This is a genomic window from Leptospira dzoumogneensis (assembly GCF_004770895.1).
In the GTDB taxonomy this organism is placed as follows: domain Bacteria; phylum Spirochaetota; class Leptospiria; order Leptospirales; family Leptospiraceae; genus Leptospira_B; species Leptospira_B dzoumogneensis.
This window is the reverse complement of record NZ_RQHS01000024.1, coordinates 1-115,343: the sequence shown is the minus strand read 5'-3', so window position 1 is coordinate 115,343 and position 115,343 is coordinate 1. Positions and strand designations below refer to the sequence as shown.

The 115,343-nt window shown below is 40.8% G+C and carries 95 protein-coding genes, 2 tRNA genes and 2 pseudogenes (1 of these 99 running past the window's edge); 61 read left to right on the top strand and 38 right to left on the bottom strand.

Translation table 11 applies throughout. The annotated features are described in order from the left end of the window. The 4 genes in view from EHR06_RS18500 to EHR06_RS18485 are tightly spaced (at most 32 nt apart) and all read left to right on the top strand, a layout consistent with a single transcriptional unit that may run on beyond the window. A protein-coding gene (locus EHR06_RS18500) for a protein kinase domain-containing protein (RefSeq protein ID WP_135758373.1) crosses the window boundary here: on the top strand, positions 1–2,921 show its 3' portion. Its footprint begins 2,458 nt before the window's first position; only the last 2,921 of its 5,379 coding nucleotides appear in the window; the start codon falls outside the window, past its left edge; the stop codon is at positions 2,919–2,921. A 32-nt stretch (positions 2,922–2,953) separates the two neighbouring features. Beyond that, complete coding sequence (locus EHR06_RS18495) at positions 2,954–3,505, top strand: SiaB family protein kinase (RefSeq protein WP_086446328.1); 552 nt, start codon at positions 2,954–2,956, stop codon at positions 3,503–3,505. A 2-nt stretch (positions 3,506–3,507) separates the two neighbouring features. After that, positions 3,508–3,882, top strand: a complete 375-nt coding sequence (locus EHR06_RS18490) for a DUF1987 domain-containing protein (protein ID WP_135758372.1) — start codon at positions 3,508–3,510, stop codon at positions 3,880–3,882. A gap of 22 nt (positions 3,883–3,904) precedes the next feature. Then, on the top strand, positions 3,905–5,371 hold the full coding sequence (locus EHR06_RS18485) for an adenylate/guanylate cyclase domain-containing protein (RefSeq protein WP_135758371.1): 1,467 nt from the start codon (positions 3,905–3,907) through the stop codon (positions 5,369–5,371). A 64-nt stretch (positions 5,372–5,435) separates the two neighbouring features. Here the strand turns inward: EHR06_RS18485 and EHR06_RS18480 are convergent, their stop codons facing one another. Both EHR06_RS18480 and EHR06_RS18475 read right to left on the bottom strand, forming a co-directional pair. Continuing rightward, a complete protein-coding gene (locus EHR06_RS18480) occupies positions 5,436–5,894 on the bottom strand; it encodes a VOC family protein (protein WP_100723129.1) in 459 nt (152 codons plus the stop codon). Positions 5,895–5,964: 70 nt separating this feature from the next. Then, on the bottom strand, positions 5,965–7,050 hold the full coding sequence (locus EHR06_RS18475) for an endonuclease/exonuclease/phosphatase family protein (RefSeq protein ID WP_135758370.1): 1,086 nt from the start codon (positions 7,048–7,050) through the stop codon (positions 5,965–5,967). A 149-nt stretch (positions 7,051–7,199) separates the two neighbouring features. On the opposite strand from EHR06_RS18475, the gene EHR06_RS18470 reads away from it, so the two are divergent. Further along, a complete protein-coding gene (locus EHR06_RS18470; RefSeq protein WP_208757828.1) occupies positions 7,200–8,225 on the top strand; it encodes a hypothetical protein in 1,026 nt (341 codons plus the stop codon). A gap of 82 nt (positions 8,226–8,307) precedes the next feature. Here EHR06_RS18470 and EHR06_RS18465 read toward each other — a convergent pair whose 3' ends face one another. After that, positions 8,308–9,255: an alpha/beta hydrolase gene (locus tag EHR06_RS18465; protein ID WP_135758368.1), complete on the bottom strand. Its 948-nt coding sequence runs from the start codon at positions 9,253–9,255 to the stop codon at positions 8,308–8,310. A gap of 261 nt (positions 9,256–9,516) precedes the next feature. Between EHR06_RS18465 and EHR06_RS18460 the strand changes: the two genes are divergently transcribed. From EHR06_RS18460 to EHR06_RS18450, 3 genes are all read left to right on the top strand, one after another. Beyond that, on the top strand, positions 9,517–10,902 hold the full coding sequence (locus tag EHR06_RS18460) for an MFS transporter (protein WP_135758367.1): 1,386 nt from the start codon (positions 9,517–9,519) through the stop codon (positions 10,900–10,902). Next, positions 10,903–11,613 (top strand): acireductone synthase, encoded by a 711-nt coding sequence (gene mtnC, locus EHR06_RS18455; protein ID WP_135758366.1) that lies wholly within the window; start codon positions 10,903–10,905, stop codon positions 11,611–11,613. A 229-nt stretch (positions 11,614–11,842) separates the two neighbouring features. Next, entirely contained in the window at positions 11,843–13,120 is a 1,278-nt protein-coding gene (locus EHR06_RS18450; RefSeq protein WP_135758365.1) for a tetratricopeptide repeat protein, read from the top strand. Between the two features lie 73 nt (positions 13,121–13,193). Here the strand turns inward: EHR06_RS18450 and EHR06_RS18445 are convergent, their stop codons facing one another. Next, a complete protein-coding gene (locus EHR06_RS18445; protein WP_135758364.1) occupies positions 13,194–14,330 on the bottom strand; it encodes a putative glycoside hydrolase in 1,137 nt (378 codons plus the stop codon). 92 nt (positions 14,331–14,422) lie between these two features. On the opposite strand from EHR06_RS18445, the gene EHR06_RS18440 reads away from it, so the two are divergent. From EHR06_RS18440 to zigA, 8 genes are all read left to right on the top strand, one after another. Beyond that, positions 14,423–15,349: a histone deacetylase family protein gene (locus EHR06_RS18440; RefSeq protein WP_135758363.1), complete on the top strand. Its 927-nt coding sequence runs from the start codon at positions 14,423–14,425 to the stop codon at positions 15,347–15,349. 81 nt (positions 15,350–15,430) lie between these two features. Continuing rightward, positions 15,431–15,661: a hypothetical protein gene (locus tag EHR06_RS18435; protein WP_208757827.1), complete on the top strand. Its 231-nt coding sequence runs from the start codon at positions 15,431–15,433 to the stop codon at positions 15,659–15,661. A gap of 359 nt (positions 15,662–16,020) precedes the next feature. Further along, positions 16,021–18,060: a 6-bladed beta-propeller gene (locus tag EHR06_RS18430; RefSeq protein ID WP_135758361.1), complete on the top strand. Its 2,040-nt coding sequence runs from the start codon at positions 16,021–16,023 to the stop codon at positions 18,058–18,060. Next, the gene (locus EHR06_RS18425; protein ID WP_135758360.1) at positions 18,057–20,084 is read left to right on the top strand and encodes a tetratricopeptide repeat protein; all 2,028 of its coding nucleotides are present in this window, start codon (positions 18,057–18,059) and stop codon (positions 20,082–20,084) included. The genes EHR06_RS18430 and EHR06_RS18425 overlap by 4 nt, the downstream gene beginning before the upstream one ends. 35 nt (positions 20,085–20,119) lie before the next feature. After that, positions 20,120–20,632 (top strand): SRPBCC family protein, encoded by a 513-nt coding sequence (locus EHR06_RS18420; RefSeq protein WP_135758359.1) that lies wholly within the window; start codon positions 20,120–20,122, stop codon positions 20,630–20,632. Positions 20,633–21,384: 752 nt separating this feature from the next. Beyond that, the gene (locus EHR06_RS18410) at positions 21,385–23,793 is read left to right on the top strand and encodes a TonB-dependent receptor (RefSeq protein ID WP_135758357.1); all 2,409 of its coding nucleotides are present in this window, start codon (positions 21,385–21,387) and stop codon (positions 23,791–23,793) included. A gap of 8 nt (positions 23,794–23,801) precedes the next feature. Continuing rightward, the gene (locus EHR06_RS18405; protein WP_135758356.1) at positions 23,802–24,191 is read left to right on the top strand and encodes a hypothetical protein; all 390 of its coding nucleotides are present in this window, start codon (positions 23,802–23,804) and stop codon (positions 24,189–24,191) included. A gap of 80 nt (positions 24,192–24,271) precedes the next feature. After that, on the top strand, positions 24,272–25,468 hold the full coding sequence (gene zigA, locus EHR06_RS18400; RefSeq protein ID WP_135758355.1) for a zinc metallochaperone GTPase ZigA: 1,197 nt from the start codon (positions 24,272–24,274) through the stop codon (positions 25,466–25,468). A gap of 75 nt (positions 25,469–25,543) precedes the next feature. Here zigA and EHR06_RS18395 read toward each other — a convergent pair whose 3' ends face one another. Further along, positions 25,544–25,990, bottom strand: a complete 447-nt coding sequence (locus EHR06_RS18395) for a methylglyoxal synthase (RefSeq protein WP_135758354.1) — start codon at positions 25,988–25,990, stop codon at positions 25,544–25,546. A 93-nt stretch (positions 25,991–26,083) separates the two neighbouring features. On the opposite strand from EHR06_RS18395, the gene EHR06_RS18390 reads away from it, so the two are divergent. Next, complete coding sequence (locus EHR06_RS18390) at positions 26,084–26,890, top strand: FcpA-related putative periplasmic flagellar protein (protein ID WP_244288661.1); 807 nt, start codon at positions 26,084–26,086, stop codon at positions 26,888–26,890. A gap of 197 nt (positions 26,891–27,087) precedes the next feature. Here the strand turns inward: EHR06_RS18390 and EHR06_RS18385 are convergent, their stop codons facing one another. The 3 genes from EHR06_RS18385 to miaB form a co-directional block, all read right to left on the bottom strand. After that, the gene (locus EHR06_RS18385; RefSeq protein ID WP_100723149.1) at positions 27,088–27,924 is read right to left on the bottom strand and encodes a hypothetical protein; all 837 of its coding nucleotides are present in this window, start codon (positions 27,922–27,924) and stop codon (positions 27,088–27,090) included. Positions 27,925–27,998: 74 nt separating this feature from the next. Beyond that, on the bottom strand, positions 27,999–29,780 hold the full coding sequence (locus tag EHR06_RS18380) for an LptF/LptG family permease (RefSeq protein WP_135758352.1): 1,782 nt from the start codon (positions 29,778–29,780) through the stop codon (positions 27,999–28,001). Continuing rightward, on the bottom strand, positions 29,777–31,126 hold the full coding sequence (miaB, locus tag EHR06_RS18375) for a tRNA (N6-isopentenyl adenosine(37)-C2)-methylthiotransferase MiaB (RefSeq protein ID WP_100723151.1): 1,350 nt from the start codon (positions 31,124–31,126) through the stop codon (positions 29,777–29,779). Before miaB ends, EHR06_RS18380 begins: the two co-directional genes overlap by 4 nt. 113 nt (positions 31,127–31,239) lie before the next feature. On the opposite strand from miaB, the gene EHR06_RS18370 reads away from it, so the two are divergent. Both EHR06_RS18370 and EHR06_RS18365 read left to right on the top strand, forming a co-directional pair. Next, a complete protein-coding gene (locus tag EHR06_RS18370) occupies positions 31,240–31,884 on the top strand; it encodes a J domain-containing protein (RefSeq protein ID WP_135758351.1) in 645 nt (214 codons plus the stop codon). Next, positions 31,856–32,497 carry a hypothetical protein gene (locus EHR06_RS18365; RefSeq protein WP_135758350.1) on the top strand — a complete coding sequence of 214 codons (642 nt, stop codon included), beginning with the start codon at positions 31,856–31,858 and terminating at the stop codon, positions 32,495–32,497. The genes EHR06_RS18370 and EHR06_RS18365 overlap by 29 nt, the downstream gene beginning before the upstream one ends. A gap of 163 nt (positions 32,498–32,660) precedes the next feature. Here EHR06_RS18365 and EHR06_RS18360 read toward each other — a convergent pair whose 3' ends face one another. The 5 genes from EHR06_RS18360 to ribH form a co-directional block, all read right to left on the bottom strand. Continuing rightward, positions 32,661–33,299, bottom strand: coding sequence for a hypothetical protein (locus EHR06_RS18360; protein WP_135758349.1), 639 nt, complete (start codon positions 33,297–33,299; stop codon positions 32,661–32,663). 68 nt (positions 33,300–33,367) lie between these two features. After that, the gene (locus tag EHR06_RS18355; RefSeq protein ID WP_208757832.1) at positions 33,368–34,684 is read right to left on the bottom strand and encodes a HEAT repeat domain-containing protein; all 1,317 of its coding nucleotides are present in this window, start codon (positions 34,682–34,684) and stop codon (positions 33,368–33,370) included. Between the two features lie 20 nt (positions 34,685–34,704). Beyond that, positions 34,705–36,777, bottom strand: coding sequence for a tetratricopeptide repeat protein (locus EHR06_RS18350; protein WP_167492318.1), 2,073 nt, complete (start codon positions 36,775–36,777; stop codon positions 34,705–34,707). Continuing rightward, the gene (gene nusB / locus EHR06_RS18345) at positions 36,725–37,189 is read right to left on the bottom strand and encodes a transcription antitermination factor NusB (protein WP_135758347.1); all 465 of its coding nucleotides are present in this window, start codon (positions 37,187–37,189) and stop codon (positions 36,725–36,727) included. Before nusB ends, EHR06_RS18350 begins: the two co-directional genes overlap by 53 nt. 3 nt (positions 37,190–37,192) lie before the next feature. After that, positions 37,193–37,654 (bottom strand): 6,7-dimethyl-8-ribityllumazine synthase, encoded by a 462-nt coding sequence (gene ribH, locus EHR06_RS18340; RefSeq protein WP_135616738.1) that lies wholly within the window; start codon positions 37,652–37,654, stop codon positions 37,193–37,195. Positions 37,655–37,701: 47 nt separating this feature from the next. Between ribH and EHR06_RS18335 the strand changes: the two genes are divergently transcribed. Together EHR06_RS18335 and EHR06_RS18330 are read left to right on the top strand one after the other, a co-directional pair. Further along, entirely contained in the window at positions 37,702–38,505 is an 804-nt protein-coding gene (locus EHR06_RS18335; protein ID WP_135758346.1) for a tetratricopeptide repeat protein, read from the top strand. Positions 38,506–38,602: 97 nt separating this feature from the next. Then, on the top strand, positions 38,603–38,989 hold the full coding sequence (locus EHR06_RS18330) for a GxxExxY protein (RefSeq protein ID WP_135758345.1): 387 nt from the start codon (positions 38,603–38,605) through the stop codon (positions 38,987–38,989). 31 nt (positions 38,990–39,020) lie between these two features. On the opposite strand, the gene EHR06_RS19200 is transcribed toward EHR06_RS18330, so the two are convergent. Continuing rightward, a complete protein-coding gene (locus EHR06_RS19200; RefSeq protein WP_020771439.1) occupies positions 39,021–39,188 on the bottom strand; it encodes a hypothetical protein in 168 nt (55 codons plus the stop codon). A 76-nt stretch (positions 39,189–39,264) separates the two neighbouring features. On the opposite strand from EHR06_RS19200, the gene EHR06_RS18325 reads away from it, so the two are divergent. Both EHR06_RS18325 and EHR06_RS18320 read left to right on the top strand, forming a co-directional pair. After that, on the top strand, positions 39,265–39,843 hold the full coding sequence (locus EHR06_RS18325) for a hypothetical protein (RefSeq protein WP_135758344.1): 579 nt from the start codon (positions 39,265–39,267) through the stop codon (positions 39,841–39,843). Then, positions 39,837–41,171, top strand: a complete 1,335-nt coding sequence (locus tag EHR06_RS18320) for a peptidoglycan recognition protein family protein (protein WP_135758343.1) — start codon at positions 39,837–39,839, stop codon at positions 41,169–41,171. The genes EHR06_RS18325 and EHR06_RS18320 overlap by 7 nt, the downstream gene beginning before the upstream one ends. Here EHR06_RS18320 and EHR06_RS18315 read toward each other — a convergent pair. After that, the gene (locus EHR06_RS18315; protein ID WP_135758342.1) at positions 41,152–42,366 is read right to left on the bottom strand and encodes a helix-turn-helix domain-containing protein; all 1,215 of its coding nucleotides are present in this window, start codon (positions 42,364–42,366) and stop codon (positions 41,152–41,154) included. The genes EHR06_RS18320 and EHR06_RS18315 overlap by 20 nt on opposite strands. Before the next feature lie 324 nt (positions 42,367–42,690). Between EHR06_RS18315 and EHR06_RS18310 the strand changes: the two genes are divergently transcribed. Next, a complete protein-coding gene (locus EHR06_RS18310) occupies positions 42,691–44,994 on the top strand; it encodes a hypothetical protein (RefSeq protein ID WP_135758341.1) in 2,304 nt (767 codons plus the stop codon). Positions 44,995–45,099: 105 nt separating this feature from the next. On the opposite strand, the gene EHR06_RS18305 is transcribed toward EHR06_RS18310, so the two are convergent. The 3 genes from EHR06_RS18305 to lon all read right to left on the bottom strand — a co-directional run bounded on the left by EHR06_RS18305 (position 45,100) and on the right by lon (position 49,459). After that, positions 45,100–45,567 (bottom strand): Dps family protein, encoded by a 468-nt coding sequence (locus EHR06_RS18305; protein ID WP_016543993.1) that lies wholly within the window; start codon positions 45,565–45,567, stop codon positions 45,100–45,102. Positions 45,568–45,808: 241 nt separating this feature from the next. Further along, a complete protein-coding gene (locus EHR06_RS18300; protein ID WP_135758340.1) occupies positions 45,809–46,924 on the bottom strand; it encodes a DegT/DnrJ/EryC1/StrS aminotransferase family protein in 1,116 nt (371 codons plus the stop codon). Positions 46,925–47,017: 93 nt separating this feature from the next. Then, positions 47,018–49,459, bottom strand: a complete 2,442-nt coding sequence (gene lon / locus EHR06_RS18295; protein ID WP_135758339.1) for an endopeptidase La — start codon at positions 49,457–49,459, stop codon at positions 47,018–47,020. A 187-nt stretch (positions 49,460–49,646) separates the two neighbouring features. Between lon and EHR06_RS18290 the strand changes: the two genes are divergently transcribed. Next, positions 49,647–51,083: a pectin acetylesterase-family hydrolase gene (locus tag EHR06_RS18290; RefSeq protein WP_208757831.1), complete on the top strand. Its 1,437-nt coding sequence runs from the start codon at positions 49,647–49,649 to the stop codon at positions 51,081–51,083. A 63-nt stretch (positions 51,084–51,146) separates the two neighbouring features. Continuing rightward, on the top strand, positions 51,147–52,667 hold the full coding sequence (locus EHR06_RS18285) for a pectin acetylesterase-family hydrolase (RefSeq protein ID WP_135758337.1): 1,521 nt from the start codon (positions 51,147–51,149) through the stop codon (positions 52,665–52,667). Positions 52,668–52,671: 4 nt separating this feature from the next. On the opposite strand, the gene EHR06_RS18280 is transcribed toward EHR06_RS18285, so the two are convergent. Next, positions 52,672–53,229 (bottom strand): O-acetyl-ADP-ribose deacetylase, encoded by a 558-nt coding sequence (locus tag EHR06_RS18280; protein ID WP_135758336.1) that lies wholly within the window; start codon positions 53,227–53,229, stop codon positions 52,672–52,674. A 507-nt stretch (positions 53,230–53,736) separates the two neighbouring features. Between EHR06_RS18280 and tmpT the strand changes: the two genes are divergently transcribed. Beyond that, complete coding sequence (gene tmpT, locus EHR06_RS18275) at positions 53,737–54,366, top strand: thiopurine S-methyltransferase (RefSeq protein ID WP_135758335.1); 630 nt, start codon at positions 53,737–53,739, stop codon at positions 54,364–54,366. Positions 54,367–54,417: 51 nt separating this feature from the next. Here the strand turns inward: tmpT and EHR06_RS18270 are convergent, their stop codons facing one another. Then, entirely contained in the window at positions 54,418–54,810 is a 393-nt protein-coding gene (locus tag EHR06_RS18270; protein WP_135758334.1) for a DUF4345 domain-containing protein, read from the bottom strand. Between the two features lie 42 nt (positions 54,811–54,852). After that, positions 54,853–56,352, bottom strand: coding sequence for a hypothetical protein (locus EHR06_RS18265; RefSeq protein ID WP_135758333.1), 1,500 nt, complete (start codon positions 56,350–56,352; stop codon positions 54,853–54,855). Between the two features lie 330 nt (positions 56,353–56,682). Between EHR06_RS18265 and EHR06_RS18260 the strand changes: the two genes are divergently transcribed. Then, a complete protein-coding gene (locus EHR06_RS18260; protein ID WP_135758332.1) occupies positions 56,683–58,395 on the top strand; it encodes a methyl-accepting chemotaxis protein in 1,713 nt (570 codons plus the stop codon). On the opposite strand, the gene EHR06_RS18255 is transcribed toward EHR06_RS18260, so the two are convergent. After that, positions 58,392–59,129 (bottom strand): hypothetical protein, encoded by a 738-nt coding sequence (locus EHR06_RS18255; protein WP_135758331.1) that lies wholly within the window; start codon positions 59,127–59,129, stop codon positions 58,392–58,394. The genes EHR06_RS18260 and EHR06_RS18255 overlap by 4 nt on opposite strands. Before the next feature lie 66 nt (positions 59,130–59,195). Next, complete coding sequence (locus EHR06_RS18250) at positions 59,196–60,230, bottom strand: zinc-binding dehydrogenase (RefSeq protein ID WP_135758330.1); 1,035 nt, start codon at positions 60,228–60,230, stop codon at positions 59,196–59,198. A 183-nt stretch (positions 60,231–60,413) separates the two neighbouring features. Between EHR06_RS18250 and EHR06_RS18245 the strand changes: the two genes are divergently transcribed. From EHR06_RS18245 to EHR06_RS18235, 3 genes are all read left to right on the top strand, one after another. Further along, positions 60,414–60,992, top strand: a complete 579-nt coding sequence (locus tag EHR06_RS18245; RefSeq protein ID WP_135758329.1) for a PaaI family thioesterase — start codon at positions 60,414–60,416, stop codon at positions 60,990–60,992. A gap of 75 nt (positions 60,993–61,067) precedes the next feature. Further along, complete coding sequence (locus EHR06_RS18240; RefSeq protein ID WP_135758328.1) at positions 61,068–61,499, top strand: MAPEG family protein; 432 nt, start codon at positions 61,068–61,070, stop codon at positions 61,497–61,499. Positions 61,500–61,617: 118 nt separating this feature from the next. Further along, complete coding sequence (locus EHR06_RS18235; RefSeq protein WP_135758327.1) at positions 61,618–62,235, top strand: glutathione S-transferase family protein; 618 nt, start codon at positions 61,618–61,620, stop codon at positions 62,233–62,235. Between the two features lie 35 nt (positions 62,236–62,270). Here the strand turns inward: EHR06_RS18235 and EHR06_RS18230 are convergent, their stop codons facing one another. The 7 genes from EHR06_RS18230 to EHR06_RS18200 all read right to left on the bottom strand — a co-directional run bounded on the left by EHR06_RS18230 (position 62,271) and on the right by EHR06_RS18200 (position 71,096). Further along, entirely contained in the window at positions 62,271–64,166 is a 1,896-nt protein-coding gene (locus EHR06_RS18230; protein ID WP_135758326.1) for a sensor histidine kinase, read from the bottom strand. 71 nt (positions 64,167–64,237) lie between these two features. Next, entirely contained in the window at positions 64,238–66,277 is a 2,040-nt protein-coding gene (locus tag EHR06_RS18225; RefSeq protein WP_244288659.1) for a sensor histidine kinase, read from the bottom strand. Between the two features lie 219 nt (positions 66,278–66,496). Then, positions 66,497–67,225: a histidine phosphatase family protein gene (locus tag EHR06_RS18220; RefSeq protein ID WP_135758324.1), complete on the bottom strand. Its 729-nt coding sequence runs from the start codon at positions 67,223–67,225 to the stop codon at positions 66,497–66,499. A gap of 1 nt (position 67,226) precedes the next feature. Continuing rightward, a complete protein-coding gene (locus tag EHR06_RS18215; RefSeq protein ID WP_135758323.1) occupies positions 67,227–67,622 on the bottom strand; it encodes a DUF6285 domain-containing protein in 396 nt (131 codons plus the stop codon). 10 nt (positions 67,623–67,632) lie between these two features. Next, positions 67,633–68,676, bottom strand: a complete 1,044-nt coding sequence (locus EHR06_RS18210; RefSeq protein ID WP_135758322.1) for a phosphotransferase family protein — start codon at positions 68,674–68,676, stop codon at positions 67,633–67,635. A gap of 2 nt (positions 68,677–68,678) precedes the next feature. Next, positions 68,679–69,854: an acyl-CoA dehydrogenase family protein gene (locus tag EHR06_RS18205; RefSeq protein WP_135758321.1), complete on the bottom strand. Its 1,176-nt coding sequence runs from the start codon at positions 69,852–69,854 to the stop codon at positions 68,679–68,681. Positions 69,855–69,875: 21 nt separating this feature from the next. Beyond that, positions 69,876–71,096, bottom strand: a complete 1,221-nt coding sequence (locus EHR06_RS18200) for an SMP-30/gluconolactonase/LRE family protein (RefSeq protein ID WP_135758320.1) — start codon at positions 71,094–71,096, stop codon at positions 69,876–69,878. A 32-nt stretch (positions 71,097–71,128) separates the two neighbouring features. Between EHR06_RS18200 and EHR06_RS18195 the strand changes: the two genes are divergently transcribed. The 4 genes from EHR06_RS18195 (at position 71,129) to EHR06_RS18180 (ending at position 74,835) form a co-directional block, all read left to right on the top strand. Beyond that, the gene (locus EHR06_RS18195) at positions 71,129–71,761 is read left to right on the top strand and encodes a Crp/Fnr family transcriptional regulator (protein ID WP_135758319.1); all 633 of its coding nucleotides are present in this window, start codon (positions 71,129–71,131) and stop codon (positions 71,759–71,761) included. Positions 71,762–71,764: 3 nt separating this feature from the next. Continuing rightward, positions 71,765–72,961: an acyltransferase family protein gene (locus EHR06_RS18190; RefSeq protein WP_135758318.1), complete on the top strand. Its 1,197-nt coding sequence runs from the start codon at positions 71,765–71,767 to the stop codon at positions 72,959–72,961. A gap of 142 nt (positions 72,962–73,103) precedes the next feature. Further along, a complete protein-coding gene (locus tag EHR06_RS18185; protein ID WP_135758317.1) occupies positions 73,104–74,090 on the top strand; it encodes a hypothetical protein in 987 nt (328 codons plus the stop codon). 91 nt (positions 74,091–74,181) lie between these two features. Continuing rightward, a complete protein-coding gene (locus EHR06_RS18180) occupies positions 74,182–74,835 on the top strand; it encodes a response regulator (RefSeq protein WP_244288658.1) in 654 nt (217 codons plus the stop codon). Here the strand turns inward: EHR06_RS18180 and EHR06_RS18175 are convergent. After that, positions 74,832–77,162, bottom strand: coding sequence for a sensor histidine kinase (locus EHR06_RS18175; protein ID WP_135758315.1), 2,331 nt, complete (start codon positions 77,160–77,162; stop codon positions 74,832–74,834). The genes EHR06_RS18180 and EHR06_RS18175 overlap by 4 nt on opposite strands. 104 nt (positions 77,163–77,266) lie before the next feature. Between EHR06_RS18175 and EHR06_RS18170 the strand changes: the two genes are divergently transcribed. The 3 genes from EHR06_RS18170 to EHR06_RS18160 all read left to right on the top strand — a co-directional run bounded on the left by EHR06_RS18170 (position 77,267) and on the right by EHR06_RS18160 (position 78,819). Continuing rightward, positions 77,267–77,340: transfer RNA gene (locus EHR06_RS18170), tRNA-Ile, on the top strand. 83 nt (positions 77,341–77,423) lie between these two features. After that, positions 77,424–77,496: transfer RNA gene (locus EHR06_RS18165), tRNA-Ala, on the top strand. 66 nt (positions 77,497–77,562) lie between these two features. Continuing rightward, positions 77,563–78,819 (top strand): PQQ-dependent sugar dehydrogenase, encoded by a 1,257-nt coding sequence (locus EHR06_RS18160; protein WP_135758314.1) that lies wholly within the window; start codon positions 77,563–77,565, stop codon positions 78,817–78,819. Between the two features lie 32 nt (positions 78,820–78,851). On the opposite strand, the gene EHR06_RS18155 is transcribed toward EHR06_RS18160, so the two are convergent. Further along, entirely contained in the window at positions 78,852–80,492 is a 1,641-nt protein-coding gene (locus EHR06_RS18155; RefSeq protein ID WP_135758313.1) for a hypothetical protein, read from the bottom strand. A gap of 62 nt (positions 80,493–80,554) precedes the next feature. Here EHR06_RS18155 and EHR06_RS18150 point away from each other — a divergent pair, with 62 nt between their 5' ends. From EHR06_RS18150 to EHR06_RS18125, 6 genes are all read left to right on the top strand, one after another. Further along, entirely contained in the window at positions 80,555–82,825 is a 2,271-nt protein-coding gene (locus EHR06_RS18150; RefSeq protein ID WP_135758312.1) for an NAD(P)-binding domain-containing protein, read from the top strand. Positions 82,826–82,880: 55 nt separating this feature from the next. After that, positions 82,881–83,378, top strand: coding sequence for a TfoX/Sxy family protein (locus tag EHR06_RS18145; RefSeq protein WP_135758311.1), 498 nt, complete (start codon positions 82,881–82,883; stop codon positions 83,376–83,378). Positions 83,379–83,473: 95 nt separating this feature from the next. Beyond that, positions 83,474–83,833, top strand: a complete 360-nt coding sequence (locus tag EHR06_RS18140) for a hypothetical protein (protein ID WP_244288657.1) — start codon at positions 83,474–83,476, stop codon at positions 83,831–83,833. Between the two features lie 42 nt (positions 83,834–83,875). Further along, complete coding sequence (locus tag EHR06_RS18135) at positions 83,876–85,165, top strand: TolC family protein (protein ID WP_167492317.1); 1,290 nt, start codon at positions 83,876–83,878, stop codon at positions 85,163–85,165. Beyond that, positions 85,131–88,238 (top strand): efflux RND transporter permease subunit, encoded by a 3,108-nt coding sequence (locus tag EHR06_RS18130; protein WP_135758310.1) that lies wholly within the window; start codon positions 85,131–85,133, stop codon positions 88,236–88,238. Before EHR06_RS18135 ends, EHR06_RS18130 begins: the two co-directional genes overlap by 35 nt. 192 nt (positions 88,239–88,430) lie before the next feature. Continuing rightward, on the top strand, positions 88,431–88,994 hold the full coding sequence (locus EHR06_RS18125) for a hypothetical protein (RefSeq protein ID WP_244288656.1): 564 nt from the start codon (positions 88,431–88,433) through the stop codon (positions 88,992–88,994). A gap of 3 nt (positions 88,995–88,997) precedes the next feature. On the opposite strand, the gene EHR06_RS18120 is transcribed toward EHR06_RS18125, so the two are convergent. Continuing rightward, positions 88,998–90,194: a DUF3095 domain-containing protein gene (locus tag EHR06_RS18120; protein ID WP_135758309.1), complete on the bottom strand. Its 1,197-nt coding sequence runs from the start codon at positions 90,192–90,194 to the stop codon at positions 88,998–89,000. A 146-nt stretch (positions 90,195–90,340) separates the two neighbouring features. Between EHR06_RS18120 and EHR06_RS18115 the strand changes: the two genes are divergently transcribed. The 5 genes from EHR06_RS18115 to EHR06_RS18095 all read left to right on the top strand — a co-directional run bounded on the left by EHR06_RS18115 (position 90,341) and on the right by EHR06_RS18095 (position 95,846). After that, positions 90,341–91,729, top strand: a complete 1,389-nt coding sequence (locus tag EHR06_RS18115) for a proline dehydrogenase family protein (RefSeq protein ID WP_135758308.1) — start codon at positions 90,341–90,343, stop codon at positions 91,727–91,729. Beyond that, positions 91,726–93,306, top strand: coding sequence for an aldehyde dehydrogenase family protein (locus tag EHR06_RS18110; protein WP_135758307.1), 1,581 nt, complete (start codon positions 91,726–91,728; stop codon positions 93,304–93,306). The genes EHR06_RS18115 and EHR06_RS18110 overlap by 4 nt, the downstream gene beginning before the upstream one ends. Positions 93,307–93,373: 67 nt before the next feature. Beyond that, the gene (locus EHR06_RS18105; protein ID WP_135758306.1) at positions 93,374–94,129 is read left to right on the top strand and encodes an alpha/beta hydrolase; all 756 of its coding nucleotides are present in this window, start codon (positions 93,374–93,376) and stop codon (positions 94,127–94,129) included. Positions 94,130–94,191: 62 nt separating this feature from the next. Continuing rightward, positions 94,192–94,926 (top strand): hypothetical protein, encoded by a 735-nt coding sequence (locus tag EHR06_RS18100; RefSeq protein WP_135758305.1) that lies wholly within the window; start codon positions 94,192–94,194, stop codon positions 94,924–94,926. A gap of 68 nt (positions 94,927–94,994) precedes the next feature. Next, complete coding sequence (locus EHR06_RS18095) at positions 94,995–95,846, top strand: alpha/beta fold hydrolase (RefSeq protein WP_135758304.1); 852 nt, start codon at positions 94,995–94,997, stop codon at positions 95,844–95,846. Between the two features lies 1 nt (position 95,847). Here EHR06_RS18095 and EHR06_RS18090 read toward each other — a convergent pair whose 3' ends face one another. Further along, positions 95,848–96,921, bottom strand: a complete 1,074-nt coding sequence (locus EHR06_RS18090) for a winged helix DNA-binding domain-containing protein (protein ID WP_135758303.1) — start codon at positions 96,919–96,921, stop codon at positions 95,848–95,850. A gap of 171 nt (positions 96,922–97,092) precedes the next feature. Between EHR06_RS18090 and EHR06_RS18085 the strand changes: the two genes are divergently transcribed. Then, complete coding sequence (locus EHR06_RS18085; RefSeq protein ID WP_135758302.1) at positions 97,093–98,208, top strand: DNA alkylation repair protein; 1,116 nt, start codon at positions 97,093–97,095, stop codon at positions 98,206–98,208. A 39-nt stretch (positions 98,209–98,247) separates the two neighbouring features. Then, positions 98,248–98,703: a DMT family transporter gene (locus tag EHR06_RS18080; protein ID WP_135758301.1), complete on the top strand. Its 456-nt coding sequence runs from the start codon at positions 98,248–98,250 to the stop codon at positions 98,701–98,703. Positions 98,704–99,070: 367 nt separating this feature from the next. Here the strand turns inward: EHR06_RS18080 and EHR06_RS18075 are convergent, their stop codons facing one another. Together EHR06_RS18075 and EHR06_RS18070 are read right to left on the bottom strand one after the other, a co-directional pair. Beyond that, positions 99,071–100,567, bottom strand: a complete 1,497-nt coding sequence (locus EHR06_RS18075; protein WP_135758421.1) for an ABC-F family ATP-binding cassette domain-containing protein — start codon at positions 100,565–100,567, stop codon at positions 99,071–99,073. 312 nt (positions 100,568–100,879) lie between these two features. Continuing rightward, a complete protein-coding gene (locus tag EHR06_RS18070) occupies positions 100,880–101,287 on the bottom strand; it encodes a GFA family protein (RefSeq protein WP_135758300.1) in 408 nt (135 codons plus the stop codon). A 541-nt stretch (positions 101,288–101,828) separates the two neighbouring features. Here EHR06_RS18070 and EHR06_RS18065 point away from each other — a divergent pair. After that, entirely contained in the window at positions 101,829–102,680 is an 852-nt protein-coding gene (locus tag EHR06_RS18065; protein WP_135758299.1) for a metal-dependent hydrolase, read from the top strand. Positions 102,681–102,753: 73 nt separating this feature from the next. Here EHR06_RS18065 and EHR06_RS18060 read toward each other — a convergent pair whose 3' ends face one another. After that, positions 102,754–103,311: a sterol desaturase family protein gene (locus EHR06_RS18060; protein WP_244288655.1), complete on the bottom strand. Its 558-nt coding sequence runs from the start codon at positions 103,309–103,311 to the stop codon at positions 102,754–102,756. Between the two features lie 268 nt (positions 103,312–103,579). Here EHR06_RS18060 and EHR06_RS18055 point away from each other — a divergent pair, with 268 nt between their 5' ends. Then, positions 103,580–104,086, top strand: a complete 507-nt coding sequence (locus EHR06_RS18055) for a hypothetical protein (RefSeq protein ID WP_135758297.1) — start codon at positions 103,580–103,582, stop codon at positions 104,084–104,086. A gap of 43 nt (positions 104,087–104,129) precedes the next feature. Here the strand turns inward: EHR06_RS18055 and EHR06_RS18050 are convergent, their stop codons facing one another. Further along, entirely contained in the window at positions 104,130–105,554 is a 1,425-nt protein-coding gene (locus EHR06_RS18050) for an MATE family efflux transporter (protein WP_135758296.1), read from the bottom strand. A gap of 150 nt (positions 105,555–105,704) precedes the next feature. Here EHR06_RS18050 and EHR06_RS18045 point away from each other — a divergent pair, with 150 nt between their 5' ends. From EHR06_RS18045 to EHR06_RS19310, 8 genes and pseudogenes are all read left to right on the top strand, one after another. Then, positions 105,705–106,649, top strand: a complete 945-nt coding sequence (locus tag EHR06_RS18045) for an HTH domain-containing protein (RefSeq protein ID WP_341867516.1) — start codon at positions 105,705–105,707, stop codon at positions 106,647–106,649. A gap of 105 nt (positions 106,650–106,754) precedes the next feature. Next, positions 106,755–107,933, top strand: a complete 1,179-nt coding sequence (locus EHR06_RS18040; RefSeq protein ID WP_135758294.1) for an XRE family transcriptional regulator — start codon at positions 106,755–106,757, stop codon at positions 107,931–107,933. 4 nt (positions 107,934–107,937) lie between these two features. After that, positions 107,938–108,414 carry a DUF4411 family protein gene (locus EHR06_RS18035; RefSeq protein WP_135758293.1) on the top strand — a complete coding sequence of 159 codons (477 nt, stop codon included), beginning with the start codon at positions 107,938–107,940 and terminating at the stop codon, positions 108,412–108,414. Positions 108,415–108,722: 308 nt separating this feature from the next. Beyond that, positions 108,723–109,130 (top strand): annotated as a pseudogene (locus tag EHR06_RS19320) (type I restriction-modification system subunit M N-terminal domain-containing protein); the annotation flags it as partial. Positions 109,131–109,199: 69 nt separating this feature from the next. Next, a complete protein-coding gene (locus EHR06_RS18030) occupies positions 109,200–110,729 on the top strand; it encodes an HsdM family class I SAM-dependent methyltransferase (RefSeq protein WP_244288666.1) in 1,530 nt (509 codons plus the stop codon). Then, complete coding sequence (locus tag EHR06_RS18025; protein ID WP_135758291.1) at positions 110,729–111,949, top strand: restriction endonuclease subunit S; 1,221 nt, start codon at positions 110,729–110,731, stop codon at positions 111,947–111,949. The genes EHR06_RS18030 and EHR06_RS18025 overlap by 1 nt, the downstream gene beginning before the upstream one ends. Further along, a pseudogene (locus EHR06_RS19315) lies at positions 111,946–114,177 on the top strand (type I restriction endonuclease subunit R); the annotation flags it as partial. The gene EHR06_RS18025 and the pseudogene EHR06_RS19315, both read left to right, overlap by 4 nt. Positions 114,178–114,978: 801 nt before the next feature. Next, positions 114,979–115,203 carry a hypothetical protein gene (locus EHR06_RS19310; protein ID WP_244288665.1) on the top strand — a complete coding sequence of 75 codons (225 nt, stop codon included), beginning with the start codon at positions 114,979–114,981 and terminating at the stop codon, positions 115,201–115,203. The last annotated feature ends 140 nt before the right edge of the window (positions 115,204–115,343 follow it).

Sequence of the window (115,343 nt, the reverse complement as noted above, 5' to 3'; positions counted from 1 at the left end):
GAGAGACCCAGTATCTAACAGGGAACTTTGACGATTCTCAAAAGACGATAGATACACTTTTAAAATACGCAAGATCTCCGATCGAAAAAGCGGATGCTTGCAATCTTCTGATCATCCAATATTCAGCTCTTGGAAAATTCGATCTAGCTCTTCCTATGATCATCAAGGCACTCCAACCTTTGGGCGTGGATATTCCTGAAAAAGATCATGAAAAAGTAACAGGAGAAGAGATAGAGATCGTAAACAAGGCTCTGGAAGGAAAGACAGTAGACTCCTTGTTGGACCTCCCACTGATCCAAAAACAAGAACAGATCATGGCGGTGAATCTTTTGATCAGCGCCATTCCTACCGTTTATAATTTTGCATTATCGCTTTTCCCTATCGTTTCCTTGAAAATGGTAAACCTATTCTTGAAATACGGAAACCTTTCAGATCCGTACGGATATTCCATGTATGCGATCCTTCTCACTTCCGGCTTCCAAGAATACAGAAAAGGTTACGAATTCGCGGAACTTGCGATCAAAGTAAGCGAGAAGTACAAGAACCCGAGCGGGATCACCAAAGCAGCGAATATTCTCGCAAACTATACCACTCCTTTCGTAAGACATTTAAAATATTCGGAAGAGATCAACCATAGAGGGATCCAGGCCAGTTTAGAGTCCGGGGAATTCCTGCATGGCGGTTACTGCGCAATGAATGACGCAGTCAATGTGGTCCTTCAATCCAAAAACCTAGAATTAGTAAAACCTAAAATAGACGGTCTTTTAAAATTCACCCGCAAGGTAAAAAACAACTTAGCGATCGATACCGTTCTCGCATCCGCACTGGTAGTTTCCAACCTAAGAGGAAAAACTTCCTCTCATCTTGAATTTGCGATCGATGATATGAGTGAACAGAATTATATCGAACTATGTAATTCTCACCAAAGTCCTTTCCCTGTTTGTCTCTTTAAGATCATGAAGGCAAGAACACTTCTCAGCTATGGTGAATCGGAAAGTGCATTAAAAGAATTAGAAGAATCCGAAAGTATGCTCGGATTCATTTCCGGCCAGATCGCAGTGGAAGAACATGCTTATCTATATTCTCTAGCGATGGCTGCGAACTATAAACTTTCCACCCAAGAACAAAAGGCTAAGTTCTTAGATAGAATTAAGAAGAACCAACAGAAACTTAAAGTTCTTTCGGAAAACGCTCCTGAAAACTTCGAACATAAATTCCTTTTGGTTGAAGCCGAACTTGCAAGATTAGAATACAAAAACTGGAAAGCCGCCAAAACGTACGAACAAGCGGTTCAGCTTGCAGGCAAAAACGAATATTATAACGACGAGGCTTTGGCCGCGGAACTTGCATCCAAATTCTGGTTCTCCAAAGGAAGCGCCAAGATCGGTTCCCAGTATATCTCGGAAGCTTACCAAAAATACGGAAGATGGGGAGCGACTAAAAAACAGGAACTTCTCAAAGCACAATTCCCGGAATTTATCCGAGAAAAAGGAGGAAGGGATACCTTCCGCACAACCCGCACGATCGGGACCCTAAGCACGAGAACCTCTTCCGCAACGGAAGTATATTCCGGTCAGACACTGGACTTCCAGTCCATTATGAAAAGTTCCACTGCGATCTCCGGAGAGATCAAACTAGAATCCTTATTGGATACTTTGATGCAGATCTCCATAGAGAACGTTGGAGCAGAAAAAGGAGTCATGATCCTGAGAAGGGACGGAAAACTTTTCGTAGAAGCGGAAGGCAGCACGACCGACGACGAGATCAGAGTTCTCCAGGGAATCCCGATCCAAGAGAGTAAAAATATACCTATCAGCGTTATTTACTATGTAGAAAGGACCAAAGAGGACCTGGTGCTGCGTAACGCGTTCGCGGACGAGAAGTTCAACAAGGATCCATATATTAGAGAAAGGAAAACAAAATCCGTTCTATGTTCTCCGATCATCAAGCAGGGAGAACTGATCGGTATATTATATTTGGAGAATAATCTCTCCGAGGCGGCATTTACTTCGGATAGACTGCAGACTATCTCCATTTTGTCTTCTCAGGCGGCGATCTCCATCGATAACGCATTACTTTACGCGAATTTGGAAAGTAAAGTCGCAGAAAGGACAAAAGAATTAGCTCAGGCTAACGACGATCTGGCATTAAAAAACCAGCATATTACGGATAGTATTACATATTCATTGAATATCCAGCAGGCAATTTTACCTTCTTCTGAAGTATTAGGAAACGCACTTTCCGATTATTTTGTGGTATTCCGTCCGAAAGATATAGTATCGGGAGATTTTTACTGGTTTTCAAAACAGGAAGATACAATATATATCGCATCTGTAGATTGTACCGGTCATGGAGTTCCGGGAGCTCTTATGTCCATGATCGGAAATACTTTGCTCAATCAGATCGTGAACGAAATTGGTATTACGGATCCGGGTTCTATTTTAGAACATTTGCATAAAAAAGTAAGACAGGCCCTCAAACAGGACATGGACCAAACAAATTCAAGAGATGGAATGGATCTTTGTCTATTAAAGATTGAAGGAAACAATTTATACTTTGCGGGAGCAAAACGACCTATTTTTATAGGAAAAGGCGGAGTCTTGACCGAAATTAAAGGTGATAGATTCTCGATCGGCGGCAGGCAAAAAGAAGAAACGCGAAAATTTACAACACACTCCATCTCCTTGGAAAAAGGAATACGTACGAGTGTTTACTTAACCACGGACGGCTTTATGGACCAGCCGAATCCGGACCGACAAAAAATTGGGACCAAAGGGTTATTAAACTTCTTAAGCGGGATAGAACATCTTTCCGGTGAAGAACAAAAAGAACGTTTAGAATCCTTCCTGTTAGCTCACCAAAACGGAGAGGCCCAGCGGGACGACATAACACTAGTCGGTGTAATATTGGGGGGAAGATAAGGAGATGTTTCTGAAAAAGGAAGATGCTGAAGATGGAAAATGAAGTCGTAAATCTATTTAAGACTTATCAGGAAACTAGCGAGTTTAATCTACTCGTATCCTTTAAGGGCAGACTGTCTCAGGAAGTTCTAACTGAGTTAGGATCTATGATCCGAACTTCTTTGAGCACAGAATCTAAAATAAAGAAAATTTTCGCGGTATTTATTGAACTAGCGCAAAACATGCTGCACTACTCCGCTGAGCGAAAAATTAACGAAGAGCAGAAAGATGCAGGCGTAGGGATCCTCATAGTTAGGGAAAATTCGGTTGGCTACCATGTTGCTTCGGGAAATTTGGTACTAAACGAGAAAATCGAGTTTTTGACCGAAAGGATCCAAAAAATCAACTCCATGAGTAAGGACGAATTAAAGTCCTTCTACCAACAGCAGCTTAGATCGGAGAGGCCGGAAGATAGCAAAGGAGCAGGTGTGGGATTAATCGATATCGCCAGGAAGTCGGACGGACCTCTGGTGTTTCGTTTCGACAAATTGGATGGCAAACTATCCTTTTTTACAATCTCCGCATTCTTTACGAAGGAAAACTAATCATGGAATCCTTACATATACAACAGACTAAAACTTCACCGGAAATTATCTTAGAATCGGACAAGGGGCTCGCGGAAATTATCGGAGAATCTTATCCTGAAAACGCAATGGCGTTTTACAAACCGGTCTTTGACTGGTTATCTTCAATCCAATCTGCAAACAAACAGATCCAGTTCCGTTTTCAAATGGATTATTTTAATACCAGTTCTTCCAAAGTGATCATGGATATTTTGGACAATCTCCAGAAATATCATGACAAAGGTGGAAAAGTAGAAGTAGAGTGGCTTTATAAGGAAGACGACGAAGACATGCAGGAAACCGGAGAGGAGTTTTCTTCCGATTTGTCCCTGCCTTTCAAGATGAAATCTTATAAATAAGATCTCTCTCGTGCGGAATTAAGTGGAAAAGAACGAAACTTCGAAAGAACAAAATACTTTTTTCGAGCAGGAATTTAAACTTCTCTCGGATGCTCAGTCTTTTTTAGAAGATTCGAATACCAAAGAGGATCCTAAACTAAAATTAAAGACCTTGGTAGGATCCTACGAGTCCCTTCTCAAACAATCTTCCAAGATAATGAAGATCGGGGACTCCACCCAGCATAGACTTCTCAAAACCCAAGAAGCATTAACCGATTCTAATATAATGTTAGAGGCCGCTTATATGGACCTCAAACTTGTAACGGAGATCGGAAAGATCATCACTTCTTCCCTTGAACCTAAAGTTATCATACAATCGGTCTATGAAAATACTAAGTCTATCGTTCCGATGGATGTTCTCGCATTCGGGACTTACGACGAAGAAAAAAAAGAGATCAAATATAAGTTTTGCGTAATAGACGGAAGATATGTCCCTGCTCCTTCCGTGGATTCTTTAGAAGAGGATAACCCTTCTTCTTATTGTGTAAAACAACAGAAAGAACTGATCACTCTGGATATCGAAAAAGATTTTCCGAATTATTTAGCCGATATCAGAAAACATTTCGGAGAAAATTCCCAGTCCGCATTATACTTCCCTCTCAAGGTAGAAGAACGTCTGATCGGAATTCTCACAGTTCACAGTTATTCTAAAAATGCATTCCAGCCGAATCAGCTGAATATTCTCAGGACCTTGGCAAACTATGTGGCGATCGGCGTGGATAACGCGGATGCTTATAGAACTCTTTCCAAAAGGAACAAAGAATTAAAAGACTCTTTGGAAAAGATCGAAGTATTGAATAAGAGTATAGAAGAAGAAAGACAGAAGTCCGAAAATCTTCTATTGAACATTCTACCCAGAAGTATTGCGGATCGTTTAAAAGGAGGAGAAGGTGTTATCGCGGATTATTTCCCTTCTTCTACCGTGTTATTTGCGGATATAGTCGGGTTTTCCAAATTAACCACTAAGATCCAAACTCCGACTAGACTTGTAGAGATCCTAAACCGTATTTTTACTGAATTCGATGTGATCGCCGACAAATATAAATTAGAAAAAATTAAAACGATAGGTGATTGTTATATGTTGGCAGGCGGTATTCCTGTCCCAACGGAAGACCATGCTCATAAAGCGGCCCAGGCTGCACTCGACATGATACATCGTTTAAACGAATTAAAACCTGAGTTAGAATTCGAATTTAATGTTCGTATCGGTCTTCATACCGGCGAAGTAGTCGCAGGTGTGATCGGAAAGAACAAATTCGTATACGATCTCTGGGGGGACTCGGTAAATACAGCTTCTCGTATGGAATCCCATGGAGCCACAGGAAGGATCCATGTTTCCGAATCCGTTTATCTTTCCTTAAAAGATAAATATAATTTCGAGGATAGGAATGTGATCGAGGTAAAAGGAAAAGGCCCGATGCATACTTACTTCCTGCAGGGCATTAAATAATTCTAATAAAAAAAAGGATCTCAAAAGAGATCCTTTTTTTTCGGACTTCAAGAACCGGAGGTTTTTAACCTAATGCTTCGATCACTTCTTTAGGAGCTTGGACGAGCTCTACAAGAACGCCCTCTCCACAAAGTGGAAATTCTTCATTTCCTTTTGGATGGATAAAAGTCACATCATGACCGCCGGCACCTTTGCGGATACCGCCTGGAGTGAAACGAACTCCTTGAGCGCTTAACCATTCCACCGCTTTATGAATATCATCCACCCAAAGTCCGATATGATTCAGTTTTGGATCATTCACTTTTGGACTTTTACTTGGATCTACCGGTTCCATGATATCCACTTCTACTGCGTAAGGACCTTTGCCCATCTGCAGGATATCCTCATCTACGTTCTCTTTTTCACTTCTAAAAGAACCAATGTTTTGCAATCCGAGAGTATCCACCCAAAATTTTTTGAGTTTATCCTTACTGTCTCCGCCGACTGCGATCTGCTGCACTCCCAGAATTTTAAACGGTCTCATAATGCCCTATCTTTCGTTTTTTTCCAAATTCTTGCCCTCTAAGAAAAGAGCAAGGATTTGTCCGGCTCGATTAACGAGATTCCAAGGAGAAGGAAGCCTCTAAAGGAAGATGATCGCTGGATTCCAAAGCATCCCCTTCTTTTAACACTCTATATTCTTTCTTAGTTAAACCTTTAGAATAGAAAATATAATCTATGGTTCGATCAGGTTTTGCAATTTGAGGATCGTTCGGAACATGAGTATAAAATTTTTCCTGGTTAGGTCCGTTCAATTCTTCCAAGCTTGCAGTCGAATTCCATTTTTTGAATAAGGGAGAAATTTCCTCGTCGTCGCTGTAATAATAAGCTCCGTTAGGATGTAATTGTTTTCTGGAAAATCCGGGAGGAAGAAGATTAAAATCTCCCGCCAATATCCATTCTGATCTTTCAGAATCCAATTTTTCCAATAACTGACCTATAAATGCGACCTGTCTTTGCATCGTATCCGTTCCCATGGAGAATGCGTCCAAATGTGTATTCAAAAGAACCAAAGGTTTTTTACCTTTAACATCTACGGAAGCCTCTAAGACAGCACGTTTTAATTGTAATTGTTTGGTGATAGGATCTGCGGGAGGAGTAGGAAGCTGGTGGCGGGAAGCGGAAAGAATTTTATATTTACTGAATATAGTCAGCTTCATTCCGACAGAACCCATAATTTTGGGATGAGGAACAAAACCCGCCTTCCAATAAAATGCTTCCGTTTGGCAGGGATACTTGTCCGAAAGTAGAGGAAGAATTCTTTCCGATTGGTTTTCAGAATAAGTTTTTTTGGCCCCATCATCCACTTCTTGGAATAATACAAAATCAGGATCTCTTTCTAAGATCACATTCGCTACTTTTTTGAGAGTAGATTCTATCTCTTCTCTGGACGGGCCTGTATCCGGTCCGTTCTCATCCGGAACATCATACCAAAATACACGATCCCTACCTGCAAAATATTGTATGTTCCAAGAGAATACCTTGATCGGTTCCGAAGACTCCAGGCTTGGAGCATCTTCTTCACATTTTACTTGTACTGATTCCAAGTCGGATGGATGGAATGTGGAAAAATAAACTAGCAGAAGTAATAACGCGAAAACACTTAACAAAACCAGAAGGATTCTTTTGAATAATTTCAAGGCGGCCTCTTTCTATTTATATCATTCTTGGGCTTCCTTTTTAACGAAATTCCCCGCATTCGTCCACAATTTTAGAGTTTTCAGATACAAGAATCAGAACGGAAAGACTTTCCCTTTTTCAGGGGATAAGAAACATTGGAATCGGTCCCATGCAGAATAAATTTCTAATCCTATTCTTTTCTCTTTTTATATGTTTTAGCCTATCTCCCTTATTCGGGGAGGAATTGGAACTACAGATAGTCCTCAAAAATGGAAGTACGGGCGGACCAGGGTCCGCAGAAGGTATCCGCCTCTTCGCCTTAGAAAGACAGATGATGCCTTTACCTCTCCCTGACCAGGGTCCAGTAAGAGGAAGTTTCAAACTTCCTAAGATCAATGCTCCCGATGGACTTCCTATTCTGCTCCAAGTGACTTATAACGGAGTGAATTATAATAAGATGATCCCTCCGGTGCCTATGATGAGGTCAAAGCCGCAAGAAGTCACTGTTTATGATAAAACTCCGGATCGTTCCGTAGTAAAAACAAAGTCACTCCTTCAAGTAGTGAGAGAAAAAGACGCATTAGTAATTTCTAAAGTATCTATTCTTACCAATAATACTATCCCGCCTAAAAGTTTCCAAAACCCGAATGATCCTCTGGAAGTCTATGTGCCCGAAGGAGCCTTAGAGGTAAGTGCTCAGTTGACCCAAAGCACAAATAAGATGGCGATCCCTATTCAATTGACCAAAGGAAAAAACGGCTGGGTGATTGATAGGGCAATTCTTCCGGGGACTTCTCAGTTATTTGTGAGTTACGTGATCCCTTCTACCAATCTGTCCCCTACTCAATTTAAGGATAGGCTCCTATTCGAGAGCCAAGAAGGAGAGAAGGTGATCTTCTCCAAGCCTAAGGATATGCAGGTTTCTTTTATCGGGCAGAAGGGTACACGCCCTGTTTCCGTGGACGCTCCTCCGGATGTGAATTCGAATATAGTAAGTTATGCGGGACCTCAGTATGAGATCACTCTTTCAGTGATCGGAGGAGAGCCGATCAACGAAACTGCAAACCAAGAAAGAGAGATCAATAACGGAAGTATCTTCGTTTCCACTGAAAAAACGATTTATGGTGTGATTGGAATTCTTTCCTTCTTATTCTTCCTTTCTTTTACGATTACTTACAGATTGAGAAAAGAATAAATGAAAAAGCCTGGTTCATACCAGGCTTAGATCCGTTCATATGGCAGCTGTAGGAGTTCCTACAGCCGATCCTTAAATCCATTTACTTCTTCTTTGCTACTGCTTTCTTTTTAGGAGAAGGTTTAGATTTTGTGGACTTCTTAGAACTAGCCTTGGGGGCTGACTTTGCTCTTTCCGGCACCAGAGAATCCATAAATTCTTTGATATCCTTTAGGACCTTCTCTCTTTCTCCCGCTGGCTCATTCATAAGTTCATGATAAAAACCCTTATAGGTCTTCATTCTTTTATTCTTATAAACTAAATGATTATAAAATTCCAAACTTCCGGCCGGATCAGCGATCCCGTCCGCCAAACCGTGTAAAATCAGGATAGGAGTCCTTAAAATTCCGGCCTTTCTATTCGCAATTGCTCCTTGTTGGAACAATTCGTACCCCATAGAGAATGAAATTTTACCGTGAACCAGAGGATCATCGATGTAAGCCTGGACCACTTCCGGATCTCTACTCACCAAATTAGTATCCAGATTCGCGTCCAAAGTAGTAGAAGGTGCGATCTTACGTAAAAAACCGGCCATAGAGATCTGGAATCTTTGGACCGGAGTAGTAGGGATTTTTAATGCAGAAGAACAGGCCACAACTCCGTAAATATAATCCTGGTTGATACCTTCCAAGGCATAGCGGATGACCACCACTCCCCCCATGGAATGTCCTAAAAGTAGGATCTTGTCCTTATGTTCTCTTTTGCGAACCTCTTGCACAAAATCGGCAAGATCATCTACAAACGCTTCGAAACCGGATGCATGACCTCTCTTACCTTCCGATTTGCCGTGACCTCTTAGGTCCAAACCGTAAAAGCTAACATCACTATCCTTAAAATATTGGATGAGGTTGGAATACCTACCGCTATGTTCTCCGAATCCATGACAAAAAACAATTACACGATTGGCACCAGATTTGGTCCATGCTTGGGCATATAATTTGGTATTGTCTCTAGAAGATTGAAAGAAGAATTCTTTATGTTGGTAGGCCATGCTGTTTGGCTCCAGAGGTTAGGGAGCGGCATCCCTTTGTAGTCGGACCGAAGCTATAGACAAGTAAACGTCGGGTCAAGTATTTATTCCAAAACGGAAGAAAGAGGATGTTCTAGGTCGAAATCGGACCCTTCTTTCTCTCAAACCTCTAACAGTAAAATCACATTTTCGTTGCCGATTCCTTTTCCCCTCACCAATCTGTCGCTTTACGTGCTTCTTATAGAAGCCGACATCAAACAGAAACACACTGGAGAGAATTGGATGTCTCAACCGACCTCGGAAAAAAGCCTGCTTCGATATTTCGGATTAGGCGAACTTGCCGCCCATGGAGGAAACGCGATCCTCGCCTTTTGGATGATCATGGGAATGGCCTTCTTTCTATTCGCGGACCAAAACCTGATCGCGCCGAATCTAAGGAATATAGCCGGCTCTTTCGGGATCACCGATCAACAAGAGATCGATTGGAAATTGGGAGGACTCATCCCGATCTGCTTCTTCGTTCTAGGAGGATTGGTTTCGGTTTATATGGGTTATCTTACCCAAAGATTTCCTAGAAAACCTTTGGTCATCGGAACTGTCTTATTGGGAGAGATCCCTTGCCTTCTTTCCGGATTCGCGAGAAACTACGAAGAATTTTTAATCCTTAGAACTCTAACAGGTTTCGGTTTAGGAGGAAGTTTCCCTCTTCTATTCTCTTTAGTGGCGGATTATTTTTCGGACAAGTCCCGTTCTACTGCTGCGGGATATTTATCTCTTTCCATGGGATTGGGAGTGGGGCTCGGACAAATGGTTGGCGGGACCTTAGGAACCTCCGACCCGATCAACGGATGGAGAGACAGCTTTATTTATATGGCAGCCCCTTCTTTCTTATTCATGCTGGTCTACGGATTATTCTGTAAAGAACCTGCAAGAGGAGGAAAAGAGAAGGAATTAGTGAATGTATCCGCCGACGTAAACTCGGAAACTGTTCGTTTAACATGGAAGGATATTAAAACCCTATTTTCCACTAAGACCAATATAGGTATCTTTATGCAAGGTATCCCTGGATGTGTGCCTTGGGGAGTATTCTTCGTATTTTTGAACGATTATTACGAATTCCATTATGGAATGCCTAAAGACTCCGCTTCCGCAATGGTGATATTTGCCGCTGTAGGGATCTTTATAGGAACATTCTTTGGCGGGGTCGTAGGTCAGAAAATATACGATACCAACAAAACTTTATTACCTATCTTCTGCGGCAGTATGATCCTAATAGGGATCGTTCCTACGATCTATTTATTACATGCGGGAAGTGTTGCGGGAAGTTCTGCATTCATTTTTATTAATATACTTACGGGTATAATCATTTCAGTGACTGGACCGAACGTAAGAGCTCTGATCATGAACGTGAATCCTCCAAAAAGTAGATCTTCTATGTTCGCTCTTTATAATCTTACGGACAATTTGGGAAATGGACTCGGGCCTGCGATGGCGGCATTGATCCTTACGGTATTGCCGGACAGAACACAAGCATTTACGATCGCGATCCTTTTCTGGATACCTTGCGGACTGGCTTGGTTCTATATCCTGAAAAATTTCAAACATGACGAACAAAAGATGCACGAAGAACTGGCAGCGGAAGCCGGCAGGATCAAAAGGACAGCTTAATTGGAAGAACAAAACACCGAGTTATATTTATTTGATATAGAAGGTACGACCACGCCGATAGAATTCGTGCATAAGGTTTTATTCCCCTACTCGGTGCATAACTTTATTACATTCTTCTCTGAAACCTCGGCGGAAGTAGGCTTCGCCGAGGAACTCATTCTTGCTTCCAAAAACGAAAACGAATATACCGAACCAGTTTCCAATTCCCCGGAATCACTCACCGAATTCTGCAAATACCTAGTATCCAAAGATCGTAAATTAGGGATTTTGAAAGAGATCCAAGGAAGGATCTGGAAAAAGGGATACGAATCAGGAGAACTCAAAAGTACAATCTTCCCGGATGTTCCTCTCTTTTTAGAAAGGATCAAAAAATCAGGAAAACGTGCTGCTGTATATTCTTCTGGAAGTGTAGAAGCCCAAGTTCTGATCTATAAGTACTGCGAAGCAGGAGACCTTACTGTATATTTTGAAAACTATTTCGATACTGCAGTAGGTGGAAAAAAGGAAGCCTCAAGTTATACTAAAATAGCCGAAAAACTTTCTCTGTCCCCAAACTCTATCATATTCTTCACGGATATAAAAGAAGAAGCGGATGCAGCGACCCAAGCGGGAGTTCGCCCTATTCTAGTTTCTCGCCCAGGGAACCATCCTCAGGCGGAACATAAGTACCGGGTAATCCAGGACTTTAGCAAGATTTTGGACGAGACTTAATTCTCACTCAAAGGCGCTAAGACGCAGAACAGTAGGGATGTTGGAACTCCTGCATTAGGAAAGTTTGATCGGCATCATTCGCATCCCTGCGACAGCGATGCGCAGGGTTTAGTCCGAAGGACCGAAGCGATAGCGCAGCCCGGAGCAGCGCGGCCTGAGCGAATGCGAGGGGTCGCCCAAAACTTTAAAATTTCTATTGCCATACTCCAATCCGGCCGAAAATAAAAGTATGGCCCTAACCCGACCTGTAATCATACTATTACTCTGCGCTTTTTCCTCCTCAATCTTCTCCAAAGAATTCGTGTATGCGTTCCGAGATGTGGGAATGCCTAAAAACACAGGCAAAGATGGAATGCCCAGAAAGGAAAAAATGGTCTTAGTCGGGGAGACCATTATGTTCGATAAGGTCAAACCAATCGAATACGAAGGTAAATACAAAAGTTTCGAATTAGGATACGATACAAGACCGGATATAGTCACGATAAAAGTGCATTACGATCCTGGGATCCGCCCGGGCCAAATCCTATACTTGATCGAAAAAGATTTTGATCATGAAACATTCAAAGACGGAAGTATCGTAGGACAAATCGAAGTTAAATCCATCTTCCAAACTGCATTCACAGGAAAACAATTAAGAGGTGTCGGATATTTAGGAATGGCAAAGGAGAAGGTTCTATCCGTCGCCTATCCGGTCTCTTCCGAATTAAGCGGACCTGCTTTAGTAGAACGTAAAACCGGAGATTATCATTTCACAAGAGATGAGATCCCGGAAGCGATCCAATCTTTTCGCAAAGCGATCCGTTTAGATCCGATGTCCCCGGTTCCACATTACAGATTAGGAATGTTGTATTTGAGCGAGGCCGGAGTGGATTCCAAAGAACCTGTATGTTCAGGAATTTTACCTATGAGTGCAGGTGCAGAATTCTCTTCCGCTTGGAAAAAAAGATCCAGATTCGATTCGGACCAAGATTTGATCCGATTCTCCAGAGAATATGTTTCCTTTTTAAATTGTAAATCCGATCAAGCCCCAAGTTTTTCCAAAAACAGTTTTGTTCCGGAAGAATTGGAAAGAGCGCAAGAAGTTGCCAGAGAAGGATTCAGACTTTCTAAAACAGATTATGAACTTTTGATCAGAAGCGCAGAGACCTACTATAAATTATACGTTTCTTATTCATCCAGCAAAAGACCTAAGGGAAGTATCTCTCCGGAAGAAGAGCCTAAGCTCAGAAATCGCCAAGAGAAATCCTGGGAGATCGCTCAAAAACTTTTGAAAGAAGCAGGTCTGGATAATATCACTGATTATAGACTTCATAGATTGACTTCACTTCTATTTGGTAAAAGATATATGGAACTTTCAGGTGGAGCAAAATCCGTTACGATCAGCGAAGAAGCAAACTTCTTGAGAACGAAAGCGATAGAATCTATTCAGGCGTATAAATTGCATAGACCTAAGAATGTTCCTGGAGATAAGGATCTTTTGATTTTGGAGAAAGATCTAGGGCTTTAGGGCAGAAGTCGCGGAACTTGGCACTGTGTTCTCGCTGTAGGAGTTCCAACACCGCGCGACAACAACTACCGCATCAATCTTCTATCTTCAACTTCCCACTCTCGATACTTTCTTCGATCGCTCTAAAAGTATCTCCGTATTTTCCCACAATATTCCAAACAACGAAGCCGTCACTATCGCTGTCCACGCTCGCTTCTATCTGAGCCTTGATATAATCTTTCAAAGATTTTCCGGAAGGACCAAGACTCATTCCGAAACCTTGGATCCAGCCTACTACTTTGGTAGTTGATAAGGATCTTTTTCTGGTATTCTTCAAACCGTCATAAACGGTTTGGTAAGGATTTGCGATACGACCAGGTTGACCGTAAAAATGAGAAGGATATAACATAGGATAGATCACATCAACAAGCTGGGCAAAGTTCTCTACCTTCTGCCCGATCTGATCGTCTTTATTAAAAGGAATTCTACCGAAAATATCCGCGCTTAAGTATGGAAGTTTTTCGCACTGATTCGCTTCTCCGCGGATCCGATTCACAATCTCGTTAATATTATTATATTTTTCCTTCAAAGAAAGATCTATATCGGTAACATCCGCATAACGAATATAATCCAACTGAACTTCTGGAAATCCGGACAGACATGCCTTTCTAATATAACCGAAAATAGAATTTAATCTTTCAGGACTAGGATACTTAGTCTTAAGACCTCCGTCGAAATTTACAAGCCTTCCCACAGGATAAAAACCCATCTCTTTAATACGAGAGATCTCTTCCGGAGAAGGAGTTTTAGGCTGTAGATCGATCACTAAAACATTCACCCCATAATCGGAAGCGTCCTTCAATAAGGACTCCCATTCATTCTTACGGGACTTATCAGAGACCAAAGAATTATTCACATAAAGGCCGCGATAGAATTTAGGACGATCCCCATAAGTCCCCTTGTTCGCAGGTCTTGTAAAAAACTTTTTAAGTTTCTCTTTCGGAACTTCCTTTTCGCTTTCCATCGGAGTGTTTCTGGAAGAAAGTCGTATCTCACCTTTCTTCTCCTTTTCTTTGAAAACGGATTGGGGTTTGGTTTTAACCTCCGGAGAAGATCCTAAAACAGGAATTTCCTTCCTATTAGAATTCTCGGGATAAGGAATAGTAAATTCTGCACAGACCGGAAAAGCGGTAAGGACTAAGATAGGAAAAAGTGAAAACGGTTTGCGCACAAATTTACTCCGGGTCTATATTATAATATCGAACCGGAGACCTCTGTACTTGTCCTCTTTGTGGGACTTCCAACAAAAAACGGGAGAAGAAAATGAAACTCGGCTACGCCTATGACGATACATTCTTATTGCATGATACCGGGACATTCCACCCTGAATCCCCTCAAAGATTGGAATCCATACTCAATCGACTACATAAAACTTCCTATTTTAAGGACTTACATTGGGTCAAACCGAATAAGCTGCCTTTAGAACTGATCGAGTCCGTTCATAATCATAGACATAGAGAAAGATTTTCAGTCATCCAAGGCAAAAGAGGAAGTTTCGACGGAGACACACCCTATTCAGAATCCAGTTTTGATGCGGCACTCTTAGCAGCAGGAAGCGGAGTAGATCTTGTAAACAGGATCAGATCCAGTGAAATAGAATCCGGCATCGCACTTGTAAGACCACCGGGTCATCATGCAGAAACAGGAAGATCCATGGGTTTCTGTTTACTGAACAATATAGCGATCACTGCGGGATATCTGCTCACACAAGGAGTAGAAAAAGTTTATATACTGGATTGGGATGTGCATCACGGCAACGGAACCCAAGAAATATTCTACGACTCGGACAAAGTATTTTTCACATCACTCCATCAATATCCATATTATCCCGGGACAGGTTCGGTCCATGAAAGAGGAGAAGGAAAAGGAGAAAACTTTACATTAAACATCCCATTACCAATGGGCTCGGGAGATAAAGAATACTTACATTATTTCCAAGAAACAGTAGTGCCTTCCATGTTGGAATTCCAACCGGAATATGTATTGATCTCCGCAGGCTTTGATGGACATAGAAGAGATCCATTAGCAGGAATGAACTTAAGCACACACGCATTTGCAGAATTCACACGACTCATATTATCCGCAACAAAACAGATCGGCGCTAAAACAGTATCCTTCTTAGAAGGAGGTTACGACCTGGACGCCTTAGCCGAAAGTGTAGAAGCCCATATAGCAGTTCTCGCCGGCTAACGACCCGATTTCTTTTTTATTTCCGACCAAAATTCCCAGAAAAAATGCCTCTTCGCAGTCTCTCCGGCCGATATGAAAACCATGCAGGAACTTTCCTCAAACACCGACCTGGCCCTGCGATTCAGAAACTACGTGATCCTATTGGACCGACTGATGAGAGAGGTCGAAGAGGAACTCCAACAAAACCAATCCGTCCGAAACGAATGGTCCGAATGGCATTCCAACTGGAAAAACGCCTGGCTCACTCCCACCGGCAACTCCCCTTCTTCCAATCTAAAAGAAAGATTCTCAGTTAAAAGAAGACTCGGATAATTTTCGGGGCGGCTATGGCGCAGAGAAAGGTTTTCTATCTCCGTGTGCTCCGTGAACTCTGTGCGAAACTTCTTATTATTTGATTTCGCACGGAGAGCACAGTGATCACAGAGATTTCTCTCGCGGCAGCGATGCGTAGATCTTTAGTCCGGGACGCGAAAGCGTCACGGATGAGCGGAACGCGAAATCGAAGCAGCGCGACCCGCGAAGCGGGGGCCGCCCCAAAGCCTCATATGTAGGAGTTCCTACAAAATCATTGCTTTTAATTGTTTGCAAGAGTGCTAAAACACATGCAGAAGGCCTGAAAAATAGGTTGAAATTATGTCTCTTAAGCTGTTCTATCGACTGAGAGGATTAAAATGGGGAGACGTACGCAAACAAAACTTTTTGTTTTAGTCCTACTCTTAGGAATTCTCACCCAATCCGGATGGTCCGAGCCCCTGCCCAATTTCGGACTGAAAGAAAAAGAAGCCAGGACATTTTTCAAACGAGGTCTCGCCTATTATAACAAGGGAGAATTCGCCGCGGCCAGAGAGAATTTCGTCCGCTCTCTTTCCATCAAACCTGATTTCGTTCATCCTAAGTTCTTTCTTTCGGAAGCATATTATCTGAGCGGAGACTGGCAGGAAAGTCTTTCCGAATTGGAACAATTAGAATCTTCTAATAAACTCGATTTAATAAGTAAAAATCGTTTGGACGCGCTTAGATATAGACTAGGCGGCGGAAATAGAAAAGATAATTTAGAATATTATAAATCGATTTTCGGAGATGATCTGAGAAGATTTCGTTTCAGAAATCCTGCAGACTTAGCGGTAGATGAAGAAGGATATCTTTACGTAGTAAGTTTTGATACGGCTAACGTGGTAAAATTTGATGCCAACGGTTTTCCCGTCGAAAATTTCAAAGGTTCCTTCGGTAGAAATTTAGAAGGACCGGTCGGGATAAGCATCCGAGGCAAATCTATTTTCGTAGCGGATTACGCTGGAGATAGAATTTATGAATTCGATACCAGAGGCACTTATATAAATCGTTTCGGTTCTACGGGAAAAGATCCCGGAAGTTTTCACGGACCGGCGGGACTTTATTTTACGAAAGAAGGATTTTTGTATGTTTCCGATATGGGGAATAATCGGATCCAAAAACTTTCCAGAACTGGAGAACCTCTTCAAGAAATAGGTGTTGGTGTCTTAAAACAACCGGCAGGTATCAAGGTCAATAATCGCGGGGAAATTTTCGTAGCAGACCGAGGAAACAAAAGACTAGTCGTATTCGATCATGAAGGAAATTTTTTGAAAGAGATCAATAATCCTTCTTTCAAAAGACCCAGAAATCTTTCCATCAAAGACAATAAGGTAGTAGTCGCAGACGAGACCGCAGGACTTTTTATTTACGATTCCGTTTCCAAAACTTGGTCAGGTTTTGATAACTTTAAGGATTCCAAGAATACGGTCCGAAATTTCGACCAAGCTTTCTCGGTTACCTTTGATTACACAGGCTCCATGTTTGTTGCCGATTTTAATAGGCATAGGATCGAATCTTTTTCTCCCAAGGGACAACTTTCTTCCAACTTAGATCTAATCGTAGAAAGAACTATCAGTTCGGATTATCCTGATATTTCTTTAGTTCTTCATGCGAAAGATAGACATGGAGTCCCGGTGAAGGCGATTCCTCGGGACTCTTTCCGTATCTATGAGATGGACAATCTTTCTCCTTTGATCGGTTTGACCGATATGAAAAAGTATAATAATAGAGTGAGCGTTTCTATCGTCGCGGAAAATTCTCAGATCGTATCTGAATCTTATGCTACAATCGAGAAGGCGATCCGTCCGTTTTTGTCGGAGATCAGAGTGGACGATAAAATCCAACTTCTCCGCTCAGGAAGAGACACTCAAACCGCCTACCCTTTCGGAAAAAGTATGTATGATATTCTGAAAGCGTTACGCTCCTTTGTTCCGGAAGAAGAATCCCAAATCGGGAAATCACTCCAAAGAGGGATCACGGATCTATTGGATAGTTTAGGCCCAAGAGCGATCGTCGCGATCGTTTCCGGAAAAGATTCCAAAGCGGCATTCACACAATTTTCTCCTACAAAGATCATTCGTTTCGCAGTGGCTCATGATATTCCGATCTACTTCCTATGTTTAGGAGAAAATGGGGAATCGGTTTCCGTGTATAAAGAGATCGCGGAAAAAACAGGCGGAAAGTTCTTAACAATTCCTTCCGGTGGAACGGAAAAAAATCTAAGAAGTTGGATAGATTCCAAAAAAGATAGAAGGTATCTTCTTTCCTTCAAAAGCAGGATCAACCCGGACGGAATGGATGTCTATGTCCCTGTGGTCGTAGAGGCCATATTCAGAAATTCTAATGGAAAAGCGGAGACCGGATTTTTTACACCATGATATTCGGATCCAAAATTTTAATTAAACATCTGAGCTTAAAATTTCTACTCAGGAATTTTGCGGTTCTTTTTGTTTTGTCATTCTCTTTCTCTCTTTCTTCCAAACAAACAATAGATTGGATCAAAGAAGGAGAAGGCGCATTAGCTTCCAGAAATTATCCTGCTGCCTACGATTCTTTCAGAGAAGCGGTAAACTTAAATCCACTTTCTGTTCGTTCCAGATTGGGGCTTGCAGATGCAGCATTAAAACTTCATAAAGAAAAAGAAGCATTACAATCTTTAGATAAGGTCCTCGAATTAGAGCCTAAAAACAAAAGAGCGGTCCGTGAAAAAGCGATTACACTCGCAAAATTAGGACGTTATGAAGAAGCATTTTTGATCTTAAAACCGTTCTTGGAAGAAGATAGATACGATTCCGATCTATTTCCAATCTATATAGAAGTGCAGCTTGCCTCCGGAAAGACCCAAAAAGCAAGTTTCGAATTTCATTCTGCTTTCTCCAGAATTCCTAAAAATAAAGAAGTAAAAACCTTAGAAGCAAAAGTAGAAGCATTCGACGGAAACTTTACAAAAGCTGCGTCTCTTAGAAACCAATTAGAAGCAGAAACTTCCGATGATCCCGGGATCTTTTTAGAATCCGGAAAATTCTTATTGATCTGGGCGGAAAAATCCCAAGGGAACAAACGAGATTCTAAAATTGCAGAAGCCGCTGAAAAATTCGAAAGATCCGTTTCATTACATCCAAACGAAGAAGAAGCACTTAAACTTTTAGCAAAAACCAGGATCTATTTCGGAAGATACCAAGAAGCGGAAGAATATCTAAATCGTTTACTAGGTCTATTCCCAAATTCCACGGAGTATTTATACTTACGTTCTTATGCAAGATTGAAAAAAGATCCTGCCTCCAAGGAGGCCAGAACCGATCTAGAAAAATTGATTTCCTTGGATGATCTGGATCCCATCGCAAGAAATCGCTCGGAACTTTATGCGTTAGAGAATTTACCGGAAGGAAACTCACTCAGAAGAACCTTAGGAGAATATAGGCTCCAAAGATATAGAGCGAATAAAAACGCGTTTTTATATGATCTAGCTTGGTATCATTTGATCAGAGCAAAGGAACTTCTTCCTAACCGTCCTGAAATCCTAGTATTAACATTAGAAGAATATAAAAGAAGAGGGCTTTTCCCGAGCTACTTCAACTTACTTCTGCTTTTAAGAGATAAATTCCCGGATAATAAAAAATACGGATATTCAGTAGAGAATAACCTGGAAGGTTTTAAAACTTCCTTAAGCTATAGAGAAGGCCTGGTCAAGATCGGAGAATTTGGGATCCAGGAGGATTACGGCAGAACTCCTCCTGAAGTTCTTGTATTCGATCCGGATGGAGAAGATTTTTTAGCGAAACATACGGATCTTCCCGCTTTAGCAGGAAAAGTCCTTCGCCATTTTTTAAACTCCGATCCAAGGATCCGCAATATCGATCTAGACAATATTAGAAAATCCGAAAGTTTAGAATCGGAGCCTTATTCGGGAGCCATTCACAAATCCGAACGAAACTATTCCTCTATTAAGAATTCCAGAGGTGAAAATATTCGTTTCGTTGTGAGCGGCAAAATTTCCTTCCAAGACGATAACTTACGCTTAGAATGGAGTCTTAGAGATCATAAAGAAGAGAAAATTTTAGGCAAATTTAGGATCTATGCAAAGGGCAGAGATGCTTTGGCCGAAGCCACCTTAAGGGCAAGAGACAAGATCCTGGCCCTCCTCCCTGCCAGTGGAAAAGTTCATAGAGTAAAAGAAGATTCACTGATCGTAAATGCAGGGATCATAGACGGACTCAAAAAAGGAACAACTGTGTATTTCTTCAATTCAGCTACTCTTCTTGGAGAAGGGACCGTAACCGAAGCGGATCTTTATACCGCAAAAGTGGTCCCTAAAAATCAGGATGCTGTCTTAAGAAATATCGCAGTGGGAAATAAAGCTTACTGGAAAAAGACTGAAAATCCTTCCGCTCCTTCCAATTAAATATATTCTGATTTTTTAATATATTAGGAATTCTTGTGATATTTATTTGTCGTTCTGAATTCGATTGTAATGCCTCGAAATTATTCGATTTTCATGCAGGCCCTGAGGGATTTTTGTCTTTAGTAGGCAATTCAAAAAAAGCAGAAATAATCTCCCCTCCTCCTTCTTTGGAACCAGGCTCAAAGGCAGTTGTCAGGGTGAAAATTTTTCCCGGGATCTCTTTTTGCTGGGTAGCCTTGCATACTGAATTAGATCCAGGAAAACGTTTCGTCGATATCCAAGAATCAGGACCTTTTTCGAAATTCAAACATGAACATTTCTTTATCCAAACAGGTAAAAATTCTTCGATCTTAGAGGATCGGATCACGTGCATCCCTCCTTGGTATACAAATCACTTTTTGTTTGAATTCATACTCGAGAAGATCATGAAAAGTGAATTCCACGCTAGGCATAAAATTACCGCAAGTCAGATCGGTTGTAATTACAGGACAGAGTTCTGCGGGAAAATTAAATCCGCAATATCTGAAAATTTAATTTTCTTCAAGTAGTTATATTAGAAAAATCTGTAGGAGCTCCTACAAAATTCTCGAGTTATATTCTTGTATTAAGTTCGCATCTGTGATAAGGCAGATTTTGAATCGGTGCTTGGGTACCACCGAATGAGGGTGGGGACTTCCTCCTACCTCAATAAAAGCCCCGTACCACAACCAAATCCCTCACTCAGAACCCGCCAGGGATGCGAAGGGCGTCAGTCCCACAGGGACGAGGACGAATGTCCGAGCCCGTAGCAGCCCGACCTTGCTTTTGCAAGGAGGCGGCCAAAAAATTGATTGCTTATTAATAACGATTTATCATTATTGAAAAAATGGGAACTTTGGTAGAAAGGCGGAAAAATGGGCTTAGGTCCCTCTTTGCGTTGTTCGCGTTTTGTGGCGGACTTTTACTTACGAGCACCCACGCACATTTGGATATATCCGAAAAAGGGATATTTTCCAAACATTCTTCGAAAATTTCCTCGGAAGCCTGTTTTGTTTGTATTCATTCCCAAATCAATTCCGGAGCGGAATTCGTTCAAGGTCCGAGATCGGAACAACCCGTTCTGAAATATAATGAATTTATAATTTATGAATTAATTCCTATTCAAATTTCCCAATCTGGGATCTTGAGAGGACGAGCCCCTCCTTATTTTTCCTAATCTATCTGCATTTACTATTTTTAGCAGCTATCGCAGCCGCGATCTGTTTTGAATTCCGTTTTGTATATAAGAACCCGACCTCAATAGGTCCGGAGTTTAGGAAGAATGAAAAGTATTTTATATAAATTTAATTTATTACCTGTTTTTATAGGCTTATTTTTGCCTTTTTCGGAAGTTTTTTCCCTGGATGTGAACGTCAGAGGGATTATTAAAGATTCAGAAGGACGTCCAATTGCAGGCGCCAAACTATTCCTTACGGAGAACAAGTTCGTATCAAGATCCGGCAAAGACGGTAGTTTCGAATTTCAGCATGTTTCTCCAGGGAATTACACGTTAGTTGCGTCTGCTCCGAATTATGAATTAAAAACGGAGAGATTCGAAGTGAAGGACTTAGACAAGGTTTTGGATATCGTTTTAAAGCCTTCTCTATTAGAAGGTGTGGCAATCAATGTCACCGCCAAGACCTTAGCATCCGATTTTTTATCTACGCCGCAGCCCACTACGGTCTTAGAAGGAAGACAATTGCAAAGATTAAGAGGGCAGAACGTTATGTCTGCTCTGGAAAATACTCCAGGAACAGCGACCTTAACTACAGGTGCAGGAACTTCGAAACCGGTAATTCGAGGTTTGACTGGCCAAAGAGTTTTGGTAATGACCGACGGTGTAAGACAAGAAGAACAGCAGTTCGGAGACGATCATACTGTCGACTTAGATGCGTTTAATATAGATAAGATGGAAATTGTTAGAGGACCTGGATCCGTTCTTTATGGTTCCGATGCTTTAGGTGGTGTGATTAACGTGATCCGCTCCAAGGCTCCAACTGCGAAAGACGGGGCCCCTCTTTTAGGTGGGACAATTTCCACGAATAGTTTTTCGAATAATAAACAAGACGCAGGGGCCATCTCTCTCTTTGGTTATCATAAAGATACGAATTTCGGTTACAGAGTGCAAACTGATACCCGAAAGGCAGGAAGGATCACTACACCACAAGGAACTCTTCCCAATACTGGCTTTCATGAAAGAAACGTGAATGCTTCTTTGGGAACGGATGGTTCTTGGGGAAATTTCTATGTGGATTCTTTTCAAAGATACCAAGAACAGGACTTATACGATAATCCGAATGAATCTCCCGGTGCCAGTGCTTACCAAACCGTTCTTCATCAGAAAACCCATATGCATGCTTTTTTCATTCTTCCTTTTGTGAACGTGGAATTGGATGCCGCTTACCAAAGGAACAATCGTAGAGAGATTGAAGATAAGAATAGATACATGCCGATCAAGGATACTTTATTGGATCCTTCCATCGATTCTTTTACTAAGGCTGCTTCTGCCTATCAAGTGAATAAGTATGATTATAAACAGGGCCTAAATCTTTCCTTAGATACCACAACTGCGGATGCAAAAGTCCATCATAAAGAATGGAAGGGTCTCAAAGGTACTGTCGGGATCTCAGGCATGCAGCAAAGAAGTAATACGATCGGAACTGAACCATTGATCCCAGGTTATGGTTTAAGTAATATTGGAATTTTCTTATTCGAAGAATGGAAACTGGGCGACTTTAGCTTCTCCGCAGGTGCTAGAACTGATAAAAGAAGTATGGACATCAGGGCCAACTCGGATCTGGGGAATTTGGAACAAACCAGAAATTATTCAGCGAGTACAGGCAGCCTCGGAACTGTTTGGAGATTTGCAAAAGATTTCTCTTTAGCCTTGAATGCAGGTAGAGGTTTTAGGGCTCCGACTCCTTTCGAATTATTTGCCAATGGTGTTCATGAAGGAAGCGGTAGATTCGAGATCGGTAAAGATAGTCTAAGACCGGAAACTTCTTTGAATTATGATGCTTCTGTCCGTTTTGCTAACGATAAATTCCAAGCAGAGCTTAGTGTTTTTAGAAATAAGATAGATAATTATATTTATTCCGTAAGCGCAGGTGCTATCGATTCCGATTCCGGCCTTCCTGTTTACAGATACAGGCAAGATGCTGCGAAATTAGAAGGTGGAGAATTCAGCTTCCAAGCCCAGGCAACTTCTTGGCTTGTGCTCACCGGCGGCATTGATATCCTCAGAGCAACTATTCAAAAAAATATTCCTCCGGAAATTGCTCTGAATCCTGGAGGCACAGATCCTAATTCGGTATATTCCGATATTAAAAATAAATATCTTCCGCGGATGACTCCGAATCGAGCTCGTTTGGGCCTTAGATTCACTACAAACAAACTTTTGGGGATTTCCAAACCGTATTTCTCCGTAAACGGCACTTTTGTTCAATCCCAGTATAAGGTGGATAAATTAGAAACTCCAACCCAAGGTTATAACTTATACGATATTGGTTTTGGCGGGGAAATTCCCGGCTTAACCAATGGAACCGAATCCGCGACTTTCGACGTGGCTGTCCTGAACATTTTCGACAAAGAATATGTGAATCACCTAAGCCGCTATAAGGAATATGCGTTAAATCCGGGTACAAATGTCACTTTCAAAACGACGATCCCTTTTACTTTAATCTCGGAATGAGGAATTTTATGGATTTCAGACACTTATCGATTTATATATTTATAATATTATTATTTTCTTTCTGTTCTTCCGACCCACAAACGAAAAAGGAGAAGGAAGATTATCAAAATCAATCGTTGATCTCCGCTGCATTAAACGGAAATCAAAGATCCGACTGTGTTTATTGTTCGGATACGAGGGCTTTCGAAGGAAACTGTTCCTGCTATAAACAGATCCCTTTTTTTTCCTGCGCAGGTATTCCTTCCGGTAAGGGTAAATCGAATTCTTATAAAATTTCCTGTGATGAGTTGGTGGAATTAGGGACTTGGGCCCAGGCGTCTTCCGATTCTTATTCCTGTAGTTATCTAACCTGCCCTCCGGAAGCATATAGGGCAGCGTTTACAGAAGAAGGTAAATAATAGGGATAAATTCCCCTTTTATCTTAGCCAATAGAACCGATCCCCGGCAATCGACGGGGATCTAACAGGATCATCATTATATGAAACAGGAGAAAAAACTCCCTACCACCGTATTGTCCGGCTTTTTGGGCGCCGGTAAAACCTCGGTATTAAATCATGTGCTCAAAAATCGAGAGGGTCTTAAAGTCGCCGTGATAGTTAACGACATGAGCGAGATTAATATAGACGCCTCTATTATCAAAAACGGCGGAGCTGATTTAGTAAGAACGGAAGAAAAGTTAGTCGAAATGTCGAACGGATGTATCTGCTGCACCCTTCGTGAAGATCTTCTTCTGGAAATAAGACGTTTAGCTTCCGAAAAAAAATTCGATTATCTATTGATAGAATCTACCGGGATTTCCGAACCTCTCCCCATCGCAGAAACGTTCACATTCAGCGACGAACAAGGGAATAGCCTCTCCGACTTTGCAGAACTGGATACTATGGTAACGGTAGTTGATGCGTATAATTTTCTGAAGGATTATTCCTCTTCGGAAGACTTGTCGGATCGAAATTTAGCCTTGAATGAATCCGATGATAGAAATATCTCAGACCTTCTAGTAGACCAAATCGAATTTTCGGATATCATCCTAGTAAACAAGACGGATTTAATATCTGAAGAAGAGTTGAAAAAACTTCTTCTAATATTAAGAAAATTGAATTCAAGAGCTAAATTATTCCCGATATCGGAAGGAAAAGTCCCAGTTCCTAAGATCCTAAATACCGGTCTTTTCGATTTTGAAAAGGCTGCAGAAAGTCCGGGATGGCTACAGGAACTCAGGGGAAACCATAAATCGGAAACTGAAGAATACGGGATTTCGAGTTTCGTATACAAGGCAAGAAGGCCTTTTCATCCGGAAAGATTCTACCAAGCGATAGAATCCGAATGGGACGGAGTAATCCGCTCTAAAGGATTTTTCTGGTTGGCGACTCGTATGCAATGGGCCGGGCTCTGGTCTCAGGCGGGTGCATCTTGTAGAACAGAAATCGCAGGGCAATGGTGGTCGGCAACCGACAGATCACAATGGTCTGGTGACATTGAATTCAGAAAAGAGATCGAATCTATTTGGGAAGAACCTTACGGAGATAGAAGACAAGAATTAGTATTGATCGGCCAAAATTTGGACAAAGAGAGAATGATTCAATTACTCGATTCTTGCCTTCTTACGGAAAAGGAATATTTAGCCGGACCTTCTAAATGGAAAAACTTTAGGGATCCTTTCGGATCCTGGGAGTGAAACCATGAGATTTATATCAGTAGAAGTTCGGATAAATATCCCTTTCCAAAAATTGAAAGTGATACGCCATTACGATCAATAGATAGGAAGTCCCGTATTATAATCAATTGTGGTTTTTTTATAAGAAGTGGCAAGAAGGTCGGAAGAGATCAAATAATCAGCGGACCTTCTATTATTCGCTATTGGAATATTATAAAGTACTGCAATTCTCAAAAGCGCCTTAACATCCGGATCATGAGGCTGAGCGGTCAATGGATCCCAGAAGAAGATTACCACATCTATCTCCCCGTCTACGATCTTTGCGCCGATCTGTTGGTCCCCGCCGAGCGGTCCGGATAAAAATCTATGAACTGGCAGATCCGTTTTTTCATGGACGATCTTTCCGGTGGTCCCTGTTGCATAAAGATGATGTTTGGAAAGTATATCCTTATGCAGTTGCACCCATTCCACTAGATCTTCTTTTTTATTATCATGTGCGATAAGCACGATACGTTTCGTTTTCGGGACTTCGGGGCCTTGCATATTCTGCTCCTAAATCAAATTCATCGGAAGGCTTTCCTATTGAAACCATTTTTATGGTTTATCTCTCGGAGTGCTTTCCCGATCCTAGTGCTAATGAAACTCGTTAAGCTTTCATGCTTAAGATCCTTGTTCTTATTCGCACTGTTCGCCTCGTCTTCCTATCTATTTTCCCAAGAAGATCCTCATGATCGCCCCAAAAAACTGGAGATCTTGATCCCAGAATCCGCAAAAGAAGGTCCTTGGAGCGACGATCCGAATGAATTTAAAGATATAGATCTATTAGGAGATTTTTCAGAAGGAAATTCCAAACAGGCTCTAGAAAAAACGGAAGAATACTTCTCCGCCGCCTTGGACGGTTTCAGAAAAGTTTCGGATGGTATTAAATCCAAAAGGGAAAAAGAAGAAGGTAAGGTTTTAGATTCGGAAAGATTCCCTTGGCAAAGAAAGAGCAGGTTGGAAAACGCAGAAAGAGTTTGGAACAGAGAATTAACCAAGGCAAGATTGGATTCGGTCAAAAATCTTTCTCTCGCAATGAAAAATCTGGATAAGATCGCAAATCCTAATATTAGAAAATCTGAATCTTTCCTCGAATTGCAGGCCGGAGTTTATAGGGAATTTATTAAGCACCAGTATGCTCTGAAAAACTTCAACCAGTCTGCGGAGTTCCTGGAAAAGTATATTTCCTTAGATCCTAAGTTTAACGACGAAGCGGAGCCTCATCGCATTTTATCTCACTGTTATGAAAGGCTTTATTTATCGGCTAAGAAGTCTGGCCATCCGGAAGGTATGGATTATTATAAAGATAGAAGAAAGAAACACGGGATCTTATACGCGGAAAAAGCCTACGGTAGGAACTCCTACGAATTCAAAAAAGTTTTGGAATTGTTTGCGAGAGAATGATTCAGGGAAAACTATGGCGGCCAAGAGAAAAAGGTCCGCTTATGTTGGAATTCCAACAAAGATTGGCGGTAGAAAATTCTATTGTAAGTTTTAGGGAAATGTGATATTAGGAATGAGCTCTCCCACGGGCCACTCCCCCCTCCCTATGCAGGGCGGGGGCGCCCTTTAACCCCGCGTTGGAATTCCAACGTTCAGTTCTAATTATTCTCAGGAAGTCCTAGTTCTTTTCTAAGACGTTTATTTTCTTCAACTAGATCTTTGATTTCTTGCTCAGTGTATTCGAATAGTTTGGTATGAGCTTCGAGGATATTTTTCATTTCGATCTCTTCTATACTGGAATATTCCAAGGCCCTTTCAGTTGCTTTTTTCAACTCAAGCGCATGTTTTAATTCCATAGTTTTGAGATTGTCTATGATCTCGGAAACTTTCAGTCTTTCGTGAAGTGTAAGAAGCTCTTGGTTCTTGAGTTCGTTCACTCTTTCGATCGCTTTATTAATATCTTCGTTGTTCTTTTTAATCTTTGCTTCGAACTCAAGGATCGCGTGAAGAGCGGCATTCGCTTTGTGAGTATCTTTATATTCTTTGTTAGCGAGTTCGAAAACTCCCTCAAAAAATCCTACGTTTGCCAGGCAGCTATTCCCGATCTCGTTAGCCACCATTTTGAAAAATTCAGTCTGGATCACTCTATCCAAAATGATCCTTAAAGATCTGGGCTGGACAGGGTATTCTAAAACTTCAGTTTTACCCTTAGGGGAAAGTTTATTATAGATCTCTTCCGCCTCAGGAGAGGAAATTATGGTAAGCGCAACGAACGGATGAAGTTCAAAACGTTTTAAAAAATCGTCCTTAATGTCTGTCCATTCTTTCAGGTTCGTATTCACATAGAATACGTTGATATCCTGAGCATCCAATTCTATCGATCTATAGTCCTTTAATTGGACCTTACGAAGTTCGATATTAATTCTCGGATGTTTCCATATATGTACGGGGAATTCAGCTCCGGAAGTTATGTGCCAAATATTCGCGGTTTTCAAGGCCGACTCTCCCCCTTACTCGACGTCATACATAGGACGCTGAAAGCAGATCCCGTCCTTCTAAAAAACGGAAATCAGTATCGATTTTCTCGATTTCTCCATAAGGATAATTTTTTGAGTCCCTCTGTCAATTTTGTTTTTAGGGAAGAAAGGGGTCCTTGTATCCGGGCAAAAACACGGGCAATTGGGGAAAAGAACTTAGCAAGGATTTGAAAGAAATTTACTACAGCTGGCGGAAAACGCATATCGGTTCGTTTTAACATAACAACCGAACCAATGATCGAAATCGCAATGTTCCCACTCCAAGGTCCTATCCAAACCGGAAATTTTGAATTTTCAGAAATATTCGATCCGAATGTGAAAAGCGCCCAATACACTATGATCAAGACGACCGCCATTGTAAAACTCATCCCTTTTCCGGAACGTTTTACTACAAGACCTAAAGGTAAGGAAACTAAGGAAAAAATAATACAGGAAACAGGGATCACGTATCTTCTCTGGATCTCTACATCGAATTGAGAGACTCTTTTTTTGGCCTCTTTTAATAAAGTAGTCAGCTGAAGAACGATAGTAACACTTTGAGATTTCTGAGCATCCGAAATTGTAGGATCCTCCATAATCTTCGGCAATTCAAATTGTAAACGTAAAACTCTGTCTTTTAAATTTTCAGATCCATCCGAAGGAATTCCCATCTCTTGCAAAATTTCAAGTCCTGGAATCTTTTCCAATCTTCCCGCTTTTATATTATCCCGGATATCGATCAGTGTCCAAAGAGTGAAAGAACCGGGATCCACATTGATAACTAGGCTTTTTTTCTCTTCGGTTTTCGGAATATTATAATCCATCTCCCCTTTTCGAAGATCGCCGACCGAAAATTGCTGTTTGGCTCTGTCCCATTCTAAGATCCAAGCATCTTTCAATCGAATGGATTTTTCGAATTCACCGTCAGGCCCCTTCTTCTCCACCAATGTTCCCTTTTTTGCGGAGATGATTTGTGTAATATAAGATTCTCCTAATTGAATAGGACGACTCGCGGCCCCCACAGAAAGCAGAAATGGATCTTGGTTTTGTGGAATGAACACCGTCCATTCTCGGATCTGAACTCCGGAAAGTTCTCCGGTTTTTGCATTTACGCCTTCCGTATACATCGCGATCGCTTTTTCGGAGCCCGCATTCTGCACTTGGTCTCCCGCAAACTGTCCAGGAGTTAACGCGAGAAGAGGATTATAAGCCAAAACCCATTTATTGAACTCGGTCATTTTTCGAGTATTGATGGGAGAAAGGTAGAAGCACAAGAAGGCAACGATAGCGGCTAAGAATACGCCGAATCCTACGAACACTACGTAAATCCGGGAAAATCCAATTCCAGCAGAACGAATTGCAGTGATCTCTGAATCACCGGAAAGTCTTCCCGCTGCCATGACACCGCTCATCAAACAAGCGAGAGGTGCAGTTGTAGGGAGAATATTCCCCAATAGATATCCGAAATAATCCAAAAGTCGGAAAGGGTCCACACCCTTCCCCACAAAAAGGCCGATCATACTTTTAAGTGCAATGGCCATATAGATACTTGTGAAAAATAAAAGTGCGACCAAAAAAGAAGGAATAATTTCGGAAAGAATGTATCGATCCAAGATGGGAAGCCATCTCCAGAACCTCTCTCTATCCGTATGAACAAAAAAACCTGGAGGAAGGTCCGAAACGTTATGCACTCTTACCGAACGTAAGTCCTTTCCTGCCGCTACTTTTCCGGCGGCTTCCGTTCCAAAACCCGTCGTATCAGTCCGATGCACCGCCTCGGACTTTTTTTTCTTAGGAGAGGAATCGCCTCCCGAAGCACGGGAGCTCTTCTTCACTCTATCACCTCTCCTTTGAGAGTGGCGCTGGTGGCGAAATTGATCTTAACGGAGACAGTTTTTCCGATCAGAGAATCTACGTTAACATTCTCCGGTAATTTGAAAACAGTCATTCTTCCACAAGGAGTGCGGCCGCAAGCTTCCTTAGAAGATTTTTTGGAAGCGCCTTCTACCAAGATCGGGAAAGTTTTACCTATCCTTGCTTTGTTCTGCTCCGCAGAAATAGAAGTCTGAAGATCCACTAACTTAGTGAGACGTTCTCCTTTTACTTCCTCAGGCACATCGTCAGGATATCTTTTCTGAGCGATAGTACCTTCTCTTTCAGAGTATTTAAACATGAATGCCATGTCGAAGCCAACTTTACGGACCATGTCTAAAGTATCTTCGAACTGCTCTTCTGTTTCTCCAGGAAAACCTACTATAATATCCGTTGTAAGTCCAACATTCGGAACAATCGTTTTGATCTGATCCACTACTTCCAAAAATTCCTCTTTGGAATAAGTTCTTTTCATATTCTCCAGCACATCCGTATTTCCGGATTGTAATGGAAGATGAATATTAGGGCAGAATCTAGGATTCTCCGCCATAAGTTCCAAAAGATGCATCGGGAAATCTTTAGGGTGAGGGGAAGTAAAACGAATTCTTTCTATATCAGTTTCTTCTAATAGAAGTCGAACAAGCCCGGCAAAGTCGACACCTTCCGACTTGTAAGAGTTTACATTCTGCCCGAGCAAAGTGAGTTGTTTTACACCTTGAGCAACAAGATCCCGGGTTTCTCTTACGATAGAATGAGGATCTCTGCTTCTCTCCCTTCCTCTTGTATAAGGAACCACGCAGAATGTACAGAAATTATTGCAGCCTCTCATGATCGTGACGAATGCCTGAATGCCGTTTACTACTCTTGGCTCTATCTCATCATAAGTTTCGATCTTAGAAAGACGTGTTAAAGAAACAGGCTGCTTATCGGAACGAATCGTTTGGATGAGTTCAGGAAGAGTTCTATAATTATCAGGACCGACAACCAAGTCCAAAGGAAGTTCCTGATGAAAAAGATCATCCCCCAGATTCTGGGCCATACATCCGAGAACTCCGATCACCAGATCAGGATTTCTTTTTTTCAAATACCCCAAACCTTGGAGCCTGGCGTAAATTTTTGCGTGAGCATTTTCACGGATCGCGCAGGTATTTAGGAAGATAACGTCGGAAAGTTCCGGATCTGAAACTGTCTCAAACTGAGCGCCTTGCATCAAACTGGACACGATACCCGAATCATATTCGTTCATCTGACAGCCATAGGTCTCTATATAAACCTTACCGGCCTTTTTTTCTACTTCAAGCACGCTCATAGGTCCAGTTTTGGAGAAGTAAAGGCCCTGTCAACCCGCTCGAAACCTTAAAAAAAAGTTTCCTTTCCTGCAGGGATCGGATCATAATCAGAATTCTTCTAAAGACGAATAAGATGAATCGATCCGGAGCAGGACTCAGCCGTAAAACGGACTATTATGTATTATTGGGTCTTCCTAGAGACGCCTCAACCCGAGCTGTGGAAGAAGCTTTTCATCAATATGTACAAAATCTAAAAGAACATTCCTGGGTGCCTTGGAAAGACGCGGAATTGAGAGAAGGCGCAGAAGCATATTATCATCTATCGGATCCAGTCAGACGAAAACGTTATGATTCTTCCTTAGATTATGAATTGGTGCTTCCAGACCCGGAAGGAGTGCCTGAAGAATTCGAACAATATTTCGAAGTCCAAAAAATTTCCACACCTAAGGAATACGAAAGATTATACAAACAATTCCTAATGTTAAAATACGAGAGAGAAGATAAACTCTGGATCTTCAGAGCAACCGTATATTTTATACTGGCTTGTTTTTCCGCATTGGTACTTTCTTCACTCGTTTTTGTAGTATTCCAGAAAAACGGCTGGCTCTCCACAAGCGCAGACCTTTTCTATCGTAGATGGGGACTCTTATTTTCCTGCACGTTTATGGGAACAGCATATACACTGTTCCGAGTATTCTATCTGGAAAGAGTGATCTCAATAAGAGAGAAAAAAAGAGAAGTAGAGCGAAATGAAGAAGTCTCGGACATCGGACCCTAAAGCCTTAACAGAGGACGAAATACAATATTACTATACACTTCTTCAAGAAGAAGTCACAGAATACAACTGTGGAAGTTTATGTGCACCTTCCAACGGCGGGATCCCTGTATGTTGCCAGGCGGATAACGCACTTCCTGCATTATACAAAGCGGAATACGAAATGTTATCCAAAAGAACGGACTTATGGAAAGCATATGTTCCGATGACCAGGGAAGAAAAAAAAGAATTCGCAGTATACGATCATAGGAAAATTACATTTTGTGAATGTAAGGGAGTGGCTCATTGTGAAAGAGAGAACCGCTCCATCAGTTGCAGGACTTTTCCATTAGAACCTTATTTGGACACGAGAGGAGTTTTGGTGGGACTTGTATTCATGCAGGAATTCCAATCAAAATGCCCTTTGACTTCCAGAGCAAAAGACGTAAGACAAGAATTCATAGACAATCATTTCTTATTTTGGGAAAAACTTCTGTTCAGAGTAGAATCAGAATACGAAGTCTATACTGATTCCAGCAAAGCGTATCGCAGAAAGAGAAAGCGAACTGGAGTAGAATTTCCTATTTTATACCCGAGCCATCTAAAAGGGAAAGAGTATCTGAAACAGTATATTTGATCGAGATGTTGGAATTCCAACAAGGATTAGTCATAGGAAATTTTGTTGTAAACTTTAGGGAAATATGATAATAGGGAAGGAGCTCTCCCACGAGCCACTCCCCCCAAAACCCAATGCAGGGCGGGGGCGCTCTTTAGCCTACGTTGGAGTTCCAACACACGACTCAATACTCGAATAAGAACCTAAAAGTATAAAGTTCATATCCCAAAATCTGAACTTCAAATGGATTCGGACCTTTTTGAAAACAGGATTCCGGGAACGCAGCCAAAACCTTTTTGGTTTCTTCTTCATATGAATTTTTATGTTTTAGTTTTGTAGGAGAAGAAGAAGGTTTAGAGTTTTCGAATTTATGTTTTGTGATCTGGTTTTTACCGTCTCTTCCTCCTCCATTCTCCACGGGGAAAAAATAGTAGGTATACGGAAATTCTATCTTATCCTTTCCTTCACATTCACCTAACCGAATACCGATCTCCCCTAAAGTATCCACAGGACGGTATATCGTATTAGGACGAATATCCACCAAGAACACACGTTTACCTTTCGGATCCCAACCCAGATCAGGTTCCAAAAGGCTCTCTTTGGATTTAGATATAGTCGTATTATTATTAGGATCTTCTAATATTTTTTTTAAGATCTCTCCTCTAACTTCCCAGGCTCGGACATCATAAGCGGTTCTTTCTCTATCGGAGAGTTCCGCTCTTCCTTCTTTTTTATCCCAAGAACTCTCAGGCAAATATTTACGCTCTAAGGTTGTTTTACAAGAAACGGCAAACAATATTATAAATAGAAGAATAATCCGCATTCTTAAATCCTCTGCGACTCTCCGTCTCTGCGTGAGAATCCCCTGTGTCTCACTTTACTCCGTGACTCTTACTTAGAGACCTTAATAGAAATGATCTCTCGAGTTGCTTTTTCCATTTCGGATTTCACTTCTGGAGTTTTTTCGATCACATAAGCATCGAATAATGCAGGCAAACATTCAGGATCTCCAATGATCCGAACGGTATCGATTGCCTGTAATCGAAGAGGAAGATATTCTTTTTTATTATTTGAAGCAAATGAGATGAGAGCCGGAACAGAAGTTTTATCCTTCAATTCTCCTAAAGCCTTTAAAAGAGAAAGTTTGACCTCATTTACTTTTTCTTTTTCGAAAATACGTTTGAGTTCACTGGTTCCGGGATTGAATCCAAGTTTACCCATCACTTCTGCAGCGCGAGAGCGAAGACCAGGATCCTTATCCGCATCCAAGACAGTAAGTAGTCCCTGCCCGCCTCCATGAGCGCCAAGATCCAAAAGTAGATCGATCAATCTTGCCTTGAGCCCCGGCACAGTTTCTTTCACCAATTGTTCCGAAACCGATTTGGCTCCTTGTTTATCATTCAGATAGAATAATGCCTCGGTGCAGATCTTCCTTAGATCCGGATTCGGCTCAGTGATCCCTTTATAAAAAAGAGAAATATACTGCCGACTCTTTCGATTCTTCAGTATCTCCAAACCGTGAAGACGAACATCTTCATCCGGATCGGAGGCAGCCATACGAGGGATATTTCCGCGATTATCAGGTGTATTCGTTTTATTTAATACTGTAAAAAACCTTCTGCGAAGTGCAGGAATATCGTCCGTAGCGAATTTACCTATTAGATTCTGGACTCTTTCGTCTTTGATCCAGATGGCGGATTCCAAAAAATATTCTCTATAGACCGGATTTGTGGAAACCGCAAGATCCAAAACATGAGGCATTGCCCTATCGTCTTTGATCCCTTGCACATATCTATAAGAAGATTGTCTCACTTCAAAATCAGTATGAGTGAGCCCTGCAATCACTGCATAGATAAGTCTTTTTTCCTTTTTTCGATCTGCAAGTTCTAAGATCCTAGTTTGGATCTCCGTGTTTCGAGTGGTTTTAAAAATAGTATCTAGTTCGTTTGCCCAATATGGAGCAAGTGAATCCAAATCTTCTAATTCTGAAAAAAGCGCCAAAGAAGCGAAGATACTATCTTCTCTCGCATCCGGCTCTGAAATAATTTTGGGAAGTTCTTTTACCAAATCCAAACGATTTTTGGATTTGATCTCGGAAATTGCTCTGGCCTGTGATCTTCCTTTAGAAAGAACGGATTCCTTAAATGGATCCTTTTGTTCTTCGGCGAAAACACTTCCGCCGAATATAAAAGAGAAGAATAGAACCAGACAAAAGAATGGAATTCTTTTCAGAAAAGACCGTCCCTCTTGGAGGAATCCTCCAATGCGGCCGTCGCGGCACGCTTATTATCGTAAGCTTCCGTATTAGACGGATCTAAGTCTATTGCATTTTGGAAAGAACGAACCGCCTTTTTATATTCTCCGTTCTTGTAAAATGCGACCCCCAGATAATTATAAGCAGTGGACGCAGTCTTAGGTTTTATTTCCGATCTTACGATCGCAGTCAATTCTTCGATCGCTTTTTCGCGATCCAAAACGGAATTAGAATCCAATAGGATTTTAGAAAGAACCAAACGTCCTTCATAATCTTCCGGATCCATATGAGCGGAACGATATGCTTCGTCCTTAGCTCTGTTTTTCATATCAGGATCTTTGGATTTATTATATAGAAGTGCGAGCTTCTTGTGAGCCTGTTTGATCTCATTTGAATTTCTGGATCTGTTCAATACTTGCAAAAGGATCTTTTCCGCGCTGGAAGATTCTCCTGTGCCCATATATGCTTCTGCAAGTTTCAAAGCTACTTTGTAGTAATCTTCTTTTTGTTTAAAGAGCGCGGAATATTCTTCTATCGCTTCCCTATAAAATTTGTTTTCCAGATAATAATCGCCCAAGGCTTCCTTAGGTTTGATATCATCCGGATCCAAATAAGATGCTTTGCGGAAATTCTCGATCGCTTGTGTGCCGTTGCCTGTATGTTTATATACAAGACCTAGATTATAATATGCTTTTGCATTTTTAGGATTCAGATCCAGGACACGATTCAGATATGTAATCGCTTCTCCATATCTTTCCATTTGGTCCAGGACAACGCCCAAATTTAATAAAGCGGTTTCCGTAAAACTATCACCAGGTGTGGAGTCCACGATCCTTCTGTAAGTTTCTTCTGCGGCGAGAAGGTCCCCTTTATTATAATATGTTTCCGCAAGTTGGAATAATAGATCCAAATTGTTCGGATTATATTTCAGACCTTTTTGGAGTGCATTGATAGATTGCTCTCCTTGATTCAACTGCTCGAAACCTTCTGCAATGGATCTAAATAATTCCGGATCGTTGGAACCGGCTTGGTTGGCAAGTTCCAGATATTTTACCGATTCTTCCAATTTACCGTTCTTCTTCAAAACGATCGAAAGATTATACAACGCCTTTGCATCGTTAGGAGTTAAAGTCGCAGCCTCTCTAAAATAATGTTCTGCGGAAACATAGTCTCCCCTATTATAGGAAATATTTCCCAAATAAGAATTGGAAAGTGCAGCGAGTTTCCCGCCTCTCGCCCTCATCACCACAAGTTTAAAATGTTCTTCTGCCTGCGGGATCTCTCCTTTTTTAAAATAACTTAATGCAAGGTTATAAGTCAGATAAGGATCGTCTGGAGAAGAGGAAAGTCCCTGCTTATACGCGTCTATAGCAGCATCCGGATCATTGATCTCGTTGAAAAGATTTCCCGCCATTAGAGCGATACGCGGATCGTTAGGCGCGATCTCTCTCGCTTTCAGAGCAGTACTTCTCGCCGCGGAATTTTGGCCGCTATGAGCATACGCTAAAGTTAAATTATAATATGCGTATACATTATTTCCATCCAGAGTGATCGCCTTCTGCAACGAATCTATCGCCTGAGGAAATCTTCCATCCTCATCGTAGATCACTCCGAGTACGGTCAAGGCCAAGGACTTCTCCTGGTTAGTCGCCGGACCGGTCAAAAACTCAGTACAATAATCGAATGATTGCTTTCGATAATTCTGCTTATATAAAGTAACACACTTGGTCAGAAGCGGATTGTTCGTACCATCAGGAAGATAAGGTCTTTGTAATTCTTGGGCAAGACTTCCCTTCGGCATCAACGGTGACTTGCCGTCTGCAACTCCATTCGCACCAAAACCTGCCTTGCCTTCTCTGAAAAAAGAATACCAAATCGCAAGACCGATCAAAAGAAGAAGAGAAGCAGCTAAGGCTCCCCAAGCAAATGCAGTCGGATTATAATGACGTCTGGGACGAAACTCTTCCGGTTCGTCTCCGTAATAATAAGAAGGTTTAGGTTCTTCCGTCTCCAGGAAGATTCGGTTCTTGCGGATCGGGTTTTCCATGTCGGTTCGTCTCGTACTGAAGGATGGAATCCAGGATCCCGTTAATAAAAGGGACCGAATTCTCGCTTTCAAATTCCTTAGTCAACTCGACTGCTTCGTCGATGGTGACCCTGGGCGGAATTTCCTTGGAATGCAATATCCCATAAATGGACAAACGTAGGATACATTTGTTCACCGGGGAAATTCTAGCAAAATCCCAATTCCTCGAGTATTTCTTGATGAGAGTATCGATTGTTTCCGCGTTTTTCACAACACCATTTATGATAGAAACGGCAAAATCCCTTTCTTCCGTTTCTATCTTTTTGTCGTACCAACGAAAACTTAGGACCTCCGACAATGCGGAATTCACCAGTTCCAACTGGTACAATGCCATTAATGCGATTTCGCGAGACTTCCTTCTGGAAGAAGACATAGATTAGAGAAGCTTGAGCAGATTTGTCATTTCCACCGCAGTCAAAGCAGCTTCGTAGCCTTTATTACCTGCCTTGGTACCGGCTCTTTCGATTGCCTGCTCAATCGTATCTGTGGTCAAAACTCCGAAAATCACAGGCACTGAATGTTGCACTCCGATAGAACCTACTTTTGCAGATTCTCCGGCTACAAAATCAAAATGAGCCGTAGCTCCTCGGATCACGGCACCCAAACAAATGATGGAATCGTATTTTTTACTTTGAGCGGCTTTGGATACAACGATCGGAAGTTCGTATGCCCCCGGGATTCGTACCACAGTGATATCTTTATCTTCGACTCCTGTCATGTGGAGTCCGTCAAGTGAACCTTTCAAAAGGCTTTCGACTATGAATTCGTTAAAACGGGAGACAACAATACAATGTTTTTGTCCCTTTCCGTCCAGCTTGGCTTTCAATTCTTGAGGCATCTGTTTCCTGGTTGCTTCTTATATCGAGAAAACACAAGTTACCCTGAGTGGCAACCGGAAAAGAAGCTTCCAAATCCAAATTCTGCATATTCCTGATCCTAGTAGGAGTCCAGGTTTTCACCCTTTCTTCCTGCGAGACCATCCGATCTTTCTGGAAACCAAAAGACGCATTTATAAAAAGTTTGGATCTACCCGATTGGGTCCTAGAATCCTCTATCAAGCTTCGAATATTCAATGATTCTCCCAATGTAATCAACCCGGAAGACGCAATGCCGGAAGATGATATCGCTTCTTACGGAAACCAACTCAGAGTATTACTCGCAGTTTCACCCGCAGCCATGAGAGACATATACGAGATGGCCGGATGTTTGGACGGAAGTGATCTAATCAAAGTCCGCGGAAACAAAATGACGGATAGCGGAGAAGATATCTGGTTCGGAGTATGCAAGAGCGGGGCCCAAGACGCGATCGTGTTCAGAGTATTGGAGATGGGAAACAACCAACTCTATTATTTATATGAAGAAGAGTTGGTCAAAACCTGGGACGAATCCAAGAAGAATGCAAAAACAAATCCTGATAAATCAATGAGGCTCGCTACAAAGATCATTGAACATGAACCTGCTCACCCGGGTGCCAGAAGATTACTCGGAAGTTTATATTTAAAAACCGGATATTGTCCTGGAGCAGTCCGCAACTACAGGATCTATCTTAGAATACTTCCCCACTCTGCCGAAAAATCTAAAATAGATTCTCTGCTCAAAAAAAGCTGCGGAGAAACTCTCATCCCTAAAAAACCGGAACCAAAAGAATTTTCGGATGAACTTCCTACGTTAGAGGAATCCGGCTCTTAATTTTTGCGCACAGAGACCACAGAGGTCACGGAGTTTTTTAAGAAAGTACGATCAGAAGGAATGCGCGGAGACCCGTCGGTTTACGGGAGAATCCGGTATGAAAGAACTGAAGATCGACGAAATCACAGAGATAATCATAGGCTCCGCCTTAAAAATACACAAAGATCTAGGTCCGGGACTATTCGAATCTGTTTACGAATTCATCTTAGAAAAAGAACTGCAAAAACAAAATTTGCAAGTTGATCGGCAGAAAAGAATCACCATTCAATACGGAGATATTATCTTAAAGAATGCCTTTCGAGTAGATTTGCTTGTAGAAAACCAGGTGATAGTAGAAATAAAGTCAGTAGAAAAATTACTTCCTATCCATTCAAAACAAACGCTTACCTACTTACGTCTGATGAAATTACAATGCGGACTACTTATTAATTTTAATGAACAATTGCTAAAAAGCGGAATTACTCGATTAGTGAATGGATACTAATCCCCTCTGTGTTCTCCGCGATCTCTGCGCCTCAATCCTTAACTCGCAACACGAGAGTGATCTTGCCGTCTGCTTTTTCCACTACTTCGAAACCTTCTTCCCTTAGAGTTTTTTTGATCCGATAAAATCCAAGGTTCACGACTTTAGGCGGGTCGGATTTGCGGGAAGAAGAAGGGAAACGATTCGCAGAGGCATCCATCACTATTTAGTTTCGGCTTCGAGAAGGTCCGTCTTGACCTTGACAGAAAGAAAACCTTTTCCTAAATGAGAAAGAGATGAGGCGATTTCTTGCTCTCGTAGTATTTTTAATCTTATTGGCCCTGGGCGGCTCAGCCTTTTATTTTCAGGAATGGTTCGATTCTCCCGGATTTCGTTGGGTCATTTCCAAGTTTTCTTTTTGGGTCTTTTTGTCGGTCCTGATACTTTCCGCCTTAGCAATGCTTAGGATTTTTAGAAGAGCCAAAAAGGCGATACATACCCAAAGGCAAGCTATCGAAAAACATTTAAGCGGGATTTTAGAAGAACTGGTCCAAGACTCCCAAGCATTAAGCGAATTCCTAAAGATAGACCTTCCTCAAATGGAAGAACGTATCAAGGTTTCCAGGGACAAACTTCCTAAAGAGATCTATTCTTCTTATACCGCAAACTGGACCAAGATCAGAACGGATGCGGAAGCTTCCCTCAGAGATCTGGAAACACTTCCTTTAGAACCGGACTTTGTAGAACGAAAAAATCACGCTGTCTTAGAATATAAAGATCTTCTAAATAAACATACCAAAGCGAAATCCATTTTAGAAAGAGTCAGATCGGACCTTTCTCTATTAAAAGAAAAACTAACGGAGAAAGGATGTTGAGAACTGCCCTTCTATTACTCACTGTCTGTATTATATCTAGTTGCTCTTCCCTTCCGGAGACGAACTTTTCAATCGCAGAGTTTGCTTCTCCCATTCATCCGATCTCTCAGTTATTGCCTAAGGACAAAAGTATTTCTTCTCTCTCCACTCTTCGAAAAAAAACGAAGGTAAGCGGAATACTGCTCCATCATACCAAGGGACTTTCCAGCGAAGAATATATTACAAAAAGTGCAAATTCCGGATGGTTAGTACATTATATCGTAGATAAAAAAGGAAAAATTTACGGGATAGAAGATCCCGGAATATCTAACATCAAGGCAGCGCCAAAAACGGATACAAGTATGATCCATATTTCCTGGGAAGGAGATAAGGAAGATATACTCAAACGTCCAGCGCAGAAAAAATCTTTACTATACGCAATCGCAAAGACCTCTCAGGAATTCGGAATCCCGATCACAAATTTCGACGTGGGCGGCCGTTCCGGAATATTTACACATAGTCAGGCCAAAAAGAAATTCGGCGGCTTCTTAAACGGAAGCGATTGCGGAAATGAGAATGTGTTAAAAGCACTTCTGGAAGAATTAAAAGGCTCCTATTTCTCCGAAATGGAATGGAAGGATAGATATGGAGAATGGGTCCTACGTAAAGAAAAACCTTTTGTAGGACAAAATGGAGAAGTCAAAGAACCGAGTTATGATAAGGGCAGATCCGTAACTCCTACTCCTAAGGCAGAATTAGAAAGTATCGAAAAAACCGCAGACGGACTTCTTCCGGAAGAAAAAAGACTAAAATACAATTATAGAGGCGCAATCACCGCTGATTGTGTAGTCTTACATTTCACTGCGATCAATGATTATGATGGAACTCTAAGAGTATTAGAAAAAAGGAATTTAGCTGCCACATTCCTTGCGGATAAGGACGGAAAGATCTACCAATTACTGGATTCTCCGCTTCATATGGCCGCGGCCGCCACAGGCACAAACCGAAATTGTTTCCAAATAGAGATCGTTGGCAAGGACACCGAGATGTTACTTGCAAACCCGGCACAGACTGCTGCAGTCTCAAAACTTGTGTACGAGCTTTGCCAAAAATACAATATCCCTTTGAATAACCAAAGGATAGAATCTCTGAAAGGTGTATTCTCCCATACTCAGGCAAAGAAAAAATGGGGTGGTTCTATCTTTTTAGATGCACAGGACTTTGATCCAGGCGAACCGTATATGAAAAAAGTAATAGAGACCCTAGGTGGGACTTATTATTCGGAAAAAGATTGGTACGATAGAAATGGAGAAGAATGGATCCTTCTATTTACCGATTTTCAGCCTTGATCGGGCGATTTTTTACGGAAATTCGATCTGAATCGCCAAGTTCCACCATACCGCCCAGTCCTTTTCCTAGGGGCATACCTGTGCGAGTTGTATGTAATTTTTGTTTTTCAGGCTCCGACTTCTTCTGACGAAGTTGTGTAGGAGTTTTACCTGTTACCTTACGGAACGCATCATTAAAAGAGGATTTGGAATTAAATCCTACAAAATAGCAGATGGAAAGAATGTCTTGGTCCAGTTTTTCTTCCAGAAGTTTGACTGCTTCTTCTATCCTAAAACCGTTGATATAATTATGAAATCCGGTTTGCAGATGTTCGTTTAAAAATTCGGTCAACTGATATGGTTTGATCCCCAAGTCTTCCGATAAAGAATGAAGTGTAAGCTCAGGATCCCGATACAATTTATCTTCTCTCATTAATTCTTGGATCCTAAGTTCTAATAGATTCAGGTCCAAACCGATCAGCAGAGATTTTTCATACTTCTTCTTTCTTACTTCTCTTGTCAAAGGAGCAAAAAAGTCCGGATATCTAGAAGGAGCCAAGAATAGAAGTGTGACAATCCCAGTCACAAGAAGCCCGCCCACTCTGAACAAAATATCCAGACCGAACATGAATCCGAAAACCAAGGAATACATTGCAAATACTGTGATGGTCGCCAGAATAAAAATGAATCTTATCTGGGATTTTAACTCAGGGATAGAGATCACAGTTATTAACATTCTATATCTAAATCCGAAGTAAGCGGTAGTAAGCGCAGTTGTTATAAAAAATCCCCAGGAAAGATAATGTTTATATCTAATATTTCTAAAGTCACCCAGATCGGAGATGATAGAATCCCAAGGCCTTCCGAAAAAAAGTAACTCACCTAATAAAAAAAGACCGGGCACAAGAAAGTGAAGTCGAATGTCCCTATACAAAGTCTGGTTCGGGTATATCAAAGAATGTGTATATAGTAAAGATAAGGGTCCGATAGCCGAAAAAGAAGTGAGTAATAAGAAGATTGCATGCGGATAAGTCCTGTCTATTTCCAAGACAACATTCGCAACCGTAAATAGTATGATCCCCAACGAAAGAAACAGAAGGGCTCCAATCCTGTCTTCTCTGCGTTTTATCGGTGGAATTAATTTTTGGATCACCAATAAAAAGGAAAGGCCGCTTCCGAAGTAGAATATAGGAGTTACCACTTCGGGATTTAACATAGGCGGTATATTAAGAAAATACCAAGCCTTGTCAAGTGTTCTCATCCGAAACAATCGACAGAACAATTGGAGACCAAATAAAATAAGTGGAAAATTTTTATTTCGAACACTTGCATTTTACTTAATTCTCCGGAAGAAAATAATCCAGCCTCTTATATCCTGCTTATTTTATAAGTTTCGATTTTTACACAACTGTTCGAATAATGAAACTCGAACGTTCGAATTCCGTGGTTCGGACGACCCTTTTTTTGTTATGGAGTATTCTTCTCCGCCAGAACTGATCCGGAGTTTTTGTATTCCGGACTAGGGAGCGGAAAAATGGAAATGCAAAGAATACGTACCGCAAAACGTTATTTGCGGTACGCCTTGTTAGGGATGGCTGTATTAGCTGCGGGTTGCCCCGTAGGAATTTTTACGGAATTCCCGAACCAGGAAGAAGTATGTAAATTTGATCCGATCCGAGAAGGAATTCGCGCAGTGTCCGCATCTTCTTTCCCGGAGCCGGTACTACAATCGGTGTTGGTAAATGGAAATCTTGTATGGCAGGATGTAACGGATGGGCCGGCGTACCCGACTCCTAATCTCAGTCCCGGCCAAACCATCACACTCAGAGGAACAGGTTTCGGAGCGGGACCTGAGATCGACTTTTCTAAAATTATGATCGGTAATACCAGAATTCTGGAAACGGATCTGAGAATGTTCGAACAGAGACTGGACATCACCAAACAGGTGAACTTCGAAGTGAACGAACCTTTGGATAGTTGGAATAAGTATGTTCTTGCTTGGACCGATAATCAGATCCAATTCAAGGTTCCGGAACACACAACCTCGGGATCCCTTATCGTTCAAATCCAAAAAAGGGTCGGATATAACGATTCTCTACTTCGTCCAGGACAACCGCATAACGTGATTGATGCCCAAACTCGAAGAGTTACGGACGAAGATTTCAAACATAAATGTGATGTTGTTTCTATCTTAAGCGATGCGAAAGGAACCGTTCCTTTACAAGTGAACGTAAACAACCCGGGGTTCTCCTCTATCATCGCACTTGGAGAAAAGATTTTCTGGTCTTATGACTTCAATATCGGTGTGGCTCATGCGATCCGAAATCTGGACTGGAAGAAAATTTTCGCATACCAAACAAAAGATCCTGTTACAGGTTACACCGCAGATCCACTTCTACTCTTTGGTGCTTACCAAACAGTTGCAGGACAAGTTCCTTCTGCAGCGATCGATAATGTGTACTTCGATCGTTATCCTCAACCTACTCCGATTCCGGGACTTTTAGGCGGGGACCAAAAGTTTAAAGGAAACACTAAAAATAGCGGTTGGGCAGGTTATAGATACGCGGAAGCATCTCATCCGTACACTGGTAACGGAGAATGGATCGGATTCAACTGTGCGTCCTGTCACGGATACAAGATCACTTATGAAGCTTCTCCTGGAAACACCGTAACAAAAGTGATCCCTGGACTTCCGAATCCTAAATGGTCCATGAAATGGTCTCTATTAGGAGATTTTAAAGGAATTAAGGAGAATGAACCGGGACCAAGTTTCGATCCTTCTTCCAAAGACGTGGATAAAACGATGCTGATCTACGTTATGCCTCAAGGAGCCGGAGAACACGCCCTGATCCGTATTAAAGGAGAAGGCAGCGAAACTGATAACGATTACGAGTTCTCTCCGATCGCAATCCCTAACGTTACCAACTTTATGGGGATCAGAAGATCACTTTCTCATACTGAATCTTACGTAGGATTTGAAGGTTCTTATATCCATTCGGAAGAACCTGATGGTGCTACAGGTGCAATGTATGCGAAAGAACTACAAGCTCTTACAGCTTATATGACTAAGCTGGACCAAAACGATAAGGCTCTTAGACAAGTAGGAATGTATCGTTGGTTGAAATCCAAAGGTAAACTGATCGCTCAAGCAGGCGTAGATCCGGGAGAAGGTGCTTTCGTCCAAGCCGGATGGGAAAACCAACCCGGTGTAACTGCCGCAGTTGCCAGAGGAAAAGCAACCTTCCAAAGAGATTGCGGATCTTGTCATAATGATAAGGTAGGTTTGAACTCCAACGAGAAGATGTTCAAACTGAACGAAGTGGGAAGATTTTTCGCACCTACCATCTATCAAAAACAGCAGCAGTCCATTCGTGCCACTTTCTTAAGAGACATGTATTGGGTGCAGCATAGAGGTTTATTAAGCGACGGTCACGTTCGTAACCTGGAAGATCTGGTCAATCCCGCTCGATGCACGGAAGGATCCGCTCTTTATAACCAGTATTATACTCTACACGCACCTGTATCTCCTGCTTTAGGCGGACCGGATCATCCGGAACCTTATCCTCCTCAAAACAGAAAGTCGGACGTGTTCAGAGCATTCAAATCTCCTAATAATGATGCCGGTACAAAAAGAAACAGATTCATCGAAAGACATAAATATTTCGTAACTGTTCCTTGGGATCCGGATTGGTACTATTGGGATTACCAGAAGATGAGAAGAGAATACGGTGTCCAAGAGTTGGGAACTTCCCAGCCTATCGGAATGCCTGCAGCTCCTCACCCATGGTGTTCTGCCTCGGCAGCCGAGGTGGATGATCTAGTGGAGTATATCCTCACTCTCTAACTCTCTACGCCCGGGGAGAAAGATCGAATACCGGATCGATCTCTCCGGGTCCTTATTTCGGGGAATTCTCCCCGAAATATTTGTTTTTCAGAATATTCTAAAATTCTACTCCAACATACTCCGAAGCATCCAAGCAGTCTTTTCATGGATCTCTAATCTTTGGGTAAGAAGGTCGGTAGTCACTTCGTCCCCGCCTGAATCCGCAGAAGGTAAAATCGCTCTTGCAGTTCGGATCACAGCCTCATGTCCTTCTACAAGATTTTTAAGCATATCTTCCGCCTTAGGAACTCCGTCCTCTTCTTTTAAGGAAGTTAAAGAAGAGAATGCTTTGTAAGTCCCAGGTGCCGGATAACCAAGAGAACGAATTCTTTCCGCCACCAGATCCAAGGCATTCCAGAGTTCTGTGTATTGGGTCATGAACATCAAATGTAATGTATTAAATAAGGGTCCGGTAACGTTCCAATGATAGTTGTGGGTTTTTAAATATAAAAAATACGTATCTGCTAAAAGTTTTTGCAGGCCTTGGTTGATAGCCTCCCTATCCTTCTCCGGGATTCCTATATTCGGTTTCATACTTATCTCCTTTTTAGTTTGGTTAATTTAGAATCATTCTAAATGTAATGATTAGACATTGGCAATCCATTTCTATCGGAATTTTTTTAAATTCCCCAGGATCTAAATCAATTCGGAATCCTTAATTTTTTTCAGAAAAAAGAAAAGATCAACCGGGACAAAAGCCGCATATTAAAGAAAATCGCACTCAGACATAAAAAAACCGCCCGAAGGCGGTTTCTTATCATACACTAAGAAAATCTTATTTTTTGTATTCCTTGATCGCAGCAAAAACTTCTTCCAGTTCGGAATCAGTCATGTAAGGAAATAAAGGAAAATTTAATATTGAATCGCAGATCTTTCCGGTTCTATGCTCTTTTCCGAATTTACCTACGATATAAGGTTTTGCCCCAGGTTGATCGCTCATTGCTCCAGGATAAATAACCGCGAAACCGATCCCTTTTGTTTTTAAAACTTCCTGGATTTTCGGTCTTTCCGCAGGATCAAAAAGAGTTACGTTACAATATCCGTTTTCTTGAAAGTCTTTTGGAGGTTTGATTACGTTCACTCCTAAGCCGGGAAGAGCTTGGTAATATTTTTCAGCTGCCTTTCTGCGGGAGGCAATTCTTGCATCTAAATATGGAATATTCAAATTTAAGAATGCAGCTTGCAATGTGTCCATTCTGGAGTTCCAACCCACATCTCCGTAACCATAGTGAGAAGTTCTTCCGTGATTTCCGAGCATTCTTACTTTATTTGCAAGCTCCTCATCATTCGTGAAAACCGCTCCACCGTCTCCGGCCCCGCCCAAAACTTTTGCAGGATAGAAGGAAGTAGTGGTGATCAATGCGTCTTGGTAAACAGGTTTTCCCTTATACAAAACTCCGAAGGATTGAGCTCCGTCTTCCAATAGGAAAACTCCTTTTTCCTTACAAAGTTTACGGTAATCTTCTAATTTAGAACTCCCCCAGCCATAAAGGTGAACTATGATCGCAGCCTTCGGTTTTACTTCTTCGAGTGCTTTTTTAAATTCTTCGAAATCCATTTGTAGATCATCCGGATTTGTATCTACTGTAGCAGGATCCGCTCCTACGTTTACTACTGATTCGAATGTTGCCCAGAAAGTGGAATCAGGAACTAATACCTTATCTCCCTTTCCTACTCCCAAGGCTCTTAGAGCCAATTGAAGTGCGTCTGTTCCGTTTGCGCATGCGATCGAATATTTGGTTCCGGCAGTTGCTGCCAGATTTTTTTCTAATAATGCGACTTCTTCTCCTCCGATAAAGGAGGCGTTCTTGCTGAGAGTTTTTACTTTATCTTCCCAAGCTTCTAGTAATCCCGGCTCGAATCTTTTGATATCTATGAAAGGTACGCCCATTATGGTCTCCTCCGAACAGCGTCCGAAAGGTGTCCTAAAAAGCAAATTATTTTGGGGCGGCTTAGAACTCGCCCACCAAGCAAATTCTAGGCCTTATTTCTTTTTACGGGTAACCGACTTCTTTTTAGGAGAAGGTTTTGTCTTCTTAGTTGCGGCATTATGCTCTGTTTTAGGTTTTAAAATTCCATCTATCGTTTTGGGCTCGAATAGAATTTTAGCAACTTCTTCGAATCTAGAAACCGGAAAGAATTCCATTCCCTTCTTCACATAATCAGGTATTTCGTCTAACTGAGGTCTATTATCCGAAGGAAAGATGATCTTATGGACTCCGACTCTTTTTGCTGCTACGATCTTTTCTCTTAATCCGCCGATCGCTAAAACCTCGCCGGTTAGAGTCAATTCTCCGGTCATACCGAATCCAAGTCTGATCCTTTTGTTCAACACCAAGGAGAGAATGGTGGTTGCCATTGTGATCCCTGCACTCGGTCCGTCTTTTGGAGTAGCTCCGTCTGGAACATGAAGATGGATCGTTTTTTCGGTGAACAATTCCTCGCTGCCTAATAAATTCTTAATATAACTGAGAGCGATGCTGGAAGATTCTTCCATAGATTTTCCAATCATTCCGGTCAGAAGGATCCCGCCTTTCCCTTTTACGAAAACAGCTTCGATCAGTAATGTCGCACCTCCTACAGAAGTCCAAGCGAGTCCCAAAGCGGTTCCAGGAACCGTAGGTTTAGTCATCCTATCATCCGTATATTTTGGAACTCCTAAAAGTTTTTCCACATCGGAAGGTTCTATATGTTTCGGATAAGATTCACCTTTTACGATCTGCAGAGCGAGTTTTCTTGCAAGTTTATCGGATTGTTTTTCAAGACCTCTTACTCCTGACTCTCTGGAATAATGATCGATCAGGGAGACGACTGCTTTTTTATCTATTTGGATCCCGTACGGTTCTATTCCGTTTTTCTCCAGCACCTTCTTCCATAAATGTTTATTGAAGATCTGGACCTTCTCATCCGTGATATAACCCGAAAGATTGATCACTTCCATACGATCCAAAAGGATCCTGCTGATGGAATCTAACGTGTTTGCCGTAGCGATAAAGAATACGGAGGAAAGATCGAACGGAAGATCCAAATAATGATCTCTGAAGGTTTTGTTCTGCTCCGGATCTAAAACTTCCAATAATGCAGCAGCTGGATCTCCCTGCATCCCGAGACCAAGTTTATCTATCTCATCCAAAAGAATGACTGAATCTTTTTCTTTAGTAATTCTTAATGCAGTGATGATCTTACCAGGCATTGCGCCGATATAAGTCCTGCGATGCCCTTTGATCTCGGCCTCGTCTCTCATCCCGCCGACGGAAAATCTAAAAAACTTTCTGCCCATCGCCTCTGCGATAGATTTAGCGATAGAAGTTTTTCCAACCCCGGGAGGCCCGACCAAAAGAAGAATGGAACCCTTCTCGGTCGGCTTTAACTTCTTCACCGCCAAAAATTCTAAGATTCGCTCCTTTACATCATCCAGTTTATAATGATCTCTATCTAAAGTTTTTCTGGCTTTTTCTAGATCGATTTCGCGAGAAGGAGCGGCTTCCCAAGGAAGACTTTCCATAATATCCAAATAATTTCGGATCACATTATAATCCGCAGTATTCTGATCCGTATAGAAGAACTTATCCATTTCGCGTTCCACTTCTTCTATCACTTCCGGATCCGCAGGAATGGCTTTTAGTCTTTCTAAGAATTTTTCATACTTCTTCTCGTATTTACCTTCTTTCTGACCAAGTTCCGCCTGGATGGCTTTCAATTGTTCTCTGAGGAAAAACTGTCTTTGCTGTTTATCGATTTTGTCCTGGATATTTTCCTGGATCTCTCTTTGGAGTGAAACCAGATCGATTTCCTTTTTCAGATAGAGTAAAACTTTTTCGATCCTATCCTTTAGATTTACCGATTCTATTACGGATTGATAATCCTCTTTTTCTATATTCAAAATACTGCATACAAAGTCGGCCATCTTACCGGGCTCGTTCACATTCAGCATGGTAAGTTTCATCTCTTCCGTAAAAAGAGGATTATTCTGAGCCAGTTCCCTTGTCATAATAAGCAGGGTCCTCATCATAGCTTTGATCGTATTTTTAGAGGCACCCGGCTCTTCTTCCGGATAATTTACCTTTGCGATCAATAAAGGTTCCACGGAAGAAAAAGATTCCACCTTAAATCTGCGTACAGTATTGATGAGAATATTCACCGCACCGTCGGGAAGATTCACCTTCTTCAGGATCTTGGCAACTACTCCATAATCGTAAATATTCTCTTCCGTTTTCTTTTCGTTCTCTTCATCCCTAAGAAGAACGAGCCCGATGAAAGAATTTCCTTTTAAGGCCTCGTCCACAGCCTTTGCGAATTTCCCCCCTGGAACGATCAAAGGAGTGATGATCCCCGGAAATACCGGTCTGGTTTTGATAGGCACCAAGAATAATTCAGGGGGAAGAATGGAGTCTACCGGTATGATACTTCCGTCAACTTCTTCCATATTATCAAAAAGATCCACGTTTCACCTTCGATTCAAAAAATAATCGGACTGATTCCAGTTTCTGGGTTCGCCCCTAGTACTCAAATCTTTCTTTTTCTTCGACAATGAAAAGGGCTTGAATCTTTAAAGAATTGCGTCAGTCTAAATGGAAAATATAAAACAATTCGACTGTTTTCTTAGAGTGGAGATGAAACGAATGTGGGCCAAAAACCTATCTCTTTTATTTATAGTTCCGATGCTTTTTTTTGTCGGATGTAAAAAAGACGAACCGGACAATACAAAGGCTCTCACAGGAGCGGTTTTAGCCGAAGTTCTTTATAATCCTTATGAAAGGATCACCCCACCCGAAAATGATACAATATCAATCCCAAACACGAATACCAGTTACCAGAACAATAGGCCGTATTCCCCGAAATGTTTCGGAAATGCCGGGAATACTAAGTTTTATTTCTTTCGAAAAACCGTTTCTGCAAATAATAAAAAACTTCTTATCAACTTTATGGGAGGAGGAGCTTGTTGGAGTAATGATAACTGCTTCGGAAAGAATACCACAACATTCTTCAATTTCCTAAATGATGTACCCGATCTATTTGTTAAGGTAGCTTTCCAAGGAATTTTAGATGCAGGAAATTCTTCTAATCCATTAAAAGATTATGATGTTCTATTCATTCCGTATTGCACAGGAGATCTTCATATAGGTTCAAGCGATGTAGCTACTTATGATGATCCTTATGTAGCCTCGGATCCTCCCGTGTATAGCCATAGAGGACATGATAATGTTCTTTCGGTCTTAAAGTATATCCAATCGAATTATACACAAGTAACTGATGTAGTGGTTGCAGGACAAAGCGCAGGCGGATACGGAGCAGTATTAAATTATCCTCATATTCGCCAAGTATTCTCAGACGGCACAAAATTCACGAGCCTGACTAAAATGAGCTTAGTGGCGGATGCTTCTAACGGAGCAGTGATCAATGGATTTTTCACCAGCATAGTGAGAGATAAATGGGGAAGCGCACAAAATATGCCGGATTGGGCAGTTGGTTCCAGCTACTTAAATGGATCTTCTCCTTCTATCCAGGATTATATCAGTAAGATCACTGTTAAATATCCGGATGATGTAATAGGACAATACACTGCTGCATTCGATTCTACCCAAAGATGGTTTTTCAATGTGATGGGAATTATAGCGGGCCCCACTTCTTATTCGGATTCCAGTTCTTATTTCGGACCGGGAGACGCTCGAGATGTGCCGGATCTTCCTAAGGATGTTTCTACTCCCTCCAATTGTAACTGGGCGATCAACGCAAATAATGCGATGTTGAATACAACAGGTTCTAATTATTATTACTATAGAGCTCCAGGAGATATTCATACAATCACTACAAGTGATACAATGTATGGACTCGTAAGTAACGGGGTTAACTTTAATACCTGGTTAAAATCAATCGTATCCAATGTTGGATCTCCTGCAATAGTAGATTGTTCTGCAGGTTCGGGCTCTCATCCTTGCACTGATAAAAATTTCGGATCAAATTCTTTGAATGATGCCCTAGGAAGAGCTACCTCCCAAGACTCTTTCGATAATAATAAAGATCTATACGAAACCTGCTTCGGTCCTTGACTTTCTATAAAGCGGGAATAAAATAGAGCCGATACCGTCTTCTGAAGGTGGTATCAGGCTTTTATGAAAATCCGATATCTTGTAATTCTAGTTCTATTCTCTCAAATATTCTGCACAAAAGATAAAGACAATACCGAGCAGCTTCTCGCCACCGCATTCATTGTGGATCTAGTCACAAGCCCGTTTACTAGGATCACTCCGGAGCCCGGGACATTTACCACCCAGGTGGACCACGGGGGCACACCTTATACATACACCGCAATATTCGATCCAAAATGCAGCGGGACAGAAGGAAATGTAAACTTCTACTTTTTTAGAAAAACTGCGGCAGCGAATAATAAAAAACTTCTGATCAATTTTATGGGAGGAGGAGCTTGCTGGGATAATGCAAATTGTTTCGGAAGTAATACAGTCACTTATTTCAATCAGTTGAATACTGTCCCGGATTTTGCATTGGACCTTATATTCAAGGGGGTCATAGACCAATCAGTGGCCGCAAATCCATTCAGAGATTATGATATTATATTCGTACCTTATTGTACCGGAGATCTTCATATAGGAAGTAAGGACAAAACTTATACGAGTGGGACTATCAAACACCACGGTTATGATAATGTGATCTCCGTTCTGAAGTTTATCCAAAATTCTTACTCTCAACTGGACAAAGTTTTCGTAACCGGCCAGAGCGCGGGAGGATACGGAGCTATATTAAATTATCCGATTATTAGAGAAACTGTAACCACAATAGATTCGGGTGCTCAGGTAAGAATGTTATCCGATGCTTCCAATGCAGTTGTGCCTACGGCGGCTTATGCGATAAACCCCGCATTTTTTCCATTATTAGAAAGTTCTTGGGGAGTAGAAACGAATGGGATCGGAAGTGGGACGGGATTTTCTTCTTCCAATCTTCCGATTTGGGTGGGCGGGATCACTGCAAATTATACGACCACAGGTTCTCCTTCTATCGACGACTTCTTCAAAAAAGTAGCTACCGAATATCCGGGAGATGTTCTAGGGCAGTACACTGCGTTATTCGATGGGAACCAAAGATTTTTTTATCATACGATGGGACAGATCAATAAGATCAACAATTCATCTCTAACCTATTCGAATGCGACCACTCCCGATCCTTACCAAGCAGGAAAATCCTATTCTATCATTTACGGAGATAGCGATGGAAGTTCAGTGCCGGATGGAAGTTCTTCCAGTTCCAATGATTATACAACCTGCGATTGGTCCAAACAGGCAGTTTCCAAAATGAAGGGTACGGCCGCCGCCAAAACCAACTATAGATATTATATCGGTCCCGGAGATATTCATACAATCACCACTTATAATGATATGTATTCTCTAAACAGCGGAGGAGTTAATTTTGCCACATGGCTGAATACATTGGCGAATGGTGCGAGTCCTCCTGCAAACGTTCAATGTAACGATTCTTCCGGATCTTGTGTGAATAGAAACCTGTTTAATTCTACCATCAACGGGAATTTAGGAGAAGCAACATCCGATGAGTCCTATGCAATGGATCCAAAACAGGACATATATACTACCTGTGGAGGGGCGGCAGGTATAGGTCTTTAAAATATCAGAAGGAAGAAATTCCTTCTTTAAAATTGATCCCGGACTGATTTAGAATTTCCTCATATAGATCCTTTGTTTCCTGATCAAAACAAACGAAGATCAATTTTCTAGGGAACTGATCCTTATGCTCCGAAACGGTTCGGATCGCAATCGGAGCAGCCAATTCTTTTGGATACGCATAAATCCCTGTGCTGATACTCGGAACCGCAATCGACTCGAATGCACGTTCCGAAGACAATTGTAGTATATTCTTATAACATGTTTCTAATAGAGAAGCTTCCTGATAATCTCCTCCCTTCCAAACAGGACCCACTGCATGGATCACATACTTTGCAGGGAGCTGTCCTCCGGAAGTAAGAACACATTGACCGGTAGGAAGACCGTTCGGATATTTTTTGATCTTCAATATCCTAGATTCTTCCATAATCTTCGGTCCGCCAACCCGATGAATTGCACCATCCACTCCACCTCCTCCCGCCAAGGAAGAATTGGCAGCATTTACCACCGCATCCGTTTGAATGGACGTGATATCACCTTTCCAAACAAAAATTTCCATCGTCATTTAAAGAGACTAAAAACAGGTATCTTGCAAGTAGAATTTCCATTTTATTTTCATAATTCGTTTAATAATGAGAACATGAGATAGCGATTGTTTGGCGGGAAATTCAGACGGATTACAAGGTTTTAGTAGAAGTTTAGAATAAAATAATGGGTATTTTATAAAAGGAAATGAAGCGAAGTTGTTATGGAAAAGAAGAAATGGAGCGGGGGATGGGCATGGTGCGGGGTTGTATGGGCGAAAATTCAGATATGCACTTGGATTTGTGCGGATAGGCGAACCAACGGATATGCTTGGAGAAGGTCCGCATGTCCGAACTTGCGCCTATGCACTTGAAAACGAGTGCATGGGCGAACCTTCGCCAAGCCAAGCCACACCACCCCGCCCCCACTCACTACCCTACTTCTATTCACACACCTCTCCCTTTTCAGTCTTGCCAGACGTCCTGAAACAATTATCATGGGTTGGAGTTCCAACAAATCTATAAAGTTTGAACTAGAGGGATTATAAATGGAAAGAGACTTTTGGCTAAGTAGATGGAAAGAAAATAATATTCCATTCCACGAAAGTGAGACAAACCCGCTTTTGCTTAAATATTTTAAAGAACTTTCTTTGGCAAAAGACAGCCGTATTTTTATTCCATTATGCGGAAAGACATTAGATATAGCATGGCTTCTTTCAAATGGATATAAAGTTGTGGGCGCAGAACTCGTCGAAATTGCAATCCAACAGTTATTCCAAGAATTAGGAGTAGAACCTAAAATTTCTAAACTAGGTAAACTGATCCTATACAGCGCGCCAGGCATAGATATTTTTGTGGGAGATATATTCGATTTATCTAAAGAAGTTTTGGGTCCGATAGATGCCGTTTATGATAGAGCTGCATTAGTGGCTCTTCCTCAAGAAACTCGGATCCGTTATTCCTCACATTTAACTCAGATCACAAATAATGCGCCTCAACTTCTGATTACATTCGAATATGATCAAACTAAAATGGCAGGTCCTCCTTTTTCCATTCCAACGGAAGAAGTGAATTTACATTATAAAAATACGTTTACCCTAACGAATCTTTTAAGTCAGGAAATGGCAGGCGGATTAAAAGGACATTCTGCAAAGGAGAATGTTTGGAAATTATCTTAATATTAGAAAACCGATGCTCGCATATAAACATGCGAGCAAAGTTGATTCTTCTCAGATCTCTTTTCGTCTAGATTGTGCGACTACAAGAATGATAGGAAGTAATATCTCGGGAGTCAAATAACCGATCCAAAGTTCCGGAGGTTCAGGCAATCCAACTATAGAAATGGAAAGTATTCTTCCAAAAGCCGCTATAAATATTCCCAAAGCAATTAGATACACCAAAGTTCTTTGGATACGAACAGTATAAGCTGCCCAAAAACAAATCAGCCCCATAGATAAATAGATCCCTGCCATAAATCTATGGATATTATCCAATCTAGGGCTCACCGTAGGTTCTCCCAAATACATCTGTAAACTTCCGCCAAAAATCGCGATGGCGGCTGCTAAAAACAAACATACCTGAACAATACGAGTGCTTATGGAAATGGGCTGATTTGTTTGCATAATTCTCACAATAGGATCGAATAAATTTCGATCCGTAAAGTGTTAAATTCCTTTCAACAATAGATCGATTGTCTTGGAAAGAACCGCTCTAATATCGTCTTTAGCGTCTTCGTCAGGGAGAACCTTATGATTCCAGATCTTCAAACCGAATCGGATGAAAAAATTATCCAAAAACTCAGTCTCGATATGAGTCTTCATAGTCGTTCTAGAAGAATCTCTATCCCATCTTAGTACGATGCTTGTCCCTTTTCCATTATTCGCTTTTACTAAAGTTTCCGTGAACTCATAGATAATGGACTGAAGGTTCCCGGGAATGAATATATTGATCGCCCAAGAAGGTGCAAAATATCCGAAAGCACCGCTCACATCGAACTCTTCTATCTTGGTTAATTTTAAATTCAAAATACCCGAAGTAGCAGTGTTCGAGAATCTGCCTAATAGCTGAACATCGTTGTTTTCAAGCATTAAACCGTAAAGATTCGCTTCTAAACTCGCTTTCACTACGAAAGGAAATTCGGAAAGAGAACTAAGCGTAAAGGCTTCCTGAGGATAAAAATTCCCCTTTGTATCGTAAGGAATCACTTTGCCGTTCAGAGTAAAGAACTTGAATCGGATCTCTCTCGTTTTGGATTCGATCGCAAATTCAGCCAAGGATCGTCCCGAAACATTCGTGATCCTTAATTTAATAAAACCTAAATATTTGATATCATCCAGATAATCGCCTAGATCCGGATAATCTCTCATCAAGGTTTGTTCTATATTTCCTTCGAATGTAAAAGCGGTAACTCCGGGAAGTTTTCCGTCTTGTTGTACCTTCAACAAAGAATCCAATCCGAAATAATAACCCATGAATTTTGCAAGAGCAGGGAATGATTCTGTAAAATCGTTGATCGCCTTTCTAGCTTCCGGGTCCTTAATTTTTTTGAAAGAAGTTGTCTCAGGAGCGTTTATGGATTTTAGATTATTCGCATCTAAAAAATGTAATCCGGAATCCATAGCACTCAATCCATGTTTATGAGTGAATGGCCCGAGATGAGTCAAAACGTCCAGATTTCCCGAGTAGGAATTCCCACCGTAAGTAGGATTCGGATTATGTTTTAATGCAAACTCAGCGGTAAAGTCTCCGAAACTAGGGATCGGAACATCTTTCATACGTATGGTTTCAAGACTTACCTTATACCCGTCGTTTGCAAATCTTCCCCGATAGGTAACATAATGCTGCCCATTGTCATCCTTATTCATGTATTCGGAATTAAACAGATTCTTTAATTCAAATCTTTCCAAGGAACGGTCTAGGTATTTATGAAAACCTTCCGCTCTTCCATCATACTTGTTTTTGATGATTGCAGTTTTCAAAAATTGGAAGAACTGCCTGGAGATGTTCCTTCCATCCGGACCGATAGAGTCCGGAATTTGTTTTAAAGAAAACGCTGCGGATAAGGACAGTGCGGATCCGCTGATCGCAAATGCGAGGATCAATGAACGGAGCAGCAGTTTCCCGGATTTTTTTTCTCTTTCTATTTTTTGTTTCAGAAGGCTCATTACCGCCTCTCCCTTTTTATAACATTCGTATTATATAAAGCCAGGGGGCTTGATCTCCGACATTAGTCGCCAATCAATACCTGTCAAGTCTATAGCAATCGCTACAATGATCCAAGTCAGGGTAAATCAGATAAGTAACAGCTGTTCCATAATCGTAAATTCTATTTCGTATACTAAAGTTCAATTTTATCATAAGCGGAGAAGGAACCATCCCCTAGGAAATAAATTCGTTCTGCTCAAAATTCATTCTTCTCATTTAGTTGGTGGAAGCGTTCTAATTTGCTCGATTTATATTGCGTTCTATGTTATAATCCCGCGCGGAGTGTTTTCATGAAATGGTATTTACGACTAAGCTTAAAATCAAAACTTGCAATCTTGTTCTCTTCCGTATTAATTCCCTTCTTAATCATATTGGCTCTTTCTCTTATCAATTCCGCTTCTAGGATCAAAGATATAGAAAGTATTCGAAACGACAGATTAATTCCTTTAAAACAGTTAAAAACAATTTCGGATCATTATGCGATTTCCATCGTAGACTGCGTTCACAAGACCAGAAGTGGAGCGTTTACATACGAAGAAGGGATCGAAAATTTAGACAAGGCGATGAAAGATATCAAGCATGAATGGAATACTTATCTCCAAACATACTTGGTGCCGGAAGAAACCGTACTGATCGAAAAACTAAAACCTCTTTTTGAAGAAGCGGACAAAAGTGTAGAAGAAGCAAGAGCACTTATGATCGCAAAAGACAAGGAAGGTTTGGGGGATTTTGCGGACAATAAGATGTATTCTAAGATAGATCCGGTGGCGGGAAATATAGAAAAGTTGATCTCCGTTCAGCTTCTTATTTCGGAAAGGATCTACCAAAGAGCGGAAACAGAATATGCATTTAGTCTCGCACTTTTTCTTTTTATTTCCGCGGTCACTCTCGCGTATATTCTGTATGCTTCCATCAAATTTTCGATCCGGCTTGTAAAAGGATTGAATCGAGTCAGAAATTCCATCCGAGATGCGGATTTTAGTAATCCGATAGAAGTGGATGAAGATATTTTAAATTTAGACGAACTTTACCTTCTCTCCTTAGTGTTCCGGAATTTCCAAAGCAAAGTGAAGGAGATGCTTTCTTCTATCCTGACCTTCTCGGAATCCATCTTGGTGGCTGCGGAACAACTTTCTAAATCCAGCGAATATCTTTCCGAAAATGCACAGACTGAATCCGCCTCAGTGGAACAAATTTCCGCATCTGTCGAAGAGATCAGCGCCGGTATGGAGCAAGTCACTACGAATGCAGAAGGTCAGTATAAGCTGATACTTTCTTTCTCCGGGGAAATGAAAGAGTTAGACGGATTGATCACTAAAGTAGGAGATTCAGTTTCCGATTCCTTAGGAAAAATTTCGGATATGTATTCCAAAACGGAAGCGGGTAAAAAAACAATGGGAAGCCTTTCCGAGAGTATGATAAAGATCGAATCAAGCTCGGGAGAAATGAGATCCATCACCGCGATCATTCAGGAGATTTCCGAAAAAGTAAACCTTCTCGCATTAAACGCAGCGATAGAAGCAGCCAGAGCAGGAGAACATGGAAAAGGATTCGCCGTAGTCGCAACAGAGATCACAAGACTCGCAGAACAAACGGACCAAAGTACCAAAACGATCGAAAGTCTGATCCGTACCAGTAATCAGGAAATTGAATCGGGCAAAAACTTCGTTGATAGTTGTGTGAAAGTTTATGCGGAAATTCTGGAAGGACTTTCCTTTATAAAACTTTCTTCTGATAATATCGTCTCTACAATGAAAGTACAACAAGAGAAGAAGTCGACGATCATCAGTGCAGTCAACGAAGTCGATTCCAAATCGGAAGAGATCCGAACTTCTGTAAAAGAGCAGAAAGTAGCAATTTCCGAGACTGCAAATGCGGTTTCTAATATTTCAGTCACTGTCCAGAATAGCGCAGCGAACTCGGAAGAGATCGCGGGAAGTGCGACAGGCCTTTTAAATATCGCAAAAAGTTTAAGAGATACTATGAGCTTTTTAAAGGCTTAGCCCTGCTCCGGACCTTCTGTAGTGGTCTTCTTCTCGGTACGAACCAAATAATAAGTCGGGTATTGCAAAAATATATCCGAGGTAAGCATAAAGAAGAAGATCACGATCAGTAAGATCTGTCCGAATATGGAAACCATCATCTCTTCCGAATTGGAAATGAGAGAGATCAAAAGATCCGGAACAAACATGATCACGAACGGTGTCCATGCTGCGACTATATAGTCGGAACGTTTGACTGAGTTCGGTAATTCTTTCAATCCTTGGATCAGACTTAGTTTTGCAAAAAGTACCGGCAGGATCAGATGCAGAACAAGTCCCAATACGAATGCGAATATCAAATAGAATCTAACAAATTCTGCGGGAAGAGGAGTGCTCGGTTCAGTACTCTGCTTTTTTAGAAATTCTTGTAATTGTGTCCCTAAAAACGGTTCTATGGATCTTGCAACGATCAAAAAGAAAAGGATCAGGAACAAGGCTAAAGTAAGTAAGAATATAAAATATCTGGAAAACTCTATAGGCTTTTCCGGGTCCATTCCGGATCGGATCACGAATCCGTTTACCACATAAGTTCCGAGTAATCCTAAAATGATCAGGACTCCACCGAGCGCGACAGCCCCTCCTGCTTGCATTGCAGGAATTGCACTAAATACTAATAAAAATAAAACGGATCGGACAAGTACGATGAACCGTATTTGTCCTCTGGAAAGTACGTACTGTAAGTATTCTTTAAACATCAGCTATCTATCTGTTAGGATTTAAGAAGCGGATACGATAGCAAGCAAAGTTCGTCTCAGTACCAATTAAGGAGAGATCACGAATCGGATCGGATTTCCTTTTCTTTCTTCCAGATCCTGTAGACTTTGGTTGATGTCCTCTAATTTTCTCACATCCGTAATCGATCTGCTAAGATTCAATTTTCCCTGCACATATAGATCTATCAATTCAGGGATGGCCCTTCTGTCCGAACCATAAGAACCCGCAACAGTGATCTGTTTTTCAATAATGGAGAATGGGATGGAAAACTTTAAGGGCTCTCTTCCTATTCCTACGAGCACCATTCTTCCTCCAGGATTCATTGCACGAAGTGACTCTTCTATATTTGTCATTCTTCCTGAAAAGTCTGCGAGAAGGTCCACTCCACCTTTGCAAATTTCCTTTAAGGTTTTACCCGGATTTTTTATTTCTCTTAGATTTACCACTTCGTCTGCACCGTAAGCGCTAGCGTTTTCTAGTGCTCCTCTATCCACATCCAAGGCGATCACTTTACCCTTGGTCAATGCTCTTGCGATCACTACTCCGTGAATTCCAAGTCCACCGCATCCGAAAACGGCAACATTATCTCCATCTTGGATCTTTCCTCTGAACTTGATCGCATTATAAGGAGTGGAAACCGCGTCCGCTAAGATAGCACCTTGTTCGAATGGAACCGAGTCAGGTAAAGGATATAGATAACGCTCTTCTACTATATTAAATTCTGCGAAACTACCTTCTCTATCGAAACCGAATACTCCGATCTCTTTGCAAAGATTTTCTCTTCCTGCCAGACAATGAGAACATACACCGCAGCTTGTTCCTGCAGCGATCACCACTCGATCACCCTTTTTGATACGAGTGACTTTTTCCCCTACTTCTTCCACCACACCGGAAGCTTCATGTCCAGGGATCTGAGGATAATGTTTACACTTTAAGGTTCCATGTAATACTAAATGTAGATCAGAACCGCAAATACCGCAGGCTTTGATCCTTACTTTAACTTGCTCTGGTCCAAGTTGAGGTATTGGAACCTCTTTGATGATCAAATTTCTTTTTCCGGATTCTAATACTGCGGCCTTCATTAGTCACTCCTCGACGTAAGTGAGATTATAAACCGGCAGGAATCGGTCAAGGGATTTGAAGAAGAATTTGGGCCTTCTTCCTTACAGTTCGGGAGCAAAACAAATACACTGTTCGTTAAGGCCTGATCTCGAATTTCGTCCTTGTTCGGTATCTTTAAGATTTTTCCATGGTACTATAAACAGATGACTGCGGAAGACATTTATAGACATATCAAGGCCAGCCAAAATGGACAAGACTGGCATCATAAAAATTGTTTCGGTTGCGGACCGGAAAATAAAAGAGGCTTACACGCTAGCTTTCCTTTTCATGAACCGAGTGGAGAAGTCCGTTTTACTTGGACCATAGATAAAGATTTCGAAGGAGCACCAGGTTATGCTCATGGAGGAGCGCTTGCCACTCTATTAGATGAGTCACAAGGTGTTTTATGTTTTCATTTAGGTCATTTTGTGATGACCGATCAATTGTACATGCGTTATTATAAAGCATGTCCTTTAGGAGAAGAGTTAGAAGTCCGCTGCTGGGTCACAATGGTCAGACGCAGAAGGCTTTATACAAAAGGAACTGTACATCTGAAAAAAACAGGAGAACTTCTTCTTTCCTCAAAGGCTCGCTGGTATGATATGCCCGACAGAGTATTCTCGAGAATGTTCCAAGGCACCGCATTTCCAGTGGATATCATTCTCAAAGTTCTGGAAGAGAACCAAAAAAGAGGAAAAGAGATCAGGAAACGACTGAAAAAAGAGAAACTGAGATCCGAGTAAGTTTATTTTTTGCTCGCATTAATCCGATTCAAGTTCGATCCTATGCTCCGTCAATCTTTGCATTAGGAGTGTAGAATGGAATCTTCTTGGCAGGTCTTTGCGATCGTTTCAGTAATTCTGTTTTTAAAATTACTTTCCACTTCCATCGTTCAGGGTTTGGTCCGGATAAAAACAAAAACATTCCGCTGGAAAGAAGATGCAGAATTTTTCACAAATTCATTTCCGGCAACAGACGATCATACGATAGTCGCAACCGCAAACGGAGTATTCAGGAACGATTTGGAGAATATTCCAATTTTCTTATTCTTACTGATAGGATACATCCATACTTACAGCTGGCATGAGGGAACGATCATCTATTCCGGAATATTTATAGTGTCCAGGATACTTCATGCGATCTTTTATTTTCTTCATAAACAACCCTGGAGAAATATCGCATATGATTTGGGAATTTTGAGTATGCTACTTCTCTCCGGGCACATCATTCATTCCGTATTTTTCGCCTGATCGCCGGAATTCTTTGCAAAAATAAAAAGGATTTACTCCAAAAGGATTCCACCGAGAGTCTAATGATCATAACCCAAGTCATATCCGGATCTTTCCGGTCGGATCATAGGAGAATCATTTGATCGAATTATATACCGCAGGGACGCCTAACGGAAAAAAAGCTTCCATTATGCTGGAAGAATTAGGGATCCCTTATACAGTACATCCAATCGACTTCAGCAAATTAGAACAAAAAGAAGAATGGTATCTTAAAATCAACCCGAACGGCAGGATCCCTGCCATTATAGATAAAGATAATGGAGATTTTCCGGTTTTTGAATCGGGAGCGATCCTGATCTATCTCGCGGAAAAATACGGAAAATTTTTACCTAAAGATCCTAAAGAAAGATCCATCGCTATCCAATGGCTCATGTTCCAAATGGGTGGAGTGGGTCCAATGCAAGGACAAGCAAATCATTTCGTTAAGTTTGCGCCTGAAAAAATTCCTTACGCGATGAACCGTTATGTGGACGAAACAAAACGTCTATATTCAGTTCTGGAAAGACGTTTGAAAGAATCAGAATACCTTGCAGGAAGTGAGTTGAGTATTGCAGACATCGCAACCTGGCCTTGGGTAAAAGCCAGATCCTATATAGATCTTTCTTTGGATGATTATCCAAAACTTAAGGCATGGGAAGAAAAATTAGGAGCAAGACCCGCTTTCATCAAAGGAAGCGAAATCCCTAAAAAATCTTGATCACAAAAAAGCCGCTCCTTATAAAAGAGCGGCTTTTAAAATTTTTCCGCTAAAGGTAGATAAACCCTGAATGTAGTCTTTCCCGGAGAAGAATCGAAATCCATTTTTCCTTGGTGTCTTTCTACGATCTTTTTGCAAATATCCAGACCGAGTCCGCTTCCTTCTCCTTTTTCTTTTGTGGTAAAGAATGGTTCGAAAATTCTATCTTGGATCTCTTTCGGAACGCCGGGTCCGTCGTCAGTCACGGAAACGATCAGATAATTATCTTTGATCGAAGATTCCAGATCCAATCTACCCTGATAAGAAATGGCTTGGAATGCATTATTGATCAGGTTGGCCCAAACCTGGGTCAACTGATCTGCTTGTCCCTTTACGAGCGAGTTGTCCGCAAAATTCCTGCGGATCTCCACTCCTTGCTTTACCTTATTATAATATAGTGTAAGAACAAGATCCATCTGTTCCCTAATATCGATCAAACTGATACCTGTATGGTCCTGGTATACGTAGGTTTTTAAAGCTCGTATCACCCTGGCAGCCTTAGAAGCAGCCTCTCTTACTACATTACTGTATCTCAAAATCCCGGAGAGATTATAAGCGTTCGCAACTAAGGTAGGAAATTTGTCTTTATGAATGTCTCGGACTAGTTCCGGAATATCCTCTATTCTTATTCCTAATTCGGCTAAATTTTCGGACAAAAACTCGGAAGATGGGAATCCAAGATTTTGTAATGTTTCTCTAATGATTTTTCTATTTTTCCTTTCTTCGGAAGAATCATAGAAGTCGGGAAAAATACTTCCTTTTGTGAAAATTTTCTTCCAGGATTCTCTTTCTTGGGCATCCAGGTCCGCAAATTCGCAGAGTAATTTTTCCCAATCTTGGCGGAACACACTTTGGATCCCTTCGTTCGAAGAGATGATCGCACCTAAAGGAGTATTCACCTCATGAGCGATGCCTGCGATCAATTGTCCGAGTACGGCCATCTTTTCGGATTGTACTAATTGTGCCTGAGTAGATTTTAATTCATCTAATGCCGTGAGCAGATCTTTATTCGTATTTTCTAAATAAGTATTCGTTGCCTTCAGCTCTTCCGTTCTAAGAACTACTTTTTGTTCCAGATCCTCGTTTAGTTTTCGGATCTCCTCTTCCGCTTTTTTTCTCTCGGAAATATCTCTTACGATCGCTTGTAATAAGGCTTTTCCGTTCAGAGTTACGGAAGTTAAGGTCACTTCCGCATCAAAATTGGTTCTGTCCTTTCTACAATGCACCCAATCGAAAGTTTGGGGCTTACCCGCAAAGGCAGCCTGTATTTTTTCGAATGCTTTCCGAGAAGAAGGAAGACCATCCGGCTGCATCTCAGGAGAAAAATCCACAGGAGAAGCTCCTATAATATCTTCTCTTTTACAACCGAACATCTCTTCCGTTTTAGGATTACATTCTAAAAAGATCCGATCATCCATGAGGAAGATCGCCTCTCCCGCAGATTCGAATAATGTTTTAAATTTGACCTCGTGTTCTTCTAATGCTTCTTGAGCGATACGAATATCCGAAAGTGTGACAGCTAATTTTTCTTCCGTCTTTTTTCTTTCCGTAAGATCTTCGAAGATCAAGGTAACGCCGAAAATCCCTGAATCATCAAAGAGAGGATTCACTCTGATGCGGACCTGCAATAACAGCCCGCTAACCGTAGTATTATAAGGTCCTTCGTAATCGGAAGCTTCTCCGCTTAAACCCTTGCCGATCAACGAGGAAACTCTTGTGTCTTTTAAGTTGGAATAGGAAAGTCCGATGATCTTATCTCTTCCCGCTCTTAAGAAACGCAGAGAAGAATCGTTTGCTTCTATAATTTTGCCCTGCCTATCGAAGATCATGAGTCCGATAGGAGATTGTTCGAATATATCTCGATATACGTTGCCGCTCTTAGGTCCGTTCATAAGGATCCGGAAAAAAAATTTCGAAAGCTCGCACAACTCTGTACGGGCGATTTTTCACATCAACCTAATAATTAGGGCGAGGCAGGGAGGGTAACGTAGAATGTTGTACCTTCTTCCGAGCTGATAAATCGGATGGAACCTCCATGTTCTTCTGCCACATTTTTGCAAATATCCAGACCAAGTCCGGTTCCTTCTCCAGGAGATTTAGTAGTGAAGAATGGATCAAAAATCCTATCCTTGATCTCTGCCGGTACTCCAGTACCCGTGTCCTGGACTGAAATTTCCCAGAACTCATCTTTTCTTTCCGCATCCACGAATATTCTTCCTGAATAGTTCATGGCGTGTAATGCGTTTGTGATCAGATTAGTCCATATAAGGTATAATCTTTCCGGATCCCCCGACACGCTTGCGGATTCAGGGATATTTATATCCACAATCACCTTGTTTTTCATTTTAGAATAATATAATGTAATAATATTCTCTATCTGTTCTTTAGGAGAAACGGACTCTGAATGAGGTTTCCAGTCCCCTTCTCCCGAAGCATAACTTTTTAATGCCTGGATCACTCTGGAAGCTTTGATAGAAGCATCCAGGATGAGTTGGCTGGATCTGGAAATACTGGAAAGAGCGGATGCATTACTGACTATCATCCATCCTCTTTCTCCTTTTGGGATCTTCTCCGCTAATTCGGAAACCTGATCCGGAGAAATTCCCAGATCGGTCAAAGCATCCGCCATTACTAGAGAATTTTCGATCCCGAATTCTCTCAGAATGACTTCAGATCTTTTTCTTTTGGATCTTTCTTCCTTGGAATCGAAATCAGAGTTAACTGTGCCTCCATTCTTGAATAAGATCCCCCAAAATTCCCTTTCTTCCTTATTAAAACTGGAATAATCTTTTAGAAGTTTTTCCCAGGGTTCGCTTAGAATAGAACGTATACCTTCTGTAGAAGAGCGAATCGCGCCTAACGGAGTATTTAATTCGTGAGCGATCCCTGCCATCAATCTTCCTAAGACCGCCATTTTTTCGGATCGAACCAAGTTCTCCTGGGTTTTTTTGAGTTCGTCCATTGCCGATCTGAGTTTATCGTTTGCAGTCACCAAATACGTATTAGTTGATCTTAATTCTTCCGTTCTTTCCGCAACCGTAACTTCTAATTCTTTATTTGCATTCCGGATCACAAGTTCTGCGGTTGCTAAGTCCGCCACGAGTAAACTTTGTCTGAGACTCGCTATCACCACCATCACTCCCGCGGAAAACCAGATCACCAACCGAATGATCTCAGGAAGGCCCGGCAGAGTTAAGGAAAGGATGATTGCTGCAGAACAAACGATCACTTCTAATAAGGGAAGAATTCTTAAAAGCCCGCTTTCAGTTGCGGATTCTCTTTCTATCTCTCCGGAAGGATCGGGAGCCCAGGTCAAGGTTCCATATCCTAGAAGCAAGATACTTGCTGAAAATCCTGCGTTAGTTAAGGTCCCATCTTCCGGAACAACTATCAAAAAAATAGAATTCCATTGTAACCAACTGATCCCCATTCCTGCGAGCCCGATCACCAAACATAAAAAGGAAAAATCCGCCTTTAAACGTAAGGAAGGTTTCATTAAGACACCGATACAGGCAGCAGACAATGTGAATACAGGATAAACCGACAAGGTCAGTAACTGGAACCAAGGCCTATCTTCCTTTTTAGAAAGATATAATACTAGGGTTACCGCAAGGACTGCAATCGCAAGTCCTAGCGCATCCATCACCGCCACCTTCATTCTGTTAGATGGAACCCTATCTTTTAAGAATCGAGCGAAACCTACAGCGAAGAATGGCCCTAACCAAGGATAGAATAGATCGCTTGGTGCAGGAAAACTATAGAACTTGGAAATGGCCTGGATATCCCAAACCACTTGACCAATAAAATAAGAAAGAAGCCCTAGAAAAAACCAAAGCCTAAACCTTTTGGTTTCTCCTTCAGAGGATCTATAACCGAACCAAGCAGTGATCGTAGCGATCGCGATAGACGAAGTCCAATGTATATTATCGTAAATCCGTAATAATTCCGTTTCATCCGTGAAATATATGAGAAGAAAAAGTATTAGAACGAATATAGATCCCAAGTATATAGATAGAAATCCTAAACTTCTATCCTTTGAGGAACGAATTTCTAGTGTGGATACCAAGGAATTCATGCGGATCAGCGGGGCAGAATCCTACACCTTCGAACATCTAAGTCCACACTTTTTTATTTCCAAAAGATACAACCCGCTGTTGTAGTTCCTACAAACGAATTACAAAGAAGATGGAATAGATCCATCTATATTGGAACAAGTTTGTATTTAATAGAGTGTTCTATCACTCTTAGTCGGAATATGAGGAAGGAAGTTTAAACTCACGGGTATATATCTGCCTCTTACCCAACGGAACATACTTACGGAACTATTCCAGATCCAAGGCATCCAAGTAAAAACATCTTCGTCTTGTCTAAGCATCTTCTTCAAAGTCAAAGAGATCGGCGTGCCTGAAGTAAAAATAAAAAGTTTTTCCGCATCGGAAGGCTGGAAATATGTATCGCAGGCAAGATCCACTCTGGATTGAAAGTTTGCGAAAGTTTCTATTCCTTCGGGGGTAAAATCCCCTTTTCTCCAGACGGATAAGATCTCTTCCGTCAGTTTAAAGAACAGAGCGGCGGATCTAACTCCACCTTTTAATCTAACTTTAGAAAATTGTAATAAGGATCTTTGGAATTCTGGTTTTGTTCCGGAAAGATGTTCCGCATACTTCTTCCATAACTCGGAAGGAAATTCATTCCAGTTCGGATCGAATGAATGAAAATCGGATCCTGTTTTGAGATCGGAACGTATAGAACCGATCCCTTTCATAAAAAATTCCGCGGTTTCCTTATGCCTTCTCATTGTCCCGGAGATGATCTTATCCGGAAAATCCCCATTAGAAGCCATATACTTTCCAAGGGCAAAAGCTTGTTCCTTTCCCTTATCGGTCAATAGATCGTAATCTTCTCCAGTGGAGTTCGCCTGTCCGTGGCGAATCAGATATATTACGGACATACTAGGATTCCGTAGTGAATCTTGGATTTACGATCTCTACTTTTTCGATAACGGATTCCTTTATATGTTTCCAGTATTCCGTATCTTCCAAAGATTTTTTTTCCCTTCGGATAATATCTCTCAGTTCTTCGTTCCAAGAAGAAGTCAGATTTTTCTTTTCATTCCAGGTTTTAGGAAACTCCGATTTTTTTTTGAGTAAAGAAGAAAGTCTGGTAAGTTCTTTGTCCAATAATTCTTCTCCGGAACGTATTTCTCTGGAGATCACTCCCAGCATATTCCAACTCACTAATGTTTTATACGCGAGAAGGTCCTTATCCCTGAACTCAGGTAGGACTTCCTTCATTAGAAAATCCTGAATTGCTTCCAATAATTCCGTGGCGCTTGGTTTATCCTGCATGATGATTTCCTTATTTTACGGACTCTTCTATGAGTCTCATTGCCTCGTATTCCATCTCACAGGCCCTTCTTCCTATGGACGCGAGTTCTATTCCTTTATCTTTTCCGGAAAGATGGCGTTCTGCTTGGCCGATACAACCGATTGCCCAACGAAGATTTCCCATCACTTCCCAGTATCTGATCTTGATAGGATCTAGTTTTACACCGGAGGCCTTTTCGTAGATCTCATAGAACTCGGAACGATCCGCAAAGCCGCCTGCTTCTTTATTCAGTTTTCCGAATCTCCAATCCCTCATACATAACCAAGTCAGATCTTCGTGACGATCGCCCCAATGTGCGAATTCCCAATCCACAATTCCTTGCAGACCTTCCGAATTCACCATGAAGTTCCCCGTTCTAAAATCTCCGTGGATGAGAACAACAGAATCGCTTTCAGGAGCATTCTTCTCTAACCAATTCAAAATGATTTCCATGGCCGGGTAAGCTCCATCCATGGATCCCAATTGAGAACGTAACGCTTGGACGGAACCTTGAGCCACCGTTTTGCCGCTCACATGTTGTCCAAGATTCAGAACTTCTTTTAGTTTTTCATCCTTACACTTCTCAGGTGTGACTGAATGGATACTTGCAAGATTTTCCGCAAGCTCTTGTGTGATCTGTTTACGGACCTTGTTTAAACTTGGATCTTTTACTACGAATCTTCCGGTCGCCTTACCTTGGATCCTTTTCATAAAGTAGAATGGATTACCGGTGACCGAGTTATCGGACTCCAGCCAAAACGGTTCGGGAGTTTTAACTCCCGCTTCGAAAGCCATTCTACAAACTTTAAACTCATCTATCCTAGACAAAGAAGCGAGTAAAGCTGCTCCTTTATCAGTTCGATATACAGTTTGGTATTGGCCGGATTCAGGACCGCCATTCACCTTGATATCAGCGGAAAAATTTTCCTGGCAGGCTCCTCCCGAAAGAGAAACCATATTAGCGATTTCTACCGTTCCTTGGAGCCTTTTTCCTAAATATGATTCCAGCCTTTCCTTCAATTCGGAATCTTTCACGATCAGAAGTTCTCCTTTCCGGATATTAAATTCCTGCCGATCACCATCTTATGAGTTTCGGTAGGACCGTCTGCGATCCTCGCGGCCCTCGCATCTCTATAAAATAATTCTAATTTAAGATAGCGGCTGAAACCATGAGAACCGCAGATCTGAATGGCTCTGTCTATACATTTGTTCAATGTTTCACTCACCTGCCATTTAGCCAAAGAGACAGCTTGTCTTGCGTCTCCACCTTTACGAAGAATGTCGGCTGCTTTTAATGTAAGTAAAAAGCCGGACTCTATTTCCAATGAAGATTCCGCAAACATCCATTGGATACCTTGGTGATCCGATAATTTTCCGCCGAATAATTCCCTTTTGATCGCGTATTCTCTTGCGATCTCCATGGATCTTCTGGCAAGTCCTATCCATCTCATACAATGTGTAAGTCTTGCTGGTCCTAATCTTTCTTGGGAAAGTCTAAAACCTTCTCCGATTTTTCCGAGTACTTGGGACTCATGTACTTTTACGTTTTCAAATTTTAATTCGCAGTGACCGCCTGGACCGTGTGAACCTAAAACTCCTATTTCTTGCACCATTGTGTATCCTGGTGCATCAGTAGGAACTAGGAACATAGAAGTTCTTCTGAAACTATCATTTACCTTGGACATCACTATCAAGAAGGCAGCCCCATTTGCACCGGTGCAGTACCATTTATGACCGTTCAGAATATAATGGTCCCCGTCCTTCTCCGCGTTAGTCGAAAGAGTAGTAGGATCCGAGCCGGCACCAGGAGGAGGTTCGGTCATTGCAAACCCGGAGCGGATCTTTCCCTCCACAAGAGGATGATAATACTTCTTCTTTTGTTCTTCGTTCGCAGCTAAATGAAGAAGGTGCATATTCCCTTCGTCCGGAGCGTCGCAGTTACAAAGATAAGGAGCGATTGGAGAACGTCCCAACTCGCTGAATACAAGTGCAGTTCCGACTAAGTCCAAACCGAGTCCACCTTCCGACTTGGGAAGATGAGCGGTCCATAATCCTCTTTTTTTGGCTTCTTCTCTTAATTTTTGAACGATGGTCTCAGGCATTCTGCCATGATCGTAATCGTAATGATCTTCTGCGGGGATGGCGACCTCATCCACGAATGCCTTTGCTTTTGCTCTAATTCCGTCTAATTCTTTTGGTATGGATAAATCCATGATATATTCAATTTTCCTTATTTATTCTTTTATTAATTCAGGGGGAAGTTTGAACTTTCCGATCCTGTCGTTATGAAGACTTCCTAAATAGATATACTCCCCTTTTCTTTTCACGGAAGTGATCTCTTTTAGGTGTTTTCCCTTTGGCTCCTGGAAACTGGCTTCTACCACTCCGTTTTCGTCCAGAATGACTGCGAATCCGTAAGGTTGAGGTTTAGGCCAAAGGAATTTAGGCAGCTTAGCTACGATTGATTTTGTCCAAGGACGAGGATGTAAGATCTTATCCACCATATTATTACGAACGGTGAATAACGCTAGATAGAAATGACCTTTACGATCCGAGGAAATATTATCGGGAAATCCAGGGAGATTCTCCGCCCAGATCTCGCTTGTTCCAGCCTTAGGCCCTTTGATCCAATATCTATGGATCCTATATTTATAAGTTTCGTTTAATACTAGAAAATCTTCGTTTTTGGAAAGTGCCACTCCATTCGGGAAGAAAAGATCCTTCATTAAAGTAGTGGTCTTTTTTGTATGAGGGTCGTATTTTAATAAACGACCATGAGGAACTGACTCCATTAGATCGTATAAATATTCCGCGGAGCCGTACTTATCACTCGCATCCGAAAAATAGATCGTTCCATCTTTAGCAACGTCCAGATCGTCGGTGAATTTGAAAGGAACACCTTCCGATTCCGTGCTCAACACTTCTACCTTTCCATCTTTGCCGATCTTCAATAGGCCCTTGATCGCATCCGCAACTATGATGGAACCGTCTCCTAATAATTTCATTCCAAGAGGCCGTCCTCCCGTGAATGCGTGTGCCTTCATTTCTCCGTCTTTGGAAATAAGATACACTTTACCATCTTCACTCGCAGAGTAGATATTACCTTCGTCATCCGGTTCAATATCTTCCGGACCATGTATCTTTCCGAGTGCGATTAGTTCCGCGGATTCCAAAGCTTTGTTTTCTTGGAAGGCACCGATCAAACCAGTATCGACAGGTGGTTGGTAGGCGATTGGTTGAATAGGAGAAGGTTTGAGTGCAAAACCTATTATAAAAATGATAATGAACGCTGCAGAGAGCAGGAGGATTTTTTTCGTGTTCACGATTCCCTCCTTAGGGAAAACGAATGAGACGCTACTTACGAAGGTCGGGCAGTCAACGTAAAATTCTGAGGTTCCCGCCTTCTTACCAGAATAATTGATTGCGGCTCCCAACCAATCGCCGATATCGTACATGAGGACTGAAAACTTTTCCAGTCCGTTTTAGCATGAAGATCTCCGAAGATATGGTAAACAAACACGGTCTCCGCTTTAAGGAATCCGCTGTTATTTTCGATGAGAACGAACCTGCAGATCAAATGTATCTGATCCTTTCCGGAAAAGTGGGGATCCATAAAAAAGTAAAAGAAGCATTCAAACTTCTTATAGAACTGAAAGAAGGGGATATGTTCGGAGAGATGGCACTGGTGGATCGCAAACCCAGAAGTGCAAGAGCCATCGCAAAAACCGACGTATTATTATTCGCGATCACCGAGAGCGTGTTCTATAACCTAATCCAGACAAACCCTTCTTTCTCTTTAAAGATGGTAAAAATGCTTTCTTCCAGATTAAGAGAGACCAACCAAACCATAGCGAGTCTTTTAAAAGGAGACAGAAAGAATATTGTAACTTCTGCGCTCATCACTTTCGCACAAACGAGAGGAGAGCAGGAAGACGGACAATACAAAGTACATTTGGCGGCATTTATGAAATGGGCCATCTTAAGAGTCGGATTAGAACATGCGGATCTGGTATCCGCGATCAATCTTTTGGTAAAAGATAAGATGGTCGAACAACCTAAAAACGATCCCAGCCATATATTGATACGGGAAACGTTTTTTAAATACACATTGGACCAGTAATTCTTGGCTGAACAAACCTCACCGGCCAAACAAAGCAGGCTGGATTATTTAGACAATCTCAGATCCTTCGCATTATTATTAGGATTAGCATTCCATGTGGCGATCGTATATGCCGCGATCATAATGTATCCATTAAGAAATAATGATAGATCCATAGCTTTCGATGTTTTCGGAGAATGGGTGCATCTTTTCAGAATGCCTATGTTCTTTGTACTTTCCGGTTATTTTACGGAAAGGATCTATCTTTCCAAGACATTAAAAGAATTCTTAAAGTTAAGAGCATTAAGGATCATTCTTCCTTTGATCCCTGGGGTCATATTATTTGCACCGATGCAATATTATGTAAAAGCATTACAAGAAGGTTACCAAGGAAATTATTTCATTTTTTTATGGGAAGAATTTTTACTAAAGAATCCGGCCCCTTCTCATCTTTGGTTCATATTATATTTAGCATTATATACATTCTTGTATCTGGGCATCCGCCCATTAGTCTATAGGATCGGCACATTCATACTCCCTTCTTCCAGATACGGAGAAGAAGTATCCGAAAATAGATCCAGCATAAAATGGGAAACATTATTGATCGCAGGTATTTGGTGTACTATCTGGACCTGCGGAATTAATTACTTTTTCCTAAAAGATGATAAATATCTGAACATAGAGCCGGTGCAGTTCATATATGATTTCAGCTTTTTCTTATTCGGAAGCTTTTTGATCGGAAAAGAAAGTACGATCCTAAAAGGAAAAACGGATCGTCTCGAGATCATTCTACTCGGATTTTTAGCTCTCGCATTTTTTGGAGCATTCTATTGGATCAGCACAATCGATCCATACTGGTCTTATTTCGGATATACCGGCTACACAAACAGAATACTTCATATTTTTCTAAAGTGTTTGGGCGGGTGGATCTGGATCGCATTTTTCATCCGGCTTTTCCAACTGTTCTTCAACAAAGCAGGAAAATTTAGTTCTTACTTAAGAGAATCCAGTCTGCCGGTTTATCTGATCCATCATCCTATTTCCCTTGGGATCGGATTTTTGGTAGTGAGCACAGGTCTTTCTATTTGGATAAAATTTTCACTTCATATCTTCTTCGTTTATGCTGTAACTTTTTTAGTGTATCATTTTATTATCCGAGATTCCAACTTCTGGCTGACTGTACTTGGAAATAAAGGGATCAGTTTTAAAAGAAATAAGTAAGCGCGATTTTTCATACTTCTCAAAAGCGCTTGACCATCTTTCTTCGGCTTCTACCTATAAAACTGCTCCAATCTAGTAATCCTACGAATAGAAATTTATTTACTTAGGGGTCATAATTTTCCTACAAAAAGGCAAGGAAATCATGAACCTCAATCGAAAAACTTGGATCTATATTCTTCTATTCTACACGATCGGACTGGTTGGCTGTTCAAAAGACAATAACAGTACCGATCCATTAATGTATTTGGTCGTACTCAATAGCCTTCCTGTTGCGGATATCGTATTTGAAAAAGGTTTTCCTGGCTCGGACAATACTCTTACTACAAATAATTTCACGGGCGTTGCCGGAGATTATACCATTACGATCGGAGGGCAATCCGCCACCGGGATCAATCTTCCCGGAGATGGAAGTTTAGAATTTATAATGCCTACTATTTCAGGGATTACCGAGAACACCACTCTTCCTATGGTGATCACCAAAAATGGAAATCCATTCCTATCTAAAACCGTAAGATACAGACCAATTATAGATATTACCCTGGGAGCACCGAATAGTTACGGCAGACTCGTAAGTGCTGCCGATCAAAACAGTTATCTCAGAATTACATTAGGAAGCACAGGAGACGTTCTTTTTAATATCTTCGGATATCTAGGAGCTAATCTAAATTTGTATTATTATAGCAGCCCGACCGGCTCCAAAACCACAATCGTAGAAAACGAGAAAGTAGGAGCTCAATTTAAAAAAACGAATCTTACCAGCGGAACTTATATTATAGAAGTTAAATATTCCAGCGGTGTATTTCCTGCAAGTTTCAGAACGAATATCGCAAACGGTCAAATCCAGGCGACTTTTGTTTCTAACCAAATGGACTACGCCAGATGTTATGATACCTTGGCAGGCGGAACCGTATACGTAGGGGCTTCAAATGATTGTAACGGCTTAAACGGAGGCACATTTACTCGCAGCGGAAGATGCACTTACCCAACGGACGGCGGAATTACGACCAGAAGTTATTATACCAGCGGAACTGGGTTTGGCGGTTTCGATCCTTGGTATGCGGAGACAACTTGCACCCAGCCGGGTTACGGGTCTTACAACGAATACGAAGCAATCTACGAGTTTAACTAAAAAGAAGTCCTTCATAATTTCATAATATTTCCGCGGGTTCGGAAAATTTTAAGGATTGCCATCGGTGCTATATTCTACAAAATCCGAGAAAATGTCCGTCCGAACCCGTCCTAAAATATTTTTGATAGACGATCATCCGATCGTTCGCTCCGGACTGGAATCCGAGATCAAAGCTTCCGGAGATTATGAATATTGCGGTTCTGCTTCTTCCATAAAAGAAGGCACCAAAATGATGAGCTTCACTAGACCGGACCTTCTGATCTGTGATGTTTCTCTCCAGGACGAGAACGGGATCAAAGAGCTGGATTCTATTCGTAAAAAATTCCCGGAAATAAAAATCGTATTTTTAACGATGCATAGGGATTGGTCCTATCTGCAGGATGCGATCTCCGCGGGCGCGGACGGGTACATTCTAAAAAGCGACTCCATGGAATCCATTATGGCTTCCATTAAAAAAGTATTAAATAGGGGCAAAGTTTTCCCCGGAGAGATCGCAAACTTCAGTTATGACGAGAAACATATTCGAGATATTGCGGAGATCGTCAAAAAGCTCACCAAAAGAGAAAGCCAGATCTTGAACTTTCTATCCAAGGGAAAATTAAATAGAGAGATCGCAGAAGAATTAAAACTGAGCGTTAGAACAGTGGAGGCACATAGAGCATCCATTTTCAAAAAATTAGAAGTGGATAATATGGTAGAATTGACCAGGATATTAGTCCAGCTCAAGTCCTTAGATCCGAACTAAGAACGAAGAAGTATCGTAAATCTGGTTCCCTTCCCTTCTTCCGAAGAAACAAGTATCTCTCCTCCATGAGCGGATACAATTTTACGAATGATAGAAAGTCCAAGTCCCGTTCCGTAAGGTTTTTTACTTCCGAATCCTGAATCGAAAATATATTTTTCCATATCCTTACTAAAACCTTCTCCATCATCTTCGAAGATCAGATAAACTACATTCTCCTCTTTTTCTATCCGAATAGAAAAGGTCCCTTTTTCATCGGTTGCCTCTGCCGCGTTTTTCGCCAAATTAAAGATCAACCTGCGGATACGAAGCGGGTCCAGACGAATATTTCCCTTTGCATTTATCTTAGAGATCAGTTTCATTTTAGTGGATTGGAAGAAAGTTCCGAGGTCCTCGAGAATTTCCTTAAAATAGGTTTTTATATCCACATTCTGTAGATCCAAAATGATCCTATTTTTAGAAAAATCTAATATATCTAGAGTAAGATTCGTCAGTGCGTCCACTTCCTTCTCCGCTTGAAAAAGAAGACCTGTTTTTGATTTGCCTTTTTGAGATCCTATATTTTTCAGATTTTGACGGATCATCGCAATTGGATGCCCTAGATCATGAACGATCTCTGCGGAAAGTTCTCCTATGATGGCAAGCTTCTCTCTATCTTGCCTCGCAATATTACGCACCGAGAACGCAAGTGCGTCCGCGATCCCCCTCACCCAGTCCACTTGAGAATCATCCGAATATCCTTCTAAAGGAAGATCGAAGATCAATTTGTAAAGTTGTTCATCTTGAGCCGAAACGATCAGTCTATTATTATGGACCAATGGTTCGGCAAGCGAAGAAGGTTCCAAGCCCAGAAGATCCTGCACATCATACTTATAAACTTCTACAGTTTCCAAATCTCCCCAGGAAGAGATAGAGTATCTTTTCCAAACGGAAGAATTCGGTTCTTCTAAATATACATAGACCGTTTGTTCTTTTCCATTTTCATGAAGCATCTTCAAAGCGGTGTCCGCAGCCTTATCATAAGAAGAAGACTGCATGATCTCCCTGGTAGAGAACACCAGAGATTTCATTTTAGTCCCCAATAGATCCGAACGTTTGAATGCCTCTGAGAAAATTTTAGATATTAAAATGGAATATCCGAGTATCAGTGCAACTTCTCCATATTGAATGAGATAGATACTTTTCCAAAATCCGAAAAAGAGCATAATATCATTTAAAGTACATAAGCTGATCGCTACATAGCCCGCGAATAGGATGGGTCCTCCTTCTATCTTTCTTTTCAAACCGTTTACAAGCAAAACGAACCACATAGGCATCGTGACTAAAGGCATATACAATGCGATCGGGAGAAGCGTAAGCGTATAATATGCATTCGGAAAAAATAATACGATAAATACCCCGATATAATAAGGAATACATATATATTGGCCGAATCTTTTCCAGAAATCGGTTTTACAGTATCTATATAAGAACGCATACAAGGTCGGTCCGGAAGCATATACGCTGATATATTCCAAACGATTCGGAAGTTCCCAGGAAATTTCCTGCAAAAATTCGTAGGCAAGCCTGGAATCACCATTTGTCAAAGAACGGATCATGATCAGAAAACAATGGAACGCGAATAATAAATGGGCTGATTCGTTCCTTCTGAAAAAATAAAAGAATACATTATAAAAAGACATTGTGGCCGCAATGAGAACCAAGGCCCATTCCAGGTCCCGGCGTTTCCTTACATCCTGCAGAATATTTTCCCATTCTCCTAACTGAATGGAATTCCAAACTCCTCCCCATCTGTTTTGAAAATTGGAAACATGAAATACCAACTCCAGATTTTCAGAATCCGGAATTAGAGAAATTTTTAACTCGTATTTTGCTCTCGCATCCGATTTGGACTTTCCGATAGATCCAACACTTGCTACCTTCTTTCCGTTTGCATAAAGTATATAAGAAGTTCCTAAGTCCGGGATCTTGAGAGCTAATGTTTGTTTTCTCTCTCCTAATTTCAACTTAAGTCGATAGGTGGCGAACCCATGACCTGCAGAATTCGGATCTTTAGAAAATTCTTCCGACCAAACGGAAGGAACGGTTACGAACTTTTTTCGGGATTTAAATTTTGGATCGGAGAAGTCACCTGGAGAAATAAATTCTTCCCAATAAAATTCCCATTCTCCATCCAAAGGAATGATCTTACCGTCTTGAAAAGAATGTTCACTTAAATCCAGAATTCCATTCTTCGCGGAAGAATGTTCCGAACCCGATCCGACAAGACCGCATTGAAAAAGAAAAGAAGAGATTAGGAGGGCAAAGAAGGTTGTTTTTCCGAATCTCACGCGGCAAATCTAAGGTGAATCTTAAAATCCGTAAATGCAAAACCTGTCTGTTATTCTAAAAATCCCTTGCCAGAGAATCTCGAATAAAAATCATGTCTCTTACCGGGCCTGTAGCTCAGCTGGTTAGAGCACACGCTTGATAAGCGTGGGGTCATAAGTTCAAATCTTATCAGGCCCAGGTAAAACGGTTTAGATAGAGTGGATAGTCGGACTTCCGACAAACTTCTAAACCGTGAAAGTTTCCACTCATCCCTGAAACAAGGGGCGTTAGCTCAGCTGGGAGAGCATCTGATTTGCATTCAGAAGGTCATCGGTTCGATCCCGATACGCTCCAATGTTCTTTATTCCCTTCCTGTGAAAAAAGCTGGATTTAAACTGATTCGAAGGAAGAATTCGGATCATGAAACTTTCCTTCTATAGATCCTTTCTAATTCCGGCGATTTCCTTAATATTCTTCAGCATCTCCTGCGACGATATACGACGTCTACTGGTAGCCAATGTGGATGATATGGCAAAATACAAAGCGGAAGGAAAAGAGTCCGGCTTAGTTGCAGTCTTCAATCAAAACGATGAAAAAAGAAAAAAGATAAAGATCGGTCTTACTACGGTAGGAAAAGGATTCGAACAACCGGTAGATTTGCTGATGATCCCGGGACCGGATATCTTCTTGGTAGCGGAGAAGACCGGAGCATTAAAATGGCTGGATCCAAAAGACGGAAGTTCAGGTATATTATTAAAACTTGATGGAATTTCCACGGACTCTGAACAAGGACTTCTGGGAGTAGTGCTCCATCCTGAATTTCCGGAAAAACCCCTTCTTTATCTTAACTATGTGGCAAAGAAGAACGGAGAGACTAGTAGAGTTTCAGAATGGACTATAGATCTTCCTAAGGACCCTAAAAAAGCAAAACTTTCCAAAGAAAGGATCTTGATGGAAGTCAAACAACCTTACGGAAATCATAACGCAGGACAATTGGCATTCGGAAAAGACGGTATGTTATATATCGCCTGGGGAGACGGGGGATGGATGGGAGATCCGAAAGGTAACGGGCAGAACCCTTCTACATTCTTAGGTTCCGTTTTGAGAATAGATGTAAACTCAAAAGATCCAGGCAAAGAATATTCGGTCCCAAAAGATAATCCTTTCTTAAAAGATCCTGCATTCAAACCGGAAACGTTCGCTTACGGTTTCAGAAACCCATGGAGATATTCTTTCGATCCTTCTGGAAGATTGATCATCGCGGATGTAGGCCAAGATCTATTCGAAGAAGTTGATATAGTAGAAGCAGGAAAAAATTACGGTTGGAACAAAATGGAAGCAACTCATTGTTTCGAACCTAAAACGGACTGTGACAAAAAAGGATTAACAGACCCGGTTTACGAATACGGTAGAGAAGACGGAAGTTCCATCACTGGAGGTTATGTAGTCACTAATGATAGGATCTCGGACCTGCATGGCAAATATGTATTCGGAGATTTTGTATCCGGGAGGATCTGGGCAATCGATCTTCCTAAAGACGGAAGTCCCGTAAAAGAAGCATACTCTTTAGGAAAATGGCCCGTATTAATTTCTAGTTTTGGAAAAGACGCAAGAGGTTCCGTTTATATAGCGGATTTTGGAGCAGGACAGATCCTAAGAATAGATCCGGGAAAATAATATAATTCCGGATCATTTTTAATTATAAAATCTTAATATCTGGAAGTGGAAAACTTCCAGATATCTATTTTGTTTCGGTTTTCTTTTACGAATTCCAGGCTTTTTCCCGGATTTGCAAATGTATATATGGGGATCTTATCACAATAAGAAATAGAAATTGGTTCTCCCAATTTTTGCCTCACGATCTTTTCATCCACACCGTCAATGATCGCAAATGTATAAGGTGGATTTTCTCTTTCGAACCAGTTTAAATTATTCTGCCAATAGAATAACATCAGATCGTAAAGATAATCATCAGGCTCTATTTTTTTTTTGGAAAAGATCCTCATCGGTCTTACATACCAAAAACTTGCGACTCCTCTTTTCCAATTATGTTGATCCGCAAATTCGTCTATACAAGAAACGTTTGCAGGATAATGAGCGAGGCCCAAACCTTTAGAATAGGAAGAATAGATCCCGATAAGGATCCCGAGAGAGAATAAAACACCCAGTACGAATTTTGCGGCCGGAATATCCGAAATTCTCAAAATAGAGACTATTCCAATCCCCAAAAACCCAAGAAGTATCTCTCCAAAATATCTATCTATTCCTTGGATGCCCGCTCTTCCCGTTAAACCGAAAATAAATCCATAGATTAAAAAAACGAAAGGAACTATAACCCCGAGAATCAAGAAAAGATATAAAGGTTTATTTGTATTCCCTCCTTCTTCTTTTCTAGTTAAAAATTTCAGGATGCCAAAAAGCAAAATGATCGGAACAAGATAGATCCAATTTTCTTTATATAAATAAGAGAATGAATTAAAGAAATGTTCCGATTGCCATGACGTTACAGCCTCCCCTATCTTTTTAGGTGCTGCAGTTCCCGGAAAGAATACGAAACTATTCTTACGCAAAATCTGAAAAAAAACTCTGGATGCTATAAGTCCTAAAAAAACAGGGAAGTAGGCGCATGCAATTTTCTGGATCCTATGAATAGATCTTTCTTTAAGCAGCCAATCTAAAAGATGTAAACCTAAAGCAGGGATCAGAAAATAAGGAATAAAAAGCAGATCGCTTAAGGAAAACAAGAACACCGTTCCGGCAGCAAAAATAAAATCCCGTTTGGAATTACTCTCTACCCATTGGTAAAAAAATCCCCAGGCCCAGCATAGAACGGCTAAATTCCCGCCATGAAATCCCGGTAAAAATACGAACAGATCTTGTTTAAATAAAATTAATATAATTCCGATCAAAAAGCCGAAGGATAGGACTAAACCCGCCTTTTCATAGGAAATTTTTTCTTTCGTCAACTTCTGCAAAAGGAATAAGATCCCAAACAAAAGAAAAGTCCATTGGAATGCAGAATAAGATAAATGGGTCAGCTCCCAAGCACCATTCTCCAGTGATAAAAAAATGGTTCTAAGTGCAAAATACTGCACTAAATCGGGAAAAAAATATAAGGCAGGGGTCCAGCCAAAACCCTTCAAAGATATTAAAAAGTTTGCTCCGGGTTTTAGAAAAAGTTCCTGGTAAATTATTGAAAAAAAAAGAGAATCAGAGTTATAAAAGGAATCAGCAAGTATTGGATCGACTGCCACTCTTCCTAAGGAGATGCAGAATCCCGCAAAGCCAAGTGCAGCGATCGTAAAAAAGAAATGTCGGTTTTTTGTATTGAGTCCCTGCAAAAAATCCACGTAAGCAGGAGTTTTCTTTTTAGATCAGAGCAGGCAAGCCGATTTCTAGATCTGTAAGAGTTATGAAAGGCCTATTATCTTTTGTCCCTAAGTATTTTGATTGGTTGAATAACAACGCTCCTCAAGGGGAAGCCGAAAAATATCCTGAAATAAATCCGGAATTCGAGAGTTCTATCTCCGGTATTTATATCTCCGGCGATCTAACCGGGATCCCTCTTTTAAAATATTCCGTGCAGAGTGGTGTTTCTGCGATCCATAATATTCTTCGAAAGCCTAAAAAGAAAACAAAAGGTAACTTAGATGTTTTGATCGTAGGCGCCGGACCTTCCGGGATTGCGGCAGGGATCGAAGCGAAAAAGAACGGTCTGGACTTTCTTATCTTAGAAGCGAACCAGCCCTTTCATACGATCACAAGTTATCCAAAAGGAAAGCCTATCTTTGCAGAACCTGCCGAATTAGAAGTGGATTCTCCCATCCGGATCGTAGATACTACCAAGGAAGATCTTCTTGAGTCACTTGAACACGTATTAAAAAAACATAAACTTCCTATTCAAATCGGGGAAAAGGTAGAATCAATTCTTCCATCCAAAGGATCGGAGCCCGGATTTGAGATACGAACCGAATCAGGGAAAAAATTCAATTCTTCTTACGTTCTACTGGCAATCGGAAAATCGGGAGATAGCAGACGTCTAGGAATTCCGGGAGAGGACCAGGAAAACGTTTTTCATAGACTGATAGATCCGCAAGACTTCCAAGGCCAAAATACTTTGGTTATAGGAGGAGGAGACAGCGCCATAGAAGCGGCCCTTTCCTTGGTAGATGTTTCTTCATCCGTCACTCTATCCTATAGGGAATCCGAAATTTCCAGACCGAAAGAAGAGAATAAACTTAAATTCCAAAAAGCAATACAAGAAAATAAGATCCGATTTTTACCGAATTCGACCTTGGAAAAATTCGAATCCAAACAAGTTCGACTGAAACAAGTATCCAAATCAAGAACCGAAAAGATAGATTCTTCTCTCGTATTGATCGGTTCGGAAGCACCGATCTCTTTTTTAAAAAAAATTGGGATCAAGATCAGAAGCTCATTCAATTCTAAAGAAGTCCTCGGATTTGTTTCCTTATTCTCATTCGCATTATTTTTATATTTCGGCAAGGCTTCCTTTTACGCTTCTGATTGGTATTCCTGGGTAGCATTAGGTTCCGGGACCGTATTTGCATTTTCTTCCATTCGATTCGTATTCTCCAAGGATACTTTCTTTTCCTGGAGATGGAGAACATTCAAAAATCTTTATTTACTTTCCGCTGCAGTTTACTTCTCTTCCGTGTATCTAAGTGCAAAATACTTAGGATTTTATTTATTCGGAAAATATCCGGGATTTCATTATACCGTTCTATATTCCACGACCATATTATTTTTCGGGCTCAGAAGAATGTGGGTCAGGCCGACTCAGTATATAAAATTACAAACGACTACTCTGATATTAATTCAGATCTTCCCGCTTTTTCTATTACCCGAGATCATTCTTCCTTTCCTGGGAGATAAAGGATTATTAGGACCTTCTAACGGGTTTTTACTTACCCAAGTTTTTCCTGACGGGGCTTATTGGAAAGCGTATGGATTTATTCTAGCCTGGCCTTTGAATATGGGAGTTCTGTACGACGGAGGTATCACAACCTTCTGGCTAATTTACGGATTTGTAATGAGCTTCGGATTAATCCCTTATCTGGTCTATAAATTCGGAAAAGGAGCTTATTGCGGATGGATCTGCTCCTGCGGCGGTTTAGCGGAAACCTTGGGTGACGAATACAGGAACAGAATGCCTCACGGAAAGTTGGCCTACAAATTAGAACATTCAGGCCAATGGATCTTATTGATCGCTGCAATTCTCACGGTCGCTAAATTGATCGGCAGTTCGGGACAATTTTTCTGGCCTTTGGAATTCGCCGCAGACTCAGTCAAAGTATATTATGATTTGATTGTGGATTTAGGATTAGGAGGAGTCGTAGGAGTCGGGGCTTATTTTATGTTCTCCGGCAGGATCTGGTGTAGAATGTTCTGCCCGCTTTCCGCTCTCATGCATATCTATGCTAAGTTCAGTAAGTTTAGGATCTTCTCCGAGAAAAAAAGATGTATCTCTTGTAATATTTGTACTTCCGTTTGCCACCAGGGAATCGACGTGATGAATTACGCCAATAAGGGAAAACCGATGGATAGCGTTCAATGTGTCAGATGTTCTGCTTGCGTGGTAAATTGTCCCACTCAGGTTCTTTCTTTCGGAAAATTAGAGAAGAACGGGCAGGCATTGGATCGGTTAAAAGCGGTTTTATGATCGGGCGGGATTTTCTTCTTGTCAATTTATTGTACTAAGAGACAATCCCCTGCCTATGAGTTCTTTTCTTACACATGTCCAAGATAGATTAAAAGTCTGCGGTCCCTTGTCCTATAAAAATATGTTCGGAGGTTTCGGAGTCTATTCCGGATCTCAAATTTTTGCAATGGTCATTAAGGACCGCTTGTATTTTAGAGTGGGACAATCCAACCAAGCGGAGTACGAATCCGCGGGAATGTCACCATTCACTTATGCAGGCAAAGACGGCAAACTTGTGCGAGTTTCCTATTGGGAAGTACCGGAAGAAGTTTTAGAAGATGACGAAGATCTTATATTCTGGTTCAGAAAATCTTTGGCGGAAGCAAACAAAGCTTCTACTTTAAAAAAGAAAACGGCTCCGAAGAAGAAGGTCACAAAATCCAGAGGTTCTTCGTCCAAGAAGACTGTTCCGAAGAAAAAAGCGGCCCGCAAAAAATCAGTCAGACGTATCGTTAAGAAAACGACCGCAAAACGTAAGGTCGCTGCAAAAAAGAAGAAGGTCCGTTCTCGCTAAAACTTCTAGAAACTGATATAAATCAACTCTCTTAGCCAAGGTCGGTCTCTAGTTTTTTCAATTTACTTTATTGAGCCGACTGTTACTCTGGAAGAATGAAATCGAGATCCTTGAAAGTTCTGGTGGCCTGCGCCTTACTTTCTATTCTCGTGCCTGCATTTAATTGCGGTCCTTTTTGCGAAATAGAAGCGGGCACCTCCGAATCTTCTCCCTGTCATCAGGATCAAAACAGAGACAGCGGTCCTGTATGCGATTGGGATCTTGTTTCTATCAAAAAAGAAATAGAGGATTCCCGTTCTATTCTATCCTTTCCTGTCCAAGTATTTGAACATTTTAGAATAGGTTTGGAGGATCTGATCCATATTTCCTCCTTCTACCCTTCTCAAATCGAATTCCAAAAACTTTCCAGCTCGGAAACAATTACCCATCTTTCATTCGTCAGAATTTTAATTTAGATCTCACATTATAATTTTCTGTTTTTATAATGTGAGGTTATTGTGCGTTTTTCTTATGTACTAGTATTTTTATCTTTTTTTTGGATATTGTTCCTTCCTGCCCAGGCATCTGAGAATGATACTACAAAAGAATTAGAATTAAATTCCATCATGGCAATCGCGGAGAAAAATTCTCCATTACTTACCGCGATCCATTCCGACTTAGAAAGCCTTTTTTACAAAAGAAGGCAGGAAGGTAAAACTCAGAACCCTTCCGTTTATTTCGATTACGGTCAAAGAAAGGCTGCCGACGAATCCGGAGCCGAGTATGCCGTGCAGATAGAGCAGCCAATTTATTTCCCGGGAAGGAAGGAACTCAAACAACTTTTGGTGGATAATGATTCCAAGATCAAGGAAGTCCAACAAATCGAAGCTTATAATTCTATTCGTCTAAGTTCCATAAAATTCGCGTATCGTTACCTGGTGGCGGCGGACAAAAAGAATCACGTCAAAGAAAGGCTTAAAAGACTTTCCTTGATAGAAAGTTACATCAAGGCCAGGCCGTTCTTCACTCCTCAAGCCAAAACGGATCTATTCATCATAGAGAGCAAAATTTTAGCTCTACGAAAACATTTTAACGATCTGGAATTAGGAGCCGCAAAAGATTACGAATCCTTAAACTTATATTTAAGACAAGAGTTCGTTCCTAAGCTAAAAATCCCTTATTTTCGATCCGGAGTAAAATTCGATCGCAAGGATCTGGAAAAAAAAGCTGTGTCACAAAACCCTTCCATCCTTGCCGCAAAAGGAGAATTAGACAAGGCCAGAACGGAACTCAGATTGGCAAACTTAGAAAAGTATCCGGATTATTCCATCACCAGTCAGATCGGGGAAGATAAGTCCGGGGTTGCCAACAGATTTTACGACTTCGGATTGAAGTTCAGGATCCCAGTTTGGGACCAATTCCAAAACAAAGTCGCCTCCGCTGAAACAAATATGAGGTCCAAGCAGGACAGGTTAACATATCAAGAAAACTTAATACAGACTTCATTTAATCAGGCATTTTTGGATTACGAACAATCTAAAATGAACCTGAAACTTTACGATCTAACCCAACTGGATCGGATCGACAGGGATCTGAACTTTGCGGATATGGAGTTCAAGCGGGGAAGGATACAACTTATCAGTTATCTGGAGCTGGAAAATCAGCTGCACGAAACACATCACGCGGTTCTGGACGCTCAAATTTCACATTTGGAAAGTCTTCTGAACCTGCTTTATATCACGAATGAAAAAGATATTTTAGGAGTAATGGGCAATGCTAGCCAGACTTTTGAATACCAGCCTAAATAACCCATTCTTATCCGTAGGACTGGTTTCGTTTTTATTAATATTCTCATTTTATACGTTAAATGAAGTCCCTATAGACGCGGTCCCGGATATCACTAATGCCCAGGTGATCATCACAACAAATACCGGTTCCTTGGATCCGGAACAAGTGGAGAAAGTGATAACCTTCCCGTTAGAAACGGAACTTCTAGGACTTCCGAACCTGATAGATGTACGCTCCGTATCTAAATTCGGTTTATCTAATATATCTTTGATCTTCAAAGAAACTACCGATATTTACCAGGCAAGAGCTATGGTAGCGGAAAGAATTTCCAGCGCTAAGGAAAAACTTCCTCCAGGTGCTACACCCACTATCGTTCCGAATACGACCGGTCTTGGAGAGATCTTCTTTTACTCCGTAGAAGCCGTCCCTGATTCGGAATTGGACAGACTTCCTGAAGAAAAGAAACTTTTGTTCTTAAGGACCGTTCAGGATTACGTGGTCCGCCCTCAGATCAAGGCGATGGTCCCTGGAATTGTAGAAGTGGATTCCAACGGAGGTTACGAAAAAGAGATCCATATAGATGTGGATCCGAATAGAATGAAACGTTGGGGACTCTCCATTGATCAGATCATCCGGGATATTTCCACGATCGGAGAAAGTTTTGGAGGCGGATTTATAGAGAATGCAGGAAAAATTTCCATAGTAAGAGCCTACGGACTTAAGAAAAATCTAAATGAGATCTCCGCTATTTCGGTTAGAAGAACTCTTACCGGAGCATCCGTAAAAGTTTCGGATATAGCGGATGTGAATGAACATGGCACACCAAGATTAGGAGGCGCAAGCTCCAACGGGAAAGAGATCGTACTAGGCACAGCCTTAATGTTAAAAGGAGAAAACAGTTATAAAGTAAACGAAGACCTGCATAAGGCGATTTCGAAACTAAGCCTTCCTGAAAATGTAAGAGTGAGGATCCTATTGGAAAGATCCTTCTTGATACAATCCACCATAAAAACGGTCTTAAAAAACCTGGGAGAAGGTGCGATCTTAGTCATACTTACACTTTTTCTAATATTATTCAATCTAAGAGCCTCGCTGATCGTAGCGTTGATCATCCCGGGTTCCATGCTGCTTGCTTCTATTTGTATGAGATTTTTCGGGATCTCTGCAAACTTAATGAGTTTGGGAGCGATAGACTTTGGATTATTAGTAGATGCTTCGATAGTGATCACTGAAAACGTTCTTTCCAAATTCGAGACCGGAAAATTCACAAACAAAGAAGAAAAACGAAAAGTTATATTGGATTCTTCGTTAGAAGTCCTAAAGCCGGTGTCTTTTGGTATCTTAGTGATCATGTTGGTATATATTCCGATCCTCACTCTGGACGGGATCCCGGGAAGAATGTTCCGACCTATGGCAGAGACCGTACTTCTTGCATTAGGGTTCAGTTTATTTTTAGCAGTGTTCCTTCTTCCTCCCCTTCTATACTTTTTCTTAGCACCCAAAAACTTAGGAGCTCATAGTAAGAAGAAGGACAGCAAGATCATAAATTGGTATGCGGAAAAATTGCCTAAGATCTTGGATCAACCCCGCAAGATCATCGTATATTCTTTAATATTCTTTGCTGTTACACTCCTTATTTATTTCAGAATGGGGACAGTATTCCTTCCTAAACTAACGGAAGGAGATCTAATGTTAGTAATCGTTCGGAATGGGAACATCGGATTAGAGGAAAGTTTAAAAGAACAAAAAGAATTAGAAATTTTCCTAGGGCAAATGCCAGAAGTAGAAAGTGTATTTTCCAGGATCGGAACCAGTTCGGTCGCAAACGATCCAATGGGCCCTTTCAATGCGGACACATTTATCATTCTAAAGAAGGATATTCTTCCGGATCTTTTGGAAAAGAATACCTGGGAAAAATTTTTGGATAAGATAGAAACATCCGTAAAAGAGAAATTCCCGGAATCAGAGCTGACCTTAAGCCAGCCTTTAGAAGCCAGATTTAACGAGCTTCTAGAAGGGAGTAGAGCGGATATAAGTGTGAGGATCTTGGGGAAAGATCTGAACGTTCTACTTAGGCTCCAGGAAGAATTAAAGAACGCCTTAGAAAAGATCCCAGGCGCCGCAGAAGTGGAATTAGATCCCATCATGGCATTAAGAAAATCGAATGTAATCGACGTGATCCCTGATAGTACAAAGCTTAAATATTATAATATCTCCTTACCTCTATTCAACTCAGTTCTGGAAAGTTCCATGAGCGGCTTCGAGCTAGGAGGATTTTATGAAGAAGAAGTCAGATTCCCTATCAAGATCAGGCTCTCGGAAGAATTCAGGAATAGAGAATCCGAAATAGGAGATATTAATGTCGGAACGGAAGACGGAGGAACCGTACCTATCCGGCTTTTAGCTTCCATCCAAAAAAAGGAGAAGGTGATGACCATCTCCAGGAATAAATCCAGAAGATTCGTAGCGGTCTCCGTAAACTTAAGAGGAAGGGATCTGGAAGGATTTTATAAGGAAGCGATCTCCGAGGTTTCTAAATTACAGATCCCTAATGGATATTCCATTTTTTGGGGAGGACAAATTGAAAATCTTTCCCAGGCAAAAGAAAAACTTTCAATGATCGTCCCGGCAACATTGTTCATGATCTTTATCGTCTTATATTTGGGACTCAGATCTATCAAACAGGCTCTGCTTGTATTCTTCTGCGTTCCGTTTGCATTAACAGGCGGGATCTGGTTCCTATTCTTAAGAGGAATGGACTTAAGCGTATCCGCATTCGTAGGATGTATCGCTCTTTCCGGGATCGCAGTCTTAAACGGTCTCGTAAAATTATACACGATCGATCGTATCCGAGAGGAAAGTAAACTTAATGTTAGAGATGCGGTATTAGAAGGTGCGGTCAGTCGTATACGTCCTGTAGTCATGACCGCATTAGTCGCTTCTTTTGGATTTATTCCTATGGCATTCGGAACAGGGTTAGGAGCGGAGGTCCAAAAACCTCTGGCCACCGTAGTGATCGGAGGGATTTTTTCTTCTACCATCCTGACCCTTGTGTTGCTGCCTGCATTCTACTATTGGTTAGAAAAAGAATAAACCTCTCTTATCATCCGGTTACGATCAACAACCGCAGCCGGATGATTTTTGGACTTCTTTCTTCTTACGTGAAGAATACCAAAACCAAAGTCCTGGAAGAAATAATAAAAATAATTTACTAACCTTGAATTTTCTGATTTTATAGAAATTTATTCCGATCTCGATTGTTATATTGGGTCGGGGAGTAAAACGATGGTCTCTCGATTTTGCATTTCTTTTGTCATCTTTTTCATAATTATTGCATGTGACAAGGCGGAGCCTATCTCGCTCGACGCATCTAAAACAATACCAGGTTTGGCAGTGGATCTCAGTTTTTCTCAGATCGTATTTAGCACGCCTCAATCACACCAAGCAAGTTCCGATTATTGGCATTGTTCCCTTTCCATCAACTGTCAAAACGTATACAGCTTGAACCTAAATCAAGCGGACACGGTAACGATCTCAGTGAGCTCCATAACCGGCGATTCGGTTGTACGATTGGCTTTATATTCCGGATCCACTTTAAATGGAACCAATCTGATCAATGGAGCTACAACCGACAGAGAATGTGGAGGTCAAAATATCAGCGATACAATTGCAGTTTCTATCCCGAGTGCAGGACCTTATTCTTTGGCGGTAGGGAGAGACTGGGGAAATAGTGCTGATGCCTTCGGAACGTATTCACTCAGCCTTTCCTCTACTTTGGTGAGTATGTCCGAGTTTGCAAAAATATCTTCGAATACTGCAACTCAATCCAGCGGTTATAGCTGTCCTTAGAATTTAAGCAGCAACCGGCTGCAATTTTTTCTTAAGAACTGTTGCCGCTAAAGCATAACCGCCGCCTGCCCCGTCTATAAAATGAACTTCTCTTTCAGTTCCTGCATGTAAAAGACAGGTCATCAACGCTCTATCGGAGATATGGATCCCGAAATTTAATTTGCCTGCCTTCTCCGCTTCCTCTAAACTAGATTCTAATTTTTTTCGATCCATGGTATCAGTTGCAAATACCATTTTAAAAGTTCCGTCGAATTTCCTAAAATCGGATGAGATGATCTGATAGTTCTTTAACTTATTTAATTTATAATGGAATACTTTTAAAGGAAAATTCCAGCGGATCGCAAGCTCCGCCCCGTAAGTCTCAAATTTAATTTTCCAAAGATACAACTTCCTTAATATACTATTTCCTTTAGAAGATGCAATCGCTTCATTATTTAAACCTGAAGAAGAATGTTCTATGATCAGATTTTCCTCTCTTAAAGGATGATATTCCCTTTCAGAACCGTACAAAGAGTCGATCATAGATAATAATCCGGATAAAGTTTTTGCGGCTTCCGAATCTGAATCCGAATTGATCTTAACGATAAGAGAGACCATTTCTCCTTTCGGACTTTGGATATCCTTCCATCTGCAAGTAAAACCTGAAAAATCGGCGCGAATATTCGGAATATAAGAATTATCTGTTAGATACCTAGAATTCGGTTCCTTGATCTTATTCTCCGCATACGCCGCACCGGTTCCTCCTAATACGGCCTGAGTATAATATTTGGAAATCCTAAGTTTAGCCATTGTCAAACTATAACCTGCATTATAAATATCCGAGACAGGCACGAACCCGATCCGAAGTTCCATCTTAAAATAATCCCTAACAAACTCTCTTGTATCCGCAAGAATATCCCGGATCTCATTCAATCTAGAACCGGGAAGCAAAATGGTCACACCATCTCCACCGAAGAAGAATGGAAACTCCATGTCCTTGAGAAGATTCGTGATCCCCATCAAGGTCAATCCCCCGGCCATATTTACATCCTTATATCTACCTTCTAAGATCGCCTCGGTAGATTTGACTATGTCCGTAACGATCACGATCCAATCGTCCGGAACCTTTCTATAATGTTTGCTATCCGTAACTTCCGAAAATTGGGAAATCTCAGGAAGCTCCTTATAAAAATTCGTGGTAGAATGTGATAGGATATTCATTGGCAGGCCTACCGAACTTTGACTCTCTATTCGCCCAAAAGGCAATGCTTTTTTCCAACTCGTAATATTTGGTTCGGGAATAGTGGATGCAAAAGCTTTTTAGAAAGGTTCGCATGGCAAAACCGCCGGGATCAGAACAAAATAGAATGAAGACTACAGAAGAAAACGAACCTAAAACAAAACCTTCTTCCTCGGATCTTCAAAATAAGATCTTGGAAAAAGGAAAGGAATTATTTAGTTTGAGTGATTCTTTCGAAGACGGTTTGTTTAGTACATACAGATTATTCTCTAAAAGTCTTTTGTTCCTGGAAAACCGCCCTCTTCTAAAACTACAAGCGTTTAGATTCGCGGATCTATTTCCAAGTCTTAGTTCACTTTCTTCCATTTCCCGTTATATACGGATCTATTTTGTCGAAACTCCCACAGAACTTCCCAAATGGATCTTATTAATTCTTTCCTTACTATTATCCAATCCGTTCAGTTCAGTATTTGTCGCATTAGGTGCAAAGATCGGGATCAGACTTACTGCAAAATTTTTTATCTTAGGAAGGACCTACGGTTCCGATCGTAAAAAGATCCTGGATAGATACAAAAACGGCATCTGCTCCACAATAGACATCTTAGGAGAAGCTGTACTCTCCGAAAAAGAAGCAGAACGTTATATCCATGAGTATTTACTTTTATTGGAAGAAGTTTCCAAGGACAAAGAACTTTCGGAAATACGCAGCTCTCAATTTCCAGGAGAACCTGCAGGAAACGTTTCAGTAAAATGTTCTTCTCTATATTCTCAATTAGACCCTCTTGCACATGAATCTTCAGTGACCCATTTAATGGAGAAGTTAAGGCCGATCCTTAGTTCTGCAGTTTCCAAAAATATTTTTATCAACCTAGATATGGAACAATATGAGACCAAGGACATCATAATGGATACTGCGTTTAGAATTTTCTCAGAACCGGAGTTCCAAGACTATCCGCATTTCGGGATAGTAGTCCAAGCGTATCTGAAGTCCTCTCAGAGAGATCTGCAAAGAGTAATAGAATATTCTAAAAAACGAAAATACCCTCTGACGGTTCGTTTAGTAAAAGGAGCCTATTGGGAATATGAAATGACCCAATCCGCTCAAAAAGGCTGGGAACCTCCTGTTTTTCTTATAAAATCCGAAACGGATAGAAATTATGAAGAATGTTCAGCACTCTTATTGAAATCTTATCCTCATATAAGACCTGCATTCGGTTCTCATAATATAAGAAGTCTTTCCTCAGCGTTCGTTAAAGCGGCGGAATATTCGGTCCCGGAAAACTTTTTCGAAGTACAGATGTTATACGGAATGGGAAACTCCTACAAACAAGCCATCCGCAGCTTGGGGATTTCCGTCAGGGAATATTCTCCTATCGGAGAAGTGATCCCCGGTATGGCTTATTTGGTAAGAAGGTTGCTCGAAAATTCCACGAACGAAGGCTTTTTGAAAAACATCAACGCGAATAGTAAAGATAGGGAACGACTATTGTATTTGGAGAATCCGAAATCAAAATGAACTTTCATAATAATTCTAATTTTCAAAATGAAACCTTAAGAGATTTTTCGAGAGAAGAAGAAAGATCCATCTTAAACAAAGGATTCGTTTCCATCCGAAAAGAATTCCCGATACAAGTTGTTCCGATCATTTCCGGAAAAACAAAAAAGTCTTCCTTAATAGTTCCTTCTTTCAACCCGGCAAATACATCGGAAAAGATCGCAGATATACATTATGCTTCCATAACGGATGCGGAAGAAGCTGCGAAAAATTCGGTCCAATTTTTCGAAACATGGAAAAACACAAAGCCTGAGATCCGGATCGGCTTTTTAAAAAAAGCAGCCGACATTCTACGCTCTCAAAAAGCGGAACTTACGGCATTAATGTCCTTAGAAGTAGGAAAAGGGATCAAAGATATAGATGCGGAGATCGCGGAAGCAATCGACTTCTGTGAATTTTATGCAAAGGAAGCAGAACATATTTTTCAGCCCAGAAAAAGAGATCTTTTGGGAGAAGAGAATATTTATACTTATATACCCAAAGGAGTCACATTAGTAGTCGCTCCTTGGAATTTTCCTCTGGCAATTCTCTGCGGGATGACGGTAGCTCCATTAGTCGCGGGAAATACCGTAATCATGAAACCGGCGGAACAATCTTCCGCCATCGCATTCAAACTTTTTAATATATTAATTGAGGCGGGCATTCCTTCTTCCGCACTTCATTTTTTACCGGGAAAAGGAGAAGAGATCGGGGCGTATTTAGTAAAACATCCTGCAATACATACGATCAATTTTACGGGATCCAGAGCGGTCGGTTTAGGAATGATCCGAGAAGCTGCCTCCCAAAATCTAAAATTCGTAAAAAGAGTGGTCGCTGAAATGGGAGGCAAAAACGCCTTGATCGTGGACGAAGACGCGGATCTGGACGAAGCAGTAATCGCATCTATACAATCCGCATTCGGATTTCAAGGACAAAAATGTAGTGCACTTTCTCGCATTATACTTTTGGAATCTAAATACGATACATTTAAAAACAGATTTATAGACGCATTACAATCCTTGAAACCAGGATTACCCGAGGATCCTTCCGTCAAAGTTGGACCGGTCATTGATTCAGAATCCAGAGCAAGATTGGAAGGGATAGCCTCTCAATTCTCTTCTAAAATATTAAGCAAACTTGAAATAAAGGATAATCAAAAACTTACGGGCCATTTTGTGGAACCTGTCGTTTTTGAAAGTGAAGATCCTTCTTCTCCTCTAGGACAAACGGAATTTTTCGGACCCTACGTCACCTTATTCAAGGCCAAAAATTTTGAAGATGCCATTAAAATAGCGAATAACGTAGACTATGCTCTTACCGGAGGGATTTTCTCCAGAAATCCCAAGAACATACAATATGCAAAAGAGAATTTCGAAGTCGGCAACCTGTATATCAATAGAGGGATCACGGGAGCCGTAGTGGACAGACAGCCATTCGGTGGTTATAAACTTTCGGGAGTGGGTGCAAAAGCAGGCGGCCCGGATTATCTAAAACAATTTTTAGAACCGATCAGTATAACTGAGAATACGATGAGAAGAGGATTTATTCCGGAAACTTAGAACCTTCTTCTTTTTTTCTTGATTCTATTCTTAAGATGACCTCCAATTGGGACCCTCGGGTCTAAACATGAAGATCGTCTTATTACACGGAATGTGGTCCAGACCGGATACTCTGGACTCGGTTAGAAAAGTATTAGAACAAAAAGGACATGAGGTATTTGCACCTACATTACCATTTCATGTTTTAAACAAACCACCGGACCCTGCATTAGGAAATTATAGACTCATAGACTATGTTGAATTTCTAAAACAGGAAATCCGGAACAAAGGCTGGGACAAACCCACATTGATCGGCCACTCCATGGGAGGATGGCTGGCGCAAGCGTTAGCCGCAGAAGGTTTCGCATCGAGAATCGTATTGTTCGCACCTGCAGCTCCTGCAGGAATTTTTCCGTTAGGGCCTTCTTCCTTATATACTTTGTTAGAAGTTCCGTTTCACTGGAAATTTTGGGGCAAACCTTTCAAACCAACCTATCGTGGAGCGAATTTCGGATTATTCAATCGAGTTCCGAAAGATAAAAGAAAAGAATATTATGCTTCTTTAAATTACGAATCTGGCAGAGCGCTTTTCGAACTTGCATTTTGGTTTTTCGATCCTCTTAAAGGAAGTAAAATCCCGGCAGAAAAAGTAAATTGTCCAGTCTTAGTTTTAGCCGGGGAGAAAGACAGGATCATCCCAATTCGAGTCACAAAGGCCGTCGCGAGAAGATACGAAAATTCGGAATTTGTTCCCCTGCCCAATCATGCACATTGGCTTACTGATGAACCTGGAAATGAAAAAATTTTCGAGATCATGTTCAATTGGCTGAAACAAAACAGTTAAAACGTGCAAAAAAGCCGGATATGATCCGTTATTAATAGGAAATACTATCCGGAGAAATATTAATGAAAGAAGAGATCGGAACATTCGTAAAAACTGCAGTCAAAAGTTCCGCAAAAATATTTTTACTTTCTTCCATAGCACTTTTTCTTGGATTTATCTTTAATCTTTTTCTATTAGCATTCTGTTTTCCTGAAATGAAAAGTATCACGTCCAACCTTGGACCAATGCCTATCGCAAGAGCAGGGGGAATCGGAGCAGTACTTGCGTTAATCGTAATAGTCTTTGAACTCTGGCCTATAGTTCTTCTGGTAATCGGATTCGCCTTTGTATTCCCTTTCCTCTATTTCCTCGGGATCAAAAAATATCTTTTAGGAAGGGAACTAGGAAATTTAGTATCTGAAAACAAGACCTGGTTCACTGATAATATTTCCAAAACACTTTCCGAAATGATCAAAAAGAAAGTCGGATCAGAAAAGATAGACAACTGGGGAAAGTTTATCTCTTCTAAACTTAAAGACCTGCCAACCTTTCTACAGGAGAAGGAAAACTGGCCGAAAGTTCTTCGTTTTATATTACAGACCTTCTTAAAAAAGATCCGGATCTCTGAGTTCGCGGAAGAAGTGGCAGCCGTTTACGAACAAAAAGGAGCTCAAGATATTTCAGCTTTAGAAGAGATCATAAAGGTAAGCTTAAACAAAACAATCGACAAACAGATGGAACCTTCTCCCCCATTATTTTTCTATATAGTATTCGGAGCGAATTTCGGGATCTTTTTGCTCGTTAAAATTTTTGTATAAAAAGTTCGATATACCGTAACGATGCTGAGATTGGGCGAATTATCGATTAAGTCCTTCTCGGATCATTTATGAAAAAGTTAACTCTTCTTTTTTTATCCTTATTTCTTTCCTGTTGCAGCAGTTATGAAGAAATGAATATGGAAGAAGATCAGGCCTTCCAGAAACTCAAAGAATCGGAAATATTTTACCAAGAATATTTCATTCAAAACAAAAAGGAAGAAGGTATTGTACACTGGGTTAGCACCGGATGTAAACCCGATAAGAATAAGGTCCTTATTTTCATCCATGGATCTCCGGGCAATTGGTCAAATTATCTTAGATATTTAAAAGATCCCGAATTATTAAAAATGTATTGTATGCTTGCAATAGACCGTCCGGGTTTCGGAAAATCTCCTGAACCAATCGCAGATGTGAACGCCCAAGCAGAAAAAATTTTAGGGACCCTAACACAACTCCCTGAAATGCAAAAAGGAAAAAAATCGATCTCTATATTAGGACATTCTTATGGAGGTCCGGTCGCCGCAAGAATGGCCTCGATTTCTCCCGAAAAATTTCAATATCTGTTTTTATTAGCGGCTGCCATGGATCCAGAAACGGAAGAAATAAAATGGTACAACAAGATCGCCGATACCTGGATCGTAAACTTGATTTTACCGAAAGAATTGTCTCAAAGTAATTCCGAAATGTTACCTTTAAAAGAACAGTTAAGATTTCTGGCTCCGGAATGGAAAAAGATCAAAGCCAAAACAATAGTTATCCAAGGAGAAGAAGACGGACTTGTAGATCCAAAAAATCCGGATTTTATTCAGAAAAAATTTTCTACAGAAACAAAAACATATCTTCTACCGAAAGAAGGACATTTTCTTCCTTGGAAAAACTACGACCTAATTCATAAATTGCTGATAGAGTTTTCAGGATAAGCTAAACTTCTAAAATCAAATTTTTTCCAAGAAACTTGGCGTATTCCTCCGCTGCTTTTTTCAGTTTCTTTTTTAAATTAGCATTTAGAGGTTTGTAAGGATTTACTTTTAGAATAATATCTTCCTTTTTTAATTCTCTCTGCCAAATTCCGCTTACCCAACCGTTAATAACCAATATAGGTCTAAAAAGATCATCTGCAGGAGTCAAAAGCCTTTTAGGAGGAGGATCCATACAATCTCTACGATCAGTATATGCCAATAAAAACTCGTCGAACGCAGGAAGAAGAAATAATGTGTCCGAGCCCTTATCCACTAGTTCCGTCTTTTTAGGAATATAATAAGTCTGATCGTCCTTTTGAAAACTGTTCAATTTAGAACTGAAACTTTCTATACCTGTCTTTGCATCCTTTACATTCAATCCGGACCACCATACAAAATCGGCCAAGGTAGCCGGAGCCCGAGTATCAAAATACTTTTTAGTGATCTCATAGAGAGCTTCTTCTTTCGGCTTTTTGACATTTTTGACCCCAGGGATCCATTCTTCGATCAACGCGTAAGTGAAATCCTTATCCCTTCTTGGACCGAAACAGATCAAACCTTCCAAACCCGCTCTTTGCAGAATATGGGATAATCTAGTTGTATTTGTTATAATCCCGGATTTTTCTAAGATGGAAGAAATTTCCTTTCTAGTAAGAAAGTTTTGGTTCGAAAGATTTTTAGAAAGAATAGAATAACATTTTTTTAATACTTTTGGATCTAATTCTATCTTTTTGTAATGAGCTGCGTATTTGGAAATCGTAGGAGGACCCAATAAATCCAATAACCAATATATATCCTTAGAAGAAACAACGTGCAATGTTCCTCTCAAAGGCCAAGATCGAACAATTTTTTTGTCCAAGAACGCAGACTCTATATCTTCCTCATTCAAATCGGGAATCCTAAGTCCGACGGCCCATTTTGAGGCAGCGTAGTCTTGTCCTTGGATAGCAACCAAAACTTCTACCAATTTTTCGGGAGAAGAATATTGAGAACCCAAAACATTTAAATGTTTTAATCTTGTTAATGCTATATTCACGTAAGTGTATCTAATATATAAAATGATTTTTCGGAAATCATTTTACTCTTTCCGAGAGAGAACCGACGCAAGTATCGCTGTTAATATTTCCTCTGCCATCAAAACTTTACCTGAACAAATAGTGAAAAAATACTACCTATCCAAACCTATAAATGGATCATAACAAAGTTTATGGCGGAAGCTCTTAAGAACTTTTATGATGACAAGGCTCTCTTGGAGATAGGAACACAATTCTCGGCAATATTACCTCATAAACAACCGGAAGATTGGGTCCGAGAGATCAAACGTAAAGATTGGAAGAAATTAGAACTCAAACAAAGGATCAAAAGGATTGCAGATGTCCTATCGAACTCTCTTCCAAAACCATTCCCAAAAGCGGTTTCTCCTTTATTAAAAATTTCGAAAATACTTGAGAAAAAATTCCCTGGAACCCAAAGATTTTACATCATCTTCTTAGGAGAAGTTGTAGAGATCTCAGGTATCGATTTTCCGGAAGAATCCTTGTATTGTATGGAGAGAATTACTCAGATCATTTCTTGTGAATTCTCCATACGAGAGTTTTTGATCAGATATCCGGATATCACTTGGAAAAAAATGTTAGAATGGTCCAAACATTCTCACCCGGGAACGAGAAGATTAGCAAGTGAAGGTTCTCGCCCCAGATTGCCTTGGGGAAAGGGAATCCCAGGATTAAAAAAAGATCCTAAAAAAACTCTCTCCATTTTAGAAAATTTGAAAAACGATCCGGACGAAGTAGTTCGTAGAAGTGTAGCCAATCATCTAAACGATATTTCTAAAGATCACCCTGACTTAGTGATCTCAATTGCAAAAAAATGGATGGGTAAATCTCCAAACATAGATCTTTTGTTAAAACATGCGCTTAGAGGTTTATTAAAACAAGGTAACTCCGATACGCTCTCTATCTTCGGATTTTCAAAAAGTGGATCCGCTAAAATTTCAAGGTTGGAACTCCAACCTAAAATTGTAGAGATCGGAAAACATCTAATCTATAAATTCGAAATGAAATCGGAAGCAAAAGAACCTACACTTTACAGATTAGAATCCAAGATCCATTATCTAAAACCCTCCGGAAATTTTTCCGTAAAAGTATTTCAGATAGAAGAAAGAGAATTTTCTCCGAATGAAACAAAAGTTTACGAAAGAAAACAATCTTTCCAGCAAATGACTACACGAATACATTCTCCAGGGATCCATAAATTGGAAATCATCGTGAACGGAGAAATAAAAGCAAATATAGAATTCAAAGTGACCCATCCTAAATCCTAAACGGCTCGTAAAAAAATACGGGCAAGCTAAGGTCAACGTATGAATCTATTATTACCCGTAATCTTCGCGCTTCTTTCCGGACTCGCAATGTCCATACAACCAGGCATCAATTCCATATTAGGAAAAAATATAGAAAGTCCTTGGCTTGCCTCCACCATTTCCTTTTTTGTCGGAACGATCGCATTGGGGATCGTAACTTTTGCCTTAGGAGAAATGAAATCTACTTCATTCTTATTGCAAATAATCAAAGAACAACCTTGGTGGATTTGGATCGGAGGATTTTTAGGAGCTGTAGTAGTTACTTCTTCCTTAGTATTTGCTCCTAAGTTAGGAGCCACAAGCTGGATCGCTTTATTCTTATTAGGGCAAGTTGTAACTTCTATTCTATTAGAAAAATGGGGAGTATTAGGATTTCCTGAAAAACCGATTTCAGTTCAAAAGATGATCGGATTAGCACTGCTGGTTGTGAGTGCGTGGTTGGTTAGAAAAGGGTGAACGGCGAGCCTGAATAGACCAATCTGTAAATAAACTTTTATCAGAGATTTTGTAGGAGCTCCTACAAAATTTATGAACAAATAGTGATTGAGGGAAATGCGAAACTGTGATAAGTGAGAATCGCTTCTCCCACGGGAGCCCTCCTCCACCACCCGAATCAGGGTGGGGGCCGCCTTCCCTCCCATGTAGGAGCTCCTACAAAACACCGATCCCACTTGGAATCCCCGCCCAGCAATGCCGCGGTAGTGATGCAAAGGGCTTTAGTCCGGGCGATACGCCCGGATGAGCGACAGCGAACCCGTAGCAGCACGACTCCCGCGAAGCGGGAGGACCGCCCAAATAAATTACTAAAGAAAATTAAATTTTTCTAATAGTCTTCGTCGGACCAGCCGACATCTTTGAGGAAGTCCTCGTAAGAACCGTCGAAAATCCGGATCGTATCGTTATCAAAAACGATCAACTTGGTTGCGACAGCGCGAAGATGCATTTCATTGTGAGTAACCATGATGAGAGAACCTTCGAACTCGTCGATTGCCTCGATCAATGCGTCGCAAGATTGCATGTCCAAGTGGTTGGTAGGCTCATCCAGAAATAGAAGATGACAAGGAGTCACTAAAATTTTTCCGAGCATCACCCTGCTCTTCTCGCCGCCCGAAAGAACCTTGATCTTTTTCAAGGACATATCGTCCGAGAACATCAATCCACCGGCGATAGTTCTCGCAAGCCATTCGGTGCAAGATTTATCCGCACTCATAATTTCTTCGGTGACAGTCGCGTTCTCATTCAGATTCAATTTATTCGTCTGACCGAAATAACCTTCTTTCAATGCGGGGTGTTTTTGTATTTTTCCGGAACTTGGTTGGAGTTCCCCGGCAAGAAGTTTCAGAAGAGTAGACTTACCCTTACCGTTTTTACCGATGATACAAATACGATCTCTCTTACCAACACTCAGAGAAAAATCGGAAATCAAAAAAGGTTCCTTTCCGGAATAAGAGAAAGAAATATTTTCCGCAGACAACATTTGGCTCGCTGCAAAAGGTGCGGAGTTAAAGTATAATTCCAAACTTTCGATCTCTTCCAGCGCCTTCATCTCACCCTGCTTCTCCAGTTTTTTCACTCTGGACTGAGCACGGCTTGCGAAACTCGCCTTCGCTTTAAAACGTGCGATGAAGATCTCTTCTTGTTTTCTTTTTTTCGCCTCGTTCAAACGGGTCCTTTCGTAAATTTCTTCAGCCTGGTTGATCTGATTATAAAGTTTGTCCGTATCACCTTGGACCTTGATCGCTTTCGTACGATGGATCGCCGCAGTATGAGTCACCACACTATCCATAAAACTTCTATCGTGAGTGACCAGAATGATCTCACCTTCCCACTCACGTAGGAATTCCTCAAGCCAACGAATCGTAACGATATCTAAATAGTTGTTCGGCTCGTCTAACATGAGTAAGTCGGGACCGGAGACCAGAAGTTTCGCCAGATTCATCCGGATCTGATAACCACCCGAAAACTCCTCCGGACTTCTCTCCAGATCCGCTTCCGAAAAACCCAAACCGGACAAAACTTTTTCAACCTGCCAAGTCTCGTATTCTTCACCTTCCGGAAGCCCGAGCGCACATTCTTCCAACACAGTAGGCTTAGTAAATTTCAAGTGCTGCTGCAAATGCCCGATCTTATAACCCTTCGGCACAGTGATAGAACCGGAATCCGGTTCCACATTTCCCAAAATCATCTGGAACAAAGTGGACTTACCGTGACCGTTCCGACCTACGAGACCCAATTTTTCGCCCCGATTCAAACTCAGATTCAGATCATCGAACAACAAGTTAGAAGTATAAGATTTATGAAGATTAGAAATTTTGATCATCTTTAAGTGCGCTCTATATAAACCAAAGTTTTCCAACGGTCCAAGATTTCACCTAAAATTGACTGTAGGAATTCCAACAGGTATAAGGATTAGGGCGTTCCCGCGAGGTAGGAACTCCAACATCGGGAATCTTTTTGTAAACCCTGCGGGTCGGGCTACTCCAGGCTCCGCTATCGCTTCGGCTCTCCCACCAACTTGCAGGGCGATTGTCTTCTCGCTCCTTATAAGTCGCTCAGAAGGGGTGGGGCCGCTTTTGTAAATTTGCCTTCGATCAAACTTAGTGTGCAATTCGAGATCCGAAGGAACCGTTTTTTATAAATATCTAATTTCAGCGGGTTGGCTATGCCAATTATTATTCAAACCATCTGCATACCATACAGGAGCTTCTATTAGTTCGTTTAGATCTGCATTGTCTAAAGTAGAAATGGCAACACTTATGAATGCACCGCCGATCTCTTCGATATATCCTTTTGAGAAAGTTCTGACTCCACAATTTTTGCAAAAATGATGTTTGCTGCTCTTGGTATTAAATTCGTAAAAGCTGAGACTATTTTCTCCATTTAATAAACGAAAAGCTTCCGGCTTAACGATGATGGACCAGTTTCGAACTTTTCTGCAGAAGGAACAGTTACATCTTCCCGTGCCTGCACTCAAATCTAAATCCGCTTCATAACGAACCGCACCACAATGACAACTTCCGGTATATTTTTTAAGGCTCATATATAACTCCCTTACGGATCTTAAATGTAGATCAAAAATCTCGAATCCGCGCACTAATAATATAAAAGATAAATATGACAGAATTTGTCATATTTAGAGATCAAATTAGGAAAAAATTAAAATTTCTTCGATATAAAATCTCTCGGCTTTGATTCGTTTTGGAAGAAAGTGATGATCGAAGGTTTAAATTGTTCTTTATTGGGAGAATATACAAATGGATCCGAAAGATAAAGATAGAAGAGGCTTCCATTAGGTCCTAACTCCGCAGTTTTCCGAGCAGTGTTTACTACTTTTTCGGGCCGCCTATTCAACTTAGCCCGTCCATTTTTTCAGGATTGGGATTGACCGAATATTGTAACAATCGCTACAATGATTCAAAAGATAACTATTCCCAAAAGAGAGCCGGATCAATCTCGAGGAATAGAAATAACAACCCGGACTTATATAATATCTTTTTTATATTCTCTAATGAGCGGTGAAAATCCAAAGGATGGAGAAAGAAAAATCGAAAATCCAAACGATTTTATATTAGGAGAATATTATGGGCCAAGCGACATCTACAAGAGTCCAGCCAAAGATACGTAAGCCGAAATTCCCTTTGGAAGACATCGCAAAGGAAAAAGGTTTCGGAAAAAACATCCCGTTCTTTACTGCATTTCTTTCCAGCTTAAGCGTATTATTTCCGGAAGGAGAACGTTTCTTTATACGTTCAGTCAAAGCGTTCAGCGAAGTTGTCGATCCGGCTCTTAAGAGTGAGATTAAAGCATTCGCAGGACAAGAAGCGGTCCACGGAAACGTTCATGATAAAATGAACGAAAGATTCGTGGAAATCGGTTTGGACTTCCGCAGTCATGAAAAAATGTTCTGCTGGTTATTCTTCGATATATTAGAAAAGAATATTCTAAAACTTTTTCCTGTTTGGGGAAAAAGACTCGCCCTCTCGATCACCGCGGCCGCAGAACATTTCACCGCAACTCTAGGTAGATTTTTACTTTCTCTCCCGGAAAAACGTGTAGCTTGGATCGACCCGATCAGCTGGAAAGTGATCGAATGGCATGCGTTGGAAGAATTAGAACATAAGGCCGTGGCATATGATGTGTACCGTGCCTCCGGCGGTGGATATTTTACTCGGGTACTCGGAATGACTATCGCAGTTCAACTTCTTGGACTTTTAGCGATCGTTGGGACGATCAGAGCCTTATTCTATTTTGGTATTCCGAATCCGAGCCAGATCATTAGAGACATTCGTTTCTTCTTCGGTATTCCGGGCTTTACATGGGCAGTGATCTTTTATATTTTAGAATATTATATTCCCGGTTTCCATCCGAACGATCAAGACGATCACAAACTTCTGGAGAAGTTTGAGAAAGTTATGACGGCTCACGGATATTAAAATGCGCTGTAGGTGTTTCCGCTTGTTGGAACTCCTACAATGAAAATCTTAACTTTAGATCTCGCGGGTCGAGTTAGTCTTGGCTACGCGAGTTTTCCGAGTAAAGGGTGCCGAAGATCCGATCCCAAATCGAAGTATAAAATCCGAAATTATAATCTTCGTTCCGATGATGCATTGCATGAAATGTGCTCGTTGTCAGTGTATTGAATAAATTAGAACGAAGCAATTTGTCCGAAAGAGGTTCCACTCCCAAATGGCCGATCGAGCCGAATACGACGTTCAGTCCGAGATAAATACTCATTCCGGCCCAAGAGAAATCATAAGCACAGATCACCAATAACCATAGTGTTCCAAATCCAAGAGCTTCCAGAGGATTTAGAACAAATAGTGTCAAAGGACGAGGTTTATCGTATCGATGGTGAGTTCTATGAGCGAAAGGATAAATAAATCGGATATGGGCGATCCTATGCAGCAAATACATACCTGCATCCATAACTAAAATAAGGATCAAAATATCGAATAACGCAAAAATCCCTATATCACTCCGAAATTGAATGGAACCTGTTCTCCAAAGCCAAAGACCGAGTAATGTAATAATAGTATTAAGAAGTATAGTAGATATAGCAAACAAGATCTCCGTGACCTCGATCTTCGGAGGGATAGGAACAATGCGCCGATGGGCATAACGTTTAGAAAGCAGATTTCCAATATATATCGAACAAATGAAGATCAGAAGATTTTCGATCAAGAACAATAAAGCGGCCCAAACATAGGAAATTTTTTGAAGGAATAAAACTGCTTCGTTTCCAAAATTATACATAAGTTTTATTGAATTTAAAAATCCACCTTGCATCAAATAGTCGAGAATGTTAAACTATGCCCTATTCCGGAAATTTAAAGTGAAACGTGCATCTATTCTCTTCTATATTTTACTTATATTCTTACAATTGCAATGTGGAATGTACTTTATATACGATTCTTTACAGAAAGATAAGACTGACAAAACGGATCTTAGCCCACTTCTGCTTCTATTAGCTCCCGGATCAATCCCATTGGTAGTAGAACCTGTAAGTTGGATAAATTTTACAAGCTCTTCCGTAAGCTTTCAAACAGGAGCAACCGGCAATTATTCGATCGATATCCAATATCCATATTCCGGTTGCCCTAGTACAGCTTTCAGTCTTGAAGCAATTACTAACGGTGTCTCTTTAAGTTCGGTATCTTGTACTAACCTTTATTTCGACGGTTGTCCGTACACGAATCCCTTAAGTTGCAATGTTTCAGGATCCACAGTTGGCAATGCGAATGTAATCTATAGAATACCATCCTATCAAGACACTGCCCCTTTTCCAGGAATGCGTGTAAACCAAATTGTAGGAGTTGTACAAGTTCAAGTGATACCGTAATAGGTTTGGCGTTCCCGCGATCAGGAACGCCTAAAACCTAAATTCAAACCTTCGAGGTTTTCCAACCACCTTTCCGGAAAAGCCAAAGAGTGAACAATCCGACAGAAGTTTCCGTAATCATACTCGCCCAGAATACTCCAGAGTATCCGTAAGAAAGAACCTTCGCTAAAACATAAGCGAATGGGATTTGGAAGATCCAAAAGAAGACCAGATTGATTAATGTAGGAGTCATAGTATCTCCGGCACCGTTAAAGGCCTGAACACTGACCATCCACCAAGCATATACAAAATAAGAATAAGACACTATCCCTAACCATTCGGAACCGATAGAGATCACTTTTGCATCATCAGTAAAGATAGACACAAGAGATTCTCTGAAAATAAAATAGCATATGGAAACTCCGATCAGAAAGACCATATTCCATACTCCAACAATCCAAACGGACCGTTCCGCACGATCAGGTCTCCCCGCTCCCAAATTCTGACCAACTAAAGTCGCAACAGCATTCGACATTCCCCAAGAAGGCATGAGAGTAAACATCATGATCCGAAGAGCGATCGTTGCTCCTGCTACAGCCTCACTTCCGAATTCGGAAATAATCCTCACAAGAAAGATCCAAGAAGTCATTCCTATAATAGTTTGTCCGATCCCTCCGATAGAAGTACGAACTATATCCGAAATGATTTCCCAATGTATGCTGATTTGGGAACGAAGTACTTGGATATGTTTTCCGCCTTTTAGAAGCAGATAGATCTGCAAAAGAACCCCGACTCCTCTTCCGATATTCGTAGCGATGGCGGCACCTTCAATACCCATGGCAGGAACCGGACCAAAACCGAAAATAAAAATAGGATCCAGGATCATATTAAGACCATTAGAAATCCATAATACTCTCATTGCGATCGCCGCGTCCCCCGCACCTCTAAAAACCGCATTGAGTCCGAATAAAAGAATGATTACTATATTCCCGCCGAAGATCCATTGTGTATAACGAGAACCATGTTCCACGACCCAAGGATCTCCTCCCATGAGCAAAAGAAGATCTTTCGCAAACCAAACTCCGAAGATGGCGAAAGGTAATGAAACGAGAATGGAAAGAAAAACGGATTGGACTGCTGCAATCCCGGCCTGTTCCTTATCTCCTTCTCCGATCCTTCTAGCAATGATCGCGGTCACTGCAGTGGACATTCCGATGGCGAGAGAATAAAGAAGGAACAAATACGTCTCCGTAAGCCCGACCGCGGCAACGGCAGAAGGACCTAAGGCACCCACAAAATAAATGTCAACGACTGCAAATGCAGATTCCATGACCAATTCCAAGACCATCGGAACAGATAGTAAAAAAACGGCCTTACCAAGCGAAATTTGTGTATAATCCGCCTCTGTTCCAGTAAGCGCTTTTCTTAATTCCCTCCAAAGGGAGGTCTTTTCTAATTCTAACTTTGGGTCTTTTTGTATAGCTTCCATCCAAGTACCTTTGCGATCAATGTCTGATCGATCTATTGAGAAAATCAAGGCCGTTTATAGGATCATTTTTAAGGTGGGAAGATTCTATATCTGTTTAAACACCCGTCGGCTGCGGGGTCCGGCGGCATATATTTCGCATCCTTAACGCAGATGCATAAATACTTTACAATTCTTGTATGTAGAAAACATATTCAGAATATGTCGGACTCATTATCCTTTCTTGAAATCGCCGAAAAAGCATTAAACACGATAGGAAAACCAATGAGCGCCTCTGAAATTTGGGCACTCGCAAAAGAACGGAGCTGGAAAACGGACTCAGTTGGAATAACTCCTTGGGCGACAGTCGCTGCACAAATCTATGTAAGTATAAAGAACGATCCTCATACTCCTTTTCGACAAGTTAGTAAAAGACCAACCCGCTTTGCATTAACTCCGTGGGGAGAAGCTGCCGAAAAAGCTGCTTCTGAACTGAACTCTTTTGTACTAGAATCGGAAAACGTACCATTGAAAGAAAGAGAACTACACCCAGCCCTTGCAAAATTTGTATATTCCAATTCTCATTTCAGAGCATACGTTAAAACGATTTATCACGAGGCTTCAATCAAATCAGTTAAGGGAAGAAATCTATGGCTGCATCCAGACTTAGTAGGAGTTCGATTTAATTTTGATGAGTATAAAAAAGAAACGGTCAACTTACAAAAATTAACCGCAAATCCGGATTGTTATCTATTTTCCTTTGAGATGAAAATCAATCTTCATTTCGGGAATTTGCGAGAGGCATTTTTCCAGGCGGTTTCAAATTCCTCCTGGGCCAATGAAGGCTATCTGGTTGCAGCAAATATCCAAGAAGAAATGGATCTTATGGACGAACTAGCAAGATTGAGTAAAGCCTTCGGTATTGGAATCATCCGACTCAATACGAGTAAACCGGAGCAGAGCGAAATTCTTTTTCAATCCAATCCCAAATCGGAATTAGATTTCGATACAATCAATCGATTGGTGGAAGATAATGAGAATTTTAAGGATTTTTTAAGTAATATTGCAGAAGATGTGAAACTTGGGAAGGTAAAGAGCGAATATGATAAAAGGGAGTGAAGATGCTTCTTTATCAGATTCGATCTACTAAGAAAATAAATAAAATCTACTAAAATGAATTGATCTGAATACTAAGTACCTATATAGTATGCATTGATTTAAGCTATGATTTCCGTAAAAGCCAAAATTAATCCAACCTTGTTGACCTGGGCGAGAGAGGAATCCGGCCATACAATCGAAAGTTTGGCTTTAAAAGTAGATGCGAAGCCTGAAAAACTTCTAGATTGGGAGAAAGGAGATTCATTACCTTCTATGAGCCAGGTGAGAAAGCTGGCGGGTTGCTTAAAGCGCCCCCCAGCAATATTTTTTCTCGCCTCTCCACCTCCATCTGAAAGTAAACCTAAAGATTTCAGAAAAAATCGCTCCGATAATCAATTTCTTCCTGATGCTTTATTTATGTTCCGATGGGCCGAATCTCGAAGGGAAACTGCAGCGGAATTGGCAAGTGAATTAGACGTTAAACCTCTTTCTTCCTATCCTTCCGCAACACTTACATCTAATCCGATTTCTCCGATAGTAGATACAATACGCTTTTTAGATTTTGATAGAGAATTTCAGTATAAAAATAGAAAGCCGGAAGAATTTCTAAAATACTGCATAAGCCTCCTTGAATCTAAGGACATTTTAGTTTTCCAGACTGAGAATATTGATCTAAACCAATTCCGTGGGTTTAGTATCCCGACCCTACCATTTCCGGTAATCGCAATTAATTCTGATGATTCTTATCACGGCAGGATCTTTACCCTTTTCCATGAATTAGGTCATATCCTTTTACGTGAAGGGGGAATTTGTGATCTAGAATTTGAAGACAAAACTCCAAAGACTGATACCGACAAGATCGAAATCTGGTGTAATCAATTTTCTGCAAATCTACTCTGCCCTAGCGAGGAAATTTACGGGTTTATTCAAGAAAACTACGACCCAAAAACAAAGATTCAGCTAAAACAAATCGAAGAACTTAGCAAACATTTCATCGTAAGCCGAGAAGTAATCGCGAGAAGAATTTTCCACCTAAGACTCATTAGTGAGAGTGAATATAAAAAATTTAGAAGAGAATTTCAGAAAGATTGGATCAAATACAAAAATGCCCGCAAGGAAAAAAAAGGTGGGGGCGGAGCAAGCACTCATCTATATACCAATTTAAATCGCAATGGTCGAAAATACTCTTCTATAGTTTTATCTGCCTATAATAATAATCTTTTGAATCCTCTCCAAGCAGGTCAATTTCTCAATATACGTACCCAATATTTAAATTCTCTATCCGGAATAGTATTCGGATCTTAAAAAGATGCCAAAAATTCCAAAGTATTGTATAGATACGAGTTCGTATATTACTGCTTGGTGCCATCATTACTCCCCCGCAATTTTTGAAAGCCTTTGGAAGAAGGTCGGAGAAGCTCTAAATCAAGGAATCATTATTTCACCGAGAGAAGTATTAGATGAATTAGAAAGAGGATCAGACGAGCTACTTAAATGGGCAAAACTTCACAAAGCTGCCTTCATCGAATTAGAAGAGAAACCTCAAAAAATTCTTTCAGAGATAATGAAATCCCATCCTAAAATCATCGACCTTAGTATTCCGGAAATCCAGGCCGACCCTTATGTTATCGCATTAGCAAAACATACCGATACGATCATTGTCACAGAAGAAAAATCCGCAGTCGATTCCAAGAAAAAATTAAAAATTCCAGATGTTGCTAAAAATTACAAAGTCAATTGCGTTCCTTTCAGCAAGCTTATTGAAATGGAAGGTTGGAAGTTTTAAAGGTTGAAATATTTCAACCGAACTTTTTTTGAGTCTCGTTCCATTAAGGCGAGACATTATATTAAATAGCTTAAGACTTATTATCTTAATTTCTCAGTTTATTTAAGAGAAATTATCTCCTATCTCATGAATTTGTCCGACATCCAAATATAATTATTAAAAGAAACCTAATAAATGTTATTTTTGGGTTCAATACGTAAGGACGTAATTATATTTGCGAGAGATGTATCGTTCGGTTACTTGTCATAAAATTACCGTTTAGATAGAATAAAAACCATTGCGAACTTGATTCATCCTCCATATATTGGATGCTATTCATGGTAAAAACGAATAACGAGAACTTTTCAGCACTTGCAGCATTTATATGGTCCGTCGCAGATTCCCTCCGAGGAGACTTTAAGCAATCCGAATATGGTCGAGTAATTTTACCGTTGACCGTCTTAAGACGTTTAGAATGCGTCTTAGAACCAACTAGGGAAGCCGTATTAGCAGAAGAAAAGAAGCACAAAAAAATAAAATTACCAATTGCTCCTTTTTTAGAAAAAGCTTCCGGATACAGTTTTTACAATACATCGAACATTACCTTGGATCGATTGGGAACAAATGATACAAAAACTAATCTCGAAAACTACATTGAATCATTCAGCGAAAACGTTCTAGATATTTTCGAAAACTTCAATTTTCAGGATGTTATCGATCGATTACATAAAGCAAACTTGCTTTTTCTCATTTGTACTCAATTTACAAAAATTGACCTGCATCCCAAAAAAGTAGATAACCACCAAATGGGCCTTATCTTCGAGGAACTGATTCGAAGATTCGCAGAATCCAGTAACGAGACTGCAGGAGAACATTTTACTCCTCGTGATATAGTAACTCTAACAACTTCCCTAGTTTTTAATTTTGATAGCGATACTCTTGGAAAACCCGGGGTAATTCGTTCCGTCTACGATCCGACTGCTGGAACCGGAGGATTTTTATCTTCAAGTACCGAATATATCCACAGTATGAACCCGAAAGCGAAGATAGCAAATTTCGGTCAGGAATTAAATCCGGAATCGTACGCTATCTGCAAAGCGGACATGCTTATTAAAGGCCAGGATGTAAAAAATATAAAGTTGGGTAATACGTTAAGTGAAGACCAACATGCAGAAAGCAAATTCGACTATCTATTATCAAATCCTCCGTTTGGAGTAGAGTGGAAGAAAGTCGAAAAGTCAGTCCAAGACGAATATAAGAAAAAAGGTTATAACGGTAGATTTGGCCCAGGATTGCCTCGCGTATCCGATGGGAGTTTATTATTCTTATTACATTTGATCTCTAAAATGGTTAGTCCTAGTAAGGGAGGTTCTAGAATAGGAATTATCCTGAATGGATCCCCTCTCTTTACAGGAGGAGCCGGATCAGGAGAGTCCGAAATACGTAGGCATATTTTAGAGAATGATCTTTTAGAGGCCATCATTGCCTTGCCAACTGATATGTTCTATAATACCGGCATAGCCACGTATATTTGGATATTAAACAATCATAAAGTAAAGGGGCGATTGGGGAAGGTCCAGCTCATCAATGCGAATAACGATGAGTTCTGTGATAAAATGAGAAAATCTCTCGGCTCCAAAAGGAAATACCTAACCGAAGAACATATCAAACGAATCGTAAAAATCTACGGAAACTTTGAAGAATCTAAAGTAAGTAAGATCTTTAAAAATACTCAATTCGGCTATAGAAGGATCACCATAGATCGACCGCTAAAACTAAGTTTCAAACCCCAAGAGGAATCGAAATTATCCAGCTTAAAGGAAGAAGTAGCTTTTGCAAAACTTTCTAAAAAAGAGCAGGACACTATTTTAAATGCTTTGCTCGGATTAAAGGAAGAATATAAAGATAGATCTCAATTTTTAACCGAATTGAATTCCTCTCCCATTCTCCAATCTTCTAAGCTGAAATTATCAAACATACAAGAGAAGATGATTGTAAAGTGCATCGGAGAACAAGATGAAGATGCTCAAATTTGCAAAAACTCGAAAGGAGAGATCGAGTCAAATAGCGAGTTAAGAGATTACGAAAACGTTCCTTTATCTGAATCGATCGAAGAATACTTTCAAAGAGAAGTCCTTCCGCATGTAACTGAAGCTTGGATCGATACAAGCAAGGTAGATGAAAAAGACAAAAAAGTCGGAATCGTTGGATACGAAATCCCCTTCAACCGGCATTTTTATGAATATAAACCACCAAGAGATCTAAAAGAAATCGATGCCGATTTAGACCAAGTAACAAAGGAAATCCTCACTTTATTACAAGAGGTTCATAGCTAATGAAAGCTTATCCTAAGTATAAAGATAGTCGAGTTGAATGGTTAGGCAAGATACCGGAGCATTGGAATATTGAAAAATTTAAATATCTCTTCTCTTTAAGTTCTGAGAAAAATGGTAAGAATCCAAAAGGCGAAATGCTTTCAGTTTCAAGCTATCGAGGTATAGTTATAAAAGAATATGAAAGCCAAAGTCAGCAACGAACATCAGATGAATTGGCTGACTATCGAGTCGTCAAACCGAATCAATTGGTTGTCAATACCATGTGGCTAAATTTCGCGGGGTTAGGTGTATCCAAGTTTCAAGGTTACGTTAGTCCTGCGTATCGTTGTTATTATATATGCAATAATATCTATCGATGGTATGTACACTATCTCCTAAGAAGTTCGAGTTATGTAAGTGGGTACACTAAATATTTGCAGGGAATTCGCCCAAATTCACTACAAATGAAAACTGAAGAATTTCATGGCTTTCCAATTCTAATTCCTCCTCTCGAAGAGCAACAAGCGATCGCAAATTACCTGGACCGAGAAACACAAAAAATAGACCTTTTGATTGCAAAACAAGAAAAGCTGATTGCTTTACTGGAAGAAAAACGCCAAGCGCTTATTGCAAACATCATATCGGATAAAAAAACTAAAAATTTCCAACTTCGGAAAATCACACAACTGAACCAAAGGTTTTTTAATCGAGAAAATAAGACTCTATATCAGCCAATTGGAATGTATAATCGGGCTCGAGGATTCTTTTTAAAGGATAAATTACTTGGTGAAGAATTAGGTGATTCTGAGTTCCAATGGATCAAGAAAAATGATTTTGTAATTAGTGGTCAATTTGCATGGGAAGGGGCCATCAGCTTGGCAGCAAATGAAGAGGCTGAATGTATAGCTTCACATCGATACTATAGTATTTCAGGGCAGCACGGACTCTTGGAGAATTCATATTTATTTGCCTTTTTTTGCACCCCTCGCGGGAACTTTCTTCTAAACGAGAATTCTATTGGAGCGGCAGGCAGAAATCGACCTCTGAATATCAACTCACTTATGCGAGAAGAAATCCCCGTTCCACAATTTAAGCAGCAACTGATGTTAAAGGAATTTGTTGAAAAAGAGCTATACTTAAAAAAGTTTATTTCTAAACCAATCGAACTCCTCAAAGAAAAACGATCCGCACTCATTTCCGCTGCTGTCACCGGCAAAATTGACGTTAGAGAATCCGCATGAAACCACATAACGAAATCGTTTTCGAAACTGATATAGTCCGAGATCTAATATCTTCTCCCGAAACTTTATTCTCTCGTCCATATATAGAAGGGAATCCTGAGAACTTTGACGCCGAATTAGGATTGTATCCGGAAGATCTAATCGCCTATATCAAAACGACTCAATCCGAAGAATACGAAAAGCTCGCCAAAAAACAAGGCTCTGACAAAGCGGATGTCCATTTATTGCGAGAAGTTTCACGGTATATGGATACGAATGGATGCATCCATTCCCTCCGGCGAGGAATCGAATTCGTTGGATCTAAATTCCGACTCGTCCAATTCCAGCCAGATAATCTTTCTAATCAAAAAGCAAAAGACCAATATGATGCGAATATTCTGCGGGTAGTTCGCCAGATCCGTTATTCTCCTTATCACCAAGAGATGCTGACCAAGACAGGCCATGGCAGTGGAATTATAGATCTTGTAATCTTTTTAAATGGCATCCCAGTGGCTAGCTTAGAATTAAAGACTGATTTCACTCAGTCCGTTCATCATGCTATTCAACAGTATAAAAAGGATCGACTTCCTCTAAATCCGGTCACGAGAAAACCGGAACCCCTCTTATCATTTAACAAACGTTGTATCGTTCACTTCGCGGTATCTACGGAAGAAGTCTATATGACTACTAAGTTAGAAGGAGAGAATACCCTCTTTCTACCCTTCAATCGTGGTAATGGTGATGGCGCAGGTAACTCTCCAAATCCGAATGGTTACGCAAGTTCTTACCTTTGGGAAGAAGTTTTAGAAAAGGAAACTTTTCTTCGAATCCTAGGTAGATTTGTCCATCTTCAAAACAAGGATACGGAAGGTAGGAAGCTAAAGCCGGAACAACATACTATTATATTTCCCAGATATCACCAGTTGGACGCAGTGAAAAAATTGATTGCCACTGCGACATCCGAAGGACCTGGGCACCGTTATTTGATCCAACATTCCGCTGGTTCGGGAAAATCTAATAGTATTGCATGGTTGACCCATCAACTGGCTTCTCTCACGGTCCAGAAAGGTGCCAAACAAGGAGAAAGATTATTTCGAAATATAATCGTCATTACAGATAGGACCGTTCTGGATTCCCAATTACAGGATACGATCTACCAATTCGATCATCAAACTGGCGTTGTTAATCGAATAACGAGAGAAGAAGGTTCTGGTTCCAAATCTCAACAATTGACCGAAGCGTTAACCGGTAATTCGCCTATTATTATAGTTACCATCCAAACATTTCCATATATCCTGGAAGCAATTCAAAAAGAAACTTCTCTAAAGAATCATACATTTGCGGTAATAGCGGATGAAGCACATTCCTCACAGACTGGAAAGACGGCCTCAAAGCTTAAAGAAGTTTTGCAAGCAGAATTAAAGGATGAGGAAGAGCTCAGCGCGGAAGATATTCTTCGCATGAGCGTAGAGTCTCGAAAAACCGCCAAGAATATTAGTTATTTTGCATTTACTGCCACTCCTAAGCCGGCTACATTAGAAATTTTCGGAAGACTTAAATTTCCGGATCAGCCTAAATCCAAAGAGAACACGCCGGTAGCGTTCCACGTCTATACTATGCAACAAGCGATCGAAGAGGGATATATTCTAAACGTTCTTAAAAATTATACTACTTACGATGTGGCTTACAAGATTGCAAATCAAAGTCGAGATAAAGAGGTCGATGCTAAAAAAGCCAAGTCCAAAATTAATACTTGGGTTCGATTGCACCCTCACAACATTACGCAAAAAATAGCGATCATCGTCGAACATTATCGCTCTAATATACGACACATGCTGGATGGGGCAGCAAAGGCCATGGTAGTTACTGGTTCTCGAAAAGAGGCAGTTCGATATAAAATTGAATTGGATAAATATCTCAAGGAAAAGAATTATTCGGACATCCATGCTTTAGTTGCATTTTCTGGTGATGTAATAGACGAAGAATATGCCAACTTCGCTCATAAAGCGAATACAAAGGATCCATTTACTGAACGAAATATGAACCCTGACCTAAAGGGAGAGGATATACGGACTGCATTTGACAATGATGCGTTCCAAATTCTACTAGTCGCAAATAAGTTTCTTACAGGATTCGATCAAGCAAAGTTATGCGCGATGTATATTGACAAAACATTATCCGGAGTAGACTGTGTGCAGGCTTTATCCAGATTAAATCGGGTCTATCCGGGCAAAGAGAAAATCACCTTTATCCTCGATTTTGTGAACAAAATAACTGATATTGTAGAAGCATTTTCCCCTTTCTACAAAACCACTTCACTAAGTGACAACTCGGATCCAAATGCAATTTTTGCGATTAAAAACGCTCTACTTGATGCTCGAATTTTTACACTTGAGCAAGTTGAGGAATTTGCAAAGGAATACTTCTCTCAAGCGGAGAATATCAGAAATAAGAAAAAATCAGAGATCACGCAAAAGAAGCTCAACTCGATTATCCAGAATCCTAAGTTAGTTTTTAAAACTCGTTACACCAATGCATTAAATGAAATTCGAAATGCAAATGAAATCATAGAGCAAGCTAAACAATCTAAAAATAATACCTCGATCCAAGATGTTCAAAAGCATCTAAACTCCATGAAGGAAATAAAATCGGAATTGGATAGATTCAAATCTGGAGTGAATAAGTTTATCGATTTGTATGAATTCATGACCAATATTGTAGACTACGATAGTCAAGAATTGGAAAAATTATACGTCTTTCTAAAATTCCTAAAAGAACTATTAAAGATTGAAGACCTCGACGAGGGTATTTCACTTGCAGGACTCGTATTATCACATTTTCGAATTCATAGAAAACAAATCTGGAATCCAAAATTAGATCAGAAGGAGCTTGATCCAGATTCCACAACAATCTCCGCTGGAATGGATAAAAAGAAAGAACTCTTATCTGAAATTATTGATTCAATTAATGAATTATTCGATGGGGACGTATCAGAATCGGATGCTATAGAAAAACTGAATAGTTTCGGACTCTCGCTTGAACCAGAAATTATGAAGAATGAAGAAGTTATGAATCAAATGAAAGCAGGCAATAGCAAAGAACAAATCATGCTAGGAGATTATCCAAAAGCATTAACGCATGCGATAATGAATACATTAACAACCAACAATGATCTTTCCTCAAGATTATTATCAAATAACCTTTTAATGGACAAATTCGCTAGATCTATCTTAGAGGTTTTTATAGAGAATTTAAAACAAACAGGAAATACGTAATTAGAAGTCGGCTTCAAATACTCATCCCTCATCAAACAAAAAAGCCGAAGGCATTCACCCTCAGCTTTTTAAATAACTTCAACAAAAGAATATAACTGCGAGTTGAGTTGTTGCTGATCATCTTGTATGGATGTTCATGC

Bases quoted from the DNA above. Each gene is read 5' to 3' on its own strand.
- EHR06_RS18030 (WP_244288666.1), top strand. From the start codon at position 109,200: ATGGGCCTTATCTTCGAGGAACTGATTCGAAGATTCGCAGAATCCAGT.
- EHR06_RS18145 (WP_135758311.1), top strand. From the start codon at position 82,881: ATGAGTTCTTTTCTTACACATGTCCAAGATAGATTAAAAGTCTGCGGT.
- EHR06_RS18160 (WP_135758314.1), top strand. From the start codon at position 77,563: ATGAAACTTTCCTTCTATAGATCCTTTCTAATTCCGGCGATTTCCTTA.
- EHR06_RS18360 (WP_135758349.1), bottom strand. From the start codon at position 33,299: ATGCGGATTATTCTTCTATTTATAATATTGTTTGCCGTTTCTTGTAAA.
- EHR06_RS18180 (WP_244288658.1), top strand. From the start codon at position 74,182: ATGTCCGTCCGAACCCGTCCTAAAATATTTTTGATAGACGATCATCCG.
- EHR06_RS18260 (WP_135758332.1), top strand. From the start codon at position 56,683: ATGAAATGGTATTTACGACTAAGCTTAAAATCAAAACTTGCAATCTTG.
- EHR06_RS18285 (WP_135758337.1), top strand. From the start codon at position 51,147: ATGAAAATCCGATATCTTGTAATTCTAGTTCTATTCTCTCAAATATTC.
- EHR06_RS18320 (WP_135758343.1), top strand. From the start codon at position 39,837: ATGTTGAGAACTGCCCTTCTATTACTCACTGTCTGTATTATATCTAGT.
- EHR06_RS18350 (WP_167492318.1), bottom strand. From the start codon at position 36,777: ATGGAAAACCCGATCCGCAAGAACCGAATCTTCCTGGAGACGGAAGAA.
- EHR06_RS19200 (WP_020771439.1), bottom strand. From the start codon at position 39,188: ATGGATGCCTCTGCGAATCGTTTCCCTTCTTCTTCCCGCAAATCCGAC.
- EHR06_RS18130 (WP_135758310.1), top strand. From the start codon at position 85,131: ATGCTAGCCAGACTTTTGAATACCAGCCTAAATAACCCATTCTTATCC.
- EHR06_RS18490 (WP_135758372.1), top strand. From the start codon at position 3,508: ATGGAATCCTTACATATACAACAGACTAAAACTTCACCGGAAATTATC.
- EHR06_RS18115 (WP_135758308.1), top strand. From the start codon at position 90,341: ATGAAGACTACAGAAGAAAACGAACCTAAAACAAAACCTTCTTCCTCG.
- EHR06_RS18215 (WP_135758323.1), bottom strand. From the start codon at position 67,622: ATGCAGGATAAACCAAGCGCCACGGAATTATTGGAAGCAATTCAGGAT.
- EHR06_RS18270 (WP_135758334.1), bottom strand. From the start codon at position 54,810: ATGCAAACAAATCAGCCCATTTCCATAAGCACTCGTATTGTTCAGGTA.
- EHR06_RS18255 (WP_135758331.1), bottom strand. From the start codon at position 59,129: ATGTTTAAAGAATACTTACAGTACGTACTTTCCAGAGGACAAATACGG.
- EHR06_RS18425 (WP_135758360.1), top strand. From the start codon at position 18,057: ATGATATTCGGATCCAAAATTTTAATTAAACATCTGAGCTTAAAATTT.
- EHR06_RS18110 (WP_135758307.1), top strand. From the start codon at position 91,726: ATGAACTTTCATAATAATTCTAATTTTCAAAATGAAACCTTAAGAGAT.
- EHR06_RS18105 (WP_135758306.1), top strand. From the start codon at position 93,374: ATGAAGATCGTCTTATTACACGGAATGTGGTCCAGACCGGATACTCTG.
- EHR06_RS18205 (WP_135758321.1), bottom strand. From the start codon at position 69,854: ATGGATTTATCCATACCAAAAGAATTAGACGGAATTAGAGCAAAAGCA.
- ribH (WP_135616738.1), bottom strand. From the start codon at position 37,654: ATGCCTCAAGAATTGAAAGCCAAGCTGGACGGAAAGGGACAAAAACAT.
- EHR06_RS18075 (WP_135758421.1), bottom strand. From the start codon at position 100,567: ATGATCAAAATTTCTAATCTTCATAAATCTTATACTTCTAACTTGTTG.
- EHR06_RS18390 (WP_244288661.1), top strand. From the start codon at position 26,084: ATGAAACTCGTTAAGCTTTCATGCTTAAGATCCTTGTTCTTATTCGCA.
- EHR06_RS18395 (WP_135758354.1), bottom strand. From the start codon at position 25,990: ATGCAAGGCCCCGAAGTCCCGAAAACGAAACGTATCGTGCTTATCGCA.
- EHR06_RS18025 (WP_135758291.1), top strand. From the start codon at position 110,729: ATGAAAGCTTATCCTAAGTATAAAGATAGTCGAGTTGAATGGTTAGGC.
- lon (WP_135758339.1), bottom strand. From the start codon at position 49,459: ATGGAAGAAGTTGACGGAAGTATCATACCGGTAGACTCCATTCTTCCC.
- EHR06_RS18265 (WP_135758333.1), bottom strand. From the start codon at position 56,352: ATGAGCCTTCTGAAACAAAAAATAGAAAGAGAAAAAAAATCCGGGAAA.
- EHR06_RS18410 (WP_135758357.1), top strand. From the start codon at position 21,385: ATGAAAAGTATTTTATATAAATTTAATTTATTACCTGTTTTTATAGGC.
- EHR06_RS18315 (WP_135758342.1), bottom strand. From the start codon at position 42,366: ATGTTAAATCCCGAAGTGGTAACTCCTATATTCTACTTCGGAAGCGGC.
- EHR06_RS18325 (WP_135758344.1), top strand. From the start codon at position 39,265: ATGAGGCGATTTCTTGCTCTCGTAGTATTTTTAATCTTATTGGCCCTG.
- EHR06_RS18140 (WP_244288657.1), top strand. From the start codon at position 83,474: ATGAAATCGAGATCCTTGAAAGTTCTGGTGGCCTGCGCCTTACTTTCT.
- EHR06_RS18240 (WP_135758328.1), top strand. From the start codon at position 61,068: ATGGAATCTTCTTGGCAGGTCTTTGCGATCGTTTCAGTAATTCTGTTT.
- EHR06_RS18065 (WP_135758299.1), top strand. From the start codon at position 101,829: ATGGGCCAAGCGACATCTACAAGAGTCCAGCCAAAGATACGTAAGCCG.
- EHR06_RS18440 (WP_135758363.1), top strand. From the start codon at position 14,423: ATGAAACTCGGCTACGCCTATGACGATACATTCTTATTGCATGATACC.
- EHR06_RS18195 (WP_135758319.1), top strand. From the start codon at position 71,129: ATGAAGATCTCCGAAGATATGGTAAACAAACACGGTCTCCGCTTTAAG.
- EHR06_RS18150 (WP_135758312.1), top strand. From the start codon at position 80,555: ATGAAAGGCCTATTATCTTTTGTCCCTAAGTATTTTGATTGGTTGAAT.
- zigA (WP_135758355.1), top strand. From the start codon at position 24,272: ATGAAACAGGAGAAAAAACTCCCTACCACCGTATTGTCCGGCTTTTTG.
- EHR06_RS18120 (WP_135758309.1), bottom strand. From the start codon at position 90,194: ATGAATATCCTATCACATTCTACCACGAATTTTTATAAGGAGCTTCCT.
- EHR06_RS18290 (WP_208757831.1), top strand. From the start codon at position 49,647: ATGAAACGAATGTGGGCCAAAAACCTATCTCTTTTATTTATAGTTCCG.
- EHR06_RS18450 (WP_135758365.1), top strand. From the start codon at position 11,843: ATGGCCCTAACCCGACCTGTAATCATACTATTACTCTGCGCTTTTTCC.
- EHR06_RS18185 (WP_135758317.1), top strand. From the start codon at position 73,104: ATGAACCTCAATCGAAAAACTTGGATCTATATTCTTCTATTCTACACG.
- EHR06_RS18460 (WP_135758367.1), top strand. From the start codon at position 9,517: ATGTCTCAACCGACCTCGGAAAAAAGCCTGCTTCGATATTTCGGATTA.
- EHR06_RS18230 (WP_135758326.1), bottom strand. From the start codon at position 64,166: ATGAACGGACCTAAGAGCGGCAACGTATATCGAGATATATTCGAACAA.
- EHR06_RS18495 (WP_086446328.1), top strand. From the start codon at position 2,954: ATGGAAAATGAAGTCGTAAATCTATTTAAGACTTATCAGGAAACTAGC.
- EHR06_RS18305 (WP_016543993.1), bottom strand. From the start codon at position 45,567: ATGAAACCGAATATAGGAATCCCGGAGAAGGATAGGGAGGCTATCAAC.
- EHR06_RS18480 (WP_100723129.1), bottom strand. From the start codon at position 5,894: ATGAGACCGTTTAAAATTCTGGGAGTGCAGCAGATCGCAGTCGGCGGA.
- EHR06_RS18435 (WP_208757827.1), top strand. From the start codon at position 15,431: ATGCAGGAACTTTCCTCAAACACCGACCTGGCCCTGCGATTCAGAAAC.
- EHR06_RS18300 (WP_135758340.1), bottom strand. From the start codon at position 46,924: ATGGGCGTACCTTTCATAGATATCAAAAGATTCGAGCCGGGATTACTA.
- nusB (WP_135758347.1), bottom strand. From the start codon at position 37,189: ATGTCTTCTTCCAGAAGGAAGTCTCGCGAAATCGCATTAATGGCATTG.
- EHR06_RS18045 (WP_341867516.1), top strand. From the start codon at position 105,705: ATGCATAAATACTTTACAATTCTTGTATGTAGAAAACATATTCAGAAT.
- EHR06_RS18085 (WP_135758302.1), top strand. From the start codon at position 97,093: ATGGCGGAAGCTCTTAAGAACTTTTATGATGACAAGGCTCTCTTGGAG.
- EHR06_RS18365 (WP_135758350.1), top strand. From the start codon at position 31,856: ATGAAGAAGTCTCGGACATCGGACCCTAAAGCCTTAACAGAGGACGAA.
- EHR06_RS18125 (WP_244288656.1), top strand. From the start codon at position 88,431: ATGGTCTCTCGATTTTGCATTTCTTTTGTCATCTTTTTCATAATTATT.
- EHR06_RS18080 (WP_135758301.1), top strand. From the start codon at position 98,248: ATGAATCTATTATTACCCGTAATCTTCGCGCTTCTTTCCGGACTCGCA.
- EHR06_RS19310 (WP_244288665.1), top strand. From the start codon at position 114,979: ATGAAGAATGAAGAAGTTATGAATCAAATGAAAGCAGGCAATAGCAAA.
- EHR06_RS18220 (WP_135758324.1), bottom strand. From the start codon at position 67,225: ATGTCCGTAATATATCTGATTCGCCACGGACAGGCGAACTCCACTGGA.
- EHR06_RS18035 (WP_135758293.1), top strand. From the start codon at position 107,938: ATGCCAAAAATTCCAAAGTATTGTATAGATACGAGTTCGTATATTACT.
- EHR06_RS18430 (WP_135758361.1), top strand. From the start codon at position 16,021: ATGGGGAGACGTACGCAAACAAAACTTTTTGTTTTAGTCCTACTCTTA.
- EHR06_RS18050 (WP_135758296.1), bottom strand. From the start codon at position 105,554: ATGGAAGCTATACAAAAAGACCCAAAGTTAGAATTAGAAAAGACCTCC.
- EHR06_RS18280 (WP_135758336.1), bottom strand. From the start codon at position 53,229: ATGACGATGGAAATTTTTGTTTGGAAAGGTGATATCACGTCCATTCAA.
- EHR06_RS18100 (WP_135758305.1), top strand. From the start codon at position 94,192: ATGAAAGAAGAGATCGGAACATTCGTAAAAACTGCAGTCAAAAGTTCC.
- EHR06_RS18250 (WP_135758330.1), bottom strand. From the start codon at position 60,230: ATGAAGGCCGCAGTATTAGAATCCGGAAAAAGAAATTTGATCATCAAA.
- miaB (WP_100723151.1), bottom strand. From the start codon at position 31,126: ATGAGCGTGCTTGAAGTAGAAAAAAAGGCCGGTAAGGTTTATATAGAG.
- EHR06_RS18200 (WP_135758320.1), bottom strand. From the start codon at position 71,096: ATGTACGATATCGGCGATTGGTTGGGAGCCGCAATCAATTATTCTGGT.
- EHR06_RS18465 (WP_135758368.1), bottom strand. From the start codon at position 9,255: ATGGCCTACCAACATAAAGAATTCTTCTTTCAATCTTCTAGAGACAAT.
- EHR06_RS18470 (WP_208757828.1), top strand. From the start codon at position 7,200: ATGCAGAATAAATTTCTAATCCTATTCTTTTCTCTTTTTATATGTTTT.
- EHR06_RS18310 (WP_135758341.1), top strand. From the start codon at position 42,691: ATGCAAAGAATACGTACCGCAAAACGTTATTTGCGGTACGCCTTGTTA.
- EHR06_RS18370 (WP_135758351.1), top strand. From the start codon at position 31,240: ATGAATCGATCCGGAGCAGGACTCAGCCGTAAAACGGACTATTATGTA.
- EHR06_RS18040 (WP_135758294.1), top strand. From the start codon at position 106,755: ATGATTTCCGTAAAAGCCAAAATTAATCCAACCTTGTTGACCTGGGCG.
- EHR06_RS18245 (WP_135758329.1), top strand. From the start codon at position 60,414: ATGACTGCGGAAGACATTTATAGACATATCAAGGCCAGCCAAAATGGA.
- EHR06_RS18070 (WP_135758300.1), bottom strand. From the start codon at position 101,287: ATGAGCCTTAAAAAATATACCGGAAGTTGTCATTGTGGTGCGGTTCGT.
- EHR06_RS18330 (WP_135758345.1), top strand. From the start codon at position 38,603: ATGAAAGAACTGAAGATCGACGAAATCACAGAGATAATCATAGGCTCC.
- EHR06_RS18405 (WP_135758356.1), top strand. From the start codon at position 23,802: ATGGATTTCAGACACTTATCGATTTATATATTTATAATATTATTATTT.
- EHR06_RS18095 (WP_135758304.1), top strand. From the start codon at position 94,995: ATGAAAAAGTTAACTCTTCTTTTTTTATCCTTATTTCTTTCCTGTTGC.
- tmpT (WP_135758335.1), top strand. From the start codon at position 53,737: ATGGAAAGAGACTTTTGGCTAAGTAGATGGAAAGAAAATAATATTCCA.